Annotated in this window: 91 protein-coding genes and 4 pseudogenes (1 of these 95 running past the window's edge); 51 read left to right on the forward strand and 44 right to left on the reverse strand. The window is 42.9% G+C overall.

The features are described from left to right. The first annotated feature begins 82 nt into the window (after nucleotides 1–82). A complete protein-coding gene (locus HWQ23_RS26460) occupies nucleotides 83–529 on the forward strand; it encodes an Hsp20/alpha crystallin family protein (protein ID WP_292835112.1) in 447 nt (148 codons plus the stop codon). Nucleotides 530–871: 342 nt separating this feature from the next. Here the strand turns inward: HWQ23_RS26460 and HWQ23_RS26465 are convergent, their stop codons facing one another. Continuing rightward, nucleotides 872–1,171: a 2Fe-2S iron-sulfur cluster-binding protein gene (locus HWQ23_RS26465; protein WP_292835115.1), complete on the reverse strand. Its 300-nt coding sequence runs from the start codon at nucleotides 1,169–1,171 to the stop codon at nucleotides 872–874. Between the two features lie 71 nt (nucleotides 1,172–1,242). Next, entirely contained in the window at nucleotides 1,243–2,133 is an 891-nt protein-coding gene (locus HWQ23_RS26470) for a uroporphyrinogen-III synthase (protein ID WP_292835118.1), read from the reverse strand. Between the two features lie 570 nt (nucleotides 2,134–2,703). On the opposite strand from HWQ23_RS26470, the gene HWQ23_RS26475 reads away from it, so the two are divergent. From HWQ23_RS26475 to HWQ23_RS26490, 4 genes are all read left to right on the forward strand, one after another. Beyond that, nucleotides 2,704–3,606 carry a S1C family serine protease gene (locus tag HWQ23_RS26475; protein WP_292835121.1) on the forward strand — a complete coding sequence of 301 codons (903 nt, stop codon included), beginning with the start codon at nucleotides 2,704–2,706 and terminating at the stop codon, nucleotides 3,604–3,606. A 235-nt stretch (nucleotides 3,607–3,841) separates the two neighbouring features. Then, complete coding sequence (locus HWQ23_RS26480; RefSeq protein ID WP_292835124.1) at nucleotides 3,842–4,678, forward strand: S1C family serine protease; 837 nt, start codon at nucleotides 3,842–3,844, stop codon at nucleotides 4,676–4,678. 8 nt (nucleotides 4,679–4,686) lie between these two features. After that, the gene (locus HWQ23_RS26485; protein WP_375466466.1) at nucleotides 4,687–5,307 is read left to right on the forward strand and encodes a response regulator transcription factor; all 621 of its coding nucleotides are present in this window, start codon (nucleotides 4,687–4,689) and stop codon (nucleotides 5,305–5,307) included. 181 nt (nucleotides 5,308–5,488) lie between these two features. Then, the gene (locus tag HWQ23_RS26490) at nucleotides 5,489–6,706 is read left to right on the forward strand and encodes a glycosyltransferase family 4 protein (protein ID WP_292835130.1); all 1,218 of its coding nucleotides are present in this window, start codon (nucleotides 5,489–5,491) and stop codon (nucleotides 6,704–6,706) included. 351 nt (nucleotides 6,707–7,057) lie between these two features. On the opposite strand, the gene HWQ23_RS26495 is transcribed toward HWQ23_RS26490, so the two are convergent. Together HWQ23_RS26495 and HWQ23_RS26500 are read right to left on the reverse strand one after the other, a co-directional pair. Beyond that, nucleotides 7,058–7,339, reverse strand: coding sequence for a hypothetical protein (locus HWQ23_RS26495; RefSeq protein ID WP_292835133.1), 282 nt, complete (start codon nucleotides 7,337–7,339; stop codon nucleotides 7,058–7,060). Next, on the reverse strand, nucleotides 7,320–7,565 hold the full coding sequence (locus HWQ23_RS26500; protein WP_292835136.1) for a hypothetical protein: 246 nt from the start codon (nucleotides 7,563–7,565) through the stop codon (nucleotides 7,320–7,322). Before HWQ23_RS26500 ends, HWQ23_RS26495 begins: the two co-directional genes overlap by 20 nt. A gap of 744 nt (nucleotides 7,566–8,309) precedes the next feature. On the opposite strand from HWQ23_RS26500, the gene HWQ23_RS26505 reads away from it, so the two are divergent. The 3 genes from HWQ23_RS26505 (at nucleotide 8,310) to HWQ23_RS26515 (ending at nucleotide 11,725) form a co-directional block, all read left to right on the forward strand. Beyond that, on the forward strand, nucleotides 8,310–9,095 hold the full coding sequence (locus tag HWQ23_RS26505; protein ID WP_292835138.1) for a hypothetical protein: 786 nt from the start codon (nucleotides 8,310–8,312) through the stop codon (nucleotides 9,093–9,095). A gap of 357 nt (nucleotides 9,096–9,452) precedes the next feature. Next, a complete protein-coding gene (locus HWQ23_RS26510; RefSeq protein ID WP_292835141.1) occupies nucleotides 9,453–10,673 on the forward strand; it encodes an MFS transporter in 1,221 nt (406 codons plus the stop codon). A 74-nt stretch (nucleotides 10,674–10,747) separates the two neighbouring features. After that, nucleotides 10,748–11,725 (forward strand): hypothetical protein, encoded by a 978-nt coding sequence (locus HWQ23_RS26515; protein ID WP_292835144.1) that lies wholly within the window; start codon nucleotides 10,748–10,750, stop codon nucleotides 11,723–11,725. 164 nt (nucleotides 11,726–11,889) lie between these two features. Here the strand turns inward: HWQ23_RS26515 and HWQ23_RS26520 are convergent, their stop codons facing one another. Further along, nucleotides 11,890–13,335, reverse strand: coding sequence for an FAD-binding domain-containing protein (locus tag HWQ23_RS26520; protein WP_292835147.1), 1,446 nt, complete (start codon nucleotides 13,333–13,335; stop codon nucleotides 11,890–11,892). Nucleotides 13,336–13,562: 227 nt separating this feature from the next. Here HWQ23_RS26520 and HWQ23_RS26525 point away from each other — a divergent pair, with 227 nt between their 5' ends. Beyond that, complete coding sequence (locus HWQ23_RS26525) at nucleotides 13,563–14,117, forward strand: cupin domain-containing protein (protein WP_292835150.1); 555 nt, start codon at nucleotides 13,563–13,565, stop codon at nucleotides 14,115–14,117. Here HWQ23_RS26525 and HWQ23_RS26530 read toward each other — a convergent pair. Then, nucleotides 14,114–14,914, reverse strand: coding sequence for a hypothetical protein (locus tag HWQ23_RS26530; protein WP_292835153.1), 801 nt, complete (start codon nucleotides 14,912–14,914; stop codon nucleotides 14,114–14,116). The two genes, HWQ23_RS26525 and HWQ23_RS26530, sit on opposite strands and share 4 nt — an antisense overlap. A gap of 385 nt (nucleotides 14,915–15,299) precedes the next feature. Between HWQ23_RS26530 and HWQ23_RS26535 the strand changes: the two genes are divergently transcribed. From HWQ23_RS26535 to ftsH4, 3 genes are all read left to right on the forward strand, one after another. Further along, nucleotides 15,300–15,743, forward strand: coding sequence for a TOBE domain-containing protein (locus HWQ23_RS26535; RefSeq protein ID WP_292835156.1), 444 nt, complete (start codon nucleotides 15,300–15,302; stop codon nucleotides 15,741–15,743). A 1,127-nt stretch (nucleotides 15,744–16,870) separates the two neighbouring features. Next, nucleotides 16,871–17,056, forward strand: a complete 186-nt coding sequence (locus HWQ23_RS26540) for a DUF2949 domain-containing protein (protein WP_292835158.1) — start codon at nucleotides 16,871–16,873, stop codon at nucleotides 17,054–17,056. Nucleotides 17,057–17,147: 91 nt separating this feature from the next. Next, nucleotides 17,148–19,025 carry an ATP-dependent zinc metalloprotease FtsH4 gene (ftsH4, locus tag HWQ23_RS26545; RefSeq protein WP_292835161.1) on the forward strand — a complete coding sequence of 626 codons (1,878 nt, stop codon included), beginning with the start codon at nucleotides 17,148–17,150 and terminating at the stop codon, nucleotides 19,023–19,025. 92 nt (nucleotides 19,026–19,117) lie between these two features. Here ftsH4 and moeB read toward each other — a convergent pair whose 3' ends face one another. After that, nucleotides 19,118–20,290: a molybdopterin-synthase adenylyltransferase MoeB gene (gene moeB, locus HWQ23_RS26550; RefSeq protein ID WP_292835163.1), complete on the reverse strand. Its 1,173-nt coding sequence runs from the start codon at nucleotides 20,288–20,290 to the stop codon at nucleotides 19,118–19,120. A gap of 161 nt (nucleotides 20,291–20,451) precedes the next feature. After that, on the reverse strand, nucleotides 20,452–20,919 hold the full coding sequence (locus HWQ23_RS26555) for a M67 family metallopeptidase (RefSeq protein WP_292835165.1): 468 nt from the start codon (nucleotides 20,917–20,919) through the stop codon (nucleotides 20,452–20,454). A gap of 1,091 nt (nucleotides 20,920–22,010) precedes the next feature. On the opposite strand from HWQ23_RS26555, the gene HWQ23_RS26560 reads away from it, so the two are divergent. Both HWQ23_RS26560 and HWQ23_RS26565 read left to right on the forward strand, forming a co-directional pair. Next, nucleotides 22,011–24,050 carry a beta strand repeat-containing protein gene (locus tag HWQ23_RS26560; protein WP_292835168.1) on the forward strand — a complete coding sequence of 680 codons (2,040 nt, stop codon included), beginning with the start codon at nucleotides 22,011–22,013 and terminating at the stop codon, nucleotides 24,048–24,050. An 850-nt stretch (nucleotides 24,051–24,900) separates the two neighbouring features. Then, nucleotides 24,901–26,589 (forward strand): annotated as a pseudogene (locus HWQ23_RS26565) (beta strand repeat-containing protein); the annotation flags it as partial. 296 nt (nucleotides 26,590–26,885) lie between these two features. On the opposite strand, the gene HWQ23_RS26570 reads toward HWQ23_RS26565, so the two are convergent. The 5 genes and pseudogenes from HWQ23_RS26570 to gatB all read right to left on the reverse strand — a co-directional run bounded on the left by HWQ23_RS26570 (nucleotide 26,886) and on the right by gatB (nucleotide 32,457). Further along, nucleotides 26,886–28,211, reverse strand: a complete 1,326-nt coding sequence (locus tag HWQ23_RS26570; protein ID WP_292835174.1) for a DUF58 domain-containing protein — start codon at nucleotides 28,209–28,211, stop codon at nucleotides 26,886–26,888. Between the two features lie 31 nt (nucleotides 28,212–28,242). Beyond that, nucleotides 28,243–28,650: pseudogene (locus HWQ23_RS26575) on the reverse strand (ATP-binding cassette domain-containing protein); the annotation flags it as partial. A gap of 6 nt (nucleotides 28,651–28,656) precedes the next feature. Then, nucleotides 28,657–28,737, reverse strand: a pseudogene (locus HWQ23_RS26580) (ABC transporter substrate-binding protein); the annotation flags it as partial. A 345-nt stretch (nucleotides 28,738–29,082) separates the two neighbouring features. After that, the gene (argJ, locus tag HWQ23_RS26585) at nucleotides 29,083–30,324 is read right to left on the reverse strand and encodes a bifunctional ornithine acetyltransferase/N-acetylglutamate synthase (RefSeq protein ID WP_292835177.1); all 1,242 of its coding nucleotides are present in this window, start codon (nucleotides 30,322–30,324) and stop codon (nucleotides 29,083–29,085) included. 654 nt (nucleotides 30,325–30,978) lie between these two features. Next, nucleotides 30,979–32,457, reverse strand: a complete 1,479-nt coding sequence (gene gatB / locus HWQ23_RS26590) for an Asp-tRNA(Asn)/Glu-tRNA(Gln) amidotransferase subunit GatB (protein WP_292835663.1) — start codon at nucleotides 32,455–32,457, stop codon at nucleotides 30,979–30,981. Between the two features lie 129 nt (nucleotides 32,458–32,586). On the opposite strand from gatB, the gene HWQ23_RS26595 reads away from it, so the two are divergent. The 7 genes from HWQ23_RS26595 (at nucleotide 32,587) to HWQ23_RS26625 (ending at nucleotide 37,936) form a co-directional block, all read left to right on the forward strand. After that, entirely contained in the window at nucleotides 32,587–32,958 is a 372-nt protein-coding gene (locus tag HWQ23_RS26595) for a P-loop NTPase family protein (RefSeq protein WP_292835180.1), read from the forward strand. 210 nt (nucleotides 32,959–33,168) lie between these two features. Continuing rightward, nucleotides 33,169–33,342, forward strand: coding sequence for a P-loop NTPase family protein (locus HWQ23_RS26600; protein ID WP_292835183.1), 174 nt, complete (start codon nucleotides 33,169–33,171; stop codon nucleotides 33,340–33,342). A gap of 135 nt (nucleotides 33,343–33,477) precedes the next feature. Further along, entirely contained in the window at nucleotides 33,478–33,777 is a 300-nt protein-coding gene (locus tag HWQ23_RS26605) for a hypothetical protein (RefSeq protein WP_292835186.1), read from the forward strand. A gap of 562 nt (nucleotides 33,778–34,339) precedes the next feature. Next, the gene (locus HWQ23_RS26610; RefSeq protein ID WP_292835188.1) at nucleotides 34,340–34,690 is read left to right on the forward strand and encodes a hypothetical protein; all 351 of its coding nucleotides are present in this window, start codon (nucleotides 34,340–34,342) and stop codon (nucleotides 34,688–34,690) included. A 451-nt stretch (nucleotides 34,691–35,141) separates the two neighbouring features. Continuing rightward, nucleotides 35,142–35,378: a hypothetical protein gene (locus tag HWQ23_RS26615; RefSeq protein ID WP_292769779.1), complete on the forward strand. Its 237-nt coding sequence runs from the start codon at nucleotides 35,142–35,144 to the stop codon at nucleotides 35,376–35,378. Between the two features lie 537 nt (nucleotides 35,379–35,915). Continuing rightward, a complete protein-coding gene (locus HWQ23_RS26620; RefSeq protein ID WP_292835191.1) occupies nucleotides 35,916–36,935 on the forward strand; it encodes an MvdC family ATP-grasp ribosomal peptide maturase in 1,020 nt (339 codons plus the stop codon). A gap of 35 nt (nucleotides 36,936–36,970) precedes the next feature. Further along, the gene (locus tag HWQ23_RS26625; protein WP_292835194.1) at nucleotides 36,971–37,936 is read left to right on the forward strand and encodes an MvdD family ATP-grasp ribosomal peptide maturase; all 966 of its coding nucleotides are present in this window, start codon (nucleotides 36,971–36,973) and stop codon (nucleotides 37,934–37,936) included. A 66-nt stretch (nucleotides 37,937–38,002) separates the two neighbouring features. Here HWQ23_RS26625 and lnt read toward each other — a convergent pair whose 3' ends face one another. After that, nucleotides 38,003–39,604: an apolipoprotein N-acyltransferase gene (gene lnt, locus HWQ23_RS26630; RefSeq protein ID WP_292835197.1), complete on the reverse strand. Its 1,602-nt coding sequence runs from the start codon at nucleotides 39,602–39,604 to the stop codon at nucleotides 38,003–38,005. Next, nucleotides 39,585–42,245 (reverse strand): DNA topoisomerase (ATP-hydrolyzing) subunit A, encoded by a 2,661-nt coding sequence (gene gyrA, locus HWQ23_RS26635; RefSeq protein WP_292835200.1) that lies wholly within the window; start codon nucleotides 42,243–42,245, stop codon nucleotides 39,585–39,587. The genes lnt and gyrA overlap by 20 nt, the downstream gene beginning before the upstream one ends. Nucleotides 42,246–42,917: 672 nt before the next feature. On the opposite strand from gyrA, the gene trmB reads away from it, so the two are divergent. Then, on the forward strand, nucleotides 42,918–43,565 hold the full coding sequence (gene trmB, locus HWQ23_RS26640; protein ID WP_292835203.1) for a tRNA (guanosine(46)-N7)-methyltransferase TrmB: 648 nt from the start codon (nucleotides 42,918–42,920) through the stop codon (nucleotides 43,563–43,565). Nucleotides 43,566–43,623: 58 nt separating this feature from the next. Here trmB and HWQ23_RS26645 read toward each other — a convergent pair whose 3' ends face one another. From HWQ23_RS26645 to ppsA, 5 genes are all read right to left on the reverse strand, one after another. Continuing rightward, entirely contained in the window at nucleotides 43,624–45,084 is a 1,461-nt protein-coding gene (locus HWQ23_RS26645; RefSeq protein WP_292835206.1) for a dolichyl-phosphate-mannose--protein mannosyltransferase, read from the reverse strand. A gap of 86 nt (nucleotides 45,085–45,170) precedes the next feature. Continuing rightward, the gene (locus tag HWQ23_RS26650; protein ID WP_292835209.1) at nucleotides 45,171–45,725 is read right to left on the reverse strand and encodes a GNAT family N-acetyltransferase; all 555 of its coding nucleotides are present in this window, start codon (nucleotides 45,723–45,725) and stop codon (nucleotides 45,171–45,173) included. A 119-nt stretch (nucleotides 45,726–45,844) separates the two neighbouring features. Next, entirely contained in the window at nucleotides 45,845–46,198 is a 354-nt protein-coding gene (locus HWQ23_RS26655; protein ID WP_292835212.1) for a XisI protein, read from the reverse strand. Beyond that, nucleotides 46,168–46,605: an element excision factor XisH family protein gene (locus HWQ23_RS26660; RefSeq protein ID WP_292835215.1), complete on the reverse strand. Its 438-nt coding sequence runs from the start codon at nucleotides 46,603–46,605 to the stop codon at nucleotides 46,168–46,170. The genes HWQ23_RS26655 and HWQ23_RS26660 overlap by 31 nt, the downstream gene beginning before the upstream one ends. Nucleotides 46,606–46,624: 19 nt before the next feature. Further along, entirely contained in the window at nucleotides 46,625–50,290 is a 3,666-nt protein-coding gene (gene ppsA, locus HWQ23_RS26665; protein ID WP_292835218.1) for a phosphoenolpyruvate synthase, read from the reverse strand. A 424-nt stretch (nucleotides 50,291–50,714) separates the two neighbouring features. Here ppsA and HWQ23_RS26670 point away from each other — a divergent pair, with 424 nt between their 5' ends. Further along, entirely contained in the window at nucleotides 50,715–51,518 is an 804-nt protein-coding gene (locus HWQ23_RS26670) for a Uma2 family endonuclease (protein ID WP_292835221.1), read from the forward strand. 245 nt (nucleotides 51,519–51,763) lie between these two features. Here the strand turns inward: HWQ23_RS26670 and HWQ23_RS26675 are convergent, their stop codons facing one another. The 3 genes from HWQ23_RS26675 to HWQ23_RS26685 form a co-directional block, all read right to left on the reverse strand. Next, nucleotides 51,764–52,204, reverse strand: a complete 441-nt coding sequence (locus tag HWQ23_RS26675; RefSeq protein WP_292835224.1) for a DUF29 domain-containing protein — start codon at nucleotides 52,202–52,204, stop codon at nucleotides 51,764–51,766. An 82-nt stretch (nucleotides 52,205–52,286) separates the two neighbouring features. After that, nucleotides 52,287–52,961 carry an Nmad2 family putative nucleotide modification protein gene (locus HWQ23_RS26680; protein ID WP_292835227.1) on the reverse strand — a complete coding sequence of 225 codons (675 nt, stop codon included), beginning with the start codon at nucleotides 52,959–52,961 and terminating at the stop codon, nucleotides 52,287–52,289. A gap of 156 nt (nucleotides 52,962–53,117) precedes the next feature. Beyond that, entirely contained in the window at nucleotides 53,118–55,046 is a 1,929-nt protein-coding gene (locus HWQ23_RS26685) for an alpha-amylase family glycosyl hydrolase (protein ID WP_292835230.1), read from the reverse strand. A gap of 502 nt (nucleotides 55,047–55,548) precedes the next feature. Here HWQ23_RS26685 and HWQ23_RS26690 point away from each other — a divergent pair. From HWQ23_RS26690 to HWQ23_RS26700, 3 genes are all read left to right on the forward strand, one after another. Beyond that, entirely contained in the window at nucleotides 55,549–56,592 is a 1,044-nt protein-coding gene (locus tag HWQ23_RS26690) for a tellurite resistance TerB family protein (RefSeq protein WP_292835233.1), read from the forward strand. A gap of 1,064 nt (nucleotides 56,593–57,656) precedes the next feature. Beyond that, entirely contained in the window at nucleotides 57,657–59,516 is a 1,860-nt protein-coding gene (locus HWQ23_RS26695) for a serine/threonine protein kinase (protein WP_292835236.1), read from the forward strand. A 415-nt stretch (nucleotides 59,517–59,931) separates the two neighbouring features. Beyond that, nucleotides 59,932–60,147 (forward strand): hypothetical protein, encoded by a 216-nt coding sequence (locus HWQ23_RS26700; protein WP_292835239.1) that lies wholly within the window; start codon nucleotides 59,932–59,934, stop codon nucleotides 60,145–60,147. Between the two features lie 66 nt (nucleotides 60,148–60,213). On the opposite strand, the gene ribD is transcribed toward HWQ23_RS26700, so the two are convergent. Both ribD and HWQ23_RS26710 read right to left on the reverse strand, forming a co-directional pair. Further along, the gene (gene ribD / locus HWQ23_RS26705; protein ID WP_292835666.1) at nucleotides 60,214–61,290 is read right to left on the reverse strand and encodes a bifunctional diaminohydroxyphosphoribosylaminopyrimidine deaminase/5-amino-6-(5-phosphoribosylamino)uracil reductase RibD; all 1,077 of its coding nucleotides are present in this window, start codon (nucleotides 61,288–61,290) and stop codon (nucleotides 60,214–60,216) included. A gap of 135 nt (nucleotides 61,291–61,425) precedes the next feature. Further along, a complete protein-coding gene (locus HWQ23_RS26710) occupies nucleotides 61,426–62,025 on the reverse strand; it encodes an MBL fold metallo-hydrolase (RefSeq protein ID WP_292835242.1) in 600 nt (199 codons plus the stop codon). A 189-nt stretch (nucleotides 62,026–62,214) separates the two neighbouring features. On the opposite strand from HWQ23_RS26710, the gene HWQ23_RS26715 reads away from it, so the two are divergent. The 4 genes from HWQ23_RS26715 (at nucleotide 62,215) to HWQ23_RS26730 (ending at nucleotide 67,180) form a co-directional block, all read left to right on the forward strand. Beyond that, nucleotides 62,215–63,405: a pyridoxal phosphate-dependent aminotransferase gene (locus tag HWQ23_RS26715; RefSeq protein ID WP_292835245.1), complete on the forward strand. Its 1,191-nt coding sequence runs from the start codon at nucleotides 62,215–62,217 to the stop codon at nucleotides 63,403–63,405. A gap of 350 nt (nucleotides 63,406–63,755) precedes the next feature. Beyond that, nucleotides 63,756–65,117, forward strand: a complete 1,362-nt coding sequence (locus HWQ23_RS26720; RefSeq protein ID WP_292835248.1) for a cystathionine beta-synthase — start codon at nucleotides 63,756–63,758, stop codon at nucleotides 65,115–65,117. A gap of 13 nt (nucleotides 65,118–65,130) precedes the next feature. Next, entirely contained in the window at nucleotides 65,131–66,267 is a 1,137-nt protein-coding gene (locus HWQ23_RS26725) for a cystathionine gamma-synthase (RefSeq protein ID WP_292835251.1), read from the forward strand. A gap of 541 nt (nucleotides 66,268–66,808) precedes the next feature. Next, nucleotides 66,809–67,180 (forward strand): four-helix bundle copper-binding protein, encoded by a 372-nt coding sequence (locus HWQ23_RS26730; RefSeq protein WP_292835669.1) that lies wholly within the window; start codon nucleotides 66,809–66,811, stop codon nucleotides 67,178–67,180. A gap of 192 nt (nucleotides 67,181–67,372) precedes the next feature. Here HWQ23_RS26730 and HWQ23_RS26735 read toward each other — a convergent pair whose 3' ends face one another. The 3 genes from HWQ23_RS26735 to HWQ23_RS26745 all read right to left on the reverse strand — a co-directional run bounded on the left by HWQ23_RS26735 (nucleotide 67,373) and on the right by HWQ23_RS26745 (nucleotide 70,730). Further along, a complete protein-coding gene (locus HWQ23_RS26735; protein WP_292835254.1) occupies nucleotides 67,373–67,555 on the reverse strand; it encodes a hypothetical protein in 183 nt (60 codons plus the stop codon). A 63-nt stretch (nucleotides 67,556–67,618) separates the two neighbouring features. Further along, nucleotides 67,619–69,439 carry a molybdate ABC transporter permease subunit gene (gene modB, locus HWQ23_RS26740; RefSeq protein WP_292835257.1) on the reverse strand — a complete coding sequence of 607 codons (1,821 nt, stop codon included), beginning with the start codon at nucleotides 69,437–69,439 and terminating at the stop codon, nucleotides 67,619–67,621. A 388-nt stretch (nucleotides 69,440–69,827) separates the two neighbouring features. After that, on the reverse strand, nucleotides 69,828–70,730 hold the full coding sequence (locus HWQ23_RS26745) for a class I SAM-dependent methyltransferase (protein WP_292835260.1): 903 nt from the start codon (nucleotides 70,728–70,730) through the stop codon (nucleotides 69,828–69,830). A gap of 279 nt (nucleotides 70,731–71,009) precedes the next feature. Between HWQ23_RS26745 and HWQ23_RS26750 the strand changes: the two genes are divergently transcribed. Both HWQ23_RS26750 and HWQ23_RS26755 read left to right on the forward strand, forming a co-directional pair. Continuing rightward, nucleotides 71,010–72,521: a hydroxysqualene dehydroxylase gene (locus HWQ23_RS26750; protein ID WP_292835263.1), complete on the forward strand. Its 1,512-nt coding sequence runs from the start codon at nucleotides 71,010–71,012 to the stop codon at nucleotides 72,519–72,521. A 136-nt stretch (nucleotides 72,522–72,657) separates the two neighbouring features. After that, nucleotides 72,658–73,020: a DUF6464 family protein gene (locus HWQ23_RS26755; RefSeq protein ID WP_292835266.1), complete on the forward strand. Its 363-nt coding sequence runs from the start codon at nucleotides 72,658–72,660 to the stop codon at nucleotides 73,018–73,020. 58 nt (nucleotides 73,021–73,078) lie between these two features. Here the strand turns inward: HWQ23_RS26755 and fmt are convergent, their stop codons facing one another. Then, nucleotides 73,079–74,110, reverse strand: a complete 1,032-nt coding sequence (fmt, locus tag HWQ23_RS26760; RefSeq protein WP_292835269.1) for a methionyl-tRNA formyltransferase — start codon at nucleotides 74,108–74,110, stop codon at nucleotides 73,079–73,081. 972 nt (nucleotides 74,111–75,082) lie between these two features. Here fmt and HWQ23_RS26765 point away from each other — a divergent pair. From HWQ23_RS26765 to HWQ23_RS26780, 4 genes are all read left to right on the forward strand, one after another. Beyond that, entirely contained in the window at nucleotides 75,083–76,402 is a 1,320-nt protein-coding gene (locus HWQ23_RS26765) for a hypothetical protein (protein ID WP_292835272.1), read from the forward strand. 298 nt (nucleotides 76,403–76,700) lie between these two features. Then, a complete protein-coding gene (locus HWQ23_RS26770; protein WP_292835275.1) occupies nucleotides 76,701–77,060 on the forward strand; it encodes a type II toxin-antitoxin system Phd/YefM family antitoxin in 360 nt (119 codons plus the stop codon). A 25-nt stretch (nucleotides 77,061–77,085) separates the two neighbouring features. Then, entirely contained in the window at nucleotides 77,086–77,292 is a 207-nt protein-coding gene (locus tag HWQ23_RS26775) for a Txe/YoeB family addiction module toxin (RefSeq protein WP_273768708.1), read from the forward strand. Between the two features lie 146 nt (nucleotides 77,293–77,438). After that, the gene (locus HWQ23_RS26780; protein WP_292835281.1) at nucleotides 77,439–77,681 is read left to right on the forward strand and encodes a hypothetical protein; all 243 of its coding nucleotides are present in this window, start codon (nucleotides 77,439–77,441) and stop codon (nucleotides 77,679–77,681) included. A gap of 209 nt (nucleotides 77,682–77,890) precedes the next feature. Here the strand turns inward: HWQ23_RS26780 and minE are convergent, their stop codons facing one another. The 6 genes from minE to HWQ23_RS26810 form a co-directional block, all read right to left on the reverse strand. Continuing rightward, nucleotides 77,891–78,181, reverse strand: a complete 291-nt coding sequence (minE, locus tag HWQ23_RS26785; RefSeq protein ID WP_292835284.1) for a cell division topological specificity factor MinE — start codon at nucleotides 78,179–78,181, stop codon at nucleotides 77,891–77,893. A 36-nt stretch (nucleotides 78,182–78,217) separates the two neighbouring features. Then, entirely contained in the window at nucleotides 78,218–79,024 is an 807-nt protein-coding gene (minD, locus tag HWQ23_RS26790) for a septum site-determining protein MinD (RefSeq protein ID WP_292835287.1), read from the reverse strand. Between the two features lie 296 nt (nucleotides 79,025–79,320). Then, nucleotides 79,321–80,433 carry a septum site-determining protein MinC gene (minC, locus tag HWQ23_RS26795; protein ID WP_292835290.1) on the reverse strand — a complete coding sequence of 371 codons (1,113 nt, stop codon included), beginning with the start codon at nucleotides 80,431–80,433 and terminating at the stop codon, nucleotides 79,321–79,323. A 132-nt stretch (nucleotides 80,434–80,565) separates the two neighbouring features. After that, a complete protein-coding gene (locus HWQ23_RS26800; RefSeq protein WP_292835293.1) occupies nucleotides 80,566–81,891 on the reverse strand; it encodes a four-carbon acid sugar kinase family protein in 1,326 nt (441 codons plus the stop codon). A gap of 390 nt (nucleotides 81,892–82,281) precedes the next feature. Further along, on the reverse strand, nucleotides 82,282–82,944 hold the full coding sequence (locus tag HWQ23_RS26805) for a hypothetical protein (RefSeq protein WP_292835296.1): 663 nt from the start codon (nucleotides 82,942–82,944) through the stop codon (nucleotides 82,282–82,284). Nucleotides 82,945–83,321: 377 nt separating this feature from the next. Next, a complete protein-coding gene (locus HWQ23_RS26810) occupies nucleotides 83,322–83,834 on the reverse strand; it encodes a DUF29 domain-containing protein (RefSeq protein ID WP_292835299.1) in 513 nt (170 codons plus the stop codon). A 559-nt stretch (nucleotides 83,835–84,393) separates the two neighbouring features. On the opposite strand from HWQ23_RS26810, the gene HWQ23_RS26815 reads away from it, so the two are divergent. Further along, nucleotides 84,394–85,530 (forward strand): Gfo/Idh/MocA family protein, encoded by a 1,137-nt coding sequence (locus HWQ23_RS26815; protein WP_292835302.1) that lies wholly within the window; start codon nucleotides 84,394–84,396, stop codon nucleotides 85,528–85,530. Nucleotides 85,531–86,017: 487 nt separating this feature from the next. Here HWQ23_RS26815 and HWQ23_RS26820 read toward each other — a convergent pair whose 3' ends face one another. The 5 genes from HWQ23_RS26820 to HWQ23_RS26840 all read right to left on the reverse strand — a co-directional run bounded on the left by HWQ23_RS26820 (nucleotide 86,018) and on the right by HWQ23_RS26840 (nucleotide 90,910). Further along, nucleotides 86,018–87,307, reverse strand: coding sequence for a Glu/Leu/Phe/Val family dehydrogenase (locus HWQ23_RS26820; protein WP_292835306.1), 1,290 nt, complete (start codon nucleotides 87,305–87,307; stop codon nucleotides 86,018–86,020). Nucleotides 87,308–87,828: 521 nt separating this feature from the next. Then, entirely contained in the window at nucleotides 87,829–88,974 is a 1,146-nt protein-coding gene (locus HWQ23_RS26825; protein ID WP_292835309.1) for a beta-ketoacyl-ACP synthase, read from the reverse strand. Nucleotides 88,975–89,049: 75 nt separating this feature from the next. Further along, a complete protein-coding gene (locus tag HWQ23_RS26830; RefSeq protein WP_292835312.1) occupies nucleotides 89,050–89,859 on the reverse strand; it encodes a peptidylprolyl isomerase in 810 nt (269 codons plus the stop codon). A gap of 138 nt (nucleotides 89,860–89,997) precedes the next feature. After that, entirely contained in the window at nucleotides 89,998–90,567 is a 570-nt protein-coding gene (locus HWQ23_RS26835; protein ID WP_292835315.1) for a photosystem I assembly protein Ycf4, read from the reverse strand. A 4-nt stretch (nucleotides 90,568–90,571) separates the two neighbouring features. After that, nucleotides 90,572–90,910: a hypothetical protein gene (locus tag HWQ23_RS26840; RefSeq protein WP_292835318.1), complete on the reverse strand. Its 339-nt coding sequence runs from the start codon at nucleotides 90,908–90,910 to the stop codon at nucleotides 90,572–90,574. 493 nt (nucleotides 90,911–91,403) lie between these two features. Between HWQ23_RS26840 and psbD the strand changes: the two genes are divergently transcribed. From psbD to HWQ23_RS26865, 5 genes are all read left to right on the forward strand, one after another. Continuing rightward, on the forward strand, nucleotides 91,404–92,459 hold the full coding sequence (gene psbD / locus HWQ23_RS26845) for a photosystem II D2 protein (photosystem q(a) protein) (protein ID WP_292822878.1): 1,056 nt from the start codon (nucleotides 91,404–91,406) through the stop codon (nucleotides 92,457–92,459). Then, nucleotides 92,443–93,834 carry a photosystem II reaction center protein CP43 gene (psbC, locus tag HWQ23_RS26850; protein ID WP_292835320.1) on the forward strand — a complete coding sequence of 464 codons (1,392 nt, stop codon included), beginning with the start codon at nucleotides 92,443–92,445 and terminating at the stop codon, nucleotides 93,832–93,834. Before psbD ends, psbC begins: the two co-directional genes overlap by 17 nt. Before the next feature lie 129 nt (nucleotides 93,835–93,963). After that, the gene (locus HWQ23_RS26855) at nucleotides 93,964–94,149 is read left to right on the forward strand and encodes a PCP reductase family protein (RefSeq protein WP_292835323.1); all 186 of its coding nucleotides are present in this window, start codon (nucleotides 93,964–93,966) and stop codon (nucleotides 94,147–94,149) included. 21 nt (nucleotides 94,150–94,170) lie between these two features. After that, nucleotides 94,171–94,356, forward strand: a complete 186-nt coding sequence (locus tag HWQ23_RS26860; protein ID WP_292835326.1) for a hypothetical protein — start codon at nucleotides 94,171–94,173, stop codon at nucleotides 94,354–94,356. 110 nt (nucleotides 94,357–94,466) lie between these two features. Continuing rightward, nucleotides 94,467–95,990, forward strand: a complete 1,524-nt coding sequence (locus tag HWQ23_RS26865; RefSeq protein WP_292835329.1) for a hypothetical protein — start codon at nucleotides 94,467–94,469, stop codon at nucleotides 95,988–95,990. A gap of 52 nt (nucleotides 95,991–96,042) precedes the next feature. On the opposite strand, the gene HWQ23_RS26870 is transcribed toward HWQ23_RS26865, so the two are convergent. Beyond that, on the reverse strand, nucleotides 96,043–96,879 hold the full coding sequence (locus tag HWQ23_RS26870) for an SWIM zinc finger family protein (protein WP_292835332.1): 837 nt from the start codon (nucleotides 96,877–96,879) through the stop codon (nucleotides 96,043–96,045). A 99-nt stretch (nucleotides 96,880–96,978) separates the two neighbouring features. After that, nucleotides 96,979–101,712: an SNF2-related protein gene (locus tag HWQ23_RS26875; protein ID WP_292835334.1), complete on the reverse strand. Its 4,734-nt coding sequence runs from the start codon at nucleotides 101,710–101,712 to the stop codon at nucleotides 96,979–96,981. A gap of 148 nt (nucleotides 101,713–101,860) precedes the next feature. Here HWQ23_RS26875 and HWQ23_RS26880 point away from each other — a divergent pair, with 148 nt between their 5' ends. The 4 genes and pseudogenes from HWQ23_RS26880 to HWQ23_RS33745 form a co-directional block, all read left to right on the forward strand. After that, entirely contained in the window at nucleotides 101,861–102,406 is a 546-nt protein-coding gene (locus HWQ23_RS26880) for a GNAT family N-acetyltransferase (protein ID WP_292835337.1), read from the forward strand. Between the two features lie 110 nt (nucleotides 102,407–102,516). Continuing rightward, nucleotides 102,517–104,673, forward strand: coding sequence for a polyribonucleotide nucleotidyltransferase (locus HWQ23_RS26885; RefSeq protein WP_292835340.1), 2,157 nt, complete (start codon nucleotides 102,517–102,519; stop codon nucleotides 104,671–104,673). 505 nt (nucleotides 104,674–105,178) lie between these two features. Next, nucleotides 105,179–106,528: a 5-histidylcysteine sulfoxide synthase gene (ovoA, locus tag HWQ23_RS26890; protein WP_292835343.1), complete on the forward strand. Its 1,350-nt coding sequence runs from the start codon at nucleotides 105,179–105,181 to the stop codon at nucleotides 106,526–106,528. A gap of 221 nt (nucleotides 106,529–106,749) precedes the next feature. After that, nucleotides 106,750–106,863 (forward strand): annotated as a pseudogene (locus HWQ23_RS33745) (IS982 family transposase); the annotation flags it as partial. Between the two features lie 472 nt (nucleotides 106,864–107,335). Here HWQ23_RS33745 and ilvC read toward each other — a convergent pair. Beyond that, nucleotides 107,336–108,331, reverse strand: coding sequence for a ketol-acid reductoisomerase (gene ilvC, locus HWQ23_RS26895; RefSeq protein WP_292835346.1), 996 nt, complete (start codon nucleotides 108,329–108,331; stop codon nucleotides 107,336–107,338). Nucleotides 108,332–109,165: 834 nt separating this feature from the next. On the opposite strand from ilvC, the gene HWQ23_RS26900 reads away from it, so the two are divergent. The 5 genes from HWQ23_RS26900 (at nucleotide 109,166) to HWQ23_RS26920 (ending at nucleotide 114,825) form a co-directional block, all read left to right on the forward strand. Next, nucleotides 109,166–109,798 (forward strand): DUF1003 domain-containing protein, encoded by a 633-nt coding sequence (locus HWQ23_RS26900; protein WP_292835349.1) that lies wholly within the window; start codon nucleotides 109,166–109,168, stop codon nucleotides 109,796–109,798. A 111-nt stretch (nucleotides 109,799–109,909) separates the two neighbouring features. After that, the gene (locus HWQ23_RS26905) at nucleotides 109,910–110,836 is read left to right on the forward strand and encodes a DUF4349 domain-containing protein (RefSeq protein ID WP_292835352.1); all 927 of its coding nucleotides are present in this window, start codon (nucleotides 109,910–109,912) and stop codon (nucleotides 110,834–110,836) included. Nucleotides 110,837–111,308: 472 nt separating this feature from the next. Beyond that, complete coding sequence (locus HWQ23_RS26910; RefSeq protein ID WP_292835355.1) at nucleotides 111,309–112,661, forward strand: NAD(P)/FAD-dependent oxidoreductase; 1,353 nt, start codon at nucleotides 111,309–111,311, stop codon at nucleotides 112,659–112,661. A 164-nt stretch (nucleotides 112,662–112,825) separates the two neighbouring features. Then, the gene (locus HWQ23_RS26915) at nucleotides 112,826–114,061 is read left to right on the forward strand and encodes an LL-diaminopimelate aminotransferase (protein WP_292835360.1); all 1,236 of its coding nucleotides are present in this window, start codon (nucleotides 112,826–112,828) and stop codon (nucleotides 114,059–114,061) included. Nucleotides 114,062–114,183: 122 nt separating this feature from the next. Then, nucleotides 114,184–114,825, forward strand: coding sequence for a Uma2 family endonuclease (locus tag HWQ23_RS26920; RefSeq protein WP_292835363.1), 642 nt, complete (start codon nucleotides 114,184–114,186; stop codon nucleotides 114,823–114,825). 223 nt (nucleotides 114,826–115,048) lie between these two features. Here the strand turns inward: HWQ23_RS26920 and HWQ23_RS26925 are convergent, their stop codons facing one another. Continuing rightward, nucleotides 115,049–115,343, reverse strand: the 3' portion of a protein-coding gene (locus tag HWQ23_RS26925) for a hypothetical protein (protein WP_292835367.1). The gene runs 2 nt beyond the window's last position; 295 of the gene's 297 nt are visible here — the last part of the coding sequence; its start codon straddles the right edge of the window (only 1 of its three bases is visible, at nucleotide 115,343); it ends in the stop codon at nucleotides 115,049–115,051.

Here is a 115,343-nt window from a genome sequence, read left to right on the forward strand (position 1 = left end):
ACATTTTGGCAGTTTTTGACCCCTCTTTTTTCAATCTTGGTGAGAAATCCGGGTAAAGATAGTGATTATCCGAGGTAGAGATATGGTATTAGTACGTTTGAACCCCTGGCAAGAATTTAACGCAATACAACGCCAAATCAATCGCTTATTTGATGAAGATATGCCAACTGCATTTTTGGATAGAGGTTTATCTAGAGTTCCCTCTGCTGAGTTAAAAGAAACTGAAGATGCAATTCATCTGAAGGTCGAACTTCCGGGAATTGAAGCTAAAGACTTAGATTTGCAAGTTACAGAAAAAGCTGTATACCTGAGTGGTGAGCGGAAGTCTGAAGCGAAATCTGAAGAGAAGGGTGTAATCAAAAGCGAATTCCACTATGGTAAATTCCAACGTGTAATTCCTTTACCTGCTCGGATTCAAAATACCAACGTCACGGCAGATTATAAAGATGGCATCTTAAACCTGACGCTACCCAAAGCTGAAGAAGAAAAGAATAAAGTTGTCAAAGTTAATCTAGCATCAGCTGGCTAATTCCAGGTTTATAGCGGTTCTCGCTTGAGTAGGTACTGAACCCCACCCCCAACCCCCTCCCCGCAAGCGAGGAGGGGACTATGATGTACCTCATATGATTAGGAAACGCTTTATATCTGCTAGCTATCTATTAAACTAAATAAAAAGCGCTCCCTTTTGGAGAGCGCTTTTTAGCGTGAATTACTCAGCCTATACAGATTTATTAGGAAAGTGCAAAATTTTCAATCTTGTAGAGTATGTTATTGCGTAGGATAACGCACCATTTCAGATTTTAGGTACGCTGGGACGAATGTCCTAACGCATCCTACAAAACTTGCTCTTGATTAAATCCACATTTCTTAGTTAAGCATTAAGCGCATCTTCTTGATTGGTTTCGATAACACAGTCAGAAGTCGCATAGGCAACGCAGGTGAGAACCCACCCCGCGTCAATTTGATCGTCGTCTAAGAAATTCTGATCATCTTGGTTAACTGTACCTGAAATCAGCTTCCCGGTGCAGGTAGAGCAAGAACCAGCATTACAGGAATAGGGCAAGTCCAGATTATATTCCTCGTTAGCGATCTCTAGGATGTATTCATCATCAGGGACTTCAATTGTTTTTTCACCATTTGGAGTACGTAATGTGACGTTGTAAGTTGCCATGTAACAGTCCCTAGTTAAGATAAACTCTATTTCCGATACTACGGGTTTATGTGCAGCTAGTCTAGAGTTGATTACTCTACATCACCAAGCGCTGAGTGTGAACTGGAACTGAGAGTAAAAAATTCTGCGATCGCATCACCAAATCCCTCAAATGAACTATAATCCGCAGATACGATTGAGACATTCATCCCCAACTTTTGGGCGTTCGCAGCTGTATAAGGGCCAAAACATGCAATAATACAGCGTTCATAATCGCTTTCGGAGTTGACCATTGTCAAAAAGCTTTCTACTTCCGCCGTGCTACTAAAGGCAATTACATCGATTATTCCTTGACGAACTAGATTTAATTCAATACTGTAGATACTTGTGTTTAAACCCTGTGTAATATATGTGGGTACGCGAGTTACTTCTATACCCAATTGCTGCAAATCTGTAATTAAATTGGGTACAACATCAGGTTCAGGTAAACCCACAACTTCTGGAGCCGGGATCAGCACTTTTTTATCGTGAATTTGCGGAAGTTTCGCTAATTCAGCCACAATTCCGGCTGGGCTAGATTCTGTTGGGATTAAATCCACTTTGCCACAAAAAGACATTAAGGTTTCTGCGTCTTTCCCTAAAGCACATAAGTGACATTTTTCTACCACAGATATAGGAATATCCAAATCATTCATCCGGTGAAAAAATGCAGTGATGCCATTTCTACTGGTGAAGAGAATCCAATCAAATTCGTATATATGGACTAGAGCAGTATCTAACTTAGTGTAGTTTGATAAATAGCAGGTTTCGATAGTAGGCATGAAAATAGGTAAGCCACCTTGTTTGATGATTTGTTCGGATAACCTATAAGCATAATTTCTCGGTGCTGTGACTAAAATTCTCTTGCCATATAGAGGTAATTCTCTAGATGGAGTGAGCAAGTTGATTTCTCTTGATTGAGTGTACATTTGTTTATCTGCCATTTCATTGCTATTCCAGCTTAGAATGCAATACGCTCGGTGTTCGTAATATTTTCTCCCCGTTATCTACATTTTTGTAACAGTCAAAGTGTCGTGCTAACCAATATCCCGCCCAGAACTTAAGTTCTAGGCTAATAGCTCAAGTCCACTCAAGTGGACTGAAATTTTTCCTTTCACCAAGGATAGCCATTTACATCGCTTGAAATGTTATCTTTAGTCCTCTTGACAGGACTTTAGCTATTAGCCTCGAAATTTATTCCAAGGCGGGATGGCAACGAAGCAAAAAATTTATAAAGATGTTGCTAATGACTTTTGACAGACAATCAAAAGCTAACAAGCCTTAAGAGACTTCCAAACAAAAAAATACCCCACAAGATTGGATAATTTATTTGTTGTCAGTCCCTAACCCAAACGTATTGCACAAAATTATTCATATCTTGATTCAGCAACGCCAAAAAGCTGATGTAAATCCTAGCCATTTTTCTAGGATGAATTCTGCCCATTTTTCCGATGTCATCTGTATTGATAAAACGGCACGATATGAATATCTAAGAACGTTTGCAGAAAAATCTTATGTCTTCATTACTGGCTTTATCCAACAGTTTAGCTGACACCGTAGAAGAAGCTGGAAGTGCTGTGGTTGCAGTGAATGCAGGTACTCGTGTTTCCCCAACTGGCATTCACTGGCGTAATGGCATTATTGTTACCTCTGATGAGTCGCTTCAACGCTATGACGACATCACCATCACTCTCTCAAATGGTAGCACTGCACCAGTAACACTCATCGGTCATGACTCTAGCACGGATATTGCTGTTTTTAAACTAGAAAATGTAGAAATACCTGTGGCAAAAGTTGGCGATGCCAAAACGCTGAAAGTCGGTCATCTGGTTTTAGGACTGGCAAGAGGTAGCGAAGGTGATTTAAGGGCGGCGATGGGTGCGGTGAGTGTGGTTAGCGGTGCTTGGCGGAGTATGAGTGGCGGGAATATTGACCAGTTCATTCGCCCAGACATCACCCTTTACTCTGGTTTTGCAGGTGGGCCCCTGGTGGATGCTGCTGGTTTTGTGGTAGGCATGAATACATCGGGACGGCGTGGTACTGCTTTGACTATTCCTACTGCTACAGTCGATCGCGTGGTTGATCAATTAGTAGCAAAAGGACGCATTTCTAAAGGCTACTTGGGTGTGGGAATGCAACCTGTACGTTTACCAAATAACCTGAAAACTGCTCTCAATTTAACTTCTGCAACTGGGGTAATTGTCGTTAATGTTGAGGCTTCGGGGCCGGCTGAGAATGCAGGGGTGCTGCTTGGCGACGTTTTGGTAAGGTTCGATGGCGTAACTGTAGGCGATACAGGTGATGTACTGGCGCTACTCAATAGTAGCGATCGCATTGGTAAAACTGTCAACCTGCAAGTTGTCCGGGGTGGAGTGTTAATTGAGTTAGCGATCGCAGTTGGCGAAAGACCTTTTTAATTCGTAATACTCGCCATTCGCGTAGCGTCTCGTAGAGAAGGCGAGAAGCAAGCTACGTAATTCGTAATTCGTAATTCGTAATTTGGAACTTCGAGATTGGAACTCGCAACTCCGAGATCAGAACTCGGAACTTCAAGATCAGAACTCCGAACTTCGAGATTAGAACTCCGAACTTCGAGATTGAAACATTGTCAGCCAACAGATTCTACTTTGACGTGCGGAAAAATTGTATAACATGGCAAACACAACATTAACTAACATCGCTGCTGAATTGACAGAGGTAGCTGCTAAACTACGCCTACGCACTGTCAAAGTGAAAAGCGGCTCTCTGGGAGTCGGTTCTGGTGTAATTTGGCAATCTGACGGACTAATTATCACTAATGCTCATGTGGCAACCAGCAACCGCGCAACTGTGGAATTGGCTGACGGAAGGGTATTTGATGCAGTGCGTACACAATTTGATCCCCAGCAGGATTTAGCCGCCCTGAAAATTGTCGCCACTGATTTAACTGCTGCAACCATTGGCAATTCCGAGGGGTTACGAGTCGGTGAATTAGTCTTGGCGGTGGGTAATCCGTTTGCTGAGAGTGGTGCTGTGACAACTGGAATTATCTATGCAAATAATCCACGCGCTGTTATGGCTGATTTGCAGTTATATCCTGGAAATTCTGGAGGGCCACTTGCCGATTGTCAAGGCCGAGTCGTGGGAATTAACACCATGATTGTTAATGGTTTGGCTGTGGCAGTTCCCAGCAGTATAGTTGAGCGCTTTTTACAAGTAAGTAGTCGTCCGCAACTGGGAGTTACACTGCAACCTGTGCTTTTAGGTAGACGTAGCTTGGGTTTATTGGTGTTGTCAATTTTACCTGGCAGTGCGGCCCAAACTGCTGGTGTGCAAATCGGCGATGTTTTAATTGGAGTTTCGGGGCGATTATTCACTAGCATGAATGATTTAACTAAATACCTGCATGACAGTAAAGGATCTGTGCCGCTACAACTCCTACGCGGTGGGCAGCAATTCGTGATTTATGTTGTCGTGCAGTCTGGGAAAACTGCTGTGGAGGCGAGATGATCCGGGTGATGGTAGTTGCGACTTCCCCTGTAGTGCGGGCAGGGTTATCAGCTGTGGTAACTACCAATCCTCGGCTGACAGTTGTGGGGAGTGCATCCGATTTGGATGTATTAGCAAGGGAAGTTGGGCAATTAGAACCAGATGTGGTGCTGGTAGATTTGAGCAGCAATCTTCAACAATCGGTGTGGGAAAAATTGCTGCTTATTCAAGAGGAACAATACCCATTAGGAATGATCGTGATTGTTGAGGAACTCGACAGCATCGATTTAGAGACGGCATTACATTCTGGTATGCGGGGGATATTGCCCAGTACTAGCACAGAGTCAGAAATTGTTGCTGCTGTGGAGGCGATCGCTTTTGGTTTGGTGGTACTGCACCCGGATGCTATAGAATTACTATCTATCCGCGAAAAAGTGGTAACAAATCCTGTACAAACCTTGACACCACGGGAGATAGAGGTTTTAGATATGCTTGGTTCTGGGTTGGGGAATAAAGCGATCGCTAAACGTTTGCATATTTCTGAGCATACCGTCAAATTTCATCTCTCATCCATTTTTCAAAAGCTTAGTGTCTCCAGCCGTACCGAGGCTGTTGCTGTGGGTGTGCGACTAGGTTTGATTATGCTGTGATTTGTAGTCATTATCATAGGACTTACGCACTTCCAACAAATAAATTACCACTACTTGTGGGGTGGGCATCTTGCCCGCCTTTCTATACGGGCGCTCATGTTGCCCACCCCACAAGAAGTAGTTGAGTATTTTTTTATTTGGAAGTCCCTTACGCACTCAGATCCCCGAACCCTGCTTAAATATGAACATTTTAATGCTATCTTCCACTTTTCCCTACCCACCAACGCGCGGGGGAACCCAAGTCAGGACATTTAATTTACTTAAATATCTGAGTCAACGCCATACTGTCACCCTCGCAACTCAACGCGAGAGCGATGTTACAGACGCAGAATTAGCAGGATTACGCGATTACGTGGATCATCTAGCCGTTTTTGAACGTCCGCCAGATTCTCAAACCACCGGAATATTCAAGAAAATACAGCGATTTGGTAAATTTTTGCAGCAGGGAACACCACCAAGCGTACTCAACCGCTACTCAGTTGAGATGCAAACGTGGGTTGATAACTGGGTGGAAGCGGGGAAATGTGATGTGATTACCTGCGAACATAGCGTCAATGAAATTTATGTACAATCGGATTTCCAGAAACAGCTAAAAACCATAGTTAATGTTCATAGTTCCGTTTACGCTACCTGTCGGAACCAACTAGCAACGGGCATTTCCGAAAATTCCCTCCGAGACAAAATTAATCTGCCACTTTTGCGTCGTTATGAGCAAAACTACTGTGCTAAATTTTCGGCAATTGTCGCCACAACAGAAGAAGATAAAATTCAACTACAAGAGTTTAACCCGAATAGTGAAATTACAGTTATTCCCAATGGTGTAGATTTAGTTTCTTTCCCCAACCGGATTACCGATCCAGGTGGACATCGCTTAATTTTCATCGGTGCAATGGATAATTTAGCAAACATTGATGCTGTCTGCTTTTTCAGCAACGAAGTTTTGCCAGAAATCCAAAAATTGTATCCTGATACAACTTTCGATATTGTCGGTTCTCATCCGGTACCAGCAGTTTTAGCACTTGATCAAAAACCAGGAATTAATGTGATTGGGCGTGTGCCTTCGATGGTAGAATATTTACATCAAGCCACCATCTGCGTTGTACCCATGCGAACTGGGTTTGGCATTAAAAATAAAACTTTAGAGGCAATGGCAGCTGGTATACCTGTAGTAGCGAGCGATCGCGGCTTAGAAGGATTAGCCGTAGATGGTGCTAGTCATACACTACGGGCATTACGAGCCAATAAATCGGCAGAGTACGTCACCGCTATTAGTCAACTATTTGATCATCCACATCTGCGTTCAGAATTGTCTCACAACGGCAGACAACTGGTAGAAACAGAATTCACTTGGGATATTGCTGGTAAAAGCTATGAACAAGTTTGTCTAATTCGTAATTAGTACACACTTAACAATTCACGCATTCACGCATTCACGCATTCTTGCATTAAAGACATTTTGCCTACGGCACGCTATTCGCGAACAGACTCTTATTTAAACCCCGACTGGAACTGAGCTTTGTCCCAACCATTACACGCTGCTTCGCAACGTGTAATGGTTGGGGTCTTAAACCCTTTAATTTACGATAAAAATGCTTGATCTAATAAAGATCCCACTTTATTTCTAATTGTTCTTTATTGTCGGTGTGGGATAAATATGTGTAGAAACGTTGCATTGCAACGTTTCTACATCGGTAGTGCAATTATCTTATTCTTATGGTAGTGGTTTTTAGTTAGCTCGTGAAGAAGCACGTCAATTATTCTCAAACCTAGTCGAATACCCTAACACAAGTAATTTCTTATGCTTACGCTTATTCTTATTCTTGAGGATAATCAAATAATTCTCAACATAGCGAAAAGCAGATGCACAGTCGTAATCAGCAATGGCTATAGCTTGCAAAAAAACCTTTGGGGGTATTTCAAACCCTAAAAATTTTTCTATTAAAATTAACAAATCTTCATCTGTGGCAGGGAAAGTAGTTGTTTCTGTCCCTTCTGAATCATGAAATGTACCTTCAATTAACGCTTTGTACATTTTGTACCTCCCCAAAAGCATAAGATGCAAAGCCTGTGATAAAGTTTAGCTGCTGATCACGAGTTTGTAAGTTAACGGGAAGTTCAGTACCAGAACATCCGATCTCACGTAAAATTTCCAAACAATAAGTACTGAGTTGAGTGTATGGAGCTTGCTCCAATTCTTGAGCTACTTCTAGAGCCATCTCTAGATTGACTTGGATAACCGTCTTTACAGGGTTGGTCATAAACACGCCCTAATAAACTGGATGCTCTAAGTCTTGATCACAAGCACAAATAGCGTAACAGTGTTTTTGCGGAATTTATGAAGAAGGTAAATTAAAATATCAGCGCATTTGCGGTAACATATCCTAAGTTATGCTCTCTTAGACTGAGAGCTAGGTAATTTTGATCTAACTGCGAGCGATCGCTTTAATACGTATATATATTTTACATTGCAATAAATTATACAAAACAATTGCCAATACATTCCCTATTTTGTACCCTCACAACTTGCTTGTTTATCTTAGGTGTAAGTAAGTGGGCGTGAATAATTAAAGGTTTGTAGTAAGCGGCTTTAGCCTAAAATCACAAATTTTTTCAACTCTCACCAGCTAGCCATCAAAAAGTTTTTGCAACACAACCATTGAACACGACAGTTGCTTCAACTCTTAGAGTGAGAGTAATGCATTGCCTTATCCTGGGGGGAGCATCCCAAATATGTCAGTTATATCAACACCCAGGTTATGAATTGTGATTGCGATCGCAACCTAGTGGAGTAAAGCAATCCCATATCTTGCGATCGCAACTTTTAGAGACGCACTCGCGTTCACTACGCTGTCGCTTCGCAGCCTACGGGAAGGCTTAAGGCAACGCAATGACAAACATGTTCTTGCTTGCATTGCGATGCTCCCCATCTTGGGTGTTGAATTATTGCATTTTGATGATATTATTCTAAAAAAGTAAATTAAGCAGTAAGCCTTGTGGCATTTATGACAAATCAATTATCTAAGTTATTTGTGAAATATTTACCAGCAATTACAGCGATAATAACGGTTCTTCCATTACCAGTTAAAGCAGCTACATTTTTAGTAACTGAACGCGCTGACTTAGGAGGCAATGATCAACTTGATTGGGGAAGTTTAGGTAAAGTATTCAATCCCTCTGCTCCTAATTTTTCGGCTTTTTTACCTAACTCTTTTTTAGCAACATCGCCAGGTGGTTTAGGGTTGGATATAAATATAGCTCCAACTAATAATCCTCAGATTACTTCACCGTTTATCTTTCAAACTTTACCTTCACCTGGCATTCGGACTAACTTCGCTAAAGGAGATTTTGTTCTCTTCGGAGGTATAGACCCAGCAGGTTTTATCCCTCTTCCTGCTGGTACTGCTGATCCTGGTACTAAGGGGAACGGCGGGCCTTTGACCATTAGTTTTGCCCAGCCTGTTTTTGGCGCTGGTACTCAGATAGCTGTAGACATTAGTAATTTAAAAGTTGAAACTTTTCTCACCGCTTTTGATAACGTCAATAACCTGTTGGGTAGTTTCTCAGTTCTAAGTACTTCGTCACTAGCATTAGATAATTCGGCAGTGTTCTTGGGGATTCGTAGTGACACTCCAAACATCTCACGACTCGTTTTTAGCAGTTCTGCTCCACAATACGGCTTGGCCATTAATCAGGTAAGCATTATTGCAGTTCCCGAACCAACTTATACTTTGGCGATATTAGCTTTTGGTGTTTCAGGTGCTATTTTGAAAATACGCCAACGCACTTAATAAGTTAGAGGTTTCAGACATACTGAAACTTCTGTAAGTACGGAAGTTGCATATAATTGTTGTCTTTCCCCAAATTAAGATCAATGTCATACAAAGAATTAGAAAATATCATCGACGCTAAGATAAAAAAAGCTATACGGAAGCACGAGATCATAGTTGCTTTCATGAGTAGTATTATTGGCTTGATTTTTATAGTAGGTTTGTTCCACGCTATTTTGCTGAACCACACTCAAATTCAAGCATTTTGCTTAAAGTGATTACTGCTTGCATTCAATGGGTTTTTATTATAAAGTTTTTCCTGATGTTCATAAAACTAATCAAAATTACACATATTTTTTATAAAAGGGAATTCCACTTATGGAGAGTAAAAATAATGATCGGGCTATATTCGTCTTATTTTTGACTGTATTTATAGACTTGCTCGGCTTCGGAATTATCCTGCCGATACTGCCTTTGTATGCTGACCAATTCGGCGCAAAACCTAACGAAGCGACTTTACTTATAGCTATTTATTCTTTAATGCAGTTCTTATTTGCACCATTATGGGGCAGCTTTAGCGATCGCTACGGTCGCCGTCCGATTTTATTACTTACTTTATTAGGTTCTGTAATTGCATACATAGGGTTAGGCTTTGCCAACTCATTATGGATTTTGTTTATTGCTCGTAGTCTTGCCGGGATTATGGCAGGGAATATTGCTACTGCTCAAGCGTACATAGCAGATATTACCACGCCAACTAATCGAGCTCGTGGCATGGGCATAATCGGAGCAGCTTTTGGTCTTGGCTTCATTTTCGGCCCAGCTATTGGAGGTCTTCTGATCGGGACTGATCCGAACAACGCTAACTTTCATCTACCGTCGTTGTTTGCAGGCGGATTATCTTTATTGGCATTGCTTTGTGCTTTGATGTTACTTCCAGAATCTCTAAATTCTGAAACTAAAGCCAAAATCCAAGCTCATCGCTACCGTCAGCGACGGCTGAACTTGCTACATCTGTCACAGCGTCCGCAGTTTTGCTTGCTTGCTAGCATCTATTTTTTAGTAACCTTTGCGGTTGCGGCTATGGACTCTACATTGGCTTTATGGTCTAAGCAGCAATTAAACTGGGGCCCTCAACAGACTAGTTATCTTTTTGCCTTCATGGGGATTGTCAGCACAATAATTCAAGGAGGACTGATCGGATTTCTCAAGAAACATTTCGGTGAAATAAAGTTACTTACCTTGGGGATATTAGGATTAGGTTCAGGATTACTGCTGATTGGATTCTCACAAAGCTTAATTTTATTGTTGGTTGCTACCACGTTTGTAGCATGGGGAATTAGTGTCAGCCAACCAATATTGAACAGCCTAATTTCCCAGATGACACCACCAGAGGAGCAAGGACAAATATTAGGTATTGCTAGTTCTTGCTCTGCGTTGGCACGGATTGGTGGCCCAACCTGGGCAGGGCTGAGTTTTATGAAATTTGGGAGTTCTGCTCCTTTTTTGAGTGGATCTTTAGTAATGCTGGTAGCTTTGACTCTTAGTTTGCGAGTAACTAAAAGCGCATCTGAACCAAAGGCAGAACGTCTCGCCTGAAAATCTAGGTAAGGAAGCCTTATATCAGACTTATCTCAAAATCTAAAATCTAAAATCTAAAATCCAAAATTGGTATGACAGGTCGCCGAGTATTATTTTTAGGCATATTTGTAAGCATCCTCCTCACCTACGCAATTTGGCTAGGCGGGAGCATTCCTGCAAGCATCACCAAACTTCCTGACCAAGGATTAAACTGGTATTACTGGAAACTTCCCCAACCAACCTTTTGGAGTCGAGCGACGGCTTGGGGTATGTACCTTGGACATCAGTTTAGCATCTGGGGGTGTATCTTGTGGGCGCAGCGATCGCAGCTGAAATACAAATCAGCGTTGCACCCGATTAATTACCTCATGCTTGCTATTAATGGTGCATTCATCGCTTTACACTTTCTCCAGACCTATATTTGGTACGATGCTCTAGCTCAAGATACTTCAATTTGGGCTTCCCAAGGTGCGGTTGTCCTGCTACTGGTCTTCGTACTGATTTTGGAAACGCCTCGACGCGGTTTATTTTTTGGTAATTCTGTTCCATTCCATCAACAGTTTTTGCAAATTATCAAGCTGTACCACGGCTATTTTTTCTCCTTCGCCGCTATCTACACCTTTTGGTACCATCCAATGGAAGCGACTTTGGGGCACTTAATTGGTTTTCTCTATATGTTCTTGCTTCTGCTCCAATCGTCGTTAATCTTTAACCGCACCCATGTAAACCGTTGGTGGACATTCTCTTTGGAAATTTCAGTGCTTTTACATAGCGTCGTTGTGTCGTTGATGCTAGGACAAAGCAAGTGGCCAACATTTCTCTTTGGTTTTCTTGGCATTCTGGTGCTTACTCAGCTTCACGGTTTACCTGTGGGTATCTCGGCTAAACGCACTATCTACGGAGCCTTTTTAGTCAGTGTACTTGCCGTTTATGCACTGACTGAACGCGGCTTGGGCAGAATTTACGAAGTAAGTTATATCCCTCTGATTGAGTTTGGGCTGGTTGGGGCAATTTACTTAATCTTCTTGCTCATCTTATGGACAATTTCCTGTTTACCTATCAAGACGTAATATGATCTCTGCCACAATACCCATAGGTTTGTAGTAAGTACTTTAGTCCTTTCTACGAGATGCTACGCCAACAAAATCAGGACTGAAGTCCTAACTACGAACATTTTTGAAAGAAGGTTGATTAGCCGGACATCCTATAAATAAACATTAAAAAACTCACAATTTTACTCACCACTACTAATGCTTTTTTGCTGTTGATAACGCAGTTTAAACTGCTGTTGCTGTATTCTATGATCCACAATTGGTTCAGGGTAGCCAACAGCATGACGTTCTAAAGATGGAATTTTACCAGTAACTAAATATTCTGTATCTACAGAGCGCAATTCTGATACCCATTGCCGAATATATTCCCCCTCTGGATCAAATTTTTGTGTTTGACTGGCTGGGTTGAAAATCCGCACGGGTTTGGGGTCCATGCCGCTAGAAGCACTCCATTGCCAACCACCATTGTTGGCAGATAAATCCGCGTCAATCAGCTTTTGCATAAAGTATTTTTCTCCCAATTGGGGATTAATTAGCAAGTCTTTAGTGAGGAAACTGGCGACAATCATCCGACATCGGTTGTGCATCCAGCCGCTTTCATTCATCTGGCGCATTGCTGCATCCACAATCGGATAGCCAGTTTTCCCCTCACACCAAGCTTGAAAATATTCTTCGTTAGTTTGCCAAGGAAAGTTTTTGAAGGTGTCGCGGAAAGCACCATCAGCTAATTCCGGGAAGTTATACATTGCATGTTGATAAAACTCCCGCCAAGCTAACTCCTGTTGCCATGTGCGAATATTAACTGCTGTTTCCTCACTGCGGCTGTTTTCTAGTGCTTCTATCGTGGCTTGCCAAACGGTGCGAATGCCAATTACCCCAAATTTTAATGCTGCACTCAGTTGCGATGTTCCCTCAACTGCGGGAAAATTTCGCTGTTCTTGATATTGAGTAATCGCTTTATTAGTAAATTCCTCTAATCGTTCTTGCGCCGCCGTCTCTCCCGGTGAAATAATTAATTCTCCATCCCAAATAAACCCTAAATCTTTTGCCGATGGTAATGTCAAGGCTCCTGCAAGTTTAGCAATTTCCTGTTCAGCTTCTGTTAACCCCTCAACATTTTGCAGAGTTTCTACTGGGTTCGCTTTCGGTTTGGTAATCCAATTTTTCCAGAAGGGGGTGTAAACCGTGTAAGGTTGATTGCTACCGGTGCGTAATTGCTCTGGGGAGTTGAGGATCTGATCCCAGTTTTGGTTAAGAAACTGAATGCCTTTTTCTTTGAGGGCATTTATAATCGTGCGATCGCGTTCTTGTGAATAAGGTTCTACATCCCAATTCCAAAAAACAGCTTTGGCATTTATTGCCTCGGCTAAAGCTGGTATCGCTTGTACAGGATTGGCATGGAGTATTAATAACTGACTACCAACTTGGGCATATCGCTCTTGGAGTTTCTGTAAACAGCCAATCATATAAGTTACTCTCACAGGAGCAACATCATCGCGTTCCAGAATATGCCGATCAAGGCAAAACACGCCCACCACTTTCGGACTCTGCTGTTTTGCCGCAGCCAGTCCCGTATTGTCAGAAATGCGTAAATCGCGCCGATGCCAAAACAGAATTAAGTCAGACATTCCATGCTGCATATAGTTCACCCGTACTAGCTTAGATGCAAGTGGTACTAATGAGCATCATTCTGGGGATAAATTTATTCTGTTAATGGGCAAATTGGGCATTGGTTATTCCCCATGCCCCATGCCCCATGCCCCATTCCCCATTCCCCGGTTTGTCAATCGGAAATAGTGGCTTTTTATCTCAAAATTGAGTATACTCTTCTTAACAGTTAATTAGTCTTTTTGTCATGGCTAACCTACTACTTGACGACGGCACAATTGAGAGTGATTTAGGCGAAATAGCTCGTGAACTTGCCCCTCTTGGCGTTCAACTCAGACATTACGACCCAGGAACATCGCTGCTTTTCCCCAACCTGCTAGACCAGGATGTTTTAACTGAGTCTGAGAAACGTTATTGTGTAGAACTCCATAACAGCGTCTTTGAATTTATTCAGCAAGAAAATGGCGCTATCTGGTGTGACTTGCTAAATGTGCATCCAGGTTCCTTCAATCTTCACCACCTGATAGCAACCTACGGCCGTTACCATACTCATCCTGCGCCTGAACCCCTCTACGTGTTGGCAGGAGAAATGATCTATGGCTTCGTGCGACCTGATGGCAGCCAGATACAGCTTTTAGTTCAGGCACAAGATTATCTCTACATCCCCCTTGGCGTTGAGCATTGGTGCAGCCCAACTTCATCGTTGAATTTTAAAGGAGTACGTTATTTTGCGCTTGCCGAAGCTTGGGTTCCCAATTATACAGGAACTCAAGTGAGTGATTCGCTCCATAAGCCACGTTAAAGCTCAACTTCCTCACAGCGAATTAACAGCGTTTCCATCGCCTCTGCTAGAGAAATCAACTCTGTCCAAGAGGAGCCAGTAACTAAATTTTGGGCGTGAGCTAATCGGTTTCGCAACTGTTCAGCAGACTTGAGGAAGCGTTCGCCAAACCGCTTAGACTTTAGTCCCAGTTGCTGGAGAAGTTCTGGTTGATTTAAAATCAACTCTCGCTTATCACAGAATTGCAGATAATCTAACAAATCGGTAGCTTCGTTTCTTTCTTGGCTCTCTCGCCATAGCCGTTGAGCAACTTCTAAGCGTTCAGGTTTGAGGATTTTTTGCCAAGAATCTTGGGGATAGTAAATCCGCACCAGCCGCAGCAAATTCATTTCTAGCAGCGTTACCAAGCCAAACAGTAGCATTCGCGCAGGTGCTTTTTGCAAGTCGCCACAGGTAACAATACCACTTACCTGATTGCAGTCCAAAACGAACAATCGCGGAGTTTGTTGTAAAATGGGTAACAACTTCATCAGTGGGGTAGAAATCGCAATTAGTTCTTTTGGATGAAACACCCGTTGATAGTCGCCACATTTGCCTTCTTTGCCTTGAATCAAACTAGAGCGTTCTACATAACCGCTAATAATATCTCCCGTCTCAACGCCGATAACATCAAAATTTTGTGCCTGCATCCAATGCAGTACTTCTTTCACCTTTGCATCAGATGGCATAGCTTTCAGGGGTTCTGCCACGTATTCAATGGTGATATTGTTCTCAAATAAACTCCGCAGGTCTTGAGAACGTGATTTTAGGTGTTTCATCCCCCTATTGTGAACTCACGTTAAATAATCTTATGGCACTCATGCGATCGCCATCGGAATTTTCTGCCAGATTACCCCTGCTTCGGCGTAGACCGCCAACTCTACCAGACGCACTGTTAGGTCGGCATCGCTATCCCAACAAATACCATACCCAATGTTATATTATCCTAGTTGGTATAAAGATAGTGACAGTTAAACATTTTCAAGTAACAAAATATTTTGCACATACAAAAAATTAAATATTTATGTACTTATCTGTATCAAATAAGTTGATTAATTTTCGCTAAAAATGCCGAAAAGCCTGACAAAAAATTTTATTACTACGACAGATCGAATTGATACTTGGTAGAATTTTACCAAGATAACCAAAATTGATAATATTATTATGCCAAGAAAAGAACAAGGATGGGTCACATTTCAGACCTCAGAGGACGAGCGGAAAATTCTAGAGGAGTTCTGCGAACAGTCTCAACGCACCAAGACTGAGATTCTGCGGGAACTCGTGCGTAGTCTCAATCAGCACTCCTTAGCACCAATATCACCACCAACTCAGCAGGAAAAACAGGAAGATAGCTACACTCGAAAGCCTGAGATAGAAAGTAGTATTCAAAAGAAATCACTAAAAGTTAGCTCTCGCAATATTCTTAAAGGTGTCGTTAAACGAGTTGTTTATGGAGCAGTTAATAGTGAGGTAACTCTAGAGATTATTCATAAAGTAGAATTAACTTCGATTATCACCAGAGCTTCCGCAGAAGAATTGGAACTATCTGAGGGGAAAGAAGCTTATGCAGTTATTAAGTCCAACGATATTGTGATTGCTAGAGAATAGAAATACTTGATTTTGGGTGTTGGATATTAAGAGGATGAATTATCATTGGTAACATTTTTTATTTTCGAGAATATAGGAATCGTAAATTGTTTTTGAAAAAATCTAAGTAGTCTTGTAGGGTGCGTTAGACGATAGTACGGCACCAAAAGCTTAAAATGGTGCCTTACTTTCCGCTAACACACCCTACGTGGATTTTAAAAATCTTTGGAGGAGTCCTATATATAGTTGATGCGATGTCTACGACGGGCTATGACGCTCGTTCGCTCTTAGCGTCTCCCCTTCTCCCATTCGTGAGAGGCTAGCGCCTGCCGTAGGATGCCCGCAGGGCTGTAGGGAGATGACTCGCTACCGCTTCTCTACGAGACGCTACGCGAACGCTATCGGTGACGCAGATTCTAAGGGAGTATCAACTGGCAATAAAAATTGCTTCGGGATTAACTTAGTATCATTGCTTTCATTCCTCTCCCCCATTCTGATGCGGTGAGACTGGGCGCACTATTAAGAACTACCAATTGGCCGCTACTTCCGCAACCAGGTAGGCTTTGGGTTTGCTCTCTTTAGATCGTTTATATATCTATCTAAAGATATAAATCATTGGTGAGAAATGAAGATAATACGGAGATATGGAAGAAAACACGGGAATTTTTCTTTGCATCTCCCAATCTCTGCATTTTCTTTAGACATAGGCGTGAAATTAAATATGCGTTACCCAGAACCCTTGTACAGGCGTAGCAGTGCTACGCCTCTACTTTTTCACGCCTATGTCTTTTGACAGCGTTCTCTTCACTCAAGTTCTCTGATTTCGAGTGGTGTTAATTCTTTGAGTACGGTAAACCGTATTTGCTCGTTAGTTCCCAAAGATTAATTTAATTGTTAAGTTTAGTTACATAAATAATAAATGCTGCAAACATTGCGACATGGGATAAATTATGAAAAGCGGTAGTATGGTTGACGATCAAGACAAATTGAACAACTTAGCATTAGCGAGTCAGACGCTGCTACGTCGCTAAGGCTTCTCTACGAGAGGCTTTGCGAACGCTATCGGTGATGAATTTATCACCAGTCTTTAAGCAAGTTTATTTAGCTAACTCAAAAATAAGACTTAATTAACATTTTTTAACATTGCTATGAAAGCTACAGATAAAATGGTGCATTTTTTAGAAGAAGAGTTGGGTATTTCTAGTGGAGCAATTTCTCTTGCTTTGCGACATTGCGAACAGACACCGAACTTTCTAGCCATGACCCTCTGGCAGTATGGGCTGGTGACACTAGATCAGTTAGCCCAAATTTTTGATTGGTTGGAAACAGTATAAGCTGCTGCTTCAACTAGCCGGATGGTAAATAGCGGACTTTCCCAGAAAGTCATATTCTCAACAGTTTTCATTTTAAGGATTGGTAACGTTTATGGCAATTAAAGAACAGCCTAAATCACCTCGGTTTCGGATCATTGCAAATATATTGCTGGCAGTATCAGGGGTATTCCTGCTCTTAAATTTATTTTTGCCTGGTTTATTTGCTTCTGGCCCTGCGGGTGTTCCCTATAGCCTATTTATTCATCAAGTACAAGAAGGGGAAGTCAGCCGCGTTTCCGTTGGTCAAAACCAGATTCTCTACGAACTAAAAACAGAAAATACCGAGCCGGGACAGGTGTTTGCAACTACGCCAATCTTTGATTTAGAGTTACCCAAACTGCTAGAACAAAAGGGAGTTGAATTCGCTGCTACACCTCCACCGAAGAATACTTGGTTTACAACCCTCTTGAGTTGGGTGATTCCACCACTGATTTTCATTGGCATTTGGCAATTCTTTCTCGCCCGTGGTGGCGGTGGTGGTGGTGGTCCCCAAGGTGTTCTCTCCATTGGTAAGAGCAAAGCTAAGGTTTACGTTGAAGGCGAATCAGCTAAAATTACCTTCGCAGATGTGGCTGGCGTCGAAGAAGCGAAAACTGAGTTAGTGGAAATTGTAGATTTCCTCAAGACTCCGGGACGGTTTACGCAAATTGGCGCTAGGATTCCCAAAGGTGTGTTGTTGGTTGGCCCTCCGGGTACTGGTAAGACACTTTTAGCGAAAGCCGTAGCCGGAGAAGCAGGAGTTCCATTCTTTAGTATCTCTGGTTCAGAGTTTGTGGAACTGTTTGTCGGTGTGGGTTCTTCCAGAGTCCGGGATTTATTTGAGCAGGCAAAGAAACAGGCTCCCTGTATTGTATTCATTGATGAATTAGATGCGATCGGTAAGTCTCGTAGCAGTAACGGTTTCTACGGTGGTAATGATGAGCGAGAACAAACCCTCAACCAATTATTAACAGAAATGGATGGGTTTGCGGCTGGGGATGCAACGGTGATTGTCCTAGCAGCTACTAACCGCCCGGAAATACTAGACCCCGCCTTGCTGCGTCCAGGCCGCTTTGACCGCCAAGTGTTGGTAGACCGTCCTGATTTATCTGATCGGGAAGCAATTCTCAAGATTCACGCTCAAAAGGTGAAATTAGGAGATGATGTAAATTTAAAAGCGATCGCTACTCGTACCCCTGGTTTTGCTGGTGCAGATTTGGCAAACTTGGTGAATGAAGCGGCATTATTGGCAGCTCGCAATTTGCGTCAAAGTGTTGCTCAAGAAGACTTTGCCGAAGCAATTGAGCGGGTAGTCGCCGGTTTGGAGAAAAAGAGTCGGGTAATGAACGAGACTGAGAAAAAGATTGTTGCATACCATGAAGTTGGTCACGCAATGGTCGGGGCGCTGACAACCGGAAACGGTCGTGTAGAAAAGATTTCGATTATTCCCCGTGGGATGGCAGCTTTGGGCTACACTCTACAATTACCAACTGAAGACCGCTTTTTGCTGAATGAAGCAGAACTGCGGGGTCAGATTGCGACTCTGTTAGGTGGACGTTCCGCCGAAGAGATTGTGTTTAACAGTATTACAACAGGTGCTTCCAACGATTTGCAACGAGCAACTGACTTGGCAGAACGGATGGTAACAGCCTATGGTATGAGCAAAGTCTTAGGGCCATTGGCTTACCAACAAGGACAACAAGCAATGTTCTTGGGTAATGGTGCTACTAATCCCCGGCGGGCGGTGAGTGAAGAAACATCAAAAGCAATTGATAGCGAAGTCAAGGAAATCGTGGAAACAGCCCACGAACAAGCCCTAGAGATTCTCAGACAGAATCGAGACTTGCTAGAAGCGATCGCTACTCAACTGTTGGAAACAGAGGTGATTGAAGGTGAGAAACTGCACAATTTGTTGAGTCAGGTGAAACCTGTAGCTAAGACTAATTCCTAATTCGTAATTCAGAAAGTCAGGTTTTAAATGCAGAGGTACGCAGAGAATAACTTTGCGTACCTCTGCGCTTTCCTCTGCTACCTAAAGCGTTTTTAATACTCTGGAACTGACGGATCGATTTCTCGACTCCAAGCGGTAATTCCGCCTTTGACATTCGTCCCGACAATTCCAGCTTCCTTGAGGATGGCGAGGGCTTTTGCCGATCGCCCGCCCAGCTTACAATGAGCAATTAAGCGGTGACCGTTCAATATTTCCTTCACCTTAGCAACGCCATTCCCATTTTCGATATCTGGTAAGGGCACTAACACTGAACCCGGAATCTTGGCAATGTCGTACTCATGGGGGTTGCGGACATCCAGCAGTACAAAATCCTTAGCACCGCTATCCAGCAATTCCTTCAAATCCTTGACGGTCATTTCTTGACTTTCCATCTGCTGTTTTGCCTCCTCTGCCTTAGCTTGTGGAATCCCGCAGAATTCTTCATAGTCTATCAGTTTTTCAATCACTGGGCGAATCGGGTTAGGACGCAGCTTCAATTCCCGGAATTTCATATCTAAGGCGTTGTATAACAGCAACCGTCCACTTAGAGTGTTACCTTGTCCCAGAATGATTTTGACAGTTTCAGTTGCTTGGATTAAACCAATAATTCCTGGCAAAATTCCCAATACGCCACCTTCTGCACAAGAGGGAACCATTCCTGGTGGTGGTGGTTCTGGGAAAAGGTCACGATAGTTGGGGCCACCTTCGTAGTTAAATACAGTAGCTTGCCCTTCAAAGCGTAAAATTGAACCATAGACGTTGGGCTTATTCAGCAATACGCAGGCGTCGTTAACTAGATATCTGGTGGGGAAGTTATCGGTACCATCTACCACTATATCATAAGGTTGAAGGATTTCTAGGGCATTTTCGGAACTCAGGCGAGTTTCGTATAAATCAACCTGACAATAGGGGTTAATCTCGTGAATGCGGTTTTTTGCCGATTCAATCTTGGGTTTACCCACCCAGGATGTACCGTGGATTACTTGGCGTTGTAGATTGGAAGTATCGACAACATCGAAATCGACAATCCCGATGCGTCCAATACCCGCCGCCGCCAAATATAAAAGCAGTGGTGAACCTAGTCCACCTGTACCGATACACTGTACACTGGCGGCTTTCAGGCGCTTTTGTCCTTCTAGTCCGACTTCCGGCAAAATCAGGTGTCGGGAGTAGCGTTCGTAATCGTCTTTGGTCAACTGGATTTCGTCCAGATTGGGATTGAGCATAGCAGTTATGATGTGGGAGAGCGGAATATTAATCCTATCGAAAAACTGTATCTCTTATACAGATGGGGAGTAGGGAGTAGGGAGTAGGGAGTGGGGAAGACGAATTTTCATTTGTGGTGGCGGCGAAAACCGCTATGAGTGAATGTTTTTAAACTAAGGCGTTAAATTATATTTTCAATTGCCTCGGCTTGAAACTGATGATGATCATCAAGGCTCCAGCTTTGGAGTTCACCAGCTTTGCCGTTTTGGACGGAAACTATTATATACGAGTATCCTTGCCAAGCGTATAGGCGATCGCATTCTGAAGGGATAGCAGGATGATCTGGGTGAGAGTGAAAAATGCCGATAATGTTCAGTGAGCGAGCTTCGCTAACGCGTGCTTCCCTTTGTGTTTTTAACATAATTTCGGGTGCGATCGCATATTGCCGCCTTTTACTTTCTGTTGTCCGTTCCCCTGGAAACTCAGCAGCCGCTTCTGTATTCCAGGCATTTTCTGTTGGCATCACTTCTACCACAATTTTGCCTTCACTAGCCAGATAGCCCAAAATTATACCGCAGCACTCTTCTGGGTAAGTGCTTTCGGCATGGGTGCAGATGGTTTGCAAGTGTTCTTGGCTAAGTTGGATCATGTCTGCATTTGTAATTCTAGCAATCTATAACGATTCTGGCTTACATACAAGATATTCGCAGGCATCGCTTGCTCTTGATCATAGTATAGGTGTAGTCCAATCCAGGACAACTTAAAGTTACTGAAAAAATCGATTTAGAGAAATAAAAGTTATGGCAAATATCATTGAAACCAACGGTAATGATACCCTAGTAGGCAGCAACTTACCTGACACAATTAACGGTAAATTCTTAGCTATAAACTCTAAAAATGTGAAGAACACACTAAGAGAATTACTTAGGACATGCATTTATCGGCATATAATGTAAAGAGTATGCGAAGATAGTTCTTTAACTATCGACATCTAAGTAAATATTCAGTATTTAGTTAGTATCAGGTTATTCAGATGTTCCCTATTTTTAAGCTAGACACCAACGGGCAATAGCTCACAACGAGGGGATGAAAATCCTTTTCCCTATCAAAAGTTAACTGTTCCCTATTTTTAAGATACTAGGACTTACCCATTGACAAAAAAAAATTAAAGTATGAGGTGTGAGTTTTAGGGATTTAAGCTTGATTTGGCGACGCTTTTTCAGCGATAGCTGGGTTGAGCTACACCTGCGCTATTCTATACAAGGATGGTATAAAAAAGCTGAAACTACCTATTTGAGTTAATCCACGCGGTCATTAATTTGTACAGCGCGTGACACTTTGATATTTGGATCTTCATTACATATTATGATGCTAAATTCCATTTACAAAAGCGATGAAACCCTGAAGATGCAAGAAAAATAAAGATTATTTACTACATTTTAGGGGTTTGGCACTGATGAGAGGTTTTTGACCTTTATTTTTAAGCCTAGTTTTGATATTTAACTAATAATTTGGCATAAAAGGTAGTGAAGAACCTGATATTTAAATAGCTGCTACTTGCAAGCTAGTTGCAAGCTGGTCAACAGAGTAGATTTTTGAGAGAAATTACTGTCCCTCAAGAGTGACATAAAAGTATGCCGAAAGCGTCAACTCTTGGCGAGTTTTTATGCTCTAAAACAGCACAAATTCAAAGTTGAGAACTTAAAGTTACTGTAAAAATCAATTTAGAAGGTAAAAGTTATGACAAATATCATTGGAACTAACGGTAATGATACTCTAGTGGGCGGTTACAGCGCAGACACGATTCAGGGTCTTGCAGGTAACGATACGATCGCAGGGAACAAGGTTAACGACACCTTGACTGGTGGTGGCGGCAAGGATACATTTGTTTACAACATCGGCGATGGCACTGATACGATCACTGATTTCGGTGGCATTGGTAAAGGGATAAACCCGACAGCAGCAGTCATTGCCGAAGTGGATACGATCAAATTCCTTGGTGCTGGTTTCACTCCCCAAAATCTGCTGCTTACCCAGGATGGCAGCAATCTGGAAATCACCTTTGAAGGGGTGGCTGATGCCAAAGTCATCCTGCAAAACTTCAAATTAGAAAACTTGGAGAATCTGAAAGCTTCTCCCACAATACCAGCGATCGGTAATATCCTGTTTGATGGGCAAACTAGGATCACGGACAATTTTAATGTCCTTGATGCCAACTCCATTGATACTAGCGTGGGCATCAAGAACACGGTGACTTTCCTCAATGACCTCGGCAACAACATTACGGGTTTAGACGACTCAAATGATGTCATCAATGGTCAAGGGGGCAATGACAAAATCGATGGCAAAAGTGGCAATGACTTGCTGCGGGGTGGTGCGGGGAATGATACTCTCATTGGCGGTACGGGCAATAATACCCTCAACGGTGGTATTGGTGACGATAGCTTAAATGTTGACTCTTCACCAGGTGATAACCTGCTCTCTGGTGGCGATGGCAATGATTCTCTCTCGGCTTTAGGTGACTACTCCGGCAATGTGGTGTCTGGTAATAACACCCTCAACGGTGGTGCTGGTAACGATAGCTTAAGTGCTGACGGTTCACCAGGCGATAACCTATTGGATGGTGGCAATGGCAATGATTATCTCTCCGTCTCTGGTGGCTACTACGACCCTGAGGTGTCTGGTAATAACACGCTCAACGGTGGCGCTGGTAATGATAGCTTAAGTGCTTTATTTTCAAAAAACGATAACTTACTGTCTGGTGGCGATGGCAAAGACTCTCTCTCCGTTAATCTTGCCCGTGGTAATAACACCCTCAACGGTGGCGTTGGTGACGATTACTTGAGTGCTAACATTTCAACAGGCAATAATTTGCTCTCTGGAGGCGATGGCAATGATTCTCTCTTTGCCTCTGACTTCGAGGGCTACAGGTTTGATAACTGCTCAGGCAATAACACCCTCAACGGTGATGCTGGTAACGATTACTTGAATGTTAACTATTCACGAGGCGCTAATCTGCTCTCTGGAGGCGATGGCAATGATTCTCTCTCCGGCTCTAGCTACGGCTACGGCTACGGAGGAACTTTTTATAGCACCACTGGTAATAACACTCTTAACGGTGGCGCTGGTGACGATAACTTGAATGTTGACTTTTCTTCAGGCGATAATCTGCTCTCTGGAGACAATGGCAATGATTATCTCTCTGCCTCTGGCTACGAGTACGACAAAAACGGGGACGACGGACAAGGAGTCTATCGCAGGGAGTCAGGCAATAACACCCTCAATGGTGGTGGTGGTAACGATTCCTTGATTGTTGATTATTCAACAGGCAAGAACCTACTCTCTGGGGATGATGGCAATGATACTCTCTCCGCCTATGCCGCATTAGGCAATAATACCCTTTATGGTGGCAATGGCAATGATATCCTCACAGGTGGCAATGGCAATGATACCCTCACAGGTGGCAATGGTACTGATACCTTTGCTTTCAATAGTTTCAATGAAGGACTTGATACTATTTATGACTTCAACGCCACTAATGAACTGATTCAGATATCGGCTGCTGGTTTTGGTGGGGGATTATCAAAACCTTCACTTCAGACAAGTCAGTTTACAATCGGAATATCTGCAACGACAAGCAATCAACGATTTATCTATGACAATGTTACAGGTGGACTGTACTTTGACCTTGATGGCAATGCGGGTGGGTTTACTCAGGTAAAATTTGCACAATTATCTGCTGGTGTGTCACTAACCGAAAAGAATTTTGTGGTTGTTTAATCTTAATTAGCGCTCTGCCATCACTCTATGTACGGCTTGCGAGGTGCTATTTTAAGCACTTCGGATTCGATTCATCAATGTAATTACGGCATGGCAGCGTTCAAAATCTTTTTTATCGGAAATTAAAGGGTTTAAGACCCCTCTGTTACAAAGTTAACTTTACGCTACGTCTACACTTAGCTCGGAAGCAAAGTGGCTCTGACTCCGCTTCCGCAGTCGTGACAACACACTAGGCCGTTGGGCAGCAATGCCCGACTTGTCCCTTGCGCGTCTTTGACAGGAGAAGATTTGTAGGTTGGGTTTCGTTCCTCAACCCAACCTAGATTGGAGTTATTTTTAGGCAAAACCTACGCAGTATTGCGACTTGTCCCTTGCGCGTCTTTGACAGGAGAAGGAACTGCCGTGGGAAAATACGCAAGGCGCTGCTGTAAGTTTCAGTCGTGGTTTAATCGCCGTCTGAACGCCAAGAGCGTGCCCTAGGCAAAATGTCTTTAATGCAAGAATGCCTGAATTGTTAACGCTCCTTCAAACATTTGCCTACTGCTTTCTGCTTTCTTATTGCCTAGAAACTAAAACAATATAAAGATTACACAAAGTTCAGTATTTATTATATATATATTGGCAAATAATATGAAGAGTATGCAAAGATGCTTAACTAAGTATAGACATCTAAGTAAGATAAAGCCAGTCAATGGGTGATCTTCGAGAAATATTACTAATCCTCAATGGATGAGGTATAAAGTATGCCGAAAAGGTCAAATTTCGGTGAGTTCTTTGTGCCATAAAACAGCACTAAGAGCAACTTGAGAACTGAAGTTACTGAAAAAATTGATTTAGTCAGGTAGATATTATGGCAAATATCATTGGCACTAATGGTAATGATACCCTATTGGGTAGTAACAGCGCGGACACAATTAAGGGTCTTGCAGGCAACGATAGCATCACAGCGAACAAGAGTAACGACATTCTGAGTGGTGGCGGCGGCAAGGATACATTTGTTTACAATTTGGGCGACGGCACTGATACTGTCAATGATTTCGGTGGCATAGGTAAAGGAACAAACCCGACAGCAGCAGTCATTGCCGAAGTGGATACGATCAAATTCCTTGGTGCTGGTTTCACTCCCCGAAATCTACTGCTTACCCAGAATGGCAGCAATCTCGAAATCACCTTTGAAGGGGCGACTGGTGCAAAAATCATCCTGCAAAACTTTGCCCTGGAAAACCTGGATAACCTCAGTAAATCTACTGGAGCAACTGTAAACTTGGGCAATATCCTCTTTGATGGGCAAACTAGCATCACGGACAGCTTTGATGTCTTCAATGCCAACTCCACCCAAAGCAGTATCTTCAACAAGAACACAGTCACTTTCCTTAACGACCTCGACAATAATGTTAATGGCTTTGACGACTCAAATGATGTCATCAATGGTCAAGGGGGCAATGACAAAATCGACGGCAAAAGTGGCAACGACTTGCTGCGGGGTGGTGCGGGGAATGATACTCTCATTGGTGGTACGGGCAATAATACCCTCAAGGGTGGTATTGGTGACGATAACTTGAGCGCTAACAGTTCAACAGGCAATAATCTGCTCTCTGGGGACGATGGCAATGATTCTCTCTCCGTCTCTGGCTATTACACCTTCACATACCCAGACGACGAGTACGATTCTGGTTCGTTTGGCAATAACACCCTCAATGGTGGCGCTGGTGACGATAGCTTGAGTGCTAGCGGTTCAAAAGGCAATAACCTGCTTTCTGGGGGCGATGACAATGATTCTCTCTCCATCTCTGGCTACTACAAAGGAAATGACTACGACTACTTTGACTCTCGTTCGTCTGGCAATAACACCCTCAACGGTGGTGCTGGTGACGATAGCTTGAGTGCTAGCGGTTCAACAGGCGATAACCTACTCTCTGGTGGCGATGGCAATGATTATATCTCTATCTCTGGCTACTACAGCTACACTTCTGGAGATGAGCACGACCCCCGAAATGTCTCCATCACATACGACTCTCGTTCGTCTGGCAAGAACACCCTCAACGGTGGTGCAGGTAACGATCGCTTGATTGCTAGCGGTTCAACAAGCGATAACCTACTCTTTGGTGGCGATGGCAATGATTATATCTCGGCCTCTAGCGCCACCGGTAATAACACCCTTGATGGTGGCAATGGCAATGACACCCTTGATGGTGGCAATGGCAATGATATCCTCACAGGTGGTCTTGGTAATGATACCTTTGCTTTCAATAGTTACAATGAAGGCATTGATAGACTTTATGACTTCAACACGACTAATGAATTGATTCAGGTATCGGCTGCTGGTTTTGGTGGCGGCTTATTAATAGGTTCACTTCAGATAAGTCAGTTTACAATCGGAACATCTGCAACGACAAGCAATCAACGATTTATCTATGACAATGTTACAGGTGGGCTGTACTTTGACCAAGATGGCAATGCGGGTGGGTTTACTCAGGTAAAATTTGCTCAACTATCTACTGGATTGTCTCTAAGCAACAACAATTTTGTGGTTGTTTAATTGTGATTAGCGTTTCAGATCATGTCCGCTTGATTACTTACTAAAGCCCAAGAACCCCAAAGAGTAGAGACGTAGCAATGCTACGTCTCTACAAGGGTTATAGATAACGCATATTTAATTTCTGGAGATGTCTTTTGTCTCCCTCTTTGCGTGAAAAATAGCTTTGTTGGGTTTCGTTCCTCAACCCAACCTACAGATATTATTAAGTGTTTAACCGAACCTGATATCATTTCTTTTGGCAAGTATTGCGAGGTGGTATTTTCAGCACTTCGCATTTAATGGATCTATGCAATTAGCTAAAGCTGATTTCGCGCTTTGAGTTGCAGATATCGTTCAACTAACTGATCGGCAATTTGATTTGCTGGTGCATCTAGTACCAATACACCTTTTTGTTTCAGTTGGGCAAATGCTACTTGTCGTTGCATTAATAAATCGAGTGCGACTGCACGGGCATAAGCATCTGTAACATCATCTGTGAAGCTGTGTGCTAGAAGATCAACTTGCGGATCTCGCAGAGTCACGCAAAATGGGAGATAGCGAGGTGCTAGCTTGGAGAGTGCGGCGAGGAGTTCTGTAGAGGCGGTGACATCAACTAAGTCAGTAATCACGACTACAAGCGCCCTGCGAGTTTGACGCTGCAAAACATTTGTCACCGCCCCCAAATAATCAGATTCAAATAATACTGGTTGAATTGGAGTTAGGCGATCAATTAGCTGATTTAAATGATTTTGTCCGCGTTCTGGGGGAATCCACGTATGCATCTGGCGGTCAAATACACCAACACCGACGCGATCGCCTCGATGTAATCCCGCCAAAGCTAAGGATAAAGTTGCATTCAAACCCCAGTCAAATCTCTGTAAATTCTGCACTTTTGCTGTCATTAATCGCCCGCGATCGAGCAAGATAACTAATGTTTGTTCTTGTTCTGGTTCCAGAACCCTTACTAGTGGCATTGCATTACCATAAGCCCCAACCCGACGGGCGGTAGCTTTCCAATCAATAAATCGTAAATCGTCTCCAGTGCGATAGTTCCGCAGTTCGGCAAACTCTGTACCAATACCAGTTTTGCGAGATTGGCGCATTGATCCTGATGATTGCAATGTCAAACGAATTGTGAGCGATCGCAATCCCAGTAAATCAGGATAAACTTTCACTCGCAGACTTTGGGGAATTTGCCAATCATCCCAAGCTAATCCCCAAATTCCCAACTGTCGAACTTGAATATTTCCCCAAGGAAACTCCCCTCGTTGCGTCGGTTTGACGGTATACTTCAATTCCTGGGTGCTGTTACTAGGAATAATCGCCCGGAGTGCGGGTGCAGATATGCCAAACCCTGTTGGGTAGTAATCGCAGATTTCAATTAGGGCGTTGGCATTTGGTGATGTTACTTTTAGCACCACTGGATTATCCCGCCCAATCGATAATCGTGAGGGTAATTCGCGGCTAATTTGCACGCGAGAACGCCGTACCTGCAAACCATCTACAACCATCAATCCGAGAACGATCGCATCAAATAGCAAAGTGATGGCGATCGCTGCTTTAATGTTGAGAAAAAGGCATAGGATCGGGGCGGTCACTATACCCAAAAGCAACAATAAATAAACTCGTCTGGAAGGAACCATTTTTTAGAATGAAAGTTAGGAGAAGATCAGCTTAACCTACATCATCATGGGCAAAGCGATTAAAGAGGAAATCTAAGGCATAATTACGTAGTTGGTAGTATTGTGGATCTTCCATGATGCGGGCGCGAGCCTCTTGCAGAGGAGCTTCGCTAACGCGGGGACGAGAAAAAGGAATTTCCATGACTTCACCAATTTTCGCATGAGGGCCGTTGGTCATCATTACCAATTTATCTGCTAAAAACAGTGCTTCGTCGATGTCGTGGGTAATCATCAACACTCTACAACGGTTATCGCCCCAAATTTTTAGCAATTCTTCCTGTAACTCTTCTTTGGTGATGGCATCCAGCGCCCCAAAAGGTTCATCTAAAATTAAGACTTTCGGACGAATCGCCAAAGCGCGGGCGATGGAAACCCGTTGTCTCATCCCCCCGGACATTTCTGCGGTTAATGCTGCTACATAGCCAATCTTGTCTTGAACCAGGCGATAAGGCCAGGGGTCGCCTGTACTAAAGGCATCCATTGTTCCTGTTTTCGCTTCTTTTGTAACTTAATTTTAGTAGTAATTTGTCATATATAAGTTTTTATTTATAACAACTATTATGTTGACATTATTATTATGATTTAGGGTAGCACAGCTAGCTGTGCTACCCTACCAACGTATTTGTATTAACCTGAAAGTGAAACGGTATTATATCTGTAAACAAGATTTTAAAGTCTCAACCTAGCAAACAGTTGTGAGTACTTTAGGGACTTCCAAATAAAAAAATACTAAACTACTTCTTGTGGGGTGGGCCGAAAAGCCCGCCCGTATAGAAAGGCGGGCTTTTCGGCCCACCCCACAATATTGGGTAATTTATTTGTTGTCAGTCCCTTACGTAGTGTATTCGGCGTTAATCCTCACGTAGTCATAACTCAAATCACAACCCCAAGCTTTACCTAAACCATGACCATTGCCAACGTTAACGGAGATTAACACAGTATCTTCTTGGAGATAAGCACCCGCCGCTGCTTTTTTCAAATAAGCACTCGCTGCTGCACGGTCAAATTGCAGAGGTTGCCCGTTTTCTAACATTAAAAAATCCCCTAGCTTAATTTGCAGGTTCTCTTGCTCAAAGGGCACACCTGCACGTCCGGCGGCGGCGGCGATGCGTCCCCAATTTGGATCACGTCCAAAGATTGCAGATTTAACTAAGGATGAACCAGCGATGGTTTTGGCTATTTGCCTAGCTGAGAGTTCATCATGGGCCCCTGTTACTTCCACTTCAATTAGACAGGTTGCGCCTTCACCATCACGAGCGATCGCTTTGGCTAAATGCTGGCAAACTGCTGTTAACATCGCCTCTAATTTCTCTGCTTCTGCGCCCCATTCTATAATTGCTGGGGTGCGAGATTGACCGTTTGCCAAGGCAATTAAGCTGTCGTTGGTGCTGGTATCGCCATCCACGGTAATGGAATTAAAGCTTCTATCAGCTGCCCTTGCTAACATCTGCTGCCAAAGGGCTGGCGAAACCACAGCATCACAAGTAATAAATGCCAGCATGGTTGCCATGTTGGGATGAATCATGCCTGAACCTTTGGCAATACCGCCAATTCGTACCGGGCGGTCGCTTATAGTTGTCTCTAGGGCAATGGATTTTGTTACCAAGTCTGTAGTGATAATCGCCCCGGCGGCGGCATCTGAGCCTGTTTGTGATAGTGCTGCTACTACCTTGGGAATCCCGCTTCGCAAAGCATCCATCTTAATTCTTTGACCAATCACGCCAGTGGAAGCTAATAACACAGATTCAGACGAGATGTTTAGTGCTTGGGCTATTGCCATAGCAGATTCTAGAGTATCAAGGTAGCCTTGAGTCCCTGTAGCGGCATTTGCTTGTCCAGCGTTGCAGAGGATGGCACGAGCGCTATGTTTGGCTTGCAAGCGTTGGCGACAATATTCTACGCAGGCAGCTTTAACTTGGCTAGTGGTGAACACACCAGCTGCGATCGCTTCCACATCTGAGAATATCAAAGCTAAATCTGGCAAAAGAGAAGGTTTCAACCCTGCGGTAATTCCCGCCGCCTGATATCCCCTTGGTGCTGTGATGCCGCCTGTGATTTTTTGCCAATCTGCCATTATTCTTCCTTACAACTATCAGGTTGGATAGGTCAATTTGTGCTTTGGAAAAGTGCTGAGTTAGGAGTTAGGAGTTAGGAGTTAGGAGTTAGGAGTTAAGAGTTATTAGTTTCGCCCTACTTCCCTACTTCCCAGTCCTCAGTGCCTTTTGTTGTGAGTTTATTTGCTGATGGTAATAATAATCCACCAGTTGGCGATTGGCATAATTGTTTTTACCTTTCTTATGACGAAAGACAAAAGCAAAAAAGGACAGTCACTTGAGTTCCTCTCCAGATCATCAGGGTGCATCTACTTACTACACTCTATCATTTATGATCTAAGGGTTAATACTTAAGTTATTGAAATTATTTTTAATAATATGATGAAGTTAACCGTAAATACCACAAAAATAAAATAAAAAAGAGAGCCACTTAGGTAGCTCTCCAGATCATCAGGGTGCATCTACTTACCACAGCATAGCATTTTGGGTATGCGGGTTGTCACCAGTTTTTGTATGAAGATTCTGTGAAGAACACCGGGAAAATACTTACTTAGTCATTGGTCATTGGGCATTGGGCATGGGGCATTGGGCATGGGGAAAGGGTGCAGAGGAGAGGAATTTTCCCCCTGCTCCCTGCTCCCTGCCTTTCTGCACCCCTGACTCAGCAAAGTTGACTAACTGGCGTTTAGTTTTTTCTCCACCAATTCGTTAGTTAGCTTAGGATCAGCACGTTTGCCTGTCTTTTTCAGAACTTGCCCGACAAAGAAGCCTTTGAGGTTGGTGTTACCGTTGCGATACTTTTCTAATTCTTTGGAATTGGCGGCTATGACTTCATCAACGATGGGTTCTAGTACACTAGGATCGGTGATTAACTCTTGACCAGCAAAGGCTTTTTCAGGAGAAATACCACTGAGCAAATCTGGCAACTTTTGTTTAGCTTGAGCATTGCTAATTTTACCCGTTTCAATACGAGTGATGATATCTGCTAGATTAGTGGCAGTCAGGGCGATTTCAGTAATACTGAGTTTTTGCTTATTCAGGTGTGCTGCGATATCTTGAGTAATCCAGTTTGCAGCAGCTTTCGGATTTGCTCCAGATGCGATCGCAGTTTCAAAATATTCCGCTATTGAACGATCTTCTGTCAACACTCGCGCATCGTAAGCCGAAAGCCCCAACTCACTTTCATAATGATGGCGTTTTTGGGCTGGTAATTCTGGTAATTCGCTTTGCCATTTCTCTAATTCTGCATCTGTCACCTCAATTGGTGCTAAATCTGGTTCGGGGAAGTAACGGTAATCGCTAGAACCTTCCTTAATCCGCATACTACTTGTACGTTGAGCGCCTTCTTCCCACAAACGAGTTTCTTGGATAATGCGATCGCCTGCTTCGATGGCGGCGATTTGGCGCTCAATTTCGTAGTCAATCGCCCGTTGGATGGCGCTGAAGGAGTTCATGTTTTTAATTTCTACCTTGGTGCCAAATTCCTCTCGTCCCACTGGACGCACAGAAATGTTGACATCGCAGCGCAGAGATCCTTCTTGCATATTGCCGTCACTCACGCCGAGATACCGGACAATCCGACGCAATTCTTCAGCATATTCAGCAGCTTCTAATCCAGAACGCAAATCCGGTTCCGAGACAATTTCTACTAACGGGATACCTGCGCGATTGTAGTCTACCAGAGAATAGGAAGAACCGGAGAGGCGATCGCTGCCTGCGTGTACCAATTTTCCAGCATCTTCTTCCATGTGCAGACGTGTGATACCAATGCGTTTGCGAATAGGGTTCCCCTCAGCATCTACCAACTCAATTTCTAACCAACCATGTTCTGCGATCGGTAGATCATATTGAGAAATTTGGTAGTTTTTGGGTAAGTCAGGATAAAAATACTGTTTACGGTCAAATTTGCTATATTTAGCGATTTGACAATTTAGTGCCAAACCCGCTTTTACGGCATACTCTAATACTTTTTGATTTAGTACAGGCAAAACCCCAGGTAAACCCATACAAACCGGGTCAATGTTAGTATTGGGGTCAGCACCGAATGCAGTAGAGCTATTAGAGAAAATCTTGGTGTTAGTACTCAGCTGACAATGGGTTTCTAAACCAATAATCGCTTCATACTCAGTTTTTACGGTTGTAGCAGTGGTCATAATATCAATATTTGGGCATAATCCTTGTAGTGGTACTATTGTAGCGGCGTATTGAGTTGCGCTGAAGACGGTTATTTGGATGAGCAATGCTTACCCTCTTGAGCTTGAAAAGGGAGATGCAAAGCTAAGGTGAAGAAAATCTTAATTATTGGTTCTGGGGGTGCTGGTAAATCTACCCTAGCCCGCGAACTGGGAACCATCTTAGGCTTAGAAGTGATTCACTTAGATGCTTGGTACTGGAATCCTGGCTGGGTTGAGACTCCGAAAGCTGAATGGCAGAGCATAATCCAAGACCTAACCCTCCGAGAATCTTGGATTATGGATGGTAACTATGGCGGTACTCTCGACGTTCGTTTGTCGGTTGCAGATACAGTAATTTTTTTGGATTTTCCCCGGATTTTGTGTTTGGCGCGAGTGATTAAACGTCGCTTCATGTATGCTGGACAATCTAGACCTGATATGGGATCAGATTGTCCTGAAGCGGAACTAAACAGAGGTTAGCCCGCCCAAGTGACAAAATGGAGAAATTAGCTTTTAAGCACTTTTTGACATATATTGCAAGGGTTGTGGCGCTTAAACTTCCATTTAATAGGTTTGCAATAAAACACTTTACCAAAGATTTCGCCTAAACCTACTCCCTAGGTAAACTAGATAGACTCCCTAGGTAGATTAGATAGCTCCCCAGATAAGACAACTTACTAGAGTGAAAGATTGAACTGGGAATTTCTCAAATATGTATGGTCATACCCAATTAATCGTCGTCCTGGAATTCTAGAAAAACTTAGTCAACTAACACCAAATCAGCAAGTTATTATTCTTTGCGAACCAACAGAAGTTAGAGATTTTTTACAAATCACTTCCCACAATTCAGATTTAATAAATTGATTTTTATGAAAATTATCTTAAAAAATAGGTAAACTAGATATTATTACTTATGTGCAACCAACTACCAATAAGCAAGGTTAAATTACTATAATAAAGTATAAAATTAGCAAATTATATCAGGGAACAAGGAAGATTATGATTGATGTCAAAATAGCAGTAAATGCTGCCTATGAATACATAAAAGCCATACAAGACTTGGTGGATTCTTCAATAGGATTAGGACCTTTAAGACTTGAAGAAGTTGAACTTTCTGAGGATAAAAGCTTTTGGTTGATTACTTTAGGATTTGATATCCCTAAAAAACCTCCTAAAAGCCGATTGGAAGACTCTACCTCTCTTGCTTCTACCCCTGTGTTGTATGAACGAGGATATAAACTCTTTAAAGTAAATTCTGAAACTGGCAAAGTAGAGGCAATGAAAATTAGACAAGTATGAAAGATTTAATTGCTTCCCTTGTTCGTCGTTATTGCCAACCTTACATCTAAAGCAATACGCTTGGGTTAGTGATAATTAGCCACGAAGATACCCCCAACCTACGCCATTCCGCTCAATGGGGGAAATATGCACACGGCTGACTCCCCTAAAAAAGGCTTGCTTTAATTCCCTCCTTTTTAAGTTGCAAAAAAATTGTAGGTTGGGTGGAGGCTTTGCGTAACCCAACATCCTAATATATGTTGGGTTGCGCTCCGCTCCACCCAACCTACGTCTACGTCTAATGCACTATTTTAGCCATGAGGGTCTACTAGGCGCATTTCAAAAATCAAATACTAGTCCTATATACACCACTTAATTAATCGCTGAAACTCTTTAATGATAAATCAAACTATTAATATAAATTAGCACTCTCGGCTTGTTAGTGCTAACTTATGACTGAGATTTAATGCCTATGATATAGACGAAAATTATACTTTTTCTAGATGCTTTAGTTACTTGTCAGGTATTATATTAGAAAAAACTAAAGCTTCCCTGCAAGTAATTTAAAACTGGGAGTACTAGCATGAAATACACTTTTGATATTGTAGGCGTATCTCCACTTTTGCAGTTTTTTAATCACCAACAGCAAAATGGGCAACAACCAGCCCACGAAGGCGTGGAATACTTGGGAATGCATACGTGTACACTAGATACGTTTCTAGAATCGGTGGAATCAGTTCCAGCGAAGTTGGGTTGGAATATGGATCAAGTAGTAGATACCGTGATTCAGTTTTGGTTAAACAACTCAGACAGTATTCGTTATTGGAAAGTACGTTTAAGTGATGCTGGTAAAGATAATTTATTAGTCACAAGATTGGCGGATATAACCGCCTTACAAGCTGAATTTGAATCTTTACTAGATAAGGAGTGGTGAAGAGATAGCTAGAGCAAAGCAGGAGTTGCTTTGCTCTAGGTCAAAATCAATAGTAATAGGACTTACGGACACACTGTAGAGTGTGTCCGCGCCGATTAATTTTACGCACGTTATCTGAGCTTTTAATACTATTTTTCAGACATTAATTTTGATTTTTACCACTGATACGGACTTTACTTACGTGTAGGCATACAAATTATGCAAACCCAATAATTGCCAAACTTTCTGCTTGAGCATTGTTGTGTCCTGGAAACAATTGCAAATTAAGGCTTTGAGATTCATCGCTACCCGAAAGTTACAACTTAGTTGGTCTAAAATATAGCGCCAAGTGTTGACAATCTAAAAATAATCGAATAACAAGGTGGCAGCAGCATAAAAAAAAAGCGTTAGTGCATTCCTACTTAGAAACCAATTAACGCTCTTCATGAAATTTCATACGGATAAGATAATTATGCCAGAAAATACGGATAACAAAGCTTCCAAATCAGACAATCAACCTATTGCCTATAAAGAACGTCTCAATTCTTGGGCGATCGCTCGTCTACTTCCTAATACACAACGAGAGATTGTTGCTCGCTTCCGCAGTCGTTCTGATGCTGATGGCTATATGCGGCACCTGCCTCAGGAAATACCAAATGCTTCCTACATGGTTGTTTTTGATTGTCAACGCCAAGAAGCTGTGATTTAAAGTATAAGTATAAGCAATAGACCTCCTCTGAAAATAAGGACTTAGGCGGAAGTTCAGGAGTGTTTATTCAGACGCTCTCTACGAGATGCGGCGCTATCCACCAGTCGGACTCCAATTCATTCTGAATTCTGACGACTTGTGATGATAACATCTCAAAGAAGGAACGCTTAAGGATCAACTTGCTCCCGATGCGATCGCTTGCCGCAATCTCAGGTTAAATCCTTTCTAGCGTTGGTCTTTCGGATTTTCAGTCAGTGATACCGCGATCAAAGAAAACGTTTTGCATTGCGCTATCACTTAATTATTGCTGGCATTTATAATTATGACTTTCAAAATGCCAGTTAACTTTTTGAGGATTTGTTCAACCCTCTAATTTACCACAAAACTTTTTTGCAACAGGTTTGCTGTTAATGCCAACTCCAGATAGGGGTTGGCTTTCTATGATTACTAGTGGTTTAGTGATGTTTGCTTTTTAAATGGTTTTCCCTCTTAATAGTTTGTAGTAGGGAAAACGCAAGAACAAATTCAAGATGTTTTATGCAGCATGAGCGTGATGTAGTTTTATTAATTACCCACAGTGGTGATTACTTCACAATAGATAGAGTTGCTCAAGCCCTGTCAAGACGAGGCGCACAGCCATTTCGGCTAGACACCGATAAATTTCCGATGACAGTCAAACTCCAGGCTAATTTTAGCAACTTTGGCAGCAATCATAGACTGGAATATGGCGATGTCTTAGGACAAGCCGCTCCGCGTCTACGCTCGTTGAATACAGAGCAAGTGCAAGCAGTATGGATGCGGCGTATTTGGCAACCTGAGTTGAGCAAAGAATTGGCTCCAAAATTTCAAGCAGCCTGCACTGGAGAATCATTAGCCGCCTTAGATGGCTTTTGGGATAGTCTCAGAGGAGCTAAGTGGGTGGATGATTTACAACGGATTAACGCAGCTGAAAACAAGTTACGCCAACTGCGGGTTGCATCGGAAGTTGGTCTTGTCATACCTCAGACTCTTGTCACCAACAATCCTGAAGAAGCACGAGAGTTTTTCCAGCGAGTAAAGGGAAAAATGGTTGCTAAACTCCTCAGACCTCTTTCTTACAGTATGGAAGGCTCCTCTTTTTTTATGTACACTAGCGCAGTCAAAGAAGAAGATTTAGTTGATGCCGAGACACTGCGCTATTGTCCAGTTGTGTTTCAAGAACAAATCCCCAAACGGCAAGAACTACGGGTAGTGTATGTAAATGGCAAGCTGTTTGTCGGAGCATTAAACGCATCTGCTTATTCAGCATCCACCCAAGATTGGCGACGTGCGACAAAAGAGGCTTGTGTATGGCAAGCCGATGAATTACCTGATGAAATAATCCCTTGTCTCCATGCCTTTATGGCAAAATTTGAACTGACTTTTGGAGCGTTTGACTTCATCCAAACACCATCAGGGGAATACGTTTTTTTGGAAATTAACCCTACAGGAGAGTGGGGAATGCTGGAGAGAGATTTGGACTATCCGATTGCGGAAGCGATCGCAGATGCACTACTCTCAACAAGTGCCCAGCAATAACTTTACCCCTGAAAAATTTAAAACTGGCAGTTAATATGACTGTTTTAATCATTACCTATAGCCAAGACAACGAAAGTATTCCCCTAGTCATTCAGGCAATTGAAGCTCAAGGCGGGAAAGCATTTCGTTTTGATACAGACCGATTCCCCACAGAAGTGCAGCTAGATGTTTACTATGCTGGAAGTGAGCGAGTTACTCTAAGCGTCGATGATCAGACATTAGATTTGAGTGAAGTGTCAGCAGTTTGGTATCGACGCATCGCCATAGGATCAAAAATTCCCGACTCGATGGATAGGCAAATGCGACAAGCCTCCATTCAGGAATCTCGCGTCACTATTCAGGGGATGATTGCCAGTATTCAGGGGTTTCATCTTGACCCTTTGCCAAACATTCGCCGAGCCGAAAATAAGCAACTTCAACTACAAGTAGCAAGGAAACTAGGTCTAGATACTCCACGCACCTTAACGACTAATAACCCGCAGGCAGTGAAGCAATTCGCCCAAGAGTGCAAACAGGGTATGATTACCAAGATGCTTTCTTCCTTTGCTATTTACGACCAGCAAGGGTGGGAAAAGGTCGTATTTACCAATCCAATCTCATCTGAGGATCTGGACAACCTCGATGGATTACGTTTTTGCCCAATGACGTTTCAGGAGAAAATCCCCAAAGCATTGGAATTGCGGACAATTATTGTCGGTAGACGTGTGCTGACGGCTGCGGTTGATTCTCAAGCTTTGGATCAGGCGCGTTACGATTGGCGCAAACAGGGAATCGCTTTACTCGACGCTTGGGAGTTATACACCTTACCCCAAGATGTGGAAGAGAAGCTGCTCAAACTGATGGCAGAATTTGGTTTGAACTATGGGGCGATTGATATCATTTTGACTCCAGATGGTCGTCATATATTCCTTGAGGTCAACCCAGTTGGCGAGTTCTTCTGGCTGGAACGCTGTCCTGGCTTACCGATTTCTCAGGCGATCGCACAGGTTCTACAGAATTAAAAGAACCTCACCCTGGTTATGCTACGCAAAACCTGTCCCTCTCCTTGGTAAGGAGAGGGATGTCAGTCAGGAGAGTGTTAATTTCTTTGTATCCCTCAGTTGAATTACCAGCCAAGCTCCTCCAGAGAATACTAACAATAATGGTGTCAACCAATCACCCCAACGCACATATAAAGTCTTTGTCTGTCGCCGATAAATTGTTTCAGCATGAGTTTCATAGGTATTATATCCAGATATCCACAAGGTTCTGCCGTGAGGATCTACAAAGGCTGAATATCCGGTATTAGTTGCCCGTGCTGACCATCGATCAGTTTCAATTGCCCGCATCATATCCTGTGCATGATGCTGGAATGGCATAGACGCAGTGTAATGGGCATCGTTAGAAGAACTGAGGATAAATTGCCCACCCGCCGCCGCTTGACGGCGAAATTGCTCAGGAAAGGCAGATTCGTAACATATACTAGCGATCGCCCGACCAAAAGGGGTGTCAAATAGCTGATTTGCTGAACCGGGAACTTGGTGTGCATCCAAAGGTGACAAGCGCTGAACTAGCCCGCCTAAAATTCCTTCAAAAGGAATATATTCTCCCAGAGGTACTAGTTTGGCTTTATCGTAGCGACTGACAATTTCAGCTTTATTATTAAAAGTAAACAAACTAATTGTATAACTGTCTCCCCGTTCGCCAAAAGCCCCAATCCAAGCAACTACGCCTTTTTCTTTCACGGCTGCCACTAAGGCAGTTCCCAACAAGTTACGTTGGAAAATAGGTAAGGCTCCTTCTGGGGTGAGGACTGCATCTACACCTTGATTTGCTAAAGTTATATACCCACTGGTGTAATTTTCTTGAGCGCGACGAAACCCTTCAGAACTTCGTAAAAGTCGGTTCGGGATATTACCCTGAACAATCCCCACTTTCAAGGCCGCTTCTGGGGGTTGAGCAATCGGACGGCTATATAAGATAAAACCAATCAGATGTAAGCTAATTAATAATCCTGTGGCAATAGCAAAGTATTTATTAACAAACCACAGAGGCGCAAAGGAAATTCTCTCTGCGCCCTCTGCGTCTCTGTGGTTCGTCCATCCTTCTGCAATTAAGCCATTGACGGCTGCGATCGCTGCTGTCACAGTATTAGGCCCAGAGAGTTGCCCCAGATGTAAAATTACGAGATTATGCGGACTTTGGGTGTAAGCCAGAGAACTCCACCACAAAGGCCCAGCACTCCACAGACTCTCTAAGCCGCACCAGACGGCTGTACCAATCAGTATACGTAGCCACGGTTTTTGTCCAGCTAGGCGAACCATTACAGCCGCCCAAACAGCAACAAATACCCCTCCCAAGACACTAATAAATCCCCAACAAAAAAGGGTGATTGCCAAACTCGGCAACCAGGGAACGCCCAACCAAGTCATGGGATGAATCCCCGTAATCCAAAATAGGGCGACACCGTGATAACCGATACCCCAGAGGAAAGCAGGGGGGGATTGGTTTTTGCGTTTTGAGGAACTAACAACCAAGACCCAGAGGGGGGCTAAGGCAATCCAAGCTAGGAACCATGCGCCGACAGGGGCGACGGTTAGCCCCATTAAAATGCCGCTAGCTAAGGCAATTAAATAAGGGAGTAAGGCGGTTAACCTCTCCCTCTGCTTTTTACTCTGCTTCTTCTGCATCGACAGCATCAGGTGGAACTATTGCCACTCCGATAATCGCGTCATCTTCATCTAAACGCTGCACTCTTACCCCAGTCGCCGATCGCGATTGGATAGAAATCGCATTTACCGCTTGACGGATGATAATACCGCGATTTGTCACCATCATGATTTCATCGTCATCGTTGTTGACAATGCGTAGGGTTGCCAACTTGTCTTTATTTTTGCGGTTTTTGAACTTGGTTGCCATTAAACCCTGACCAGCACGGTTTTGCAGCCGGAATTGGGCAACTGGTACGCGCTTACCATATCCTCCCATTGTAATTACCAAGACCCAAGGGCCAACGATGCCACTGCTAGGCACTTCTGCGGACTCTTCATTAATTTCGGTAATTTCGATATCTTCTGTTTCGATTGTTTCGATTGCTTCGACTGTCTCGATTGTTTCGATTGCTTCGACTGTCTCGATTGTTTCGATATCTTCAATTTCGGCTTCTATAACTGTATCCAAAGTTTCAAGAATTGCTGCGGGCAGAATATCCATACCCACCAGTTCATCTTTATTTTTCAGTTTCATGGCTTTCACCCCACGAGTCGCCCTACTTAAAGGACGCAGTTGTTCGTGGTTACACCGGAAGTTAATCGCCATCCCGTTACGAGAACCAATGATTACACTGTCCTCTGGTTTAGCGCGTCGCACCCAGCGCAGTTGGTCGCCTTCTTCTAAGGAAATGGCAATCAAACCATTGGCGCGAATGTGACTAAACGCTGCCAATTCGGTTTTCTTGATATTGCCGCCCTTGGTGAGCATGACCAGATATTCTTCACTGCTAAACTCGTCAACAGGTACAATCGAGGTGATTTTTTCCTCTTTGGGAATCGGTAACATTTGGACAATTGGTGTCCCGCGACTGGTACGCGAACTCGCTGGAATTTGATAAGCTCTCAGGCAATAAACAACACCACGCTCACTAAAGAATAAAATACTGTCGTGATCGCAGCAAGTCAAAAAATGCTCAATGGTATCATCATCTTTCACCTTGGCTGCGGCTTTGCCTCTGGTAGCACGGCTTTGCGCTTCAAAGGTGTTGACTGGCATTCGTTTGATGTAGCCTTGCTCTGTAACTAGAATTATTGCTTTTTCATTGGCAATGAGGTCACGATCATCTAATTCCCCTTCCCCTGGTAAAATCACCGTGCGACGGGGTGTAGCAAAGCTTGTTTTTAGTTGCGCGACTTCGGTTTCAATGATTTCTAGTACTCTCTCCCGACGCGCCAAAATATCTTGCAAATCGGTAATCTTCGCTTGCAATTCATCGTGTTCTAGACGAATTTTGTCTGCTTCTAAGGCAGTCAAGCGCCGCAATTGCATCTGCAAAATCGCATCTGCTTGCACTTCCGAAAGTCCGTAAGTTGTGATTAATTCGCCTTTAGCTGTGGGTGCATCTGGAGCATGACGAATCAAGACAATAATCGGATCTAATTGGGATAGAGCAATCAATAACCCTTGTAGAAGATGATCGCGTTCTTCAGCTTTCCGCAGTTCGTAGCGGGTGCGTCTGGCAATGGATTCGATGCGGAAATCCAAGAAGACGCTTAAGAACTGCTTGAGGGTGAGTACTTGGGGTTCGCTATTCACCAACGCCAGCATATTCGCCCCAAAGTTGGCTTGCAGTGGCGTTTGTTTGTAGAGGTTGTTCAGAACGACGCGGGGATAAGCATCACGCTTGAGTTCGATCACAACTCGCATCCCATCGCGATCGCTTTCATCCCGGATATCTGCGATGCCCTCTAGACGCTTTTCGTTCACCATTTCGGCGATTTTTTCAATCAGCGCCGCTTTGTTGGTTTGATAGGGCAATTCGGTGATGATAATTGCTTCTCTATCTGGGCGTCCGCGCTGTTCAACGGTTTCAATGTTAGCGACACCACGCATGGTGATCGAACCACGCCCGGTGGTGTAAGCTTCTCGAATCGCAGATGTTCCCAAAATCTGCGCCCCAGTCGGAAAGTCTGGGCCGTGGACATACTGCATTAATTCCAGATCGGTGATTTCTGGATTGTGGATCACAGCTACCAAAGCATCAATCAATTCGCCCAAGTTGTGGGGGGGAATGTTGGTGGCCATGCCCACGGCAATTCCAGAGGAACCGTTGAGCAATAACTGCGGAATCCGTGCTGGTAAAACTGTGGGTTCTTGCTGGGAACCGTCGAAGTTATCGGCAAAGTCTACAGTTTCTAATTCGATGTCGTGGAGTAGACCAGCACTAGTTAAAGCTTGCAAGCGACATTCTGTGTACCGCATTGCGGCTGGCGGATCGTTGTCTACCGAACCAAAGTTACCATGCCCGTTAACTAGGGGCGATCGCATGGAAAAATCCTGCGCCATCCGCACCAAAGCATCATATACTGCCGTGTCACCGTGGGGGTGGTATTTACCCAACACTTCCCCCACGACACGGGCGCATTTCTTAAAGGGGCGATCGTGGAGCAGACCTAGCTCGTGCATTGCGTAGAGAATGCGACGATGCACAGGTTTTAGACCATCCCTGGCATCTGGCAACGCCCGACCCACTATCACGCTCATGGCGTATTCCAGATAAGACTGCGACATTTCGGTTCGCAAGTCTATCGGGATAATCCTCTCCTGTGAGGTTGTCATAACCTAAAAATCTCCAAAAATCGTAGATTTTAGCTTGTTTACTCAACAAAGCGCAAAATTATTCTAAATTGCTCTTGAATAATTGCCATAATTTGATACAATCCTAACATATATTGCTTTTTTTTGCCTAGATAACTAACTCAAATATCTAGTTAATTAAGGGTATAATAAATTACAATAAATAGGCTGTTAGCTAGTTAAAAAGAGCAATAAACTAAAAGCTTGCTTGGTGCAAATTTACTTAAATTGAAACATAACGGGGTAAATTTAAGAGAACAATCTAAATTGGCTTTATAAGCTCTTACTTTTATAACAGTTATTTACTAGACTTGCCGCTAAATAATGTTTTAGCATCCAACAATATGCAAGGGCTGCGGTGTAGATCAAATAACCGCCTGTTATATCAAAGAGCGGATAACACTTAAAATAGAACAATATGAAAAATAACTTGTTTTTTACTCCTTGTAATCTAACCTTTCTATTCCACCCATAGAAAGCTTCCTTGGCTTTTTTTTGATTAGGTGATCGCTTCTGGGTTGAGTACAATTTCAAACGTTTGTAACAGTTCATCAATCAAAAAAGAGTTTCAGCGTTAGTACATTTTGTTAACAAACCCAACTGATAGCGATCGCACGACACCACAGGATATTTTCACGTAAAGGAGAGAAAATTTTGGCAGCAGTCCGAGTCCGCCAGCATGTTAATCCACTTGGTAAAAAGTATCAAACACCAGCAAGTCCCGTTGACTGGGAAAAAATTTATGCAAAGCCAAATCAACCGCTACATTTAGATATTGGCTGCGCTAAAGGACTGTTTTTGGTAAATATGGCCAAAGTAGAACCCAACTGGAATTTTCTTGGCTTAGAAATTCGGGAACCTCTGGTAGTGGAGGCGAATAAGTTACGTTATGAGTTAGGTTTGACAAACCTGCACTACTTATTTTGCAATGTGAATAACTCATTGCACTCCCTTTTATCTTCCCTTCCACCAGGAAGTTTACAACGCGTTACAATTCAATTCCCCGATCCTTGGTTTAAAACCCGCCATGCTAAACGCCGTGTAGTCCAACCAGAACTAGTGGCAGAATTAGCTAATTATCTTGCGGTTGGGGGAGTTGTATTTCTGCAATCAGATATGGAATTTGTCGCAGTGGAAATGCGTGATCGCTTTGCTGATCACCCAGCTTATCAGAAAGTTGGTACGGGAGAATGGTTAGGCGAAAATCCGTTACCAGTCCCCACAGAACGGGAAATAGGTACGCAAAAAAAGGGTGAACCTGTTTATCGGGCTTTATTTGTCAGGCGAGAAGTTGTGAATTAGGGGTAGTGGCGGTATGGCTTACCAGCGATCGCAATACACTTTTTAAACAACCTCTTAATCAAATCCACGAGTTGAACCACATTCGCAGCTTATAATCGTCAGGGGAGAGGGGTAAACCCAAATAAATCGGCATCCAGAAAATAAAAGCAACTAGAATTATAAAAGTAATGGTGACACCTAGCGCCCGGAGTTGTTGATAATAACTGCGAAGGCACTGATCAACGAACCAAGCGATCGCTAAAAATACAAACACCACTGCACACATATAGTGGTAGATAAAAGCGCACCTTGTCACTTCCACCCAAGGTAGTAAGTTAGCAATATAATTTATAACTAAATACAAGGCAATCCAAGTATCAACACTAAGAGTTGCAGGTAGAGAAAAACGCTTTTCCTTCACCAAAAAAATCACTACTTGTGATCCCAGCATCCCGACTAAGAACAACATGGCAGCAACACCAAACCACCACAAAAATGGATTGCCCATTGCATGGACATCATAAATAACTTTCCCAGCACCGGGAGGCAAAGGCGGGCCCATCACAGGTAACGGTTCGGTGATACTTTTAGCCGTTTGATAGTAATATGCCATTGGTCGAGTCATCAAAGGCCATTTGTACCAGGCAGCACAATAAGGATGCACATTGGGACTATTGCCACCTAAATGTAAGTGAAACTTCAAAATTTCTTGATGTACTGCGATAAATCCGTATCTTTTATCTAGCTGAAGATGAGGAATCCAGATGATGCTGTATATAAAAGCTGGGATAATTCCTAGATAAAACAGCATCTGAAAAATGTTTAGCTGAGTCAAGTTTTGTAGCGGTGTCTGAGATGAGGGAGATGAGGGGGGTGTAAAAAAGAGTTTGGGGTTAGGAAAAGAATGTATCAAATGAATTACCCAAGCTGCTATCCAAACGAGATAAGCACCTGACAGGAACCATAAACCATTCCACTTAGTACCGACTGAAGCACCAAAAGTAATGCCAGCAAAAACTAACCAAAAGGAACGTCGCCGATTTTGATTATCTAATGCCAATAAGAAAAACCAGTGCCCTAACAAACCAAAGATGACGATATAAATATTACTTAAAGCATAGCGAGACTCAACCAGAAAGATGCCATCACAAGCTGTGAACAAACCTGCAAGCATTGCAAAGCTACGCCGATAACTCAATTGATAAGCGATCGCAGCCACAACTAAAGGGATAAATGAGCCAGTGAGGGCATTTAACCAACGATAAGTCCAAGGCGATCGCAATGAACCTGTCAGCCCATTTACCGTATCGTGCCAAAAAGGAATGTGACTACCAATCCAAATGCCGATGCCAATAATATATTGACTTAGCGGCGGATGAGCATTAAAAAATGGCGTATGCGTGAGATAATTATTACCGAATTTAGCAAAGTAAAGTTCATCAAATACTAGAGTGTTGAATCGCTCCAGTCCCCAAAATCGTAAGGCAACTGAGAGAATAAATACACTCACCATCCCAATTCGGAACCACTTTTTATTCATTATTCATTAGTCATTAGTCATTAGTCATTAGTCATTAGTCATTGAGCATGGTTATTCTTCTTGTCCCCTTGTCTTCCTTATCCCCCTCATCTCCCCCTCCACTCTTCAGGTGCATCTAGTTGGAACAGGAGTAGTTCAATACCGTAATACTTGTTTGTCCGCCCTAGTGGTTTCATACCCAGCCGTTCTGTTACACGGATTGAAGCATGATTTTCTGGCTTGACTACAGCATAAATCACTGGCAAGTTCAAAACACTAAATCCGTAGTTGAGCATAACTTGTCCTGCTTCTGTTGCATACCCTTTACCCCAAGAAGCTCGCCTCAAGTGCCAGCCTACCTCATAATCTTGAGTGGGTAAACCATCTTTTTCGGGCAATTCTAACAGAAGGATAGTTCCCACAATTGTTGTAGTTTCCTTTTCGACAATTGCCCAAGATCCAGTACCATTGTTGCGTTGGTGATATCGCTGAGTACCTTCAATCAAGCGCTGACGCTGTGACTCAATGCTTGCCGGGCGAGAGGCTTTACCCAGAAAGTGCGTAACTTCAGGGTCACTATAAATTACAAACGCTTGCTCGGCATCGCCTTCGGGTATCCAACTGCGAATAATCAAGCGTTCGGTTTCCAACAGAATTGTCATCTTACCTTTGACTAAACTAAATCGCCATTCTGCAAAATAGTAAGATACTTATGGTTCAGCAGTCAAAAGTTATCCAGAAGTTCAACTACCGTTAGTTATGCGATGCCTGCGGCGGTAAACTACGCAAATTCTGAATCTTTCCGCAGTTCTTCAGACCGAAACCCCAATACAATTTGATCCTTCGCCACACCAGCCCTAACTAGTTCCCTTGCAATCCCCTCTTCAGTGCCATCACGTTGAATCCAAATTTTGTCATTAATGATATCAATGTGAATCAGACACCCGTGAACGCGCCGTGTTGCAGTCACAGAAAGTTCAGGCACTGGTTCTCGACCAAGAATCATCACCAAATATCGATCCTGTTCTTTATCAAAAATAGTTTCATGCTGAATATCACCGTAAGAGTAAGGAATTTTCGTGTGTTCAGTAAGAATCCTGCAAATTATCTGTCTGTATTGTCCCAAAGTATCCATCGGACTATAACCTCCCGCTTTAGATTGAAAACGATCAGAGGAATTTTGTAGTCTTCCAATATAAGTTTACCAAGTGGTTCTTCCTCAAAAATGTCAGTAAAAATATCCTCATGAACAGCAATATACAAAACCCTATCTGGATAATTGCGAGAGATTACAGCAAGGTAAGTAAAGTACTGACCAATTGCCTGTTCAAGGTCTGCCACTTCTGAGTCACCACTGAAGGTCTTGATTTCAACAGCAATTTTCTGCGTTCCTTTTTCTGCTATGAGTAACTTTTCGGCTGCCAAATCCACGTAAAGATCCTTTTTTCCCCACTTTAGATGAAAAGGATCGTCGGTAATCGTCCAGCCATCTTTGATTAGGGCATTCTTCAAGTTCTCGTGGTAGCGGTCTTTAGCTGGCATAAATTACTCGAATTACAAATTACAAATTACTACCCTCGACTTTTGCCACTTCCAGCATCGTCTTTAAAACTGAATCTGGATTTAGACTAATCGAGTCAATTCCTTGTTCAACCAAAAACTGAGCAAATTCTGGGTAGTCGCTGGGTGCTTGCCCACAAATACCGATTTTGCGATCGCATTTTTTCGCCGCTTCTATGGCCATTTTCACCATTCGCTTTACACCCTCACTGCGTTCATCAAATAACCGCGCTACCAATGCCGAATCCCTGTCTATCCCTAGTGTCAACTGAGTTAGATCATTGGAACCAATGGAGAAGCCATCAAATACCTCAGCAAACTCCTCAGCCATAATCACATTATTCGGCAACTCACACATCACATAAACCTGCAAGTCGTTAACACCTTGCTTTAAACCATTTTTTGCCATCTCTGCCAAAACCAAACGCCCTTCATCGGGAGTGCGACAAAAAGGAATCATCGGGATCACATTTGTCAAACCCATTTCTTCCCTTACCCGCTTGATGGCATGACATTCTAGGGCAAAAGCTTCTCTGTAACCTTGATCATAGTAACGCGCCGCCCCCCGCCAACCCAGCATTGGGTTTTCTTCATGGGGTTCAAACTGTCGCCCACCTAACAAGTTGGCATATTCATTACTTTTGAAATCTGAGGTTCGGACAATTACTGGTTTAGGATAAAATGCCGCCGCAATTCTACCTATGCCTTGGGCTAATTTATCTACAAAATATTGGGGTTTGTCGTCGTAAAGTCCAGTAATCTCAGCAATTTTAGCTTTCACAAATTCATCTTTTAACAAATCAAAGTGAATCAACGCCATTGGATGAATTTGGATTTGGGTAGCGATGATAAATTCTGTTCGCGCTAAACCTACGCCATCGTTGGGAATTGCTGATAAACTCAATGCTTCTTGGGGATTACCCACATTCATTAAAATTTGAGTGCGAGTGCGGGGTAAGTTCTCTAAGCGGACTTCTTCAACTTCAAAAGGTAATAAACCTGCATAAACTTTTCCCTCTTCGCCTTCAGCGCAAGAAATTGTCACCTCTTGACCGGGTTTCAAAATTTCCGTAGCATTGCCGCATCCAACGATCGCAGGTACACCCAATTCTCGCGCAATAATTGCTGCATGGCAATTACAGACAATCACTGGTGTATATTTGCTGGTGAATACAACATAGTTATGATGTTCGGCAACTGTAATATTAAACACATCATCATCAAGAGTATCTTGATCAACTGCAACCACCCGTTGCATCCGAATATCGCCTGCAATTAGTTGATGGAATTTGCCAATTTTCTGTAGTTGTTTGTCAGAGATCAGGAGATTATTATCTCTTCTGAGTTTTATCTGTCCTGTGGCGTTCTCACCAAATAGTTGTTTGGTAGCAAAGAAGCGTGTTTGTATTACTCTATCGCTAACTTTCCCTTGAACTCTGTTGGTAAACTGCAATATTTCTGCTAATTTCTCAACCAATTGTACATTGTGTATTCCTCTATTTTTCGTCACTTGAGGAACAGTACCTATTTTTAAACAAGCTACAATTACAGCTTGTAATAGAAGTTCTTCTGACACATATATATGAATGCGATTATTAAAGTAACAGCCATCTCCATCAATTACACCTGCCAGAAAATTATAAGCAACTTCCACAGAGTTTTTGAGCAATATATTAACAATATTTTGCTCCTTGTCGTACAAGTCGTGAGATATTTGTTTAGAGTATAGTCTATAAGCTGTTGCTTCACCTACTACTAATTGACCTCTTATATATCCAGAAGAAGCATTTTTTTGATGTGCAACAAATGATTTATTGTAAAGTGTATTCACGCATTCGTGCATAGCAGCTATAAATTGCTGCTTTGGCAAAGTATCCTTTTGGATAAACTGTACCTCTCCACGAGTACGACGTTTATAAATCGAACCATCTGTGATAATACCTCCTAAGAAGTAAGCCATCTTGATGTTTCCTTTTTGAGGCGCATCCAGCTGGGGAATATTTTCTGCTACTACCACCATTTCTTGGACTGCAAGCATATCTTGAATTTCAGTTTTTAGATATTCGCCACCTCTAATATTAATCATTTTGTGATCTGGAGTCAGGTGCAAGCAGTTGTCAGTAACTCTACCTGTTTGAGAGACGCTGACACTAATCATTTTTGATTGTCTTTTCATTGAATCAAGAATTGGTTGCCACTCTATTTTGTTCGTCTGGGTATTTAATGATAGAGTTAGCAAACCTTCATAACCTTGCTCATAAATCTCACGCAAGGTCATAAAACCTTTATTGGTTAAAACCTTTGTTTTTCCATCAAAGCATGTTCGGCCCCCAGAGTTGGTGACAATTGCACTGGCGCGTTTCATAATTGGTTCCCAATCGGGGTCAGTTCTCTCTGTCACCAAAACTTCCCCGGCTTGGAACTGGCCTAATTTCTGAACATCTAAAATTAGACGTACTTTTCCTTGACTAATAGCTTCTCCAATCGCACGTCCAGTAATTAGAGGTATTGGGGATTGGGAAGATTTTTCTCCAGTCCCTAGTCCCCAGTTCCCAGTCTCCAATAACAATCGATAACTCCGCAACACATTTCCTGTCTTTTGCGACTGGACGGTTTCGGGACGCGCTTGCACAATAAAAAGTTGATTAGTAATGCCATCTTTTGCCCACTCGATATCCATTGGAGTGGAAATGCCGTGGACTTGGGAATAATGGTCTTCAATTAAACATGCCCAACTTGCTAGTTGTAAAATCTCTTGATCACTCAGGGCGAATTTGCCTCTTTCGCTGGCGGATACAGCCACATTTTTGGTAAATTTGGAGCCATCATCATAAATCATTTTCAGTTCTTTACTACCCAATTTTTTATCGATAATTGGGCGGAAACCAGCTTTTAAAGTTGGTTTAAAAACATAGTATTCATCGGGATTTACAGACCCTTGAACAACGTTTTCACCTAAACCATAGGCGGCTGTAATTAGTGCCGCATCCTTAAATCCGGTTTCTGTATCAATGGAGAACATCACCCCAGAAGTTGCTAAGTCAGAGCGCACCATTTTTTGCACACCCACAGCTAGAGCAATGCTAAAATGGTCAAATCCCTTGGCGTGGCGATAAGAAATGGCGCGATCGGTAAATATGGAAGCAAAGCATTTATGACAAGCTGCTAAAACTCCTTGGGTACCAACAACGTTGAGGTAAGTTTCCTGCTGTCCAGCAAAACTAGCATCGGGTAAGTCTTCAGCAGTGGCGCTAGAACGGACTGCAACATCTGTCTCTGCGTTGTATCGTTCGCAGAGACTATCGTAAGCTGTGGCGATCGCCTGCTGCAATTCTACAGAAAATGGGGTGTGGATTAATAGCGATCGCGCTTTCTTTCCTCGTTCTCGTAAATTTTTGACATCTTCAACATCCAAGTCAGCAAAGAGTTCGCGTAGCTTTGCTTCTAACCCTGCTGATTGAATGAAATGACGATAAGCGTAAGCAGTGGTAGCAAATCCGGCGGGAACGTTAATCCCTTTGGGCGTTAGCTGTTGAATCATTTCTCCCAGTGAGGCATTTTTACCACCAACTACAGGGATATCAGCAATACCAACTTCATCAAACCACAAGATGAGCGATCGCTCTTTGGCAGATTTAGATAAAGTGCTTGTCGATAGTGTCGCCATCTGTATTACCTCTTGAGTTGATGTTCAGTCTCTGAGTACGTAATCGCTAGTACCGCTTCGCGTAATTCGTAATACTCGCCAAAGGCGAGAAGCAAGCTACGTAATTCGTAATTACGTTTTAGCAAGGGTTTGAGACATTACAAATGGGTGGCTTATTTACGCCGTGCTGTACTAGTATATTTTTCCCTTGTTTAATTTTAGTGTTTGTAGCAATTGTATTGGAGAGTAAGCTAAACGTAGCTAAATTTAAACAAAAACCTCAAAGAGTCCTGACTTTAATCCCTCTCCGAACTCACGGAGAGGGACAGGTGAAAGCGTAGCAGAACCAGGGTGAGGTTTCTTTAGGCTACCGCCCACAACGCTATAATTAAAGCCAAGCAAGTCTTGTGTCAACTGGATAACTACCGCCCAGGAAACCGATTCTATGTCACCGGAAATCACCACCGAAGTAATCAATCCTACAACTGACATTCTGGACTGGCAACCCCCCATGCCACCCACAGATTTAATCTTTGATGACGGAGAACCTTTGGAAACTAACCGCCACCGCGTCGCCATGAATCTGTTGATTCGTTCCCTTAAGCATCACTGGGCAGAACGCACCAACTTCTTCACAGGTGGTAATATGTTTGTCTACTACAGTAGCAAGCAAGCCCGCAATCAAGATTTTCGAGGGCCAGATTTTTTTGTAGTGCTGGATGTCGATAGCAATCCAACGCGGTTAGGCTGGGTGGTATGGGAAGAAGAGGGACGCTACCCCGATGTGATTGTTGAGTTGTTGTCCGACTCCACAAAAGCAGTAGATTTGGGGGCAAAAAAGCACTTATACGAACAGGTGTTTAAGACAAAAGATTATTTTGTGTTCCATCCGTTGCAGCCCAATTCTTTGCAGGGATGGCACTTAAATACAGATATAGGCTACCAAATATTGTCCCCAAATCCTCAAGGTTGGTTATGGTGTCAGACATTGGGGCTATGGTTGGGCACTTGGCAAGGCAAAGTGGAAGATGACCCTGCTATCTGGTTAAGGTTTTATGATGAAGCAGGCAATGTGGTGTTATTGCCAGAGGAAGGAGAACGACAACGCGCCGATGCCGAACAGCAACGCGCCGATGCTGAACAGCAACGCGCCGATGCCGAACGACAACGCGCCGATGCCGAACGACAACGCGCCGAGCGATTAGCACAGCGATTGCGAGACTTGGGAGAAGATCCAGATCAGTTGTAACCAATATCACGACATGTCTAAGGAACATCGCGACATTCCGAATCAACATCGTGACATTCCGAACCAACATCGTGACATTCCGAACCAACATCGTGACATTCCGAACCAACATCGCGACATTCCGAACCAACATGATGACATTCCGAATCAACATCACGACATTCGGAATCAACATCGCGACATTCCGAACCAACATCGCGCTGTTTTAAAAACAAGATACAGGATGAACTTAAAAAACGCTGTAACTAAACAAAAAATTCGGGTTCAATAACCTGTTCAATAGTAAAAAGACACTCAAGGGGAAAAGTCTCTATTGGTATTTGAGTCTCATTTGCTGCGTCTCGACGGGCGCGGCGATAATATTTCTGTATCCACTCCCAATCTTCTAGAAAGCGCTGTAAGCTGGGAGTATCTTCCAGACAATCCTGAATTTTGTTTCGGCAGTTTGAGATTGTGTTAACCCAACTTTTGGTTTTTCGCTCTGATTGATATTGGCATTTGAGTAAGTGCATTAAAAGCACTTGTAAATAACTTCCAAGTTCCTTTTGTTCACTCCGACCCAAAGCCGCTAGTTCCTCTACCAAATGTTCAACGTCTAACTCAGCCCAGCGTCCTTTCTTCAGACACTCAGCCTGTTGCTGCGTCCACAGAAGAAAGTCCTGATTGTAGAGTGTTGCTTTACTCATCAACAGTTATCCTCTCTGCTTTCAGCGAAATTTCTCATATTTTCGCTCAATCCTAGCCTACAAATAATCTTACAAAAGTAATCTAGCAATTACTCCTCTCATCAGCATCGTTATCTTGCAGGTTGCGTCCGGCACAGCAACCGTTGATATGTGGGTTGAAGATAAATTCGTTTTTTAGTTGGGGTTCACCATGTACTTGGTTAGGCGTGTAGCCTAATTTATCGATCCAGATTACAAATTCATCTACGTATGGGTCATTTGCTGTCGATTTGTGTCCTTGGTTATTATGAACAAGTGGAGTGAGCAAAGCAGGTAATTGAACAGCCTTGTCACCGAAGTAGTAAAAGTGCCGTGACATCAAAACATTTATACCGCCTAAATCTGTTTCTTGATTACTGATGTCATGAACACTGGGTCGCAATACTGGTTGTTCTGCTTGGCTGTAATCGTAGATGCAATCGCCAACACGATACTCGAATATTTTGCTGTCCCACTTTGGAATTTTATGAGGACTATGAACTTGGCAAAACTCATCGTATTCTTGGAATGTCATCTTGTCCGTTACCTTCATCGCATATACAACTGAATCGGCGATATTCCCAATTGGCGACTGTGTAGAACCAAATCCTACAACCCAATCTCCAATGCTTGCTACTCGTCGGATAACAGGCTTGCAAATTGCAAGAGTGCAAAGTTCCCAGAATGGGTTAGGAGCCGCGCCATCATCATAACGTAGGCAGTAGGAAAAGAGTCTCATGAGTACAAAATTACTAAAGCAGCTAACTACTACATTAGTATGGCGCACACTACGGGTTAGCACACTTCATTATGTGTTTTTTGTTACACAATATACATCAAAAGAGTGAAGAATCAAAATTTTAATCCTTCACTCTTCATACTTCATTTGATATTTCTACGATTCTCTTCCCGATGCCCAGGTATCACGCCATTTAACAGTACCTTCTTTGGCAATCACCCAGCGACGATTTACGAGATTTTCCCGCAGAGGCGATCGCCCTTCCCGCCACATGGCATATTTATAAGCAATCAGCTTACCAGCACTCTCATCAAAGGGAATCTCCGCAGACCAGGTATTTGAGTTGATGTACTCTAAAGGATATGCTTTACCGATATCCCAGTTACCCAACTCTGGGCAATCTCCCATCACCACAATGATTTCACCGGGTTGGGTATCCACGCCAGTAAGTTGGACGCGGACAATTGTCTGTGCTTTTATCCGTTCGCCAACATGGCTAAAAACAAGCGCCCCCCGTTCTTCTAGTACTAGGTTATAAATCTTGCCGTCTTTTACATCATACTTATTGCGAGTCACAACGCAGGTATGTTCGCCATCGGGTAATTCTGTGTCCACTTCTGGCAATATAACTTCTCCTCCCCGGTTTAAAGCGACAAAACACACGGAATCACGATAGCGGCGCACATAACAGTAAACGTCGGGTATTAAGTATTTTTGCCAGTGGCTACCCATTGATACGGCTGGATTCAGTCGCCGTAAGCCAGACAGCAGCCGGATGCAACGATAAATCTCACTCTCAATATCCCAACTTTCCATCATCGGGCGATTGTACGGATCGTTACCGCCATCAGTATCGTTATGCAGATACTGTTCTGTGCCGTAGTAAATGCAGGGAATACCGCGACATGTCATAATTAAGATGATCGCTACCTTCAACATCGCTGGATCGGGGTTCAGCGATTGGAAGCGGGACATATCATGGTTATCGATGAAGGTAACTAGCTCTGTTGCCCCGTTATAGCGATAATCCTGGTCAAAAATGTATTGAATTGTTTGGAATCCGTTTTCTGAACCTTGCGCTAGTGCGGCTCGAATTGCCACGCACAAGCCAAAGTCTAGAAGTGTCATGCCTGAGTGGTTAACAAATTCCACGGAGCGATCGTCACTAGGATTACTGTAAATCCATTCACCAAAAATAAATATATCTGGTTTGTGATTGGTCATATCGCCATTGAATTCTTGCCAAAACCAGATCGGCATATGCTTGACAGTATCCACCCGCAGTGCATCCACACCCCGGTCTAGCCATTGTTTGATTGCTGACTTGATATACTCCCGATATTCGGTATTGTTTTCATTGAAGGTTGCTAGACCTGATAGTTCACAGTTTTGTACTTGCCAATCGTCTTCCCAATTTTGGACTTCGCCGTAGTGGTGATACCAATTATTGACATCATTATTGAAGTCAGCAATTTTCACTCCATCATCATACAATTCACCTTTACTACCGCTAGTATCAGGGCTGCTATGGTTGCAGACAATATCTAGCACCAGCTTCATATTCCGCTTGTGCAGTTCTGTAATTAACCGATCAAAGGTAGTATTTTTTTCTTCTTGCGTAGCGTTTAAAGAAGGGTTCTCTCCATCAGCGATGTAGCGAGGATTAATCCGCTTAAAGTCTTTTGTCCAATAGCCATGTAAGGCTGCATTGCCAACAAACAACTCTTCAACCTGCTCAAACAGTGGAGTTAACCAAAGGGCTGTCACTCCCATGTTTTTAAGATAATCCAATTTGTCAATCACACCTTGCAAGTCGCCACCCCAGTACTTACCCCAATCTTCTTTAGTTGGATCGTACAGTTCTGAGTTTGCACCTTCGCTATTATCTGGATCGCCATCATAAAAGCGATCGACCACAAGAAAATAAATGGTTTCCTGACGAAATTCAATATCTCTAGTGTAAAGAAACTCTAGATCAATCTCAGTTTCTGATGCTGGTGTTTCTATAATAACTTCTAATTCTTCTTGTGCAGAATCAACTTTATATTGATCTGGTGAAAACTGAGATGGAGGGGTTTTTACCATAAAAAAACTCAAACTTTCATGCAATTGACACTTGTAAAAGTAACAGTACAACGTTTCGAGTATTGTCTGTCACTACAAAACAAACTTCGCTATTATGACATCCGTCTTACGGTGTAGGTATCTATCGCTAGCTAGTTTATAATTCTATCGATAGATATAATTCATCTGCTAGAGGATAAAAACAAAGGAATATAGCAGTTATTAACAGTAAGTACTTCATCACAAAAATTTACAATATCTCGTGAAAGTGACTTGCGGTAAATATTGAGCCTAGCTAGTGTTTAAGTGTATATTCGACAACAGATTTTAGTACAGTCAACAAGGTTTCGTTATACCTGAGCAATACTGATTAAACCACGTATTAGCCCATTTATCTAGAATATTTGCTTCATTGAGCAAGAGTGCTGAGTACTTTTACCTGACTCAGCACTGACTAAGGTAAACTGACCATTGTCGCTTTCAATCTGTTATTACTATTAAGCAATTAATCCAGGTAGCAATTATGACCAAATATGACAAGGTTTTTAACTCAGCAAACACATCAGAGGAATCGCTAAGTCCAGAGGAAGCGGTGGCGGCGATCGCAGTTGTCACGGCGATCGCTGATTCATCCATTGAAGATGTAGATGCAGAAAGTTTAGCGGGTATCCTCTGGGAATTCGAGGTCTTTGAGGAATACTCAGAAGATGAAATCACAGAAATAGTTGATCGACTCATAGACATTACAGAACAAGAGGGAATTGGGCCTCTGTTTAATGTCGCCAAAGTATCTCTCTCAGATGAATTAGTGCTGGATGGTTTTGCGGCTGGGGTGATAGTGCTTTTAGATGATGAACTGGCCATCCCCAAATCAAAACAAGCCTACCTCAAAAAGCTACAAGCAGCCTTGGAACTTGAGGATGAAGAAGCAGAGGAAATCATCAAAGAGGTAATTGCAGCCTTTAAAGAAGCAGAAGAAGAAGCAGACGACGAAGATGAAACAGTAGTCATAGAAGATTTTAGTGAACAGACCTATGAATCTCCCTTAAAGAATTTTACAGTGCCGATTCCAGTTGATCCGCAGCAGGGCGGTAGAATTCAAAGTCAGGAAGGAGTAGTTGGCTTTTCTGATGACATCGGTACTTTGCTGAGAATCGATTATTATCCTTTCCCTCTAGAACAGTTAGAGGAACTGGAGTCTGTGGGACAACAAGAATATTTACAAACAATCTTAGTAGACAAGTATGTACCCCAGGCGATTTTTGCCAATGTACCAGATGCTTCTGTGGAGTATAGCGAATATCTGGAAGATACTTTGCGAGGCGCTTACTATGTGTTAATCGATATGCCCAAAGGTTCGACGATTTCTAAACAAGAAAATAATGGAACTGCGATCAGATTAGACGCTTACCGGGGGCTGCTCACCTTTATCAGGGGTGAATTTTTGTATATAGTTAGTAGTCAGCACAGTTTTATTAACGGCGAAACTCCCGATTCTCTTGAAGAAGAAGCTGAAGATATTAAGGAGAGTATTTTAGAGTTTGTTGAGACTATAGAGTTCACTTAGTATATGCCACCTCACAAAGGGTCAAAATAGAGTTTTTATGGTGATGAATATTAAATAATCTCTCCATCCAAAGAAGCGATCGCACTTGGGACTGACAAATAAAAAAATATCCAACTACTTCTTGTGGGGCGGGCGATACAAGCGCCTTTAACCACAGGCGGGCAAGATGCCCACCCCACAAGTAGTAGTAATTTATTTGTTGGAAATCGCTAAAGGGATTCACTCTACCAATAAACTTAGGACTTATGCATTGACAATAAATAGTAAATATGTATAACGGGGTTTAGTAGGGGTTTAGCATTGCTCATACGAAACCTGAAACAACCTATGCATGGCTAATGCACATCATGATGAATTTGTACACGGCGTAAGTCCTAAAACTATTGGGAACGGATGGCGTTCTCAATTCAATATCGATAACTGATAAACTTTTCTGATGTACATTTGAAAGGGCGATGTCTGACGACAAGCCCAGAGGCGGAATGTGTACGCTTGTCTACGCTTTTGACATACTCACCGTCCTGAAGGAGCGGTGATTCTTCCAGAGTCACCCCTTGGAATTACTGATTCAACGAGTCCACTTACTTACAATTTTTTGCAAAACTATAACCAGAGATGGTTTTCTCCTCAGTCTTTCGGTGTATTTCAACACCCTGTTTCTGTATGCCCTACAGTACAGTTCAAACCGGAATAATTGGTTCAAAGAGTGCATGGTGTTTTAAACTTTTACCCACAGAAACATTCCTCTGTGGAACCCCATAGCTTAGGTTTTCATGGTTGAGTGCATCGCTAGATGCGAGGTTTTTAAAGTGGTTGATTACCTTTCCACTATAATAAAAATACTTCAAATAGCGGTATGAAGTCAATGTCTAAGCCGGAAATATTTATTACTTTTCAAAGTTAGTGCTGAGGAGAAAAAATTGCTCAAGCAATACTGCTTTCCTTTGAATGTTGAAATCAGACAGATGTGCTGCGAAAACTTATCCGCAAGCTATCCAAATCAATTAATAAAAAGCCGTGAAACGAAGCACGGGGCTTTAGACCCAATTTTTCGGTAATTTTTCATGACAATAACCCTGCTGAACAATCGTTATCAAGTTATCCAGGTAATCGGCGCTGGTGGGTTTGGCGAAACCTTTCTAGCAGAAGATGTGCATATGCCTTCTCGCCGTCGCTGTGTGATCAAGCAACTCAAACCGATAACCAACAATGACCCGCAAACTTACCAAATTATCCAACAACGGTTTGAACGGGAAGCAGCAACCTTGGAATATTTGGGTGAAAGTAGTCAGCAAATTCCTAAACTCTACGCCTACTTTTCTGAGAACGGGCAATTTTACCTCGTCCAAGAATGGATTCACGGCCAAACCCTGACAAAAATTGTCGAAGCTAAAGGATTTGAGAGTGAAACTGCTGTTCGGCAAATTCTCTTGAGTCTGCTTCCAGTCTTGGATTATGTCCACAGTAAAGGCATTATTCACCGGGATATCAAGCCAGAAAACATTATTCTCCGTTCTGTTGATGGTAAGCCAGTTTTGATTGATTTTGGTGCAGTTAAAGAAACAATCCGTTCAGTGGTGAATTCTCCAGGATACCCGACGCGATCGCTTGTCATTGGTACGCCTGGATATATGCCTAGCGAACAAGCCGTTGGCCGCCCAGTTTACAGTACTGATATCTACAGCTTAGGCTTAACGGCGATTTATCTGCTGACTGGCAAACACCCGCAAGAATTACAAACTGATCTCAAAACTGGGGAAATACTTTGGCAGCAGCACGCCCCTAACGTCTCTTCCCAATTGGCTTTGGTACTTAATCAGGCAATTAAGCCTCATGCTGGCGATCGCTACAGCACTGCTAGTAAAATGCTACACGCTTTGCAGTCTGCTAGTAATATATCTCCTGAGTTAGTTGCAAATATTTCCACTGTCATTTCTTCTCCCCCTACGACATCGACTCGACAAACCCAGGCATTATATTCGCCGCAAAAAAATTCTGTGATTCCCGCGCCTAACAGGAGTGGAAACTGGCAAAAATCTGCTGTGATTGTTGGTAGTTTGCTGATCGGCGGCTTGCTTGGTGCAGTAGCAATTTCTAGCATCACTCGTCAGCAACAACCAGAAACAACCATTGCCACAAGTCCCACGCGATCGCCAGAATCTTTGCCTTCCACTCCTGCATCTGGCGATTTGCCTGTTTCTTCCCAAACTTCTCCAGTTCCAGTTGTACCTACCTCACCACCAGAACAGCCAGTAATTCCCGATCCTTTGCCAACCTCTAATTCCCCGGTTGTATCCAGACCACAGCCAAAAAATAAGCCTGTAATTTTAGATACTCCAGCGCCAGTAGAAGTATCCACACCACAGCCAGAACCAGAGAAGGAGGCGATACCTGCTTTGGACAATGCCAGCCCAGTTCCTACACCAGAACCGCGTTCCACGCCACAGAAGAAGCCGCGCAGTAAATTAGCCGCCACTAGCAGCAGAGAAAGCGTTCCCGCATTCCCTACAGGTACACCAAGAAACATCGTAGAAGCTACCCTCGGCAAACCAAATCAAGATTTAAAAGGCGCATGGGGCAAGACTCGTGCTGTCGTTTACAAACTAGTGCCAGACAAAATTGACCTTGGCTACTTATTTGATCGTAATTCTAAAGTGCTACGTCAAACTGAGGTATCTTTTGCCGAATCGGTAGACCCGCAGGTAATGGAGACTACCTTGAATGGAATGTTAGATGGGCAAGCCACTGAAGAAATTAAGCAGGGACTCAAACAGGTACAACAGCGCCAGTCGGATAACTTTAGTTTTAAGAATGGCTCAGTCAAGGGTCAGATTATCCGCCAACAATGTGATTTTATTTACATCAGCATTTGGGATGTAGATTTACATGATTTTGTGAGTCCATCGACAGCCAAAAGGTGTTAATTTCCTGGGAAACATTGTCCTCAAAAGTTAGATTTTTGTATCCCATAAGACAGATTTAGGATTCAATATAGTCCTTCAAAAACTGATTTTATTGGGCAACAATCAAAACAATTGCAGTCTTCCCAAGCACAAAAACCCATTTCTTATAATTAGTACATTTGTTTTCTAGGTTTTGCAACTAAACCCATGAAAATCTATTTTTCCCATGCCCCATGCTCCATGCCCAATCCCCAATGCCCCATACCCAATCCCCCTTTTCAAAACGGAGTTTTAAATTCTTAATATTCATAAAGTTATAAATACCATTATTAAGTTTTTAATAATACTTGTCTCAGCTTCTACATTCATGTCGTAAATTGCCATTGGAATTGTGTAATCTGAAGACAGCAAAGCTAAATTATTCAATTGAGGTCTAATGACTCCTACGATTATGCGTCAGCTTTGGTCAGTGGTTGAAACCGCCCAAGCCAAGCTCCTCTTACAACTGGATGATGCTAGCTTGGTACAGTGGTTAGTGAAACAAATCGAAACGCAAGTGTTGTTAGATTCTAACGAAACTGATTATCTGTGCCACTACATCCAATCTCGGCTAGCCCTTATACGTGATCTTGCTTATGAACGTCAGTGTTGATGATGCCTACGGCGGGCTACGCCAATACAAAATCACCATAAATTGATTGATAGTCAAGTGTTATTACTATTGACTATTGGCTTTTTGGGGGAAATAACCTTCTACTAAGCAGTCAGAGCCGACTACACGCCAACGAACACGTTCTAGAGACAACGCCTCAGTCATGGTAGTAAACCCTAAATCGCCCACAGGTGTGGGAGCAATACTACCACCAATGATTTTCGGGGCGATAAATGCTAGAACTTTTTGCACTGCTCCTTGAGCGATCGCACTAGCAGCTAAGATACCACCACACTCCCACAAGACGCTACAAAAACCTCGCTCATATAAGTACGCCATTGCATTATCTGGTGTAAGTGATGTTAATTCCACCACCTCCACCCCAAGTTTTCGCAACAGTTCTTGAAAATCGGGATTAGCACCCTCCTCTGTCAACACCAAAGTCGGAGCATCCGCAGTTTGCCAAAGATGGGCATTTTCCGGTAAGTTTAGCTGGCGACTCATCACCACCCGCAGGGGATTATGTGCCCCCACCTGATGAGTGGTTAAATAAGGATTATCCTGTCGAACTGTATTACCGCCGACAATTATTGCATCACAAGCCGCCCGCACTTGATGTACTTCATTGCGGGCATCTTGGCTTGTCACCCAGGCGCTGTGACCAGAGGTGGTAGCAATTTTGCCATCTAAAGTCATGGCATATTTTAAAATTCCCAAAGGTCGTTTGTAGAGAATGCGATGCACAAAAGCTTCATTTAGCTGATGACAAGCTGATTCTTCAACTCCTACCAAGACTTCGATCCCCGCCGCACGTAAACGGGCAATACCACCTCCCGCTACCAGTGGATTGGGATCAACCATACCCACGACTACTTTTGCTACCCCTGCTTGGATCAATCCTTCAGAACAAGGGGGAGTACGTCCGTAGTGATTGCAAGGTTCGAGGCTGACATAGATTGTTGCACCACGAGCGCCATCGCCTGCTGCCCTCAAAGCAAACACTTCTGCATGAGGCTCACCTGCACGAGGATGAAACCCTTCGCCGACAATCTCGCCATCCTTGACAATCACCGCTCCCACTAGGGGATTTGGCGAAGTACGTCCTAAAGCGCGGCGAGCAAGTGACAAACACCGCAGCATCATGCGAGAGTCAAAGTCAGTTCCGACCTTTTGCTTTATAGGAGAATTCGATCCAAACAATTCTTCTTACAGCCTTTTTCATCTATTTAAACGGCAATCTCCTGTAGGGTAGCACAGCTAGCTGTGCTACCCATCGATTTACAGCGTCGCTACAAGTTCCTGTAAGCGATCGCTTCCATCGCGGAAGACGGGCCAACCATCCCCCACCAACACTGCTTCTACCCGACTCAGTTGAGCCAACCTGCGAACAGAAGCAACAGCGTCTTCTCGATTCAGCAGCTTGTCATCTGGCAAAATCGTTAAACTACCTGCTTTGCGTGCCCGTACTAAATCCCCTGTAATTAAAGTTGTCTCCTCCAGTAACAGAGCCAATTCACCCGGAGTTTTCGAGCCTTGGAGTTCAATCACCTTAAGTCCTGGCACAAATTCTTCACCATCAGACAGCCAGCGATCGCAATGTATAGGGAAAGTTTCTTTTTCTGCCACAGGCCCGGCAATCTTAGCATAGGTTTGATCGGCAATTTCTTTACTTGCCCTGACATGCTCAGAATTCGTCAGCACAATCCAAACTACACCACCGAGGGATTTCAGATGATTCCAATCATGGTTTGATAGGGCTACTGGGTCAATCAAGATGTTGCCATCTGGGCGAATCCAGGCAATCCCATTGAAATCAATATTTCTTGCCGGATTGAAATTAGACCAGCTATAGAGATCGGGACGGTGCAAAGATTTCATGATGATTCTGGATCAGTATCTTCAATAATTGACTATTAATCTCAATAATTAAGTATATAGATTATAAGGTTGCATTCCCTTTGGATCTGGAATTTGAGTATACTACGATAAATTTATCAATATTACGGGTTTTGTTTGGTTTACAGGAATTCAAGGTTAAGGGCAATAGAGATCAACCGAGGTACAGGGATGAGTCAGATTCAGCGCCAAAAAATATCAGCGAAGGCAAACCAGTTTAAAGAGTCGGTGATTCGAGAAATGACCAGGGTCGCGCTGCAATACGATGCAGTGAATCTGGCGCAGGGGTTCCCTGATTTTCCCTGTCCCTTGGAGTTGAAACAGGCAGCATATCAGGCAATAGAGGCAGATGTAAATCAGTATGCCATTACTTGGGGCGATCGCCCCTTTCGTCAGGCGATCGCCAACAAAGTTCGTTGGTATCTGGGCTTAGATATCGATCCCGAAACCCAAATCACCGTTACCTGTGGTTCCACAGAAGCAATGGCAGCTGTGATGTTGGCAACAGTTGATCCTGGTGAGGAAGTAATTGTATTTGAGCCGTATTACGAGAACTACGGCCCCGATGCAATTTTAGCTGGTGCGACACCCCGTTATGTGACACTACATCCCCCCGATTGGACATTTGATGAATCAGAGTTGCGTCAAGCTTTCAATGCCAATACTAAAGCGATTATTATTAACACACCCCACAACCCCACCGGTAAAGTCTTCACCCGTGAAGAACTCACCCTAATTGCTGAACTTTGTCAAAAATGGGATGTGTTAGCGTTCACTGATGAAATTTATGAACATATTCTCTATGACGGCACTCAACATATTGCCTTAGCAACCCTTCCCGGTATGGAAGAACGCACAATTACCATTAATGGTCTTTCCAAAACTTACAGCGTCACAGGATGGCGAGTTGGCTACATTTTGGCAAACCCGGAATTGACAGGGGCGATTCGCAAAGTTCATGATTTTCTCACCGTTGGCGCTCCTGCACCATTGCAACGAGCCGGAGTTGCCGCCATGCAACTGCCACCATCCTATTATGAAGAACTAGCCAAACTTTATCACCAAAAGCGAGAGAGGATTTTACAGATTCTAGATCAAGTAGGGATTCCCTATTTCGTTCCCCAAGGAGCCTATTACGTTCTTGCAGATATTTCCAAATTCGGCTACCAAACAGATATAGAATTCACTTACCATTTAATTAAAGATATTGGTGTTGCCGTAGTTCCCGGTTCCAGCTTTTTCAGGCAACCAGAAAAAGGACATTCATTGATCAGATTTTGCTTCAGCAAAAGACCTGAGACATTACAAACAGCGAGCGATCGCTTACTCAAACTGCAATCAAATCTACAACCCATATCCTAACATTCATTTCTTCTCTCTGCGCCCCTCTGCGCCTCTGTGGTTCGTTTCTCTTAAGCATCCCAATCTATTCAACATGAAAGACCCATAACCACTTATTTAACATAACTGACCGAATTTTAAATTTTGGATTTTGGATTGTTGGCGAAGCCTCTCGTAGAGAAGATTCAAAATCCAAAATTTAAAAAGGGTTACAAGCCCCCGAATTTATACTCGCTCCGCGAGAAGCAAGCTACGTGAAACAATTCTTTAATCCAAAATCTAAAATTACTTGACTTGCCTCTGACTTGCTTGCTTGGGGTCAATCTAAAATCTAAAATCTAAAATCCAAAATTGTTTGACCAGGAGTAACTATGGCTACTTACGATAACATTTTGCAAGCAATTGGTAAAACTCCATTAGTCAGACTAAACAAAATCAACGAAGACATTCACTCAACTATTTATACCAAAGTAGAATATCTCAATCCTGGCGGGAGTACCAAAGATAGAATTGCCCTGACGATGATTGAAGCCGCAGAAAAAATAGGTCAACTGCAACCGGGTGGTACTATTATTGAAGCTACCGCAGGTAATACTGGAGTGGGACTGGCACTAATTGCAGCCGTGAAAAAGTATCGCTGTATTTTCGTCATGCCTGATAAAATGAGCCAGGATAAAATCAACCTACTGAAAGCTTATGGTGCAGAAGTAGTTGTTACTCCCACATCTGTACCGCCTGACTCGCCAGAAAGTTATAACGGTGTAGCGGAAAGACTCGCCAAAGAAATACCAGGAGCCTATAGACCAAATCAATTTGAAAATCAGAATAATCCTTTAGCGCATTATTTAACTACAGGCCCACAAATCTGGTCAGATAGTAATGGTAAAGTTGATGTTTTTGTTGCCGGGATGGGCACAGGTGGTACAATTTCAGGAGTTGCTAAATATCTGAAAGAGCAAAATCCAAATATAGTAATTGTTGGTGCAGACCCAGAGGGTTCAATTCTTTCTGGCGATACCCCTAAATCTTACAAAGTTGAAGGAATTGGTGAAGACTTTATTCCTAAGACATTTAATCGTCAATTAGTCGATGAAATGGTTCGGGTTAGCGATAAAGAATCTTTTAATATGGCTCGTCGTTTAGCACGAGAAGAAGGTTTATTAGTAGGAGGTTCTTGTGGTACAGCAGTAGCCGCAGCGCTCAAGTATGCAGCCAGATTAACAGAGCCGAAGTATATTGTCGCCCTATTACCAGATACGGGAAGAAACTACATTAATAAAATCTACTCCGATGCCTGGATGCAGGAAAATGGTTTTTGGGAAGGTACAACAGTAAAAAGCATCAAAGTTGGCGAAATTCTCGCTCAAAAAACAGATTTTCCTTCTTTAGTTGCTGTCAGTCCCCGTGATACCTTAAGCAAAGCAACAAACTACCTACAAAAGTTAAATATTTCCCAGCTACCTGTGATTGATAATAATCATGTAGTCGGAAGCGTTAATGAAGCCTCTTTAATGAAATTTCTCCATGATGGGATCAACTTTTCTAAGCAGGAAGTTTCCGCAGTCATGGGTAAACCTCTACCGATGCTTGATGAAGAAGTTGATATTTCTGAAGCTTATCGAGTATTGTTATCAGGAACCACAGGAATTATTATTAAGCGGGATGATGTTCCCATTGGATTAATTACCAGAGCCGATTTAATCAGATATTGGATTAGTCAAACCCAAGAATAATCAAGGAAAAATCATGGAATTTGAGACTAGAGCAATTCATGAAGGTCAGCAACCAGATCCACAAACAGGCGCTGTAATTGTTCCCATTTATTTGACTTCTACTTATGAACAAGAAGCCATAGGTAAACACAAGGGATATGAATATTCTCGCACGGGAAACCCCACCCGTACTGCTTTAGAATCGGCTTTAGCTTCTATTGAAAATGGAAAATTTGGTTTGGCATTTGCCTCTGGCTTGGCTGCAACTACCACAGTATTAAGTCTACTAAAAAGTGGCGACCATATTGTTGCTGGTGATGATTTGTATGGTGGGACTTATCGTTTGTTAGAAAAGGTTGTAAAAAATTGGGGTGTGACAACTACCTATGTAGATATTGATAACATCGCTGATTTTGAAACTGCTATTAAACCAAATACTAAGTTGATTTGGATTGAAACTCCTACTAACCCTTTGTTAAAAATTATTGATATTGCCGCACTGGCAAATATTGCCCGTAAAAATAATATTATATTAGCAGTTGATAATACCTTTGCTAGTCCTTATTTTCAAACGCCGTTAGATAATGGTGCTGATATTGTGGTTCACAGCACTACCAAATATCTAGGTGGACACAGCGATATTATTGGTGGCGCAGTCATCACATCTAACGAACAACTATACACCGAACTGAAGTTTTATCAAAATGCGATCGGGGCGATTCCTAGTCCTTTTGATAGTTGGTTAGTGCTGCGAGGAATTAAAACTCTGGCTGTGAGAATGCGAGAACATGAAAAAAACGCTTTGTTTTTGGCTGAATTTTTAGAAAAGCATCCAAAAGTTGAGCGCATTTATTATCCAGGGTTATCCAGTCATGAACAGCATCAATTAGCAAAAGAGCAAATGTCTGGCTTTGGGGGGATGATTAGTTTGGAATTAAAAGGTGGTTTTGCTGAGGTTGAAAGATTCGCTTCTCGACTCAAGTTATTTTTGCTGGCTGAAAGTTTGGGTGGTGTAGAATCACTGCTTTGCTACCCTACTAAAATGACCCACGGTTCTTTACCAGAAGCAGAACGACTTAAGCGAGGAATAAAGGATAATTTAGTCCGCCTTTCAGTAGGAATTGAGCATCAGCAAGATTTACAAGCTGATTTAGAAAATGCTCTAGCTTGAAAATTGGGAGTCGGGAAGAGGAATTTTTATTCGGCGTTGTAAACTTTATTAATCGTAATTAAGCATAGGCTTTGTGACCCCTACCTCCAGAGGTAACTTTGTTTTAAGTGGGGCCTAAATCCCATTATGAATTACGAATTTTTAAGGGTGTGTATCTTCAAGTTAATAGAAGTTAATAAATCCTGGATTCATATAAGTTCATAAATGCTTTATATAGGCGTTTGTTAAAAAAAATGACATTATTTTCGATCCAGATTTAACTCTAACTTTTGATCGCTGATGGAAAGTTGACTGGCTCAATAAAACCCCACTTACAAACGGGGGTTTCTAAGCCTTAATGCATAGTAATCCCCAGAAAAACCACACTAAGCTAGTGTAGGATTCGTTCAAATTTCCGGTAATTATATCGGGAAAGTAGGCTTACAAATTCTGAATTACAAACTCCATTGACTCTTTAAAAGGATAGGATTAATGTTATGATTAGTCCTTGCAAGGACACTATTTATGTTATGCATCAAAAAATCAGGAGGTATTTCCGATGATGATGATGATGATGACTGAAACGATGACTCCCGAAATGCAAGCTTGCATGGATGCTTGTATGGACTGTCACAAAATGTGCATGGAAACCATGACTTACTGCATGAGCAAAGGTGGTAAGGACATGGACAAGAGCATGATGAGCATGATGAGCATGATGCGCGATTGTTCTGAAATGTGCATGATGTGCATGAATATGATGATGAGCGGTTCTGAGTTCATGGAACGCACTTGTATGCTTTGCGCCGAAATGTGCGATCGCACTGCAATGGCCTGTGAGATGATGAGCGATGACGCGAAAATGATGGAATGTGCTGCTGCTTGCCGCAAGTGTGCAGAATCTTGCAGAAGTATGCACATGATGCCCGCATAATTCGGCTACCTCGCAGAAGTTTATCTGCAACCTAATATTCAAGCGCTCAGACTCTTTGGGGACTGGGCGCTTGAAGTAAGGACTTTTAAAATTATCGGTTGATGCAAGTCTAAACCAATACTTTAAAAATAATTAATATTACTTAAAATTGTTGCGGGATTAGAAGCGATCGCATCAGCATACTTCCTCTCCTTACGCCACCTGATGTGACTCTTCCACTTCGGCTAACAGCTTTAGTGCACCAAAATATCCCTGTTTCCACAATTGCGCGATCGCATTTTCCATTGCACTACTCGTTAATGGTATGACAATCAACCCTGGTGGAGCCAAAAAAGCAGAACCCAATTCTACCTCCAACTCTAAATCTTGCTGCAAGCGTGACAGTACACCATATTGGTTATGTTTGTGGAATTGGGATTGCGATGTGCATGTCTGCGTTCATTCCATCAAAATCAAGCGCAGAGGATCTAAACGCACATACCAAGGAAAAGCTTGGTCTTTCATAGTCGCCCATTTTTCTTTGAAGACTTCAGCTTGCAGATGGTAATCTTGAGAATTTTTGGCAGCCGAATGTAGTTTGAGAAACAACGTCATTCGATGAGGCGTTTCACTTGTTCGTACTACCCAGCAGGGAAAAGTATTTTCCTGTGATGAGTCGTTGGTAAAAATGAACTGATGGGCGCGAATGCCGATGTGGGATAATTCGCTTTTTACAGGTTCAATTACTTGAAGAGTACAACCCCAATCAGTCGCTTCCACCTGTTGCGATGACTGGAGAACAGCACGGGAGAAGTTTTTGCACCCAGTGAGTTGAGCAACACTCACAGTAGCTGGATGCTGGAAAATATCGTATTTTGAGCCATAATGAACGGCTCTACCATCCTCCAATACCAACAGATTCGGGCAAATCCGATAAGCTTCTTCCATATTATGAGTGACAAATAGAGTCACACCTTGATAGCCAGCAAGAGTTTCTGTCATTTGCTGCTCTAATTGGCTACGCAGATGTGTATCAAGTGCCGAAAACGGTTCATCCAAAAGCAATGCTTCCGGTTGACTTGCCAATGCTCTTGCCAAAGCTACCCGTTGTTGTTGTCCCCCAGAGAGTTGATGCGGATAGCGATCGCCTAATCCCTGCAACTGCATCGCGATTAATTGCTCCTCTACCTGCACTCTAATACTCCCAGCCGATAGTCCTTTGGGCAAGCCGAAAGCGATATTTTGCGCCACACTCATGTGCGGAAACAGAGCGTAATTCTGCACCAAAAAACCAATGCGGCGATCGCGGCTGGGTAAATTAATTCTTTGTTCTGAGTCAAACAAAACTCTGCCATTTAAAACTATGCGTCCTCTAGTGGGCGTTTCTATCCCCGCAAGGCAGCGCAAAATCATGCTCTTACCTGCTCCAGAACCCCCTAACAATCCCAAGGGTTGCTGATCAGTAGTGAAAGCAACTTTTAAATCAAAGCTAGGAAGTATTTTTTCAATGTTGACTAACAATCCACCAGATTCAAAGCTAGATTGCGGAGTATAAAGATTTTCTCCCCCTGCTTCCCCTGCTCCCCCCACTCCCCACTCCCCACTCCCTACTCCCCCCTTCTTTTCCCTCAATTCTTGCCAGAAGTTGACTGCAATAATTCCAGAGAGAGAAATTACCATAATTGCGATCGCCCAAAACCACGCCTCATTCATTGCTCCCGCTTCCACAGCAAAATAAATCGCCATTGGGATTGTCTGCGTTTGTCCGGGAATATTACCAGCCAGCATCAATGTCGCCCCGAATTCTCCCAAAGCGCGGGCAAAAGCTAACATTGTCGCGGCGACAATACCAGGTAGTGCTAAGGGTAAACTGATGCGCCAAAAGATTGTGGCTTCACTTGCACCAAGGGTTCTAGCTACTCGCAGCAGATTACCATCTATTTGTTCAAAAGCTCCCAATGCAGTTTTATACATCAAAGGGAAAGAAACTACGGTTGCTGCGATCGCTGCACCATACCAAGTAAAGACGATGGTGAAGTCAAAAGCCTGCATGAGTTTCCCTACAGGGCCATTTTTGCCAAAAAATAGCAGCAACAAGAAGCCGACAACCGTGGGGGGCAAAATCAGTGGCGCAATAAAGATACCCTCAATCAACGATTTACCTTTGCCACGATATCCCAGCATCCAATAGGCAGCAGCGATACCTAAGAAGAAGGTGATAAATGTAGCAAGTAATGAAGTTTTGAGTGATATCCAAAGGGGGGATAAATCCAATGGCATAGTTGTCTGGGGAAGAATTAGCTCAACTAATCCCTAATTTACCAACTTTAGTTTAAATGTGTTGGTAAAAGTTGGTAAATTACCTCACCAACAATAAAGAAAATGGCAAAAACTAGACAACGCTGTAGGGGCACAGCATTGCTCATGCGTGTCAACTTCAGGTGAAAACCAGCCTATAACCAGCTTTTAAGATTGTCTCGTTCCCAGTCGGAGACTGGGAATGCCCCTCATTGAGGCTCCGCCTCCGTAACTTGCGGCACCACCAGGAACTGCATTTCCAGCCTCTGGCTGGAAACGAGATTTTAAATGAGTTTGGGCTTAAGTTGACACTAATGAGCTTTTTCTCTGTGCCCCTACGACAAGTTCAAATAGACGAAAATAGCTGTAATTAGTCGAGTTTACTGCTGTAGGCACTAAAACCATAAGCCAAAGTTTCTTTTAAACTATCTGATGGCTTGAGACTTCTGTTGATAGCATTAGCAAATGGTACTGGAATTGCTTTAATAGTTTCCGGCAAAATTGCATATTCTTCTGTTGGTTCGACAATGTATTCTGGACATTTCGTTTTCATCCCAGCAGTAGCTAACATTTCATTTATTTCAGAGGCGGAATATTGCTTGAGATAAACTGGATTTCTGACAAATGGGTTCAGCTTTCTCACAAAATTATGGATAATATGAGAAGGACAGGACTTGTTGTGGAAGGAATGATTAAAAACAAAAATTCCACCAGGTTTTAGTACGCGAGATATGTCAGCTAACAAATTTCTTAATTGTGCATCTGGGATATGCATAAAGACGCAGTTAGAAATTACCAAATCTATAGAATTATCTTCTAAAGGCAATATTTCCGCAGAATTGCAAATCAAGTTAAATTCAGCTTCTGGGAAAAAATTATATTCTTGTTTAACCTTGATTAATCGCCGCAATAAAGGCTCAGAAATATCAATACCATAATATTTTTCGCATCTCAAGTTTTTCGCTTTCGAGAGATGCAACGGTGCGCGACCATAACCAGAACCAATCTCTAAAACAGAACCAACAAATTTATTCAAGGGGAATTTATTCCAAGTACCTCCAGGCGTGCCCGTTAGCAGCGTGTAATCTTGTTTCATCGGCGATGTATCTGCAACTTTTTCAATTTGTTGGGAACCATAATATGTTTTCCCAATTGCGTCCCATGTTTTTTTATGTTGAGTATTATTCAACTGTTCGTAGTCGCTAGGAAAATAAATGCCATCTCGCAATTCAAAGTCATTTAGACTGAATTTTCCATTTGCTAATTGAGTCATTATGATTATTCCCCATGAATAGTTAAGTCTGTTTTCTGTTATACTCTTAACTCAGGATTAACCGCAAGTGATTTTTCCTGAACTCCTTCAACTAGGCTTTCTTCAGAGCTAGGGCAATTCCATTTACCCTTTTAATGTTAAGTTAACACGCATGACAGGTGTGCTACCAAAGCGCCTATTGCATCCAAAGGGAAACCCGCTATAATAGCAACCCGTCATCTGAATCAGAACACAAGTTCGTATACATTAGTTGATGGACTGCAACAATTGGAGGCTGTGATGGTACAAGGGTCACAACAAAAACGGGTGGTAGTCGTAGGCGCAGGTTGGGCTGGTTTAGGAGCAACCTACCATTTGGCAAAACAAGGCTATGATGTGACACTTCTAGAAGCAGGCCCCTATCCTGGTGGATTGGTGGCAGGTTGGCAAACAGCCGCAGGAAAATCTGTTGAAGCTGGCATTCATGGCTTTTGGTATCCTTACAAAAATATTTTTTCCCTAATCAATGAATTAGGAATTAATCCTTTTACTACTTGGACTCGTTCTTCGCAATATTCCCCAGCAGGTTTGGAAGTTGAATCACCAATTTTTCAAGACTTACCGCGACTCCCCTCCCCACTGGGAACTTTTATCTACACTCAGTTTAAGCGGCTGCCACTAATTGACCGTCTCAGTGCTCTACCTTTACTTTATGCTGTTGTTGATTTTGACAATTCTGATGCAGCTTGGCGGCGCTATGACTTTGTAACTGCCCGTGAATTGTTCAAAGACTTTAACGTTTCTGCACGGCTTTACCGCGAGGCTTTTGAACCAATGTTATTAGTGGGCTTGTTTGCCCCTGGTGAACAATGTTCAGCCGCAGCAACTTTAGGGATGCTTTACTTTTTTATTCTGGCTCATCAACCGGATTTTGATGTAGTTTGGTGTCGGGGAACTGTTGGAGAAAAGATATTTCGTCCTTGGGTGGAACGTATCGAAAAAGCTGGTGTGCGAGTGTTACCCAAGCGCCGGGTTACAGACTTAATTGTTGATAATAATCATCGAGCCAAGGGTGTGGTTTGCGGTGATGAAGTAATTGAAGCAGATGCCGTGATTTTTGCGGTTGGAATCACGGGTATGAAGAAAATTGTCTCAACTAGCCCTAGTTTACAAAGCCGTGAAGAATTCCGTAATTTGAGCAATTTAGGAGCAATTGATGTTTTAGCAACGCGATTATGGTTTGACCGCAAAATTGATATTCCTCGTCCTTCTAATGCTTGCTTTGGATTCGACGCAACTACAGGTTGGACATTTTTTGATTTGAATGCTCTACATGATGAATATCAAAATGAGCCGGGAACAGTAATTGAAGCTGATTTTTATCACGCGAATCAGTTTCTCAGTTTGAGTGATCAAGAGATTTTAGCAATAGTTCAGGGTTATTTAGCAACTTGTGTGCCGGCGTTTCGAGAGGCAAAAATAATTGATAGCAGTGTAATTAGGCTGCCTCAGGCGGTGACTCATTTTGCACCTGGTAGCTATCGTTATATGTTACCTGCTAAGACAAGTTTTGAGAATGTGTTTATGAGTGGGGATTGGATTGTGAACCGTCATGGTTCTTGGTCACAAGAAAAGGCTTATGTTACTGGTTTGGAGGCGGCGAATTTGGTGGTGTCTTATTTGGGATTAGGTCAGCCATCTGAGATTTTAGCTGTAGAAGAGGATGAAGTGCATATACAAATGGCGCGATCGCTCAACCAAACCTGGCGCGACTTGGGCAAATCTATCTTACCTAACTTTTGGTTGCCGTAATATTATGTAGGGTAACACAGATGTGCATTTTTAGTCTATGTACATTTCTCACAATAAGAGTCAATTATTAATTCTAATCTAAATTCGGTAAGCTAAAGAAAGCGATTGCATAATGTAAATCAAATAACATAAGCTTATGGAGCTAGACTGTTTACAAACCGAAGTGATTCTAACGCATCCGCGTGAGTCTCTTGGTAGAGTGCAACTTGATTGGACACCCCAACCCGGAAACTATCTCGATTTTCAAGGTAAAACCTATGCGGTTTTAGAGCGCCGCCATAGATATCAACTTCAATCTGGGCGCTACCGCTTACATAATATTGCCATTTATGTACAGTCGGCTAAACGACCATCTGAGAAAAGTTTGGTAGCGGGACGTTGGGTAATCGGTGATGCTACCTGCCACTACAATGCTCATTCAGAAATCATTCGCTGTGCAGTCAACCCAGATGGCCCTTGCGAATCTTGCCGCTTTTATGAAAAGTTAGGAGTTATTTAATTTTGGATTTTAGATTTTTCCTTTAATCCAAAATCCAAAATCTAAAATTGGCAACTCCTCAATTCCCCGCACCAAAAACTTCTCCCACAGTTAAGCGGGTACCATTAACAAAATCCCATCCCGACTGGGGACGTTTACCAGCTAGCTGAACCTCTCGCAACAGCAACAAACCTTCCCCAGTTTGGACGATCGCCCCAATTCCTTTGGCAATGCTCACTACAACTCCCGGTCTATCTGATCCATTTGACAAATCAGGCAATTTATGCACTAATTCTTGTAATTCTGATGGTAGCTCGCGTAGACGCGGAGCGGCTTGTCGCCAGACATCGCCTACAGAACCAAGGGGAGCAGAGGCGGTGATTTTCAACTCTTTGTTACGAAAGCTAGCGGTGCAGTTAGGGTAAAAGCCTCTGATTTGATTGTGTAATTGGATAGCGCTTTTTGACCAATCCAAACCATAATCTTGTTTTTGAATCAGAGGTGCATAAGTAGCTGCTAAATTATCTTGGGGAATTGGTTGAATTTCCTGGCGTTCCAACTTCAACAGAGTTTCTACCAACAAATCCCCACCGATGGCAGCTAGTCTGTCGGCTAAATCTTGGGCATTATCCAGTAATCCAATGGGTGTAGTAGCTATTTGTAGCATTGCGCCGGTATCCATCCCCACATCCATTAACATGGTCGTGATCCCCGTTTCCGGCTCACCATTATACAAACACCACTGGATCGGCGCTGCACCGCGATATTTCGGTAAAATCGAGCCATGCACATTAATGCAGGCCAACTTGGGTATATTTAGGATTTTTGACGATAAAATCTGTCCATAGGCGACAACAACAAACACATCTGCATCTAATTGTTTGAGTTGGGTTAAAGTTTCAGTGTCTTTTTTCACCCGTTCGGGTTGCCATACTGGTAAGTTGTGAGCAGTAGCGATCGCTTTTACAGGTGTTGGCGTAAGTTTATTTCCGCGTTCCCGGCGTTTATCTGGTTGGGTGACAACTGCCAACACGTCAAATTCTGAATGATTCAATAACTTTTCAAACGTGGGCACAGCAAACTGTGGTGTACCAAAGAATACAATTTTCATTAATAATTAGTTGTTAATCGTTAGTCATTAGTTAATGGTAAGTGCGCCCCTGATAACTGACAACATGTAAGTTGCAGGTTGAAACAGAATTCACCAAGCCAGGATTTAGCCGGCTCCTGTATTCTAGACGGCAGTTGCAAAGCAGAGTTGATTTATGTAAAAAATATCGGTTATTTGGTGGTACAATATTTTCGTATTGGTGAAACCAAAGGCTGCTCGATTAACTTAATAGTTAAGTTGAAAAGTGCAACAGCTAGTATAAACTGCATCTGCCTAAGGAGAAGCCTAACCGTTTAGTGGTGTCTCGTCACGAGCCGCTAGAGCATCTACCGAATAAGTTGTGTTCCTGTTCCTTTTTCCCAAATTAGCGTTAAATACAGTTGGGTTTCTATAAAACTATTGCGTCTTCTAGCTATTTTTGTAGTTGAGATTGCAATTTATAATTTTGGGTTGCTGACAGCAGTATTTTCTGAGCTATGATGTGTTATGCGTCCGCTTTCAGAGCTTTTCACGTAACACCTCACGTTTCCCATTATCAGGGTTTAGACTTTTATATTTAGTGTGTAATCTGGCTTGTTTGCTGCGTACTAGCGATCGCTAGTACGATCCCCGATAGCCAAATCTCACTATTGCCTGCCAGCGTCATTGCCTAAAATATACCCTGAATATCCCTTAACCAATAGTTATTTTTGGCGTGGTTAGGTATAGCAACAGGAACATTATATATCCTGTAGTAATTACTGATTTTTCAGCACATTTACTATACTGGCATATTTTTGCCAAAAAACATTCAGTACCTGAGCAATAAAAAATGTAGACAATGATACTTAATTTTTGTAAACCTCTGCAAACTTTCAAGGAAATATCTCGTCAAAGGTTTTAGTTTCTTGTTATACATATAATTACCGCCTGCCCCATTGCTGCATAGGTATTGCTTCTCACATAGCAACCGCCCCTCTAGAGAGTCTACAAATGCTTAAACCCCTTTTGCTGTCAGGATGGTTTCGCGTGCAACCATTTGTTAATTACGTTGTCGTTGTGATACTGCTCGCACCCTTACTAGGGGCATCGGGTGACTCGGCCTTAGTCAGATCCGAAGTAGCTAAACTCACTTCTATCACTGGAGAGTCTGACTCTGTATCAAAGGAAATAGCTGTAGTTGGGGAACCTGAGATAGCTGAAATATTAAAAACAGATCAAATCAACTCGTTAACAGAAGAATTTGACTCTGTGCCCACACAAAAGACTGCTGTCCAAAAACCGCAAGTATTACCAACGGATAAAATTGAGTCTTTGGCTCAAACAGATAGTTTTGCGTCAAACAGCGATTTAGCTGTTCCTGATCCTTTGGCAGCAGTTGAACTCGCGCCATTAACAGATGTTGCTGTTAGTCAACTTAATTTAATCCGAAAACTCAAAGCTGCTAATATCAAGTCTTTGAAAGTCCCAGAAAATTCTCTCTCTAGAGAAAAGTCTTTTACTGAATCATTGACAGCAACTCAAGTAGCACCAACTCTTAGAGAATCACAACCAAGTACAACGACGGAAGTACCTGTTGCTGAACCACGCAATGAAGCCCAAGCAGAACAAATAGATCCCATAGGTAGTCCTCATCCTATTCCTTGGAAATGGATTACAGCGACTCAAGAGGCTATTGGTTCCAAGGGTGGTTCGGGAGTGCGTCATTACCGCAGCGTACCGGTGCTTTCTCCAGATGGTAAATATGCTGTTTATAGCCGGGTGCAACTAGAGGTAAAACCCCAAATGTACAACAGCCGTGTCACCAGCGTTTTGTTTGTCCAAGATATGCAAACCAAAAGGTTGTGGGTGATGGCTTCGACTACTCCTGTTAGCGATCCTTTATTAAACGTAAAGGCTGTAAAGGCGGCGTCGTCAGAAGAAAGTGATACCAATGGTCAGATTGGGGTATTAGTTCCAGTTAGCTGGTCGGAAAAAGGCGATCGCTTTTTAGCACGCAAGTTTGAAGGTATATTTAACACAGGTGATTCTACAGATAGTGCAGTGATTTGGGATCGGCAAAAAAATCACGCTAACACAGTTGCTCCTGCTCATGAGGAAGATCATGAAAAAATTGCAGTATTGTTAGGTTGGAGTAAAAGCCAGCCGGATCATGTGCTATTTCGTGCGGGTGAATTGGGCGAAGAAAACTGGCCACTAATGCAAGTTGCTAATGATGGCAAGACTATAACGACAACAGACGATGATCAGCCGATTACCTTTGGTAAAAAGGTTACAGAAATTTGGGCAGGCCCACAAGTCGCCTACCGATAGTTTATAGAAAATCTTATATACTCCCGTTGTCGTCACTGGCGACAACGGGATTTTTTTTGGCGTTGCATAAAATAAGGATAATTCTTGTGGGCGAGGTTAATCCAAAATCGCAAATCCAAAATCCAAAATTGTTTGACCCCAATTAGTTAGAATTGCTTGACTAGGTTTTTTGAAAATTTTACTTTATCAATTTCTGTTATGTTACGATAAAAGCATCAACCTGTACAGACTTTCTGTACAGGTTAAGCAAGAATGTACTTAATTCAATTTACAAGTAAAAACGGAACTTTTGATACTTATGGTTTCTGCTAGTTATACTTACACACAAGCACGAGAAAACCTGTCTGAACTGTGCCAGAAAGTTACTTCAGAACGCGATTTTGTAATCATTACACGTCGTAATGCTGAAAGTGTAGCTTTAATACCTGTTGATGAACTTTCTAGTATTCTAGAAACTGCTCATCTTTTACGTTCCCCCCGTAACGCTGAACGTTTGCTAACAGCTTTAAATCGAGCTAAATCAGGAGTTGTGAAATCTCAAAGCTTGGATGATCTTAGTAAGGAGTTAGGATTTGACCAAAAAGAAGAACCTCAAAAACCAATCAAAACAAGAAATTCTAACAACTCCAAAGCAAAGAAAAACAGTATTTCAACCTGAATTTTTAGAAGACTTAAAATTTTGGGTGGAAAATGATCAACGAGTTACCCTTAAAGTTTTGGATCTTGTCAAAGAGACTTGTCAAGATCCTTTTAAGGGGAAAGGTAAGCCGGAACCTTTAAAATATTTAGATCCTAATACTTGGTCTCGCCGTTTAACACAAGAACATAGAATTGTATATCTTGTAAAAGATGATGAAATAAATTTTTTACAAGCTCGTTATCATTATTAACTATTAATTATCCCAAAATATAAGTAGCATTATTTAGTTTTGCGTAGCTTGCCGCCTTTGGCATCGCCCAACACTTCCAACACTCCAAAAATATTTACTTGGTAGAAGCCGTCCTCAATATCCTAGCTGCTGAGTCATAAGTGGGTATGCAAAAACATTTACAGCAGTTTGCAAAGGAAGTGAAGCAATCCCAAACCCTTGTGATTGCTTCGTTTCGCTACAGGTTTGGAAAAACTATATTTTCTGTTGTACAGCATTTGATTTTGGAACAATCATCTAGTCGAATGATCAAAGTTTTAGATATTTCAAGAGCAAGTCTTCAGAAGTTTCTCAGTTACGTACTTCTTCAAAAAGAACCTCAAAACCTTTATCTTTGGTTATATCAGTAAAAACATACTTCCCACCCAGTATTTTCACTTAAAAATTCGTAGTGTGGTCGAGAGTTATAAGAATTGTTAGGGCGATTAATTACAGCAACCAATTTCCCTGTATCTAGCAATACTCATAGCTTCATAACAAGCCGTAACTGTAGCGGCTCGTATAATTTTTGACCCGCATCGACTTTTAAAACATCCTCTAAGATTAAAACTATAAAGACTTATTTATCACCCCTTTCCCACTCAGGTATGACACCTTTCACCCGGCGGATGGGTAAATTAGCAATTAAAGCTGTGGTTCGTTGGTTGCTTTCTAAAGAGAACTCCAAGCCCTCTGTCTCAATTTCGACATAGCGACAGACTACATCTAGGATTTCTTGCCGCATTTTTTCCAACGTTTGAGGATCTAAATCAGCGCGATCATGAGCAATCACCAATTGCAGGCGACGCTTGACTTGAGTTCGACTGCTATCAGTACCGCGAGAAAAAAGTCGTTCTAGAAGTTCAATCATTACGAATAGGTCTGGCGCGAAGACTGGAAAAGTAAGTTAAACAATCTTTGTCCACAACAACCTTCGTAGACGGGCGAAGATGCTGTCTTGGGACGAGTCGATCTCCAGAAATTCGACACTTTCCCCTTCTAATCTACGAGCAATGTTCTCAAAGGCTGTGGCAGCTAAAGAGGGATTTTCCGCTAACACTAAGGGTTCGCCGCGATTGGTAGATACAATAACACGCTCGTCGTCAGGGATTACCCCGATCAGGGGAATGGCGAGAAGTTCCTGAACATCTTGCACTGACATCATATCATTTGCTTTCACCATTGCGGGTCTGATGCGGTTAATTATTAAATGAACACGCTTGATACCTTGTGCTTCCAGTAACCCCACTACCCGGTCAGCATCACGAACTGAGGAAATTTCTGGCGTGCTGACAATTAGCGCTTCTTTTGCCGGGCCGATCGCATTTTTAAACCCATTTTCAATGCCGGCGGGGCTATCGATGATCACATATTGATACTTTTGCGCTAGTGCATTCACCAATAACTTCATCTGTTCTGGTGTGACTGCATCTTTGGAGCGATTTTGGGCTGCCGGCAGGAGTACGAGATTGGGTTGGCGCTTATCTTTCACCAAGGCTTGTTCTAAGCGACACTCTCTGGCCAAGACTTCCACCGCAGTATAGACGATGCGGTTTTCTAGCCCTAGCAGCAAATCCAAATTTCTCAGACCAAAATCCGCATCAACCAAGGCAACTTGACGTCCCATTTTGGCTAAAGCCATGCCCAGATTTGCGGAAACTGTGGTTTTACCCACTCCTCCTTTGCCGGAGGTAATCACAATAATGCGAGTCATGATAGAAATGCGGTCAATGAGGGTTCAGGAAATATAAAACAGTAAATTGCAGTATAAAGTATGAAGTATCGTATCAAGTATGAAGAAATATCTGGTCTCCCTGATTCGGGCGAGGTATGAATATTTTTTTATAGCGATGTCTGACGACAAGCCACTCCCCGTCTACGCTCGGTTGTGTGCAATACACTTCCCTAAGGGAAAGAAATTAGGGATTAGAGTAGTGTATTCCATCCACATGAAAACCGCTATATTTCATCCTTTGTATTCTTCATCTTTTAAGTAAATATTCAAAGCTGCTAATTGATCTTAGTAAATTGGTTTCTGGAAAAATCACTAGCCCTAGCGATGCGAATTCCTTGGGGCGTAATATGTGCCACTTCTGGAGAAAATTGCATCGGTAATTTTTCTGGTGCTCTAGCTACAGCATCTGCGATCCGCAATTGGGTTGGTTCCATTTGCAAGGCCATAATCAGACACTCACTATTACCTCCAGCCCCAGCATGAGCGATTCCACGTAGACGGCCCCAAATTATAATATCTCCATCTGCAATTACAATACCACCTGGATTTAAATCTCCCAAGAGAATTACTGTACCAGGATGACGAATTTCTACTCCAGAACGGACTGTCATTTCCAGATAGAGGGCATCTGCCTGGGGTATGGCTGTAGGTGTTGACTCGGAAACCAGAGAACTTACGGGCTGGAGTTGTTCTACAGAATACCCAGAAGTCACCGCAGCGATCGCAGTTTGACGACGACTTGTAGAGACAGATATTAGCCGGAGTTCGACTTCACTTAAAGCCTCGCCAAGTTCTTGTAGTTGTCTGGCATCTACTAGGCGGTCTTGTGCCATCAGATGCACAGGTGTATTAGATATACGGAAGCGATCGCCTGCATTCAGACGTTGCCTTATTTGTTGCCAAATATCAGACCAGCTCAGTTCTGAGGCTGATACTTGAGATTCCGGGGGCAAAATTAATAACAGTCGTCCCTCCTTACTTTTTAACTGGACTTGAGTATTGTCATTTAGGCGATACCCTGGTAATGCTGACTCATCGGGATTTAAATCAGTAAGGATAAAATCTGATGCCGTATCAGTATTTGACTCTACATCTGGGTTATCAGTATTTGACTCTACATCTGGGTTAGCAGAATTTGACTCTACATCTGGGTTAGCAGAATTTGACTCTACATCTGGGTTAGCAGAATTTGACTCTACATCGGGGTTAGCAAGATTTGATTTTAAATAAAGGAGGACAGAATTTAATTCAGCATCCGGGAGGATAGAATCTGACTCTACATCAGAAACAGTAGGATTTACCTCTACCTCAGAAAGGATAGAGTTTGGGTCTGCATTAGGAGATGCAGAATTTGACTTTAAATTGGGAATCGCAGAATCAGAATTCATGCAGTACTAGCCAAAAGACAAGGAACAGATTTTGGATTTTAAATTTTGGATTTTGGATTTGTATCACCCACAAGGGGTCTTGGCATAGTGGGACGTTAGTCCGACATCATCTTTAATCTCAAATATAAAATCTCAAATTGGCACGGTTAACCTCTGATAAACTGTCCCCAAGGCATCAGCATCGCCGACGTTACCTGGAAACAGCACCACAGGCAAATTAGGAAACTGAGGATGATCGGATGGCGTTAACACTATTGAACAACCAGCTAAAATTTGACCAAGTAAGCGGGCTGAAGTTAAAGCTAGTCCAGTACTCAAAACATCGTTTGAGGTAATACCACCCTTGCTGATTAAGAATCCTATATCAGATGGTAAACCGCGCACAATATCCATTAATAAACCTGAAACTTTTGCCCCAAACTCCAATCGTGTCTTGACATCTTTAAAACTCAGTTCCTGACGGCTAGTATAAACCACTGGTGTTTTGCCAGCTTCGTGTGCTGCCCGTGTATTTTCTTGGATTTCAGTTAGCAGTGCCGCAGATTGATTTGCCCCATCATCAAGTAATCGCGCTACATTCACTTCGATCCCCATTGTTCCTTCTAGTTGCAACAGCGCTGATAATTGCTGAGTAGTCTTTTCCACATGTGAACCAACAATCACCGCACCTGGTTTGCCTTGTCGCACGTACTGCGCCATCTTTTCGGCAGCAATGGGTTGGGGTGGTAAAGCGGCTAAAGCTGTTAAAATACTGGCTGCACTGCGAAACAGAAAGCGTTTCCCTTGACTTGCTGCTGCTAATATGTCTACTGCAAAGCGGTTGAGATCATCTTGAGTTTCACCATCTACGACAGCGCACTGATTACCATTGAGTTGTAACAAGCGTGACAAACTACCAGCGCGAATATCGGCCAGGAGAAACCTTTCTACAGTTTCGGCACTAATTCGTCCTTGAGTCTTTTCTTCGACATACTTGGGTAAGTAACTGTGATGGTAGCTGAAGACTGAATCACGAGCAAATTCAGTTTCATGGGCTGGGGTGGGTACACCGCCAATAATTAAGTAATGCACGCTGTCGCGGGTGATCCGTCCGCCCTCAAAAAATGCTGGTACGAGAAAATGAGCATCAAAGGGGCCAAGTTCTTGTGCGATCGCATCAGTTTCAATGGGATAATGTCCCCGCAAAGTAGAATCAGAACGGCTGACAATCAGAAAATCGTCAATTCCTTCAGCATCCAAGGCAATTTTCAGGTTTTGGCAAACTTCTTTGGTGACAGATGTAGCTGACTCTGGCGTTAGCGATCTAGTGTTAGTCAGCACAAATAAAATCGGCGAATCATCCTGCAACCCAGTGCGTAAAGTGTCCACATCCCAGTGCATTAGCAGCAAGCAGCTGTGGACTGTTTGAGAACCAGTAGGATCATCATCCAAGACAATTATTTTGGGTTTTTTGCTCATTTAAGTCAACGGGGCGATCGTTTTCTGGGAAAGTTAAAAGGGCGGTTAGAAACCGCACGCCAAGTGCTTCTCCCAAGGGGAGACGCTGCGCGAACAAGTCGGCGGAGCCGCCCAACGCATTGGCTCGTCTACACAAGCGAACGCGAACAGCGTCTCGCAGAGAAGTCCACCTCCGTGGACTAATAAATCAATGGTTTTCTAACCTGCGGAGGCAGGTTTTGTTTCGTGTAGCTGTGACTTCTAGTCGCCCAAGCTTTACTAGAAGTCGCTACTACACAAAGCTTAGTCCACCTCCGTGGACTAATAAATCAATGGTTTTCCAACCTGCGGAGGCAGGTTTTGTCTCGTGTAGCTGTGACTTCTAGTCGCCCAAGCTTTACAAACATCTACTTAGCCTTTCTGTAATTTTCTGATTTCTGCTTGCACATCGATCGCAATTTGCAATGATTGATTCAGCAGTTGAGCATATTCGCCTGCTTGACTACTAAGTTGTAAAGCTTGCAGACTGGCTAAATTATTCACAAATAACTCTTGGTTATTAGCAAGCAATTTTTTATTATCTCGCAAAATTCGTTCCGTTTTCAAAGCGCGGACTAAATCTTCTCTAATCAGTTGTAGGGCGGCGGTTACTTTATCTCGGTCATGGATACTGCTTTCTAGGTTTCCTGATGCTGCCAATTGGTCATTAATATCTATGGCATGGATCAGGTCATGATATTTATCAACTTCATCTAAAAGTATTGTCAGTCCTTCAGGACAGGTCAATTGCCGCCATAGCGATCGCCCCACTAATATCGGGATTGGCACTAAAATTAGTAAGAGAATTCCGAATTTAATTGAAGAACCAATTGTCGGCAGAATAATAAACGCGTAAATAAAGCCAACAATTATCGGGGTTAGCGCCAGCATCACCAGCATTTCATTGATGAAAAACCCTAATCGCTTTTTGCTATCTCGCATAATCGAGGGGCGAAAAACGTCTTCTGGATCGAACCCAGTCAAACGTCTTAGTTCCCCCTTACTAATTTCCAAGCCTATTAAGTCCGGCTGCACGGCTGCATACTCCTATGGAAACCCAAGTTGCGTATTCACTTTCTGTGGATTAGACTTTAACCACTATTTCTACGTCCACTAGAGACGTTGTGTTCCCAGTATTACAAATGGATGGCTTTTTACGCACCCGTCCAGAAAAAAGAACTTCGATAGTGAATACATCTGGCGAATAGGGGGTATAACCCCTCAGTTAGACGAGAAAATAAGGTTTTCAGAAGGCCATCGCATCATTAGGATTGCGTCGTAAATATAGTTCTGATGCTCAAATAAAATTGCTTGGCGATTGTTCCCTCGATTATAAACATGGTAAAAATAGCGATCGCTCATCGTCTTCACATATGGCTCAGGGCTGTTCAAAATCATATTAAGTATCTATTCTAATCAGCTTTAGCATGATGATTGTGGTTATATTCGGGAAACCAGTTTTCATCTAAAATTTGCTCTAAAGAACCAATGGGTATCAAGGGGAATATGTCAATGGAAAGTTGAGAGCGTAGTTTACCGCCGTAGGCATCGATTGCTTCTGCCCTTGCGTCTTTATAACATTCATCAAATATTTCTAAAATATAAGGTTTTAAGCTAGGACTATCTTTAAGAGCTTTTTTAATCTCTCTGCGAAAAGTCCTAATTTCCCCTTTCCAATGCCCTTGATTACGTTCTCGTTCCTCATCCCAACACTTGAGTTTTAGTAGATGTTCAAGAAGCTTAATTAATAAAATTTCAATTGCTCGCTTCTGGCTCCTGCCCATATCTTCCAACTCTTCAATTAAGTTATCTAAATCCACAGATAAAAACTGATTAGTGCGAAGTTGGTTGATGGTTGTCCTGAGCCAAAGGTAATAATCTTGGTCGTATAAAGTCTGAGTTGATGGTTGTATTTGGATCACCATACAGTTGTTAAACTCCAATAAGTTGTATTAGGCACACTGTGTTTTTTACACCAATTGTGCTTCAGGTTGTGAATACTCAGATTTGCCTCCAATCTCTCACCAAAATAAAAATACTCGCTGTGACACTATCATAATAAAGAAAGTTGAGTTGTTGGTTGATTGATTATATAAGCGATTGGTCTGTGGGGAAATCTTCAGTTGGTGTTCCAGGTTGGGGTCGTAACCTTGGGCTGCTAATGCTACATACTCAGTATCCATCATGCCAAGGTTATGAATTTCAGTTAGGGTGCAATACCAGAAATATTCCTTAAGTCTAAACTAAAGCTTACTCAAAGAATGAGGTTTTAATTTACCAAGTCACTGAGAATATACGAGATATCATTCATCAACCTCCAAATTCTCAGCCCTAGAAATCGATTATTAATGAAGGGGAAAGATAGCTAAAACTAAAGCAACAGACATTCTTTCATTAATTGAAGCAGATAAATAGTTAGCCAGAAGTTGCACGTAATTAGGGCATTAAAATTACCAAGCTATTCATTCATCATGAGGTATAAAAATGACTGCTACAAATGATCAGCGTAAAATTCGTTATGCCGTTGTTGGTTTAGGTTGGTTTGCCCAAGAAGCTGCCTTACCTTCCTTTACCAACGCCGAAAACTCGGAATTAGTCGCACTGGTTTCAGATGATCCCACTAAAAACGAAGAACTCAGCAAAAAGTATGGCATTAAGTATACTTACTCCTACGATGAGTATGAGGACTGTCTAACAAGCGGTGAGGTTGATGCCGTTTATATTGCCCTGCCCAATCACTTGCATTGCGACTACACTGTGCGGGCTGCTAATCAGGCAATTCATGTGTTATGTGAGAAGCCAATGGCAGTAACACAAGAAGAGTGTGAGGCAATGATTAAAGCTGCCAATGATAATAATGTGAAGCTGATGATTGCCTACCGTTTACATTTAGAAGAAGCCAATTTACAAGCAGTCGAAATTTTGCGTTCAAAGCAAATTGGTGAACCACGAATTTTCAACTCGGTTTTTACTCAGCAAGTAGAAGAAGGCAATATTCGTTTACGAGATGTTACAGGTGGTGGCACGCTCTATGATATTGGCATCTACTGCCTTAATGCTGCGCGTTATCTATTCCAAGATGAACCAATTGAAGTATTTGCTGTAGCTGCCAATAACGGAGAACAACGTTTCAGCGAAGTGGAAGAAATGACTAGCGTCATCTTGCGTTTCCCCAATGAGCGATTGGCAACATTTACCTGTAGCTTTGGAGGAGCAAGTGTTTCGACCTATCAGATTGTAGGTACTCAAGGTGATTTACGAGTAGAATCTGCCTATGCTTGGCAGGGAGAACTAAAGCATTACCTGACAATTAATGGTGAAACCCAAGAGCGTACCTTTGAGGATCACGATCAACTAGCGGCTGAATTTACCTACTTCTCTGATTGTATTCTGCAAGATAAAGACCCAGAGCCATCTGGAACAGAAGGGTTGATTGATGTTTCGATCATTCAAGCACTTTACCAGTCAATTGAGACGCGTCAACCTGTGCAGATCCAAACTCGCGATGCCTACGGCGGTAAACTACGCCATCAACGTCCCACATCGGCTCAAACTGTTGAGCGTCCTCCTGTTGACGAGAAGCCAGACTTGATTCATGCTGCTGCACCTTCTCAGTCGTAAGCTAGCTTTGAGTATCCTTGAGCAAATAATATCAGCTTGTTAAAGGTAGGCAAACTTATAGTACTTACGCACTGTACAAATTCATCATGATGTGTATTAACAAAAACAGGTGTTTCAGGCTTTTCTTAATTATCCTTTGGTCGTAAATTGACGATGCTGTAAGGGTTTAGCAATGCTAAACCCCTACAAAAGATGTGGTTTTTCGCCTATACCTATTTGGTGTTTATTGTCAATGCGTAAGTCCTGACTTACTCCAGAGTGTAGTAGTCATGTTATAGCGATCGCTCAACAAGAAAAGGCAGATAAATCACTGGCGGTTCAAGTAAAATTGCTCCCGACAATGATCTATTCTGCCCCATCAACAATTAAGTACAGCTTTGCGTAATATCGTGGCGAATTAAGGATTGAAATTTAAACGCTCCAGAGGCGCAGAGGTACGCAGAGAATTCGCTACGAATTAATCAAATGTTGTACTAAGTATAAAAACTTAAGGATAAAGACCTCTGTCAGTCAGCGCCTGAGCCACTCTACCTACCCCCAACGTGTAAGCTGCTAACCTTAAAGAAATTTGTCGTACCTCCGACTGGTGAATCACCTTGCGGTAGGCTTGCACCATCAAATGCTCCATTTCGCGGTTGACGCGCTCTTCATCCCAAAATACGTAGGAAAGACCCTGCACCCACTCCAAATAACTGACTACCACACCGCCAGCATTCGCCAAGATGTCCGGTAGCACTGTCACACCCCGCGCCTCTAACGCTAAGTTAGCCTCAAGAGTAACCGGGCCGTTAGCTGCTTCTGCCACAATCTGTGCCTGCACCTGATTCACATTTTCTTCAGTGATCTGGTTCTCCAAAGCTGCTGGTATTAAGACATCACAGGGTAAAGTTAATAAATCTGCATTGCTAATTGGTACAGATTGCGGGAAACCCACAATACTCTTGCGATTTTCAGCAGCGTAGACTTTCAACTTGGGAATATCAAGACCAACTTCGGAAAATATCCCCCCAGCACCAGTTGAAACAGCGATGATTTTCGCGCCTGCTTCATATAGTAACTCTGCTGCGGCACTACCAACGTTACCGAAACCCTGAATCGCTACTCGCACTCCTGCCAAGGATTTGCCTTGATCTGCTAGCGCCTCACGCACAATAATCATTACACCACGTCCGGTAGCCATTTCCCGTCCCAGAGAACCACCAATAGAAAGCGGTTTCCCAGTTACAACCCCAGGCACAGCATGACCGACATTCACAGAGTAAGTGTCCATCATCCAAGCCATTTCACGCGCAGAAGTACCCATATCGGGTGCAGGAATATCTACGGCAGGCCCAATATCTTTAATCAACTCGCTGATATAACGGCGGCTGATTCGCTCTAATTCGCCAACACTGTAGCGTTTTGGATCTATGGCAATGCCACCTTTACCACCACCGTAAGGAATACCTAACAAGGCACATTTCCAGGTCATCAGCATTGCCAGAGCGGATACTTCCCGCAATGTCACAGCCGGATGGTACCGAATTCCGCCCTTGTATGGGCCTAAAACATCCGAGTGCTGCACGCGATGTCCAGCGAGAACTTGTATTTCCCCATCATCTAGTTTCACGGGAATGGAAACCGTGACAACCTTACGCGGGTGGCTGAGAATTTCCAGCAAACCCTGATTTAAATTTAATTCTTTAGCTGCCGCTTCTAAGTAGCTACATGCTTGATCAAATGGGCATATATGCGCTGGTGAAGCAGGTTCTGGCAGCAACAGGGATTTTGAAATCATAAAATTTTCTCCTAATCACGGTATCTTTACGAACCGGATCTCATATATGCCTAGCTTATCCTTGTTTTTTGGGAAAATCGAAATATTGTAGTTTTTGTTACATTTTTATATTTTCTTTGACTTAGCAAATTGAAGAAGGCAGTTCTTGCAGGAGGCAGGAAGCGAAGGTAAATTGGCAAAGGTATTGCAAAACTTGTAAATGTTTCAACGTTAGCAACAATTGCTTGAGCATTTATAACTAACGCTTAAGCAAAACTTGTAAATGTTCCAACGTTAGCAACAATTGCTTGAGCATTTGCAGCAATTGCTTATACATTTACAAGAAATGCTTAAGCAAAACTTATAAATGTTTCAACCTTAGCAACAAATGTTTAAACCTTTGCAACAAATATTTATATATTTACAGCAATTGCTTATACATTTGCAAGAAATACTTAAGCAAAACTTATAAATGTTTCAACCTTAGCAGCAATTGCTTATACATTTGCAAGAAATGCTTAAACAAAGCTTATCAATCATTTTTATCTTGCCAATGCGATCGCGGCATTCTGTCCACCAAAGCCAAAACTCAAACATAATACGTGCTGAATTTTACTTAGGCGTGCTCCTGTAACGATATCTAAATCAAACTCTGGCTGCTGCAATCCTATACAAGGTGGTAAAATTTGATGCTTTAACGCCATAAGAGAAAAAGCTACACCTAAAGCTCCAGATGCTCCTAGTGTATGACCTGTGCTTCCTTTGGTGGAACTAACTGCCACTCCTTGGGGAAACAAACGCTGGATTACCATGCTTTCTATGCGGTCATTTAGCTGAGTAGCTGTGCCATGAGCATGAATATAATCAATATCGGCTGGTGACAAACAACTACGTTCTAGACATTGTTTGATGGCAGCGATCGCACTTTTTCCTTCAGGTTCTGGTGAATTGGGATGATATGCGTCGTTAGTTAAGCCAAAACCGAGAATTTCACCATAAACTTTTGCTTGACGCTGCTTTGCCAACTCTGCTGATTCTAAGACAAACACAGCTGCACCTTCGCCCAACACTAAGCCTTCCCGATGCAAATCAAAGGGATAAGCCCCAGTTTTCGCCAAAGCACCCATTTGCTGAAACCCAGCTAAAGTTAAGGGTGTAATCGGCGCTTCTACTGCACCAGCTAGAGCCTGTTGACATTGCCCAGTTTGGATAAGCAAAGCTGCTTGGGCAATAGACCAAATTCCAGTTGCACAAGCTGCCATTGGTGCCAAAACCATTCCTGATGCACCGATTTGTCGCGCAGCTGCGATCGCATTCATCTGAGGTAATGTATCTAGCCAATTTCCCAAAGAGGACACGGGGAAATTCTTTGCGTCACTATACATTTGCCTTGCCAGCATTTCCCAAGACGCTTGATAAGAGCGACTCGATCCAATGACTACAGCACAATCAGCTGCATCTGGAACTAACCCAGAATCTTGCAAAGCCCAAGCAACAACCATCTGAGTTAACATTGTCAACTCAGATGGTTGTTCACCAATCAAACCTAGAGGAAGTGGTGTAAGTTCTGGAAATGGTTGATGTAATCGAATTCCAGATTTACCTGCGATTAAATTTCGCCAGCTATTCTCCAAGCTTCCACCCAAGGCGGAAATTAAACCAATACCAGTAACACAAACCTTAACCAATTTGAATTTTGCGAGTCAGGAATCTTCCCCTATTCAAATATTCAATCTTCATTTTGAATTTTGAATTGATTTCTCCTACTGTCGAGGTGTTTTCAGATTTTCAGCACCTTGGGTGACTTTAGCAGAGTCAATGCGATCGCCTTTTTGAATTTTGTTCACGACATCGAAGCCTTGAGTGACATTGCCAAACACGGCGTAGCTACCATCCAAAAACCCTATATCCGCCAAAGCAAAGTAAAACTGAGCAGAAGCAGAATCTGGTGGTTGCGATCGCGCCATCGCTACTGCACCCTGCTTATGGGGCAATACGACGGGTTGAGCACTAGCATCAAATGGTTTATTGTAAATCGGAGTATCTGAACCTTTTGGCTTAATTTCTAAAGGTATATAACGAATATTTCCCGTTTTTGGGTCAATATAACTACCTGTTCCCAGCCTATCTGCTGGAAATTTCGGGTCTTTGCTTTGGGGATCGCCCCCTTGAACTACAAAGGGCTGAGGTTGTTGCTCAGTTCCGCGCTCAACTCGATGGAAAGCTAAACCATCGTACACACCCTTTTGCACTAAATCCACGAAGTTGCCAGCTGTGATTGGGGCATTGATGCCGTCTACTTCGATAGTAATCGGCGAGCCTTTAACCGTTAGCACCACAGTAGCCTTGCCTTCGAGCCGTGGTAAATCTGTCAGTCCAGGAATATCACTACTAGTTTGAGATACAGATGTTGCTTCAGTAGTTTTCTTGGTGCTTGCCTCGCTTGTGGCCGAGGTAGCTGTCGAGGTTGGAGAAGACGTATTAGAAGCGAGTTGCTGTGTTGAACATCCTCCTAACATCAAGGCACTGATGATCACAAGAGAAAGCAAAAATTGTGAAATTTTCAACCGCATTGCCAATTACTGATTCAACCAAAGTATTTTATCGTTTCTAGGAGCATTGGGCATTAATCAATAATTCTTCTTCCCCTGCCTCCCCTGCTCCCCCTACTCCCCCTGCTCCCTCATCCCCACTCCCCACTCCCCACTCCCTTAGAGTCCTTCTAGTGACACTCCCAAAAAGCGGGCTAACTTTGCGCCTTCTGTTTCCAACTCTGTTAAAGATAACGGTTGTCCAACCCGTGTTAAGGGTATATCTCGCCGCCCCTTAATGCGTAGATAGAGTGCGCGACGGGGATTAAGACCTTCTTTGACGTCTATTCGCACAGATTGCACATCTTCTATGCGAGTGTCAATCTCAATTCGGCGGTTTTTCCCAGGAAATCCCCAACGGAAGATTTTGATTGTGCCATTTTCCTGATTAAATTCGTTGTAACCGCCTCCCACGTCCAATAAAATCACTAGCCAGAGGTATGTGGCTAATAGCAAGCCAGCAGTGCCATATAACCCCATCACCAATCCTTGAGGGATGAATATCAGTTTAGTTGGATCGGAAACTATGAGTAAGTTAACTTTTAAATAACTGGATATCCCAGCCAAGAAAAAGCCGCTTGCTCCCAAGGTAACGATACTTGCCCACCAGTAGTTACTGAACCGACGAGAACCGAGAACATTTTGATGCAGGAGGCGATCGCCTTTGTTAATCGTTGTTGATACCGTCATTGAACTACCATTGCCCGTAAGATAATCGCTGTGAGATACAAAGCACACTGTACGCAAAAGCATTCAGTGTAGGCATCTGTGCCAATCCGGCTATTGCTGTGCGTAGGCACTGAAGCTGTATTTTGAGTCCACGGGATACCCTGCCGCAGACTATGAATTCTTGACCCTGTACCCTACAAATCTTAACTGTCCCGGATGATGCTGGCTTACTTGCACTATGGGACAAACCATTTAGGCTATTTGTATTAGTCAAGATGTGCCAACTTCCTTTCTCGTTGTCCAACGTTTCACATAGGTTTTCCAGAGGTGTATCAGCGATCGTGGCGGCGAAGTAACCATCCACATTTTACCAAACATTGCTGACAAAAACTCAACTGCGCCTCTCCCTGTTCCTGCTACCCCCTGCTTTCCTGTCCCTGGCTCTTTTTCACCTCTTGGGAATGAGTTACCTATCTACGTCCATCTGGATTAAATTTTTTCAGATTTCTGAGAAAAGTTGTGTCAAATTGTAAAATTTCTGATATTCATATTATTTATAAGCTTTGTGATCTATGCCTGATTTGCTTGGTGTATATCAGGCAAAAACCCGGAGTAGTGTGATAAATTAAGAATCATTAAGTTACCACAAGCTGGATTACTAGCCGATGGTACGTGTAATGTCATAAGCCTGAGAAATGCTGATTTCACTGGTCGGCAAGCTCTCAGAATCTCAGTTGCTTTCAGGCTGTTGAGATTGTCAAAAAAAACGTTAATACCTCACGGCAGTCGGTTACACTGGCTGACCGTAGTGCCTTAGAAACGTTGCAATTTTAGTAAAAAAAGAGGATTTTAGTCCGATGACCATCGCAGTTGGACGCGCCCCCAGTAGAGGGTGGTTTGACGTTCTAGACGACTGGCTCAAGCGCGATCGCTTCGTATTCGTAGGTTGGTCAGGGATATTATTATTCCCCTGCGCCTTCCTAGCACTAGGCGGTTGGCTGACCGGCACCACCTTCGTCACCTCTTGGTACACCCACGGATTAGCTTCCTCCTATTTAGAAGGTGCTAACTTCCTGACAGTGGCAGTATCCACCCCTGCCGACAGCATGGGACATTCCCTATTGCTGTTGTGGGGCCCAGAAGCCCAAGGCGACCTCACCCGTTGGTTCCAACTGGGTGGCTTGTGGCCATTCGTAGCCCTGCACGGAGCCTTCGGTTTGATTGGCTTCATGTTGCGGCAATTTGAAATTGCGCGTCTAGTAGGTATCCGTCCTTACAACGCCCTGGCCTTCTCTGCCCCGATTGCGGTATTCGTCAGCGTATTCCTGATGTACCCCTTGGGACAATCAAGCTGGTTCTTTGCACCCAGCTTTGGCGTAGCGGCAATTTTCCGGTTCCTGTTATTCCTGCAAGGCTTCCACAACTGGACACTCAACCCCTTCCACATGATGGGTGTTGCTGGGGTATTGGGTGGTGCTTTATTGTGCGCGATTCACGGTGCCACAGTCGAAAATACCTTGTTTGAAGACGGTGATGGTGCTAACACCTTCCGCGGCTTCAATCCAACCCAGTCGGAAGAAACCTACTCAATGGTGACGGCAAACCGTTTCTGGTCACAGATTTTCGGTATTGCCTTCTCTAACAAGCGCTGGTTGCACTTCTTCATGTTGTTCGTGCCAGTCACAGGTTTGTGGATGAGCGCCGTCGGCATCGTCGGTTTAGCACTCAACCTGCGAGCTTATGATTTCGTTTCCCAAGAATTACGGGCGGCGGAAGACCCGGAGTTTGAAACCTTCTATACCAAAAACATTTTGCTGAATGAGGGTATCCGCGCTTGGATGGCTCCTCAAGATCAACCCCACGAACAATTTGTATTCCCTGAGGAGGTATTACCACGTGGTAACGCTCTCTAATAGACCAAATATCTTAGGCGGCACTGGACGCGACCAAGAATCTACTGGGTTTGCCTGGTGGTCTGGTAACGCACGTTTAATCAATCTATCTGGCAAACTACTGGGTGCTCACGTTGCCCATTCTGGTTTGATTGTATTCTGGGCTGGAGCGATGACTTTGTTTGAAGTCGCTCACTTCATCCCTGAAAAGCCCATGTATGAGCAGGGCTTGATTTTGTTACCTCACCTCGCCAGTCAGGGTTGGGGTGTTGGTGCTGGTGGTGAAGTTATCGACACCTTCCCCTACTTTGTTGTCGGTGTACTCCACCTAATTTCCTCAGCTGTCCTTGGCTTTGGCGGTATTTATCATGCTGTCCGTGGCCCAGAAACCTTAGAAGAATACTCTTCTTTCTTTGGTTACGACTGGAAAGACAAGAACAAGATGACCAACATCATCGGGTTCCACCTGATTATTTTGGGAATCGGCGCATTGCTGTTGGTGCTAAAGGCAATGTTCTTTGGTGGTTTGTATGACACCTGGGCACCAGGCGGTGGTGACGTTCGTATTATTACGAATCCGACATTGAACCCAGCAGTCATCTTCGGTTATGTACTCAAGTCTCCCTTCGGTGGCGAAGGCTGGATTGTCAGCGTCGATAACTTGGAAGATGTGGTCGGTGGTCACATCTGGGTTGCTTTTATCTGTATTGCTGGCGGTATTTTCCACATCCTTACCAAGCCTTTTGCTTGGTCACGTCGTGCATCCATCTGGTCTGGTGAGGCTTACCTCTCCTACAGCTTGGGCGCTCTTTCTCTGATGGGCTTCATTGCCTCAATCTTTGTTTGGTTTAACAACACCGTTTACCCCAGCGAATTCTACGGCCCTACCGGTCCAGAAGCTTCTCAAGCCCAGGCTTTGACCTTCTTGATTCGTGACCAACGCTTGGGTGCTAACGTCGGTTCTGCCCAAGGCCCCACAGGATTGGGTAAATACCTGATGCGCTCTCCCACTGGTGAAATCATCTTCGGTGGTGAAACCATGCGCTTCTGGGATTTCCGCGGCCCTTGGCTGGAGCCTCTACGTGGCCCCAATGGTCTTGACCTAGAAAAAATCAAGAACGATATTCAGCCTTGGCAAGCTCGTCGCGCTGCTGAATACATGACCCACGCTCCTCTGGGTTCTCTGAACTCTGTGGGTGGTGTGGCTACCGAGATTAACTCCTTCAACTACGTATCTCCTCGCGCTTGGTTGGCGACTTCTCACTTCGTACTAGGATTCTTCTTCCTAGTTGGTCACTTGTGGCACGCTGGTCGCGCACGAGCTGCTGCTGGTGGTTTTGAGAAAGGAATTAACCGTGATACTGAGCCAGTGATGTTCATGAACGACCTTGACTAGGTTGTAAGGTTTATTTCATCACTGATAACTAAATAATTTAGAGGCTCTTGCATAAAAGCAAGGGCTTTTTTATCGGAAAATTAGTAATCTGTTGATTAAAGTGAGCGACTTATCAAGGTAATTAATACTATGAGCGACTCTAATTTTATTGATGCTTTGCGATGGACAGCTGAAGCTAAAGAAAAGTTACAAAATATTCCCTTTTTTGTCCGCGCCCAAGCTAAAGCCAGAATTGAACAGCTGACTCGTGAAGCAGGTCAAGAGATTGTGACAGCCAATTTGGTAGAACAGGCTAGGCTTGAGTTTGGACAATAAAATATTCTGGAGATCGTAACAATGACAGTCGCCAAGAATCGAGCAGACCGAGTAATGCTTTACGACATTAGCTGGCAACAGTTTGAAAATCTTCTAAAAGACTTGGGACATCGGGCGGCAAAGTTAGCTTACGATCGCACTACTTTGGAAATTATCAGAGCTTTACCTGAACACAAAGATTACCATTACAAAGAGATAATAGATTAATAGGTGAGTTGAAGAAAAGTAGTCATGTCCGTCAAAAGGCAGAGCCAAGCGATATTATAATTCAAATGAGCGAACTGACCATACTAATCTAAATTTACAGAATTTTAATTATGCCTAGACTTACGGTTCCACCCAACTTCACAGGCACTGCTGGTTCCGACACTTTAGTTGGGCAAGATTTAAATAAATTTCCAGCAATTGGGATTGATATTTTAACTGGAGGTTTCATTGTTACAGCCTCAGGAAAGGATACCATTAAAGGCAACGGCACTGGCGGTAAAGGCCGTGATGGTGCTGGTGCTATCGGTAAGAACGTCAATGGCAGCGAAGGTGGTGCTGGAATCGGCATCAGCAATAATGGCAATCTGAATGCTGGGTCGGGCGACGACGCTATCATCAGCAACGGTATTGGGGGTCTTGGAGGCAACGGCGGGAATGAGAGTGAGAGTGATAGCACTGTTGGCGGCAGTGGCGGTGCAGGGACAGGCATCAGTAACATTGGCATCCTTAATACTGGGTTGGGCAATGACACTATCATCGGCAATGGCACTAGCGGCAACGGCGGAAGCGGCGGCAGTTCATACGCCTGGGGCGGCAACGGTGGATTTGGGACTGGCATCAGCAACAGTGGCAAACTGAATACTGGGTTGGGCAATGACACTATCACTGGCACTGGTCAGGGCGGCGCTGGTTATGGCAACCATTATGGCGGTAACGGTGGATTTGGGACTGGCATCAGCAACAGTGGGCAACTGGATACCGGAGATGGAAAAGACACGATCACAGGCATCGGTATTGCCGGCATTCCCGGTAGCGGACTTTTGATCGGCCGTGGCGGTCTAGGGACTGGTATCAGCAATAATGGCAGTCTCAATACTGGGGACGGAAATGACACGATCACAGGCACTGGTAAAGGTACTAGAAGTGACTTCTTTTTTGGCGGCGGTATTGGAACTGGCATCACTAACAGTAAGAAACTGGATACTGGAGACGGAAATGACATTATCATAGGCACTGGCACAGATACTGGCACAGATACTGGCGGCTTATTGAACGAGGACAACAGTCGTGGAACTGGCATCGAGAACATCAAAGGTGCCACCATCACCACAGGGCAAGGCAACGACACAATTACTGGTACTGGCAAAATATCAGGCGCAAATTCCACCGCCTATGGCATCTTCAACGATGGAGTAATTGATACTGGGAATGGTTGTGACATCCTTACCGGACAGGCTACAGCAACAATTGGTGGTACTGCCTATGGCATTTATGGAAAAGGAACTATCAAGACTAGCGATGGCAATGATAAAATTACATCCACCAGTACCATTGATGGAGTTCTACAAAAAGTTACTATTGGTGGCGGTATCAACATTGATCTAGATGTAGGAAATGACTACTTCAAAGGGTTTGGTACTGGGACTGTGGATGGTGGAAAAGGTTTTGACACCTTAGACCTCAGTGCTTTCAATCGCTCTCAACTCACTTTTTCTGGTGTAATTTCAGGCAATGCCCTAAACCCAGCTAACATCAGCTTTAATAACAATAAAAATGTGATTACACTTTCCACAACAGGCTTTGAGAATTTTATCTTTGCAGATAGTTCTTTGTACTACAGCACTTTGGTCTGAAACTAAAATTACAACAATCTCACGAAAAATAATTAGGAATTACGAATTAATATCAACTTGCTCCCACATTCATTGCTGCTAAAAAAGCCTTTTGGCTCACATCTCTGTAAACTGTATTTAAAGACTTCATTACCAGATCACTCGAAGTTGAATTTACTGCATTTTCCTCTTCCTTCGCTAGGGGGATTGCTCCTAATACATCTAATACCATCTCATTAGTGGACGGCGCAATCACTACCAATGATGACTCTAGTGGCTCATTGTATTGCCAGAATGAGTCAATTTTTACCAAGTATTTATTATTAGGAATTGACTGTTGAATATCGGGCGTTTCTGGCGTATTGGGTTGAATCTTAGCACTACGTAATTGACGTAAATCGCTGATAATTTGCTCTTTGGTACGTCCGCGCAATTGAAATAATATAAAAGGGTCTTCACTGAAGCGATCGCCTAACTGATAGTATATCGCACCAATGTGTTTACAGGGATTTGCTTTATCAGGACAAGAGCATTTACTCTGGATATCAGCAAGGGTAAATGGAAATATCGAAAGACCATTAGCTGTGAACACTTCTTCTATATTTTGTGGCATTTCTCCTGCTAGTAGCTTGGCAGCAAAAATTGCCCTTTGGGACATGGTTTCAATTACATAACTCCACTGTTCATCGGTAAATCGTTCAAGGGAAAGGGAAACTTTATAAGGTTCTACTTCACTACCTTGCACCCTAGCCAATACTTTTGCTCCTTTAAATTCAATGCTGAGAACATTTCCTTGACGAGCATAATTTCTTGCCCGTTCTAAACGCTTTTTAAACCGATAAGAATCTAGCAAATCTAGCCATTGTTGTGACCACCATTCTCGACTAGCTTGTAATGTGTCATTAGTCATAATAAATTTAAAACCTTAGTAGTTTGCTATGCTAATTTGCACGGGTTCGTAGTGAGCGCTTTAGCGCTAAAATCAAGGACTAAAGTCCTGACTACGAACTTATTCTGCATCATCATCAATTACTGCACTGCGGTCAAGTATTAGTAAGTTGCGAAGTTGATCTGTATCCATTTCAGTTAACCATTCTTCACCTGCACCCACCACTTGTTCAGCTAGTTGTTTTTTACTTTCAATCATGTCATGAATTTTTTCTTCTAAAGTCCCAGTGCAAACAAATTTATGTACTTGCACATTCCGAGTTTGACCAATCCGAAATACTCTATCTGTGGCTTGATTTTCCACGGCTGGATTCCACCATCTATCAAAGTGAAATACATGATTTGCTCGTGTTAAATTCAGCCCGACACCACCCGCTTTTAAAGAAAGAATCATAATCGGTGGCCCTTGAGGATCGTGTTGGAAACGGTCGATCATTTCCTCTCGTTGTTTTTTACTGGTGCTACCATATAAAAAGAATATTTCTCGCCCAAGCTGTTTTTCTAAATAGGGTTTAAGTAATTTACCCCACTCAGCAAATTGTGTAAATATTAAAGCTCTATCGCTTTCTGCTAAAACTTCTTCTAACATCTCTTCTAGTCGCAGAAGTTTGGCTGAATTATGTTGCTCTAATGTCGCTTCTTTCAAATATTGGGCTGGGTGATTGCAGATTTGTTTGAGTTTAATTAGTAAACCCAATATCATCCCCCGACGTTGCAATCCTTCAGCAGATTCAATCTCGACTAAAGATTGTTCTACAACTTGTTGATAAAGTGCAGCTTGTTCACCAGTTAGACCGCAAAATACGGTCATTTCTTGCTTATCTGGTAAGTCTTGAATAATGTCGCGATCGCTTTTCAATCGCCGCAGTATAAATGGTTGCACTAATGAACGTAACTGAGTCAAAGAAGCCGTATCACCATACTTTTCAATTGGCATGGCAAACCGACGCTGAAAAAATTGCTTATTGCCTAAATATCCTGGATTGAGAAAATCTAAAATAGACCAGAGTTCTTGTAGTCTATTTTCTACAGGTGTACCCGTCAACGCAATCCGAAACGTCGCTGATAATTGCCGTACTGCTTTTGACTGCTTCGCCTCTGGATTTTTTACATTTTGCGCTTCATCTAAAACAATTATCTGCCAAGAAACACTTTGCAATGACTTGATATCTCGATGAAGTAGTGAGTAACTGGTAACGATTAAATCGTGCTTTTTCACAGCTTCTAAAAACGCTTTACCTTTTGGGCGTTTGTCACCGTGATATTGCAAAATTTTCAGGCTTGGTGCAAATTTATTGACTTCCCTTTCCCAGTTGCCTAAAACAGAAGTTGGACAAACTAATAGTGTTGGATTTTCTAGTGCATCCTGTTCTTTCAAGTGCAGCAGAAAAGCAATGAATTGGACAGTGTTATGGCAGATAATATTGTTAGCGACAAAATTATGATGTTCGCTAACTTCAAAGTCATAAACCCATCCATCATAATCTATCTCCTCTATTGATTCTATCCGGCAATAAAATACCTCTTGGTCGAGAAGACATTGCAAAGACTGTCTTGTTAAGCTCAACTGTTCTACATCTAGGTTGCCATAGGCTGTCAGGGTTTGAGTTGTCCACTTGGAAGGTTTTAGTAGCTGATACTGTTCTTGGGCTTCCCCACTAATAATGCGGTTTATCCCAGCTATTACTGGCTGTAAACTATCTCTAGAAAATTGCTGTGAACCATTAATGTAAACAGTGTTGTGCATCCCAAAATGCTGCAACGGTAGCCCTGTTGCTATGACTGTTTGGGCAACCATATCAGAAGCAGGAATTCCTTCAATATTTGTGTTGCTGACTAGTTGACAAATTTGTTCTAATTTGCTCTGTTTTTCTAAGTTATTAAAACCAATTTCTTGGATAAATCTGCGGGCAGAATTTCCTTCAATCACACCAATATAGTAGGTGCGTAAAGTACGAGTTCCATTAGTGGCACATTTCAGTTTGGGCGATATTCGCAACCCAATACCGAAACGACGCAACAGTGCAGAAAGTTGCTGAATCAGTAAAGCTGAAGCTGTCGCAATCTCAATACTCCCCATACTCAAAACAACAGCAGATTCAGCATCAAAATAGTTTTGTAAAAATATCCGCACACTATCCAAGTCTGCCTGCATAATGAAGGGCGGAATAGATTTTTCTGCCGAGAGTTTACCCCAAACATAACCCTTAGCTTCTAAGAATTGCCGATAGGCTTGGCTGTTAACTCGAAGATTAGAAACTCTGTTAGGAAAGGTAGAAATATTAGGGTTGTTAATTTTGAGGTTATAGCGCTTTTGAATGCGTTGGCAAATCTGGAGTAGATCCTCTAGTACTCTGGTGTCTTTTTGGGATATTGTAACTCTTCCCACATGGGGTAGTTCATGCCCTTCGGCAATTTGCCAAGCGAGAAACTTGACTAAATCAGGGTCTTGTGGTTGTCCATTCCAAAGCGTTTTACCTGGTACACAAACGTAATCACCCACCTGTAAGTTATTTGTCCAACCTTTACTTGTTAGCAGCTTGTGACGATGAGTGATGGTGATATTGCTACCGTCTTCTAGGGTGACTTTTCGTAATTTCTCGCAGACTTGCTGCCGATACAACCGTCTGACATTCGCCTGGACAATTTTGCCAGTTTCTTCATCTATGGAATTAACTAGTAATTCCTCTGTGGGGTTAGCCCAAAATCCTTCGCCGTCAAACTCTGTTTCTCTGGCGTGAGTTGTCCAGATTGTTTCGGCTGTGCGTAACAGTCCATTTACATTTACTAGAGTATCATTAGCTACGCATTTACCCAATCCCATATCGTCTGCGAGACAAGCGCCCAAACCCCAACGTTCCAAGAAGGACAGCCAAGCAGCACCACGTTCTTGATAAGGTCGTAACTGTCCTTGAAAGCCTGTTGGTGTGGGCAAAGGTGCGATCGCCTGATTATTTGTTAGCGCCCCAATCAACTCTTGCAATGCCCCAGATGCCTCAAAGCTGACCACTGGTAATTTTTCAATTACCTGGGTATCCCCTGTACTGAAACGCAAGGCATCTTCCAAGGAAAGCGCCATTTGGTCTTTGCGAGTAGTAAAAAAGGTTTGGGCTGTCTTGATGTCTTGGGGACGCAATTCTACCCACTCGCCGTTAATTTCCACTAACGGACTATTTAAAGCCACAAGTTTATCAAACTCTGCTTTGGAAATAGTTTGTCCACCAATTGCCAATTGCCATTGGAAATTCAAGAGACTCTGCAATCCTAAACGTCCCTGCTTTGTCTTTGGAGTTTCGGCAGTAATTTTCAAACCCAAACGGTTCGCCCATCCTTCACGGTTCGCTAAACTGGGAGGCAAAATTACTCCCAAACCACTGTCTTCCAACCTCCAAGCTACAGCTTTGATAAACTCATAAGCTTGGATGGGGGTGATCCGAGAAGATTGGGGATATTCGGTTTCAAAACTGGGTGCGATCGCTGGATATAATCGGGAAGCTAGCCCCAATCCTCGCAAAAATGTTTCCTGTGGTTGCTCAATTGTTCGATTTTCATAAACCAATCGTTCAACTGGATTGTTCCAAATAGTTGCCGCATCCACCAAAAATTCAGGATCATCAGCCGCTTGTAGGAAATACGCCAATGTCCAATCTGTTTCGCCAGACTCTGGAGAACGCAGTTGAAAACAAGTACGAAATAGAGTTTTAAGAGTTAATTGGTATTGTAGCGGCATAGTCCAAGCCTTCAGTGCCGCTTCCAGTCGTTCCACTTCAATTGCATCTGCATTCACGGTATGAGATGCACTGGTTAAAGCTTGCAACCACTGTCGCACCGCAACTGGTAAAGATGCGATCGCCTTAGCTTCCATTGGAGGCTGAGAACTCACCATCCCTCGCACTTGGGCATCTATCGTACTGTTAAGAAATCCCAAAAGTAATTCTTGAGGTTTGGTAGGGAAGTCTACATAGATTGGGCATTGGTCATTGGGCATTGGGCATGGGGCATTGGTTATTGATTCTTCTCCCCCTGCTCCCCCATCTCCCCTGACTCCCCACTCCCCACTACTTCGGCTTCGCTCAGTACAAGTCCCCACTCCCTCTTGATAAGTCCGACAAACCAACGGCATAGTCGCAGAAAATTTTTCTAAGCGGGTTCCATCTACAGCACTGTCTAGAAGTACTTGCCATTTAGCAGCAAATGCACCATCTAATTGCCGCTCAATTGTTGGTAAAAACTTACACCGCGAGATTAAATCTAAACTCCACCGGGCAACCTGCGACCAAAAGCGTAAATCTCCTCCCAAAAAGGCATCTTCTCCGTTAGCAGCATTTAGGGGAACAGCAGTGAGAAATTTTACTGCCTCGCTGGGGTTGAGACAAAAACCCTCAACTCGCCACGGTTGCAAATATTGCGGGGAGTCTGTGTCTAGTCCCAAACTGGCAGAATGTACAGGGAAAATCGCTGCTGTTCCTTCGCCACTGCCTTCTGGGATGTAAGTTGGCACGGCAATTATTTGCGAATGCGTTGGTAAACTTATCTCAGTAGCACTTGCAGTTTTGCGTGTTCGCCCAGTAGTAGCGGTCGCAACTTGGGGTTGCTGAATGAAGTTAGCAATTGCCATTTTCTGGGAAGGCAACCACTCACTCAACTCAACTGATGTCATTGCCAATGGATGTAGTGGTATATCTCCAGATTCATTAGGCTCGAAATTTACTCGTGGCGATCGCCAAGTTTCTCCCCAAATAAATAAGCAACCTTTTTGATTTTTTAGTAACCAATTTCCGTGTAAAATCGCCATTTGCTAACTACTTAGATTTTCCCAAAACTCAAGAATTAAAATCGCCATTATTCTACTTTTTATATCTTATCAATAAGATTTTTTAGTCAAATTTTGCATACAATACATACTTGACTTCAGCAACTATTCTACATAAACATTATTAATCATGATTTTTCCCCTAATTAAAGTTGTAAAAAATGGTTTATTAGTGGAACTAGATTATATGCATCATCAAGAACAGGAGGTTGTAAGAGCATTACTCAATGTTGTAATTGTTGAAGGTAAAACTTATCCCCAAAAGCAACCTCTATCTCCAGCAGAATTTTCAGCTTACTGGTTGAATAAGGATGCCTTTGTTGTCAGGACATCTGTTCAGGATGCTACACACAAACCAAAAGAAATATTAGGGGCGTTTTATTTAAAACCAAACTTTCTTGGTCGGTGTAACCATATTTGCAACGCTGGTTTTATTGTACAACCTGGGTTACGCGGTCAGGGGATAGGGCGCTTCATGGGAGAGGCGATGCTTTTGATAGCAGCTAACCTTGGCTATGAGGCAGTAATGTTCAATTTGGTCTTTGAAACTAATATACCTTCAATTAGACTTTGGCAGTCGTTAGGATTTGAGATCATTGGGCGGATTCCGCGTGCAGCAAAGCTAGGGAATGAACAGGCAGTAGACGCGGTGATCATGTATCGCGCTTTGGGTTGAACAACAAGTCTGATCTTTTTATCTTTGTATATACCAGAAGTCAGTCATAGTGCATAAATGTTAGGATTGCCACAGAAAGAGAATAGCGAAAGAGAAGGAAAAAAAACTGAATGGCAGAAGTTGATAAGTCAATATCCTTCGATGGAAGGGATATTCGACTGAAAGTGGGCCTACTAGCTCCCCAGGCTGGTGGGTCGGTTTTGATAGAATCAGGGGACACATCCGTTTTAGTGACGGCTACGCGATCGCAAGCCAGAGAAGGCATTGATTTTCTTCCCCTCACAGTAGATTATGAAGAAAGGCTATATGCCGCAGGTAGGATTCCCGGCGGGATTATGCGGCGGGAAGGTCGCCCACCAGAAAAAACAATTCTCACCAGCCGTCTTATAGACCGTCCGATGCGTCCCCTGTTCCCTTCATGGCTACGGGATGACCTGCAAATTATTGCCTTAACGCTGTCGATGGACGAGTTAGTTCCACCCGATGTGTTAGCAGTTACAGGCGCTTCGATCGCTACCTTGATTGCCCAGATTCCTTTTAATGGGCCAATGGCAGCAGTGCGGGTTGGTTTAGTGGGAGATGATTTCATTATTAACCCCACCTATGCAGAAATTGAAGCTGGAGATTTGGATCTGGTCGTAGCAGGTTCACCAGATGGCGTAATCATGGTGGAGGCGGGAGCCAATCAGTTGCCAGAGCGAGATATTATCGAGGCGATTGACTTTGGTTATGAAGCAGTGCGGGACTTAATCAAAGCGCAGCAAGATTTAGTCGCAGAACTGGGTCTGGTAATTGTGCAAGAAGCACCACCACAAGTAGACCAAACGCTAGAAAATTATATCCGCGATCGCGCTAGTAGCCAGATTAAAAAAATCCTCTCTCAATTTCATTTCACCAAACCCGAACGCGATGCCGCTTTAGATGTCGTCAAGGATGAAATTGCCACAACGATCACCGAATTGTCACAAGAAGACCCAATTCGAGTTGCCGCAACTGCAAATAGCAAGGCACTTGGTAACACTTTTAAAGATATTACCAAATACTTCATGCGACGGCAAATCATCGAAGATAATGTTCGTGTTGATGGTCGTAAACTCGATGAAGTGCGTCGTGTTTCTTGTTCAGTTGGTGTCTTACCAAAGCGAGTCCACGGTAGCGGTTTATTTAACCGGGAACTAACTCAGGTATTATCCGCTTGTACTCTGGGTACACCTGGGGATGCCCAAAACCTCAACGATGACATGCAGCTAGATCAACACAAGCGTTACCTGCATCATTACAACTTCCCGCCTTTCTCAGTCGGGGAAACCAAGCCAATGCGATCTCCAGGAAGGCGCGAAATTGGTCACGGGGCATTGGCAGAGCGAGCGCTACTACCTGTGTTACCCTCAAAGGAACAATTTCCCTACGTGATTCGCATCGTATCGGAAGTACTTTCCTCCAACGGTTCCACTTCAATGGGTTCAGTCTGCGGTTCCACCCTAGCCTTAATGGATGCTGGTGTGCCAATTCTCAAACCCGTCAGTGGCGCGGCAATGGGTCTGATTAAGGAAGGTGACGAAGTGCGAGTCCTCACCGACATTCAGGGCATTGAAGACTTTTTGGGCGATATGGACTTCAAAGTTGCTGGGACGGATGTCGGGATTACCGCCTTGCAAATGGATATGAAAATATCTGGTCTGTCGTTGGACGTTATTTCCCAAGCCGTCCACCAAGCCAAATCAGCCCGGTTGCACATTCTGGAGAAAATGCTCGCCTGCATTGACACGCCGCGTACTGAAACCTCACCCTATGCCCCACGTCTGTTAACAATCAAGATTGATTCAGACATGATTGGTTTGGTTATCGGGCCTGGAGGCAAGACTATTAAGGGGATCACAGAGGAAACTGGTGCTAAAATTGACATCGAAGATGATGGCACGGTGACAATTTCTGCTGTGGATGAGAATAAGGCCAAGAGAGCCAAAAACATCATCCAAGGCATGACCCGCAAGCTGAACGAAGGGGATGTCTATGCCGGACGCATCACTCGGATTATACCGATAGGTGCATTTGTGGAATTCCTGCCTGGAAAAGAAGGTATGATCCACATCTCACAACTTGCTGATTACCGCGTTGGCAAAGTTGAGGATGAAGTAGCAGTGGGCGATGAAGTGATTATCAAAGTGCGCGAAATTGATAACAAAGGTCGGATTAATCTCACACGCTTGGGTATCCACCCAGATCAAGCAGCAGCAGCACGGGAAGCTGCGGCGGTGAATCGGTAACTCGATTTGGGATTTTAGATTGGATTAAATCTAAAATCCGCGATGCCTACTGTGAAGGCATCGCCGTATGCTTCTCTAATTAAGTAGCTGGACGTAAAAATTTGTCGTTAGGATAAGGCTGGAGGCAGTTATGCTGGAGGGAAGAGGGTTTTAGCCTAGTTTATCTTTCTTTACATAGTTTGGTTTTATGATGCCAACTTACTTAGTTGTACAGCTTTTAACCTGATACAACTTTCAAGTCACGTCGCTTATCTAGGAATTTAAAATTTAAAATTAACAAAGTTAAGACAGTTAATGAATGTTTTAACCTCGCCTATACTTGTTCAACGCTAATAGATTATTTATATTATTTATTCTGGGAAACCGTAGTTTTAGTATTTTTAAATACATTGTTTATCTATTTACAAATCTAGCAGATTGTCGGATCATAATGACACCAAAAAAAAGTGATAAGTAACACTTTTTTTGTAATTTGTACCATAATGTTCTGTGAAAAATATCTATCATGAGTTTAGTTTCAACGATAAATAAACTGAAATCAGTTCAAGTTCCCACACTCAATGATTGCAGTTCACAAAGCCTGCTCAACTACTTTGAGAATGCTTGGGAACTTGAAGAAATACTGATGAAAAGTTTGGTTGGGGAAGAAACTTTTTATCTTAACCCTGATCCTTTAAGAAACCGTCTAATTTTTTATCTTGGTCACTCAGCTGTTTTTTTCATCAACAAGTTAATTGGTGTTGGTTTAATAAAAGCTAGAATTAATTCACAATACGAAACCCTATTTGAAATCGGAGTTGATCCACATACACCCACAGAACTTGACGCAGCTATGCAAGGGATTAGCTGGCCTGATGTCGAAAAAGTTTGGCAATATCGGGACAAGGCACGAGAGGCGATCGCAAAGGTTATTCAAAATACTTCCCTGGATCTCCCAATTCATCAACAGCATCCCTTCTGGGCTTTGCTGATGGGAATAGAACATAGTCGGATTCACTTTGAAACCTCTTCGATGCTGGTGCGTCAATTGCCTACTGATCGTCTAAAACGTCCCCAAGGCTGGAATTATGCACCTAGTAACGCGAAGATTCCTCACAATGAAATGCGCCGGGTTCCAGGTGGTGTGGTGAAACTAGGAAAACCCAAGGATGATCTTACCTATGGTTGGGATAGCGAATATGGCGATCGCACTGTTGAAGTGAAACCGTTTTTAGCTAGTCAATATCTGATCACTAACGGCGAATATCTGAAATTTGTTCAAGCTGGTGGTTACAACAATCCCGACTACTGGGATAGTGAATCTGGGAATTGGAAGCAACTCTACAACGTCCAACATCCCAAATTCTGGATACCTTTCGAGGATGGCTACCGTTATCGAGCCACATTCGACGAAATAGACTTACCCCTAGATTGGCCTGTAGAAGTCAACTATTACGAAGCGATCGCATTTTGTCGCTTTCAAGGCTCAGAAATTCGCTTGATGACTGAAGCAGAATGGAATCAAGCCTTACTTACCTGTGAGGATAAGCACTTATCAAGTAATCATAATCTTAACTTACAATTCATTTCCCCCAGCCCAGTGGGAATGTTCAAATCAGTTAATAGTACTTGTGGGCTTTATGATCTCAGAGGAAATGTCTGGGAATGGCTGGGGGACACTTTCAACCCCCTACCAGGATTTCAACCTCATCCGCTTTACAAAGATCAAGCAGCACCCTTTTTTGATGGCAAACATCAGATGATGCTCGGCGGTTCTTGGGCTAGTAATGGTTCAATGGCATTACCAACCTATCGCAATTGGTTTCGTCCCTACTTTTATCAACACGCTGGTTTTAGAATTGCTCAAGATTTGTAAGCTGTGTCATGAAATGAATATATTGAATCTTGAACATAGCGATCGCACAATAAACTCAAGACATTTAAAAGGAGATTACTGAGAATGAAACATGAAATTATGTTCATTATTTTCTAAATAACCCAAGTTGCTAGTTACTCACCCCAGAGCTTTACGCTGGGGTATCGTGCATGGTTACTCAAATAATAAAATCCCCTCCAATGAGATAAAAAGAGGGGAAGATGCTAAACGAAATAATTACGGACTGTGCTATCATCGACAACCTGTTAAAGGTTATTGGGCATGATCAAGACAGTCGTGGAAAGATGAGCGATGCAAAAATTATTCCAACAGCCCATCGGTTATGTTGCTATTAACAGCTTATTTGCTTTCTTTTGTGATAAAAACATTCTCTAGATATAAAATTAATTCCTCCTATGAATAGGTGCAAAAATATATTAATCCAAGTTGCTAATTACTCACCTTAGAGCTTCGCAAACAATAGCCGAAAAGAATGATTTTCTGGTAGGGGCAATTCATGAATTGCCCCTGAGCGCGTGTATTTTTGCGTAATTTCTAAAAAAGAGAGGAAGATGCTAAACGAAATAATTACGAATGCAAAAAATCAATACGCTTAGTAATCCTCAACACCCGCTCACAATCCCCAGGCTATGAATACATTCAGCCTGGGGACTTCTGAGAAACGTTAAAAACCATAAAATCTCGATTGACGATGACTTTATAGACTTTCCCTTTCTCCAGTTATATTTTCTTTCCAAAAAATTCCGCAATTACAGTCACAAAACTCCAGTTTCTATCTTTGAATGATTAAGCTTTTTTCAACCAGCTAAACATAGCGCGTAAATCTTTGCCAACTTCCTCAATTTTGTGTTCAGCTTCTTTGCGACGCAAAGCGGTAAATCCTGGTTTACCAGCTTGGTTTTCTAGAACAAATTCCCGTGCAAATTGCCCAGATTGAATTTCGCTGAGAATCTTTTGCATTTCAGCCTTGGTTTGTTCGGTAACAATTCGCGGGCCACGAGTATAATCGCCATATTCAGCAGTATTAGAAATGCTGTCGCGCATTTTGGCTAAACCACCTTCCACAACCAAGTCAACAATCAACTTGACTTCATGCAGACATTCAAAATAAGCCAATTCTGGTTGATAACCAGCTTCTACCAAAGTTTCAAATCCGGCTTTGATTAAAGCACTCAAACCACCGCACAATACCGCTTGTTCGCCAAATAAATCTGTTTCAGTTTCTTCGCGGAAAGTAGTTTCGAGAACACCAGCGCGAGTACCACCAATACCTTTAGCGTATGCCATCGCGCGATCGCGTGCCTGACCACTGGCATCTTGATAAACTGCAAACAGCGATGGTACGCCTTCTCCACTTTCATAAGTCCGCCGTACTAAATGCCCCGGCCCTTTTGGTGCTACCATCACCACATCGACGTTATCCGGTGGTACAACTTGCCCAAAGTGAATATTGAAACCGTGGGCAAAGGCTAACACATTCCCTTCTTCTAGATTGGGTTCAATCTCGTTTTTGTAAATCGTTTTTTGAACTTCATCAGGTAACAAAATCATGATGAAGTCAGCAGCATTGGCAGCATCTGCAACATTCTTCACAGTTAATCCAGCTGCTTCAGCTTTTGCTACTGACTTACTACCCGGATATAATCCCACAATCACATTCAAACCACTATCTTTTAAATTGAGAGCGTGGGCATGACCTTGGGAACCATAGCCGATAATAGCAATAGTTTTTCCAGCCAAAAGGTCTAAATTGGCATCTTCGTCATAATACATCCGGGCCATAGAAGCATCTCCTGTCAGCAAGCATCGTCAATTGGCAGACTTTTGATTCTACCTCAAATTGAGTAACCACAGATGAACTGTTACCCGGATTTCTCACAATATTGCTCAAAGCCTTATAAAACCTAGATTCAGAAGTTTCGCACTGCATTAAAATTTTTAGCTGTCATAAATGTCCGAAAGATACCCTGGATAAAGGTTTTGCATAAGGCACTGACAAATAAAAAAATACTCAACTACTTCTTGTGGGGTGGGTGCCCGCCTTTGGCTATGGGCGGGCAAGACTTCGGCGTGACACTTCGACAAGCTCAGTGCAAAGACGCTCAGTCGAACGCTGCCCACCCCACAAAATTGAATAATTTATTTGTAGGAAATCCCTAATGCGATCGCTAATTCTCAAATCGGGAATATATTCAAAAAACCGAACGTATAGGGCAACGCGATAACTTAGTAGTTAATTTGACAGGTTACACAAATAATTTACTTAAGTTACCCAAAATCATCAGCACCGCCCCCTAGAGTCATAATAGTGTTTCCGATCAGGGAAGCTTCGTTATTAAAAATTTGAAATCGGAAGTTTTACCCTAGTATGGGGTTAGTAACGCTGGTGATTCTTTGAGAGGAAAGGCATTCTAAGACTTCGGCATAGCGAGAGTGCGATCCTGGTTGCCATATCACCTTGAAACTTACCTGCGGTAACGGTTCCAGTAGACACTATAACGTTATTACCTTCAATTTTAGTTCAAACTTGATTGATTAATCAAGCATATAACAGTCGAATTGCGATTTAAATTGAGTTAGTAAATTGAAATAATCATTCATCAGGTCAGACTACCAATGCTCTCCCAAGATAAACCAAATCCAAAAGATTCACCGCAAGGATCGTGCGAAACACCTCGTCAAAACATTCTGCCCACTGCCCCATTACCGGAATCTATTAGTAAAAATATCGATACTATCATCGCATTGCACAGACGTTCTGAAAAAGACGTACCACAACACCAACGGGTTGTAGAAACGGTAACTGCCTTTTTTGGTCGTCCTGCATTCCTGTATAGCATCGTGCTTGCGATTATTCTGTGGGTAACACCCAATATCTTACCACGACGTTTGGGCATACCAAGATTTGATCCTCTTCCATTTCCTTGGTTACAATTTTCCCTGACTGTGGGTTCATTGTTGGTGACAACAGGGGTATTGATTAAACAAGAGCGACAAGAAAAGTTAGCAGAGCAACGGGCGCAGCTTAGTCTTCAACTTAACCTGCTCTCTGAGCAGAAAATCGCTAAACTCATCGGTTTGCTTGAGGAATTACGCCAAGATATTCCTAATGTCAAAAATCGCTCTGACCCGGAGGCTGAAATGATGAAGTCCCCTACTGATCCGCACGCAATTATAGATGTATTAGAAGAGACTTTAGCATCCGAGTTAGCAAGTTTCTCTGAGCAAAAAACATTAATTGAAGAATAATAATTGGACTTTGGACAAAACTTTATCCCTGTTACATAAATCGCAACAATACATGGATTGAGTTTTACTTCAGTAATACTGGATTTAACTTCATCCATCTGGGGATAGATTATGTATACTTCGATGAAATTGCCGCGCACGTCTGCTTTATTTGTGAGTGCGTTATTAGGAGGCGTAATTTTCACCAGTTGCGCCTCTTCCCATCAGTCAGCAAATCAGGCTTTACCTGAAATTGCAGCCGATGGCGCGGCAAATAAAGCGATCGCACCGGCTAGTGAAAGCAGTCTTTCCCAAAAGACGCAAGCTGCACCAAGATCCCGTTCTCGTCCCCAACTGATCAAAAAGGCAGCAATGTCTTTGAGAGTCAACTCTGTAGATAAGAGTATTGATGCTGTTTCGCAAATTATCAATAAACAGCAAGGGGATTTAATCGGGTTGCAAGAACAACAACCCAAAAACGACAACCTGCGTTACACAGCAACAATACAATTGCGGATACCAGAAAATCTGCTGGAATCTACCTTAGAACAATTAGCTAAATTGGGCACTGTCGAGAGTCGTAATATCACTGCGGAAGATGTGGGCGATCGCTTGGTGGATTTCCAAGCTAGATTAACCAATTTGCAGAAAACTGAAGTCAATTTGCAAAAAATTATGGATCGGGCGGGTTCAATTAGAGATGTGCTTAGTGTTGCCCAAGAGTTGAGTAATGTCCGACAAACAATAGAACAAATTAATGCCCAACTAAAAAGCCTACAAAATCAAGTTGCTTATTCCACTATTACGCTGAACCTAGAAGCAGCAGTTTCTAGCACCAGTCCCCAACCTGCCTTTGGTTTGCAAGTTCAGGAAACTTGGAATAACTCTACCCATTCTTTGAGTGCATTTTCCGTTGGCTTACTCAAGCTGGGTATTTGGTTAATTGTTTACAGTCCCTATTTGTTAATTTTTGCTGCTCTTGTCTATGGCTTTATCCGTTGGCGGCGAACTCATTCACCACGTTTGACACAAACACCAGAACCAACTAGTTCCAAGTAAGTTTATACAAACATTACATCTATATTTAGTAAATTTACATAAGCAAAGAGCGATTCAAATATTCCCAACTCTTATAGCGGCTCTCAGGTGCATGAAGTACATCATAACCTCACCACGCCAGTTGCTACAACGGGGGGAACCCCCGCAACGCACTGGCTCCCCAACCCCTCTCCTTGGTAAGGAGAGGGGAGATAATAGCGTTTCCTAATCACACACATGAGGTACATCTTAGCTTCCTCCTCGCAAGCAAGTAGGGGGTTGGGGATGGGGTTCTCGGTTAAGCTGTGACTGACTTTTATTAGAAACGCTATCTTGTCTGCGCCTCCATCTTGAAAAGTTCTATTTATCCTGTAGTTTTGATTACTTTAATCATTCTTCAAATGTAAAAAGCAATACAAAATATATGATGACAATATTGATACAAATTTGTTAAGAATAGTTACAATAGTCGGAATACAGGATAATATTTCTTATGGTAAATTCACTTGACAATAATCCACCTCATAAAGTAGTAATTGTTGGCGGTGGTTTTGGTGGACTTTATACGGCGAAAACACTCGCCAAAGCGGCAGTAAACGTTACTCTGATTGATAAACGCAACTTTCATCTATTTCAACCCCTCTTATATCAAGTCGCTACAGGTGCGCTATCTCCTGCGGATATTTCTTCGCCGTTGCGTTCTGTACTCAGCAAGAGCAAAAATACGAAAGTGTTGCTGGGAGAGGTGAATAATATTGATCCAGAAGCGCAAAAAGTGATTGTGGGTGACGAAGCAATAGCTTACGATACGTTAATTGTCGCCACAGGAGCCAAGCATTCCTACTTTGGCAAAGACAACTGGGAAGAATTCGCCCCAGGCTTGAAAACTGTAGAAGATGCCATAGAAATGCGTCGCCGGATTTTTACAGCGTTTGAAGCCGCAGAAAAAGAAACAGATCCAGAAAAACGCCGTGCCTGGTTAACTTTTGTAATTATTGGTGGTGGCCCGACTGGTGTAGAATTAGCGGGCGCGATCGCAGAATTAGCAAATCAAACTCTCAAAGAAGATTTCCGCAGCATCGACACATCCGAAGCCAAGATTTTGCTATTAGAAGGTCTGGATCGCATTTTGCCACCCTTTGCACCAGAGTTATCACAAGAAGCGGAAGCATCTTTAACGCGGTTGGGGGTGATTGTCCAGACAAAAACATTGGTAACGAATATTGAAAATGATCTTGTTACCCTCAAACAAGGCGAACAAGTCAGCGAGATTGCCTCAAAAACGGTATTATGGGCAGCAGGTGTGAAAGCTTCAGCAATGGGAAAAGTGCTAGCAGAACGCACAGGTGCCGAATGCGATCGCGCTGGACGGATTATCGTTGAATCTGACTTGAGTATTAAGGGACATCCGAATATTTTTGTAATTGGCGACTTAGCAAATTTTTCTCATCAAAATGATAAACCATTACCTGGTGTTGCACCTGTAGCGAAGCAACAAGGTGAATATGTAGCAGAACTAGTCCAGCATCGGCTTGCAGGTGAGAGTTTGCCACCCTTTGCTTATGTTGATCACGGTAGTTTAGCGATGATTGGGCACAATTCTGCTGTGGTAGATTTGGGTTTTATCAAGCTGAAAGGTTTCTTTGCATGGCTGTTTTGGCTGTTGATTCACATCTACTTCTTAATTGAATTTGACAACAAATTAGTAGTGATAATTAAGTGGGCATGGAACTATTTCACCCGTCATCGCGGAGCCAGATTGATTACAGGTCAAGAATCCTTACCCACTCAGGAATTGGCGATCGCAACAGTTATTACACATCAGGAAATAGTAAACAGCCGATAAATATCTAGTTGGGCATTGGGCATTGGGCAAGAATTCTTCCCAATACCTAACTCCTAACTCCTAACTCCTAACTCCTAACTCCCCACTCCCCACTCCCCACTCCCCACTCCCCGCCCTCATAAATTAGCAGTAAGCTGTTTGAGGGCGTTTTTCATAATCTACACATGGCAACTATTAACGACAACTACCTGAAACTGAAAGCGGGCTACCTGTTTCCAGAAATTGCTCGGCGGGTGAATGTCTTTGCGGAAGCGAACAGTAATGCTAAAATCATCCGGTTGGGGATTGGTGATGTTACCGAACCTCTGCCGGAGGCTTGCCGCACAGCGATGATTAAAGCTGTGGAAGAAATGGGCGATCGCAATACCTTCAAAGGCTACGGCCCAGAGCAAGGCTACGCTTGGTTACGAGAAAAAATTGCTACTCAAGATTTCCAAGCACGGGGAGCTGCGATCGATGCCTCGGAAATCTTTATCTCCGACGGTTCCAAGTGCGACACCGGCAACATTTTGGAAATCTTTGGTCATGACAACATAATTGCCGTTACTGACCCAGTTTATCCCGTGTATGTAGACACTAACGTTATGGTGGGAAATACTGGGGATGCTAATGATAAAGGCGAATTTGAGGGTTTAGTTTATCTGCCGATTACGGCTGAGAACAACTTCACCGCCGAGATTCCCTCAAAGAAAGTCGATTTAATTTATCTCTGCTTTCCCAATAACCCGACTGGCGCAACTGCTACCAAGGAATATCTCAAGGCATGGGTTGATTATGCCAAAGCTAATAACTCGATTATTTTCTTTGATGCAGCCTACGAAGCTTACATTACCGATCCGTCGATTCCCCACTCAATTTATGAAATTGAAGGTGCAAGGGAAGTTGCGATCGAATTTCGGTCTTTCTCCAAGAATGCAGGTTTTACAGGAACCCGTTGCGCGTTAACTGTGGTACCGAAAACACTCACAGCAAAAGCCGCCGATGGTTCGGATGTGGAACTCTGGAAACTCTGGAATCGCCGCCAGTCTACTAAGTTTAATGGTGTTTCTTACATCATCCAACGGGGAGCCGAAGCGGTTTACTCTGAAGAAGGACAGGCGCAAGTCAAAGGATTGGTGAGTTTCTATCTAGAAAACGCCAAAATTATCCGCGAGAAACTCACAGCCGCCGGATTATCAGTTTATGGTGGCGTGAATGCACCTTATGTCTGGGTGAAAACGCCTAATGGTTTGTCCAGTTGGGAATTCTTTGATAAGTTGCTGCAAACTGTCAATGTTGTGGGGACACCTGGTTCTGGCTTTGGTGCTGCGGGTGAAGGTTACTTCCGTATTTCGGCGTTTAACAGTCGGGAAAATGTCGAAGAGGCAATGAAGCGGATTACCGAGAAGTTTAAAGTGTAAGCTGATCGCTTTTAGCCGCTTTTGTTAAACTCATTCTATTAGTCTAAAGGTTACGGTGGGCTATATTATCCACCGCAACCTGATAGATAATTATTGAGATTCAGCTTACTTATATTTTGGTTATGACTGCTGCTATCCCCGTTTTCAAACCTGTTAGCCAAATGCAGTTAGCACCTGGTAGCACGGTGACTATTCCAGATGTTAGCTGGGAAGAATTTGAATCTATTTTACAAGAATTGGGAGAAAAAAGAACTATACGAATTGCCTACAGTCAAGGGACTTTAGAAATTATGGCTCCTTTACCAGAACATGAAATACCCAAAGATTTAATTTCTGATATTGTCAAAATATTGCTGAAGGCTAAAAATATCAGATATCAACCTTTTGGTTCCACCACCTTTAAACGGCAAGGTGTAGCAGGAGTTGAACCTGATGCTTGCTTTTATATTCAGAATTATCAACAAATGATTGGTCATCGTCGCTTACAACCTGATGACCCGCCGCCAGATTTAGCGATTGAGACTGATGTCACATCGAAAACTACTCTTGATGCTTATGAAGCCATTGGAGTCCCAGAACTATGGGTTTACGATAGCGGGAGTCTTTCTATTTATTTGCTGAAAGAGGGGAAATACATAAAATCTAACACCAGTCCTAATTTTGAAGATATAGCTATTACTCAAATTATTCCGGCAGCCGTGGAACGTAGTTGGCAAGTAGGAAGTTTTCAAGCTTTGGAAGAATTGGAAGCAATGATTCAGTAAATAATAAGTACCTGTGCAGAATTCATTACATATTATAAGGTCATTGCGAGGCTTCCGACGCAATCCCAAACCCCGGCGATTGCTTCATTCCGCTTCTCTACGAGACGCTACCGCGAACCCTTCATTCGCAATGACATTTCGCATTCCAGGAACAAGTTCAATAAATGCCAAGTTAAATAGTTTGTATCTTTATGTTGGTAGTCGTATTTAAAGGCGATCGCCTTCATGTCGTGGTTGTAAACTTAGCATTTTGGGTAACTTTGGCAGAATGGTTTTCTGGCTCTGAATACATAGCAAATAATTCACTAAAAACCTCCTCCCCATTCATCTCTCCACTACTAATAAATCGTTCTACCTCAACCGAACCATCCTCAAAAAATTCTACTTCCCATCGTTCCCCAGCCACCGCCACATTCACCATAATAGTCTCATCCCGATGATGGGCTAAAGTGTAACTAATTTTCTCTTGTTCCAATTGATTTAGAAAGGTAACTAGTTTACTAAATCCATGACTCTTC

This window comes from Nostoc sp. JL33 (assembly GCF_017114985.1).
Classification (GTDB): Bacteria; Cyanobacteriota; Cyanobacteriia; order Cyanobacteriales; family Nostocaceae; genus Nostoc.

Coding starts and splice junctions, on each gene's coding strand:
- HWQ23_RS26460 (WP_292835112.1), top strand. CDS start 83: ATGGTATTAGTACGTTTGAACCCCTGGCAAGAATTTAACGCAATACAA.
- HWQ23_RS26465 (WP_292835115.1), bottom strand. CDS start 1,171: ATGGCAACTTACAACGTCACATTACGTACTCCAAATGGTGAAAAAACA.
- HWQ23_RS26470 (WP_292835118.1), bottom strand. CDS start 2,133: ATGGCAGATAAACAAATGTACACTCAATCAAGAGAAATCAACTTGCTC.
- HWQ23_RS26475 (WP_292835121.1), top strand. CDS start 2,704: ATGTCTTCATTACTGGCTTTATCCAACAGTTTAGCTGACACCGTAGAA.
- HWQ23_RS26480 (WP_292835124.1), top strand. CDS start 3,842: ATGGCAAACACAACATTAACTAACATCGCTGCTGAATTGACAGAGGTA.
- HWQ23_RS26485 (WP_375466466.1), top strand. CDS start 4,687: ATGGTAGTTGCGACTTCCCCTGTAGTGCGGGCAGGGTTATCAGCTGTG.
- HWQ23_RS26490 (WP_292835130.1), top strand. CDS start 5,489: ATGAACATTTTAATGCTATCTTCCACTTTTCCCTACCCACCAACGCGC.
- HWQ23_RS26495 (WP_292835133.1), bottom strand. CDS start 7,339: ATGTACAAAGCGTTAATTGAAGGTACATTTCATGATTCAGAAGGGACA.
- HWQ23_RS26500 (WP_292835136.1), bottom strand. CDS start 7,565: ATGACCAACCCTGTAAAGACGGTTATCCAAGTCAATCTAGAGATGGCT.
- HWQ23_RS26505 (WP_292835138.1), top strand. CDS start 8,310: ATGACAAATCAATTATCTAAGTTATTTGTGAAATATTTACCAGCAATT.
- HWQ23_RS26510 (WP_292835141.1), top strand. CDS start 9,453: ATGGAGAGTAAAAATAATGATCGGGCTATATTCGTCTTATTTTTGACT.
- HWQ23_RS26515 (WP_292835144.1), top strand. CDS start 10,748: ATGACAGGTCGCCGAGTATTATTTTTAGGCATATTTGTAAGCATCCTC.
- HWQ23_RS26520 (WP_292835147.1), bottom strand. CDS start 13,335: ATGTCTGACTTAATTCTGTTTTGGCATCGGCGCGATTTACGCATTTCT.
- HWQ23_RS26525 (WP_292835150.1), top strand. CDS start 13,563: ATGGCTAACCTACTACTTGACGACGGCACAATTGAGAGTGATTTAGGC.
- HWQ23_RS26530 (WP_292835153.1), bottom strand. CDS start 14,914: ATGAAACACCTAAAATCACGTTCTCAAGACCTGCGGAGTTTATTTGAG.
- HWQ23_RS26535 (WP_292835156.1), top strand. CDS start 15,300: ATGCCAAGAAAAGAACAAGGATGGGTCACATTTCAGACCTCAGAGGAC.
- HWQ23_RS26540 (WP_292835158.1), top strand. CDS start 16,871: ATGAAAGCTACAGATAAAATGGTGCATTTTTTAGAAGAAGAGTTGGGT.
- ftsH4 (WP_292835161.1), top strand. CDS start 17,148: ATGGCAATTAAAGAACAGCCTAAATCACCTCGGTTTCGGATCATTGCA.
- moeB (WP_292835163.1), bottom strand. CDS start 20,290: ATGCTCAATCCCAATCTGGACGAAATCCAGTTGACCAAAGACGATTAC.
- HWQ23_RS26555 (WP_292835165.1), bottom strand. CDS start 20,919: ATGATCCAACTTAGCCAAGAACACTTGCAAACCATCTGCACCCATGCC.
- HWQ23_RS26560 (WP_292835168.1), top strand. CDS start 22,011: ATGACAAATATCATTGGAACTAACGGTAATGATACTCTAGTGGGCGGT.
- HWQ23_RS26570 (WP_292835174.1), bottom strand. CDS start 28,211: ATGGTTCCTTCCAGACGAGTTTATTTATTGTTGCTTTTGGGTATAGTG.
- argJ (WP_292835177.1), bottom strand. CDS start 30,324: ATGGCAGATTGGCAAAAAATCACAGGCGGCATCACAGCACCAAGGGGA.
- gatB (WP_292835663.1), bottom strand. CDS start 32,457: ATGACCACTGCTACAACCGTAAAAACTGAGTATGAAGCGATTATTGGT.
- HWQ23_RS26605 (WP_292835186.1), top strand. CDS start 33,478: ATGATTGATGTCAAAATAGCAGTAAATGCTGCCTATGAATACATAAAA.
- HWQ23_RS26610 (WP_292835188.1), top strand. CDS start 34,340: ATGAAATACACTTTTGATATTGTAGGCGTATCTCCACTTTTGCAGTTT.
- HWQ23_RS26615 (WP_292769779.1), top strand. CDS start 35,142: ATGCCAGAAAATACGGATAACAAAGCTTCCAAATCAGACAATCAACCT.
- HWQ23_RS26620 (WP_292835191.1), top strand. CDS start 35,916: ATGCAGCATGAGCGTGATGTAGTTTTATTAATTACCCACAGTGGTGAT.
- HWQ23_RS26625 (WP_292835194.1), top strand. CDS start 36,971: ATGACTGTTTTAATCATTACCTATAGCCAAGACAACGAAAGTATTCCC.
- lnt (WP_292835197.1), bottom strand. CDS start 39,604: ATGCAGAAGAAGCAGAGTAAAAAGCAGAGGGAGAGGTTAACCGCCTTA.
- gyrA (WP_292835200.1), bottom strand. CDS start 42,245: ATGACAACCTCACAGGAGAGGATTATCCCGATAGACTTGCGAACCGAA.
- HWQ23_RS26645 (WP_292835206.1), bottom strand. CDS start 45,084: ATGAATAAAAAGTGGTTCCGAATTGGGATGGTGAGTGTATTTATTCTC.
- HWQ23_RS26650 (WP_292835209.1), bottom strand. CDS start 45,725: ATGACAATTCTGTTGGAAACCGAACGCTTGATTATTCGCAGTTGGATA.
- HWQ23_RS26655 (WP_292835212.1), bottom strand. CDS start 46,198: ATGGATACTTTGGGACAATACAGACAGATAATTTGCAGGATTCTTACT.
- HWQ23_RS26660 (WP_292835215.1), bottom strand. CDS start 46,605: ATGCCAGCTAAAGACCGCTACCACGAGAACTTGAAGAATGCCCTAATC.
- ppsA (WP_292835218.1), bottom strand. CDS start 50,290: ATGGCGACACTATCGACAAGCACTTTATCTAAATCTGCCAAAGAGCGA.
- HWQ23_RS26670 (WP_292835221.1), top strand. CDS start 50,715: ATGTCACCGGAAATCACCACCGAAGTAATCAATCCTACAACTGACATT.
- HWQ23_RS26675 (WP_292835224.1), bottom strand. CDS start 52,204: ATGAGTAAAGCAACACTCTACAATCAGGACTTTCTTCTGTGGACGCAG.
- HWQ23_RS26680 (WP_292835227.1), bottom strand. CDS start 52,961: ATGAGACTCTTTTCCTACTGCCTACGTTATGATGATGGCGCGGCTCCT.
- HWQ23_RS26685 (WP_292835230.1), bottom strand. CDS start 55,046: ATGGTAAAAACCCCTCCATCTCAGTTTTCACCAGATCAATATAAAGTT.
- HWQ23_RS26690 (WP_292835233.1), top strand. CDS start 55,549: ATGACCAAATATGACAAGGTTTTTAACTCAGCAAACACATCAGAGGAA.
- HWQ23_RS26695 (WP_292835236.1), top strand. CDS start 57,657: ATGACAATAACCCTGCTGAACAATCGTTATCAAGTTATCCAGGTAATC.
- HWQ23_RS26700 (WP_292835239.1), top strand. CDS start 59,932: ATGACTCCTACGATTATGCGTCAGCTTTGGTCAGTGGTTGAAACCGCC.
- ribD (WP_292835666.1), bottom strand. CDS start 61,290: ATGATGCTGCGGTGTTTGTCACTTGCTCGCCGCGCTTTAGGACGTACT.
- HWQ23_RS26710 (WP_292835242.1), bottom strand. CDS start 62,025: ATGAAATCTTTGCACCGTCCCGATCTCTATAGCTGGTCTAATTTCAAT.
- HWQ23_RS26715 (WP_292835245.1), top strand. CDS start 62,215: ATGAGTCAGATTCAGCGCCAAAAAATATCAGCGAAGGCAAACCAGTTT.
- HWQ23_RS26720 (WP_292835248.1), top strand. CDS start 63,756: ATGGCTACTTACGATAACATTTTGCAAGCAATTGGTAAAACTCCATTA.
- HWQ23_RS26725 (WP_292835251.1), top strand. CDS start 65,131: ATGGAATTTGAGACTAGAGCAATTCATGAAGGTCAGCAACCAGATCCA.
- HWQ23_RS26730 (WP_292835669.1), top strand. CDS start 66,809: ATGATGATGATGATGACTGAAACGATGACTCCCGAAATGCAAGCTTGC.
- modB (WP_292835257.1), bottom strand. CDS start 69,439: ATGCCATTGGATTTATCCCCCCTTTGGATATCACTCAAAACTTCATTA.
- HWQ23_RS26745 (WP_292835260.1), bottom strand. CDS start 70,730: ATGACTCAATTAGCAAATGGAAAATTCAGTCTAAATGACTTTGAATTG.
- HWQ23_RS26750 (WP_292835263.1), top strand. CDS start 71,010: ATGGTACAAGGGTCACAACAAAAACGGGTGGTAGTCGTAGGCGCAGGT.
- HWQ23_RS26755 (WP_292835266.1), top strand. CDS start 72,658: ATGGAGCTAGACTGTTTACAAACCGAAGTGATTCTAACGCATCCGCGT.
- fmt (WP_292835269.1), bottom strand. CDS start 74,110: ATGAAAATTGTATTCTTTGGTACACCACAGTTTGCTGTGCCCACGTTT.
- HWQ23_RS26765 (WP_292835272.1), top strand. CDS start 75,083: ATGCTTAAACCCCTTTTGCTGTCAGGATGGTTTCGCGTGCAACCATTT.
- HWQ23_RS26770 (WP_292835275.1), top strand. CDS start 76,701: ATGGTTTCTGCTAGTTATACTTACACACAAGCACGAGAAAACCTGTCT.
- HWQ23_RS26780 (WP_292835281.1), top strand. CDS start 77,439: ATGCAAAAACATTTACAGCAGTTTGCAAAGGAAGTGAAGCAATCCCAA.
- minE (WP_292835284.1), bottom strand. CDS start 78,181: ATGATTGAACTTCTAGAACGACTTTTTTCTCGCGGTACTGATAGCAGT.
- minD (WP_292835287.1), bottom strand. CDS start 79,024: ATGACTCGCATTATTGTGATTACCTCCGGCAAAGGAGGAGTGGGTAAA.
- minC (WP_292835290.1), bottom strand. CDS start 80,433: ATGAATTCTGATTCTGCGATTCCCAATTTAAAGTCAAATTCTGCATCT.
- HWQ23_RS26800 (WP_292835293.1), bottom strand. CDS start 81,891: ATGAGCAAAAAACCCAAAATAATTGTCTTGGATGATGATCCTACTGGT.
- HWQ23_RS26810 (WP_292835299.1), bottom strand. CDS start 83,834: ATGGTGATCCAAATACAACCATCAACTCAGACTTTATACGACCAAGAT.
- HWQ23_RS26815 (WP_292835302.1), top strand. CDS start 84,394: ATGACTGCTACAAATGATCAGCGTAAAATTCGTTATGCCGTTGTTGGT.
- HWQ23_RS26820 (WP_292835306.1), bottom strand. CDS start 87,307: ATGATTTCAAAATCCCTGTTGCTGCCAGAACCTGCTTCACCAGCGCAT.
- HWQ23_RS26830 (WP_292835312.1), bottom strand. CDS start 89,859: ATGCGGTTGAAAATTTCACAATTTTTGCTTTCTCTTGTGATCATCAGT.
- HWQ23_RS26835 (WP_292835315.1), bottom strand. CDS start 90,567: ATGACGGTATCAACAACGATTAACAAAGGCGATCGCCTCCTGCATCAA.
- psbD (WP_292822878.1), top strand. CDS start 91,404: ATGACCATCGCAGTTGGACGCGCCCCCAGTAGAGGGTGGTTTGACGTT.
- HWQ23_RS26855 (WP_292835323.1), top strand. CDS start 93,964: ATGAGCGACTCTAATTTTATTGATGCTTTGCGATGGACAGCTGAAGCT.
- HWQ23_RS26860 (WP_292835326.1), top strand. CDS start 94,171: ATGACAGTCGCCAAGAATCGAGCAGACCGAGTAATGCTTTACGACATT.
- HWQ23_RS26865 (WP_292835329.1), top strand. CDS start 94,467: ATGCCTAGACTTACGGTTCCACCCAACTTCACAGGCACTGCTGGTTCC.
- HWQ23_RS26870 (WP_292835332.1), bottom strand. CDS start 96,879: ATGACTAATGACACATTACAAGCTAGTCGAGAATGGTGGTCACAACAA.
- HWQ23_RS26875 (WP_292835334.1), bottom strand. CDS start 101,712: ATGGCGATTTTACACGGAAATTGGTTACTAAAAAATCAAAAAGGTTGC.
- HWQ23_RS26880 (WP_292835337.1), top strand. CDS start 101,861: ATGATTTTTCCCCTAATTAAAGTTGTAAAAAATGGTTTATTAGTGGAA.
- HWQ23_RS26885 (WP_292835340.1), top strand. CDS start 102,517: ATGGCAGAAGTTGATAAGTCAATATCCTTCGATGGAAGGGATATTCGA.
- ovoA (WP_292835343.1), top strand. CDS start 105,179: ATGAGTTTAGTTTCAACGATAAATAAACTGAAATCAGTTCAAGTTCCC.
- ilvC (WP_292835346.1), bottom strand. CDS start 108,331: ATGGCCCGGATGTATTATGACGAAGATGCCAATTTAGACCTTTTGGCT.
- HWQ23_RS26900 (WP_292835349.1), top strand. CDS start 109,166: ATGCTCTCCCAAGATAAACCAAATCCAAAAGATTCACCGCAAGGATCG.
- HWQ23_RS26905 (WP_292835352.1), top strand. CDS start 109,910: ATGTATACTTCGATGAAATTGCCGCGCACGTCTGCTTTATTTGTGAGT.
- HWQ23_RS26910 (WP_292835355.1), top strand. CDS start 111,309: ATGGTAAATTCACTTGACAATAATCCACCTCATAAAGTAGTAATTGTT.
- HWQ23_RS26915 (WP_292835360.1), top strand. CDS start 112,826: ATGGCAACTATTAACGACAACTACCTGAAACTGAAAGCGGGCTACCTG.
- HWQ23_RS26920 (WP_292835363.1), top strand. CDS start 114,184: ATGACTGCTGCTATCCCCGTTTTCAAACCTGTTAGCCAAATGCAGTTA.